This window comes from Bacillus sp. BC05(2025) (assembly GCF_056725905.1).
This window is the reverse complement of record NZ_JBWYRA010000002.1, coordinates 114,195-229,537: the sequence shown is the minus strand read 5'-3', so window position 1 is coordinate 229,537 and position 115,343 is coordinate 114,195. Positions and strand designations below refer to the sequence as shown.

Below are 115,343 nucleotides of genomic sequence, written 5' to 3'. Positions count from 1 at the left end.
TAGACCGTCGTGATAGCTTCGGTACAGTAACGAAATTATTTAATAATACAATTTCAAACAAAGAATTGTTAGAAATTGATTGCGACATTTTAGTTCCAGCTGCAATTGAGAACCAAATTACAGAAGAAAATGCTAATAATATTAAAGCGAAAATCGTTGTTGAAGCTGCAAATGGCCCGACAACATTAGAAGCAACTAAAATTTTAACTGATCGCGGTATTTTACTTGTTCCAGACGTATTAGCGAGTGCTGGTGGTGTAACGGTATCTTACTTTGAGTGGGTACAAAACAACCAAGGTTACTACTGGACTGAAGAAGAAGTAGAACAACGTTTAGAAAAAGTAATGGTAAAATCATTTGATTCTATTTACGAAACAGCACAAGTTCGTAAAGTGAACATGCGCTTAGCAGCGTACATGGTCGGTGTTCGCAAAATGGCTGAAGCAAGTCGTTTCAGAGGTTGGGTATAATATTATAACGTGAGAAAACGTGATTCCTTTCAAGGGAATCACGTTTTTTTTGTTGAAGTATTAAAGTGAGGTGTTGTATATGGAAAATGAAATGATGGAACGACGAGTAGAACAATTAGAAGAAAAGGTTAAGAGGTTAGAGGGAGAACTCGAGAGAACGACGAAAGTCGAAAAAACAAGTATCGTTCGAGTGTTCGGGGGAAGGACTGCTGTTTTTAATATTTGGTGCGGTTGTATTAGGGCCGATTATCGCCTTTGTAATCTCGATTCTTACTTGGTTTGCTGAAAAATAAAAAATAAAAAATAAAAAATAAAAAATAAAAATAAAAAAGAAAAGAACGCTTGTTCTGCACGAACAAACGTGCTATACTTTCCTTAGATAAACAAAACGGAAATGATTTTAAGGAGAGATAAATGATGAAAATGACAGTAGACCAAAGATTTATGATGCCAGCGGATGTTGTAGAACGAGTGGAAGTATTAAGAAACAAACAAAGTAAGCGCGGCACATTATTACAATCAGTAAATAAATTTTTCGGTTTAGATACGAAAGAAGATTGTATTTGGTTTTACGGTTTTTATGGAGTTGCTGTAAGTATTTTGTTATTTATGGTATTCACATCAAATATTTTCGATTTTCTCTTTGCGTAAGAAATATGCGATAAGGACATTGCTACCGAATACATATATAAAGAAGTAAAGTAATCTTCTGAAGTGGGAGTTGGTAGTAATGGCAATGTTTCCTATAGAGCGTAACTATATTGGGTATGGAAGTTCGCGACCGGGAATTCCTCTTTCTAAAGTAAGGTTTATTGTAAGTCATGATACGGGGAACCCTGGTAGCAATGCGATCGGGAATCGGGATTATTTTAATGAAATACAACCGAAAGCTTCGGCACATACATTTATAGATGATAAAACAATATTAGAAATTATCCCCATAAATGAAGTTGCCTACCATGTTCGATATGGTGTGCCAACAGATAATGACTTATATGGTTATGATGCCAATAAGGCTGCCATTGGAGTTGAACTTTGTTATGGCGGCGATGTTAACTTTTGGGAAGCATATACCCGTTTTACGTGGTATCATGCGTATTTATGTCAAAACTTCGGCTTGAATCCGAAAAAAGCTATCGTATCACATAAAACACTTGACCCAGCTAGAAAGATTGATCCTGAAAACGTATTAGGGAAACAAGGTATTAAATTTCAGCAGTTTTTAGCAGATGTCTATCGGATGTACGTTTCGTTTAGATGACAAATATATGAAAAATGAATACAATAAAGATAGGTGCCTACTGCTGTAAGTAGGTTTTTTCTTGTTTTTATAAATAGTGTATTGGTAAAAGACTAGGAGTGAACCAGGTATGCAGAAAGAAATAGCTATCATAATTGGAGGCGGTCCGTGCGGATTAGCAGCGGCAATTTCGTTGCAAAAGGTAGGGATAAATCCGTTAGTAATTGAAAAAGGAAACATTGTAAATGCGATTTATAATTATCCAACTCATCAAACATTTTTCTCTTCTAGTGAAAAATTAGAAATTGGTGATGTAGCTTTTATTACAGAAAATCGTAAGCCTGTTCGAAATCAAGCGCTTGCGTATTATCGTGAAGTAGTAAAGCGTAAATCTGTACGTGTAAATGCTTTTGAACGAGTGGAGAACGTTCAAAAAGATGGAAAAGTTTTTCATGTTGAAACAACAAAACGTGATGGAAGTAAAGAAATATATATAGCGAAATATGTTGTTGTAGCAACTGGATATTATGATAATCCAAATTATATGAATGTTCCAGGTGAGGAATTAGAAAAAGTAGCTCACTATTTTAAAGAGGGACATCCTTATTTTGATCGAGATGTAGTAGTTATAGGTGGAAAAAACTCGAGTGTAGATGCTGCGTTAGAACTTGTTAAAGCTGGTGCGCGTGTAACGGTACTATATCGCGGAAGTGAGTATTCACCGAGTATAAAGCCGTGGATTTTGCCGGAGTTTGAGGCATTAGTACGAAACGGCACAATTCACATGCATTTCGGGGCTCGTGTGAAAGAAATTACTGAACATACGTTAACGTATACAGTTGAGGGCGAGGCATTTACAATCCAAAATGATTTTGTGTTTGCGATGACGGGTTACCATCCTGATCATAGTTTCTTAACGAAGATGGGTGTTCGGATTGATGCAGAAACAGGACGTCCGATTTATGCAGAGGATACAATGGAAACGAACGCTGAAAATATTTTCATTGCAGGTGTAATTGCTGCTGGAAATAATGCAAATGAAATATTTATTGAGAACGGTCGATTTCATGGAGATGCGATTGCACAAACCATTGCAACAAGAGAAATGTAAAAAGAAGCTGTCGAAGTAAACTTCGACAGCTTCTTTTTTAATCGTGCATAAACATATTTTGGATTGTTTCATGAGAATTTGTATTTTCTAATGCAACTAATAATTTAATGCGTGCTTTTTGAGCATTTAAACCGTATGTGAATACAATCCCCATATCTTTTAATTGTTTGCCGCCACCCTCATATGAATATACATCTTGAACAATGCCGTTGAAACAACGAGAAACTAATACGACAGGAATACCTTTGTTTATTAATCGTTCTAGACTAGGAAGTGTTCGTGGAGGTAAATTACCTTGTCCAAGTGCTTCGATAACAATCCCGTCTACTGGAAGATTTTCAATTGCTGCTAACAATGTATCGTCCATACCAGCGTACGCTTTTAGAACGACTACATTTTTAGAAATCTTATTTACTGAATATGTTTCGTGATGTACTAAAGCATGGTGGAATACAACACCACGTTTTGTTACCATACCAATTGGTCCGTATTGTGGACTTTGGAATGTTGCTACATTACTTGTATGTGTTTTCGTTACATTTGTAGCGCAATGAATTTCGTCGTTTAATACGACTAACACACCTTTTTCAGCAGCTTCATTACTGCTAGCGACTTTTACAGCCGATAAGAAGTTATATAGACCGTCAGCACCTAATTCATTGCTAGAGCGCATTGCACCTGTCACAACGATCGGGATAGTGGCCTGTACTGTTAAATCTAAGAAATAGGCAGTTTCTTCTAATGTATCCGTACCATGCGTAATGACTACGCCATGAATGTTGTCTTGTTTTACTCTTTCATCAATGATGACTTGTAACTGTAACATTTCGCTCGGTGTCATATGAGGAGATGGTAGATGGAACACATCTTCAACGATTAAATCAACATCGCCTTCTAAATCAGGAATGAATTTTAAAAGAGGATTTTTTTCACCTGGTTGTACGACCCCAGTTTCTTTGTCTTCCTCCATTGCAATTGTTCCACCTGTGTGTAAAACTAGGATTCTTTTCAATGCTTATACCCCTTTCAAGTAAAAAAATACATTTAGAACATAACATGTTTTGAGTAAATTCGACAATGGAAATGTATAAAACTATGCCCCGAAAATGACAATAAAATTAACTGCTATATGAGCGATGTATAAAATCACGAACCGAAATGTGCAAATATAGTATAGGAGGGAGCATTACGTTGAAAAAGATAGAAAGAATTCTTATTCGTATATTGATAATACAATTCATTTGTCTTTCTGTTGTGCAACTGTTATTTATACATAAGTCGTCAGTGAAATATTTATCTAAAATTGTTTATTATGAAGGTGTTATGGTAAAAAACAAAGTAGAAATCTTACAGGTGAATAGGTAGTTTTCATTTTCTTCTATGAAGGATTATGCTACAATAATTGAGGATTTAATGACGTGAAGCAAATGAGAAGAAGCAGGAGAATACCTGCTTTTCGTTTTGTTTTATAAGTGAAAAAATGAGGTGTTACAATGGATAAACAAATTTCAATTGCTATAGATGGTCCAGCAGCTGCTGGAAAAAGTACAGTTGCGAAAGTTGTAGCGAAGAAGCTTTCTTACGTTTATATTGATACAGGTGCAATGTACCGTACGATTACATATGCAGCCCTTGAGCAAAAAGTGGACATTGAAAATGAAGAGCAGTTAATGGAAGTTGTAAAAAATGTGAAAATTGAGTTTCAACAAGGAGAAGATACACAACTTGTATTTTTAAATGGACAAGATGTATCGGAAGTGATTCGTACACCAGAGGTTACGAATCGAGTATCGATTGTGGCAAAACATCGCCTTGTTCGTGAAGAAATGGTACGTCGTCAACAAGAGTTAGCAGAAAAAGGCGGCGTTGTAATGGATGGTCGTGATATTGGTACACATGTGTTACCAGATGCTGAAGTGAAAATCTTTATGCTTGCTTCTGTTGAAGAAAGAGCCGAAAGAAGACATTTAGAAAATATGAATAAAGGTTTCGATTCTAATTTAGAGCAGTTAAAAGAAGAAATCGCTCAGCGTGATAAATTAGATTCAGAACGCGAAGTTTCTCCTCTCAAAAAGGCTGATGATGCATTGGAATTAGATACAACTTCTTTATCAATTGAGGAAGTTGTCCAAAAGATTATGAGTATTGTTTCAGGGGTGTTTGCAAAATAAAGAAAGGGGATAGCCTCTTTCTTTTTTGTTTCTATAGAAATGTAAAGGATACGTGAATTGTGAGTCTCTTTCCTTGACAAATGATCGGATTTGTAAGAAGTTAGTAAAAGAGAGATGAAACTTTCAGAATATATTCGCTATTATATTTCAAAACATACTTTCTTCAAGATGATTTTGCTGTATACTATTTATATAGGTTTAATATATTTTCTAGTGAAATGTATGAAACCTGAGTATGTGATGATAAATTCTTAAACATGCAAATGAAAACAATTGTTTTCATTTCGTATATACATAAAAAATGCTTTGTCAATTCTGTAGGGAGGTATTTCCATGGTAGAGAAAATGAATGAAGAAGTTATGGATTCAAAAGAATTACAAGTTGGTGACGTTGTTACAGGTTCTGTAACGAAAGTTGAAGAGAAACAAGTGCTTGTAAATGTTGGATACAAAACAGATGGCGTAATTCCAATTAGTGAATTAGCTAACGTTCATATTGAAAAAGCAAGCGATGTTGTAGAATTAGATCAAACACTAGAATTAAAGGTTATTAAATTAGAAGAAGATGATCTTGTCTTATCTAAACGTGCTGTTGATGCAGAAAAAGCATGGGTAGAATTACAAGAGAAATTCACTTCTGGTCATGTGTTTGATGTTACTGTAAAAGATATTGTGAATGGTGGATTAGTTGTGGACCTTGGTGTTCGTGGTTTTATCCCAGCTTCACTTGTAGAAGTACATTATGTAGAAGATTTTACTGACTATAAAGGTAAAACGTTAGCTGTGAAAATTGTTGAATTAGACCGCGAAAAAAATCGTGTAATCCTTTCACATAAAGCAGTAGTAGAGTTAGAACTAGACTCTAAGAAAAAAGAAGCGATTTCTTCATTAAAAGAAGGAGACGTTGTTGAAGGGACAGTACAACGATTAACTGATTTTGGCGCGTTTGTTAATGTTGGTGGTGTGGACGGTTTAGTTCATATTTCGCAAATTTCACACGAACGTGTAGAGCAACCTTCTGAAGTATTGGAGCAAGGTCAAAAGGTAAAGGTTAAGGTGTTATCTGTTGATGCTGATACACAACGTATTTCTTTATCAATTAAAGCAGCTCAACCAGGACCTTGGGAAAATGTTGCTGGCGAACTAAAAGCTGGAGATATTCGTGAAGGGGTCGTAAAACGTCTTGTTACATTCGGTGCATTCGTAGAAGTTTTACCTGGCGTTGAAGGTCTTGTGCACGTATCTCAAATTGCAAATCGTCACGTGAAAAATCCAAATGAAGTATTAGAAATGGGACAAGAAGTGAAAGTGAAAGTGCTTGAAGTCCATGTAGCAGAGAAACGTATTTCTTTAAGTATAAAAGAAGCGCTTGAGGAAAATAATGTAACTGAAGATTACAGTCAGTATGAACCAAATGCTGATTCTGCTACTTTCCAATTAAGTGATATTATTGGTGAGCAACTGAAAAAATTAAAGAAATAAAGAGGGGTACAAGTGGTAAGGGCAAAACGTAAATTAGATCATATTGAATACGCTCTTTCTACTGGTCAGTCTCGTACGCATGGCTTTCATGATATTGATTTTGTGCATCAAAGCTTGCCAAATTCAAATTATGAAACAATAACATGTGAAACAAAAATCGGCGAACTTTCACTAAGTTCGCCGATTTTTATCAATGCGATGACTGGTGGTGGAGGAGAGAAAACGTTACATATTAATGAGCAATTAGCATATGTAGCGAAACATCATAACCTTGCTATGGCTGTAGGCTCGCAAATGGCAGCGTTAAAAGATGAAAGTGAGGCTGCTTCTTATAAAATTATCAGAAAGGTAAATCCAAATGGTATTTTCTTTGCTAATTTAGGTAGTGAGGCAACTATCGAACAGGCAGAGCGTGCTGTTGATATGATTGAAGCGAATGCATTGCAAATTCATTTAAATGTCATACAAGAGTTAACGATGCCAGAAGGAGACCGTGACTTTACTGGTGTACTTCAGCGCATCGAGAAAATTGTTTTAAATAGTAAAGTTCCTGTCATTGTGAAAGAAGTTGGATTTGGGATGAGTAAGGAAACAATGCAACAGTTAGCGAGCGTAGGTGTAACGGCAATTGATATTGGCGGACAAGGTGGTACGAATTTTGCTGCTGTTGAAAATGAAAGAAGACAGCGAATGCTTGCTTATTTTAATAACTGGGGCATACAAACAGTTACCTCGATTATTGAAGCAACCTCTACAAAAAATAACCTCTCTTTTATTGCATCTGGGGGTATACAAACAGCGCTTGACGTGGCGAAAGCAATCGCATTAGGGGCGAATACAACTGCGTTTGCTGGTTACTTTTTACGTATTTTAATACAAGATGGTATCGAGAAGTTAGTGGATGAAATTGATCTTCTACATACAGATTTGAAATTTATTATGACAGCTCTTGGCGCGAAGACGATAGAAGAGTTACAGGCTGTACCTCTTGTTGTAAAGGGCGAAACATATCATTGGTTAACGCAGCGTGGTGTTGATACGACGCATTATAGTAGAAGATAAAAAATCAACCGTTTGGTTGGTTTTTTTTGTTTTCTATTCGTTTTAGTAATATAAAGCGAGGAATGAAATTGATATCCTAAAAAAATGAAAATATTCCTATATATAAACAGTATCTTCTGAAAGTTGCGACTGAAAAATGTAAATAATGTGCTATTGAATTATTGAAGGAAGTTAAATTGCGTCAAAAGAAAAGGGCGTGGATAAAAATAAAGCGTAAAAAGGTTTGTATAGGAAATGTTATTTCGATATAAATATAAAAAATAAAAAAATATGTAAAAGACGGTTTCGTACAATATCGAAACCGTCTTTTTGTATTCATTAGTGCTGATTCTGCTTACGAGCTTGCTCTGGTGTATCCAGTCCAGTAGCCCCTGGATATTGTAGTGATTGGTCACGGTCAGATTCAACACGGCGTGATTCTCTTAGTTTTCGTTCTTGACGATCTTTACCCATAATGAATAGCACCTCCTTATTAAAAGTGTTGCTGTTATATGAAAAAACTATGCGCGAAGAAAGTGGATTAACTTTCATAAAAAGTTCCCATAATGGAAAACATAGGAGGTGAAATGATGGAAGGGAGTATTTTTTATTTTATAGCTTGGATAGGGTGGATTGTCGTAACTTTTTTTATGAAAAAGGACTCTATTCGGTGGAAGATAAGCGCCTGTATATTGATTTTTATTATTTGCTCTCCGTTACATGTAACGATTGCTTCATTCACGGTATCAGTAAATGCACTTTTGCTTTGTATTATCGCTTTTGTAGGAATCACGCTTTATTCTATTTGGAAAAAATTATATAGCTTACTTTCGGCACTTATTATTGCAATGTTATATACAAGTTTTCATTTGTTAGAAGTATATGATCCAATTTGGATTGTGGTGGACAGGGTGTTTTTGCTAAGCAGCGCTCTTGTGTATGCTTCGGTTTTATTACACGAGGACCGCATATTACGATTATGTTCTCTTTATATAGGGATGTTGCAGGGTGAATTGTTAGTGACACTTATTTTTCGGAAACTACATTTCCCTTATAATTACGGAAGTTTAGCGTTTTTTGATATCGTCGCCGTTGCTACATTTTTCATGGCAATTTTGTTTTGGATTGCAAAAGCATCAGTATATACGGAACAGTTCAAGAGAAAAACACGTAAAAGAAAGGCGAGGGTAATACATGATTGAATATACACCGGCCATTTTATGCGGCGTAATAGCAGGGACAGTAACGAGAGTGCTAATGCTCCGGACGGATACACGGCAATATCCAACAAGACTCCATGGGAAAATTATTCATATTGCGATGGGATTAATTGCAGCCGCTTTAGGAGCAATTGCAATTCCGTCCATTTTGAAAAAAGATTTTTCTGCCATTACGTTTCTTACGTTGGCAGCAACACAGTTTCGTGATGTGCGCAATATGGAAAGAAATACATTGCAACAATTAGATGGTTATGAGCTCGTACCGCGTGGGAATACATACATTGAAGGAATTGCATTAGTTTTTGAAAGTCGCAACTATTTGGCGATGTTAACGTCGTTTGTGACGACGTTTGCGTATATAGGGTTCCGTTCATGGATTGCTGGAGTAATTATGGCAATCATCGCATTTTTTATTGCGAAAAAATTAATGTCTGGCAGAAGGTTGCATGATCTTGTTGATATAGAACATGTTCCACTTCGTTTTGAAGGAGCAGGGCTATATATTGATAATATTTACATTATGAATATTGGATTGCCAGCAAGGCAAGAGGAAATTATGAAATATGGAATGGGTTTTATTTTAAAGCCGAAAACAATTGATGCGATGGTGACAATCTCCAACTTAGGACAACGACAGGCTATTTTACATGATGTTTCTGTTGCTTTAGGGATTTATAGAGATTCCGGTACGCCGGCGCTTGTACCGTTAGCGAAGCGGGATTTAGAGGATGGTAGGGTTGGAATCTTTGTTTTGCCACAAGATCAAGATGCAGAGAAAGCGATAGGTGTCATAGGGAACGTGCCGACGTTAGAAAGCGCTGTTCATATGTCATCGGAAGCCCCAAAAGGAAGGGGAGATAAGAGATGATGTTAGAAAGCGTAATTTTAGCGGTTATTACAACAGCGCCGGAGAAGTTTGCTGGTGGTGCCCCTTTGTTTACTTGTGAGTCGACAGAGGAATTAGAATTTGTTGCAAATAATTTAGAAGCAATTTTAGACGGTATTGCGCATCGCTTACAAGAGAATGTATATATTATTGTGAAACATTAGCAACGTGTGTTATAATGTGAGGTGTTTTGATACGTTGAGAAATATTCTGGAATGCAAATCCCTTCTTGCACAAAGAAGGGTTTTTTACATAATAAACAGAAGCAAGTTGAAAGGATGAAAGTATATGCCGAAACCAGTAATAGCAATAGTAGGCCGCCCGAACGTAGGGAAATCTACTATTTTCAATAGAATTGTTGGAGAGAGAGTTTCAATAGTAGAAGATATTCCAGGTGTAACGCGCGATCGTATTTATAGCGCTGGAGAATGGTTAAATCATGAATTTAACATTATTGATACAGGTGGAATTGATATTGGAGACGAGCCATTTTTGACACAAATTCGTCAACAAGCTGAAGTAGCGATTGATGAAGCAGATGTTATCATTTTTATGACAAATGGTCGTGACGGTGTAACAGCAGCTGATGAAGAAGTTGCCAAAATATTATATCGTTCAAATAAACCAGTTGTACTTGCAGTAAATAAAGTGGACAATCCGGAAATGCGCAGTGACATTTATGATTTCTATGCATTAGGATTTGGTGAGCCATTCCCAATTTCAGGTACACATGGATTAGGATTAGGTGACTTGTTAGACGAAGCTGCACAGCATTTTCCAAAGATTGAAGAAGACGGATATGATGAAGATACAATTCGTTTCTCTTTAATTGGGCGTCCGAACGTAGGGAAATCATCACTTGTAAATGCTCTTCTTGGTCAAGAGCGTGTAATTGTTAGTAATGTAGCAGGAACAACTCGTGATGCTGTCGATACACCATATAGTAAAGACGGAAAAGATTATGTAATTATCGATACAGCTGGTATGCGTAAAAAAGGGAAAGTGTATGAAAGTACAGAAAAGTATAGTGTACTTCGTGCCTTAAGAGCGATTGAACGTTCTGACGTTGTTTTAGTCGTTTTAGATGGTGAAGAAGGAATTATTGAACAAGATAAAAAAATCGCTGGATACGCTCATGATTCAGGACGAGCTGTCGTTATCGTTGTAAACAAATGGGACGCAGTGAAAAAAGATGAGAAAACAATGAAAGCATTTGAAGAAAACATCCGTGCTCATTTCCAATTTTTAGAGTACGCACCGATTGTGTTCTTATCTGCGAAAACGAGAAAACGTACACAAACGTTAATTCCAGTTATCGATGAGGTAAATGAGAGCCATAGTATCCGTATTCAAACGAATGTATTAAATGATGTAATTATGGATGCGGTAGCGATGAATCCAACGCCAACACATAACGGTAGTCGTCTGAAGATTTTCTATGCAACACAAGTTGCAGTAAAACCACCAACATTTGTTGTGTTTGTAAACGATCCGGAATTATTGCACTTCTCATATGAGCGTTTCTTAAAGAATCGTTTACGTGAATCATTTGGCTTTGTAGGAACGCCGATTCACATTATCGCTAGAGCAAGAGACTAATGGAGAGGATGTGATTTTATGACAAAAATCACAGTAGTTGGAGCAGGTAGCTGGGGAACAGCGTTAGCGATGGTATTAGCTGACAATGGGCATGATGTACGTATTTGGGGAAATCGTTCTGAACTTATGGATGAGATTAATACAAAACATGAGAATAGTCGATACCTTCCGGGAATTACATTGCCAAGCACAATCGTAGCCTACTCTTCTTTAGAAGAAGCATTAGTAGATGTAAATGTAGTACTTCTTGTAGTACCAACGAAAGCGTATAGAGAAGTACTGCAAGATATGAAGAAATATGTAGCGGGTCCGACTACTTGGATTCATGCAAGTAAAGGAATTGAACCTGGTACGTCAAAACGTATTTCGGAAGTGATTGAGGAAGAAATTCCAGAGGACTTAATTAAAGACGTTGTTGTACTGTCTGGACCGAGTCATGCTGAAGAAGTTGGTTTACGTCAAGAGACGACCGTTACGTCAGCGGCGAAGCGTATGGAAGCGGCTGAGGAAGTACAAGACTTGTTTATGAATAGTTACTTCCGTGTATACACAAATCCAGATATCGTTGGAGTTGAACTTGGTGGTGCGTTAAAAAATATTATCGCATTAGCTGCGGGGATAACTGATGGACTTGGATTAGGTGATAATGCGAAAGCGGCATTAATGACACGTGGTTTAACGGAGATTGCTCGTTTAGGAAGAAAAATGGGCGGAAATCCGTTAACGTTTGCTGGTCTAACTGGTATGGGAGACTTAATTGTAACTTGTACAAGTGTTCATAGCCGAAATTGGCGCGCTGGAAATATGCTTGGAAAAGGACACTCTTTAGAAGAAGTGTTAGAAAGTATGGGTATGGTTGTAGAAGGTGTAAGAACAACGAAAGCTGCTCATGAATTAGCAGAGAAAATGGAAGTTGAAATGCCGATTACAGCAGCTTTATATGACGTGCTATTTAATGGGAATAATGTAAAAGATGCAGTAGGCTCATTAATGGGACGTGTTCGAAAACACGAAGTGGAAGCTATACCTGACTTACTGTAAAGAAAAGCGACAGAAGTACATTTGTACTTCTGTCGCTTTTTATTTTTTGGGTCTTTTCACCATTTTTTTATTTTTGCATAGGATGAAGAGTAACTTGAGGAGAGGGTGAAAAGAATGGATAATAACATTTTTAATAACATTGAAAAAGAAGCGAAAGTGAATAAAGAAGATATTTTTAAATTAGCATCATCTGTACAAAATGCGAATTTACGTGATGAAACTGTGCTTCGTCAATTAATTCATCAAGTGGCTCTTATGGCAGGACGTGAAGTGCCGAAAGAACAAGAGGATCAAATTGTAAAAGCGATTATTAACAATAATATGCCGGCAGATTTTGGCTCGTTAAGCAAAATGTTTAAAAAATAAAATATGAGAAACAAAGAGTTTGTAGATTGCATATGATAGCCATGAAAGTATGGGAATAGAGCTGTTTTGGGCATATTTGGTCAACCGAAGCGAGAGATACACTCGCTTCGGTTTTTATGTTTTTGTAGATTAGTGGGAAATGCTGAAAAACCTATTGATTAAAGTTACATATTCGCAATTTGTAGTAAAATGTTCTTTTTGTATTTGTTTAAAGATTTTAATTTGTTAAAATAGTATAAAAATAGATTAATAAAAAGGGGTGTGTATATGTCGGAAGGGCTTATAAAAATGTGGTTTGCTTTAGGGGCAATTGGCTTTATGTTTTTTGCAGTAAGTTTTATTTTGCTAAGCAGATATAAAATAAAGAATAAAATTTTGAAAGGGATTACAGCATTGGTAGCCTACACCCTTATGATTGTGTCAGGAATTGTTATTTTTCTTGTTGTATTTAGTGGACCTGTACAGCAGTAAAGGGAATGGTCTCGAAAATGCTACATACGGAGCAAGTTATATTAGTATGAAAAGGTGATTACTAGTGAAAAAAATCCATATTATTTTAATATTTTGTTGTATCAGCCTTTTAACAGGATGTCTGTATCCAAAAGAAAATATGAAACAAAATGCTGTTCCTTATGAAGATCAGCTACAGGTCGTTCAAAAAGCTGTTGCGACATTTAAGGAGCAAAATAGTGGGATATTGCCAATTAAGACGCGGGATATGAATACGCCTATTTATCAAAAGTATCCAATCGATTTTCAAAAAATTTCTCCGCGTTACATACAAGAAGCGCCAGGGAACGCGTATGAAAGTGGAGGAGTATATCAATACGTATTAATAGATGTTGAAACAAACCCGACAGTAAAGTTAATTGATGTTAGGATGGCTGAACAAATTCAGGAATTATCTTTAAAGCTTCGGATGTATCGAGATGAACATCAATATCCACCTTTTAAAAAGGTAATTTCAGATGGTGTGTATGAATTAGATTTCAAAAAACTAGGATATAAAGATGTACCGCAAGTGACAAGTCCTTATTCTGGTAAAGGACTACCGTTTGTAATCAACGAAAAAGGAGAACTTTTTGTTGATTATAGAATCGACTTATATGAAGCGTTGAAAAAGAATGAAGGACAATGTAAGGAGGGAGAAGATATTCGAAATATCCTTTCGAAAGATTCTCCATTTGTACCTGCGTATTCTTTGCCGTATACGGTAAAGGATGGAGAACCAATTTTTTTAAAATCATAAGTCATGAACCTTTCTTTTAGTGAATAAGTTCTAGAAGAAAGGTTTTTTATGTTACACAACTTGCGATGCAAACAAAAGGTGTTTTTTAATAGTCATATGAAATTGGACAAAATTATATGATATATTGTCCGAACTTCTAGAATACCATTATATTATATCAGATATTATAGGCAACGTTAGAGAAGGTATTAGTTGACTATAAACGTGGAATTATTCCCAAAAATATTGAGGGAGGGAATCACTTGGAAAAGGTAGATATTTTTAAAGATATTGCGGAACGCACAGGCGGTGATATTTATTTTGGAGTTGTAGGAGCTGTTCGAACAGGGAAATCAACATTCATTAAAAAATTTATGGAACTTGTAGTTATCCCTAATATTGAGAATGAGTCTGACCGTCAAAGGGCACAGGATGAACTGCCTCAAAGTGCAGCTGGCCGTACAATTATGACGACGGAACCGAAATTTGTTCCAAACCAAGCGGTTTCTATTGAAGTAGATGAAGGTCTTGAAGTGAATATTCGATTAGTAGATTGCGTCGGATATACAGTTCCAGGAGCAAAAGGCTATGAAGATGAGAATGGCCCACGCATGATTAATACTCCTTGGTATGAAGAGCCTATTCCATTCCATGAAGCTGCAGAAATTGGAACACGTAAAGTAATTCAAGAACATTCAACAATTGGTGTTGTAATTACAACAGATGGAACGATTGGTGAAATTCCAAGAAGAGATTATATAGAGGCAGAAGAACGCGTCGTAAATGAGCTAAAAGAAGTCGGAAAACCTTTCATTATGATCATTAACACTGTACAGCCGTATCATCCAGATACAGAGCAATTGCGCCAAAGTTTATCTGAAGAATATGATATCCCAGTCATTGCGATGAGTGTTGAAAGTTTAAGAGAAACAGATGTATACAATGTACTTCGAGAGGCGTTATTTGAATTCCCTGTTTTAGAAGTAAATGTGAACCTTCCGAGCTGGGTAATGGTGCTAAATGAAGGGCATTGGTTACGTCAAAGTTATCAAGAAGCCGTTCAAGAGACTGTGAAGGATATAAAACGTCTTCGTGATGTGGATCGTGTCGTTTGGCAGTTTAGTCAGTATGAATTTATTGATCGAGCGAGCCTAGCTGGTATTGATATGGGGCAAGGCGTAGCAGAGATTGATTTATACGCACCAGATGAATTATATGATCAAATTTTAAAAGAAGTTGTAGGGGTAGAAATCCGAGGGAAAGATCATTTATTAAAGCTTATGCTCGATTTATCTCATGCGAAAATAGAATACGATCAAGTGGCGGATGCTCTGCGTATGGTAAAGCAAACAGGATATGGTGTAGCGGCACCTGCGTTAGCTGACATGAGCTTAGATGAACCAGAAATTATTCGTCACGGTTCAAGATTTGGTGTGAAATTAAAAGCTGTAGCTCCATCTATTCATATGATTAAAGTAGATGTGGAGTCTACGTTTGAGCCAATCATTGGTACTGAAAAGCAAAGTGAAGAATTAGTTCGTTATTTAATGCAAGATTTTGAAGATGATCCATTATCAATTTGGAATTCTGATATATTTGGACGTTCGCTAAGTTCTATTGTTCGAGAAGGCATTCAAGCGAAACTATCTTTAATGCCGGAAAATGCGAGATATAAATTAAAAGAAACGCTAGAAAGAATTATTAATGAAGGATCTGGCGGATTAATTGCGATTATATTATAAGAAAAAAATCCCTCTCATCGTAGAGGGATTTTTTTTATTTTTGCATATAAAATAGAAAAATAAACAGTCATTATCTAATATATTGTTGTAAATTGTCAAGTTTCATCAGATTTTCACATTTTAAGAGTAACAATTTCCTTAAAAATATTGAATTATAAAGGAGAATCGTATAATATAGGCGTTGATAATGATTTATCTACATCTTTGTAGTATAGAATTTGCAAAAATTGCCTACAAATGAAAGTAAGACTCATTTTATGATCATTATACAGTCTTATCTTTGGGAGGAGGTGAATGGCATGAACAAGACAGATTTAATCAATGCTGTTGCAGAAGCAAGTTCCCTTTCTAAAAAGGACGCAACAAAAGCAGTAGACGCTGTTTTTGATTCTATCTTAGAAGCTTTAAAACAAGGTGATAAAGTACAACTGATCGGATTCGGTAACTTCGAAGTTCGTGAGCGTGCGGCTCGTAAAGGTCGTAACCCACAAACAGGTGAGGAGATTGAAATCGCTGCAAGTAAAGTACCTGCATTCAAACCTGGTAAAGCGTTAAAAGATGCGGTTAAATAATCCTTACATATTAACAGGGAAGAAGAGTTTCCTTTTTGGAAACTCTTCTTTTTGCTTTTAAAAACATAAATATGCTAGAATGTGTTCGTATCACTTTTAGGTTTTCGGGAGGGCTAGCGGATGGCAAAAGTTAATTTAGAACAAATTGAGCATGCAGTACGCCTTATTTTAGAGGCAATCGGGGATGACCCAAATCGTGAGGGAGTACTTGATACACCAAAGCGTGTTGCAAAAATGTACGCTGAAGTGTTCTCAGGTATGCATGAAGATCCGAAAGAACATTTGCATAAAGTGTTCGGAGAAGATCACGAGGAGCTTGTACTAGTAAAAGATATACCGTTTTATTCGATGTGTGAGCATCATTTAGTTCCGTTCTATGGAGTTGCTCACGTTGCATATATTCCGCAAGGCGGAAAAGTGACAGGGTTAAGTAAATTAGCTCGTACTGTAGATACAATTGCACGTCGTCCACAACTACAAGAACGTATTACATCAACAGTAGCAAATTCTATTATGGAAGTACTAGAGCCGCACGGTGTAATGGTAGTAGTAGAAGCAGAACATATGTGCATGACGATGCGCGGTGTGAAAAAGCCGGGTGCAAAAACAGTAACAACAGCAGTACGTGGTGTACTAGAAAATGATGCTGCGGCACGTAGTGAAATTTTATCTTTTATTAAAACGAAGTAAAGAAAAGTGGGAAACTGCTTTTCTTTTTTTTTTTTGTAAATAAATGATATAGTTTTAGGAAGGCAGAGCGAGAATAGAAAGATTACTTAAAAGAATGGAAGATGTTATTTCATTCGATGGAAGTTTGGAAAGAGTAGCCAAGTTTTGGTTATAGAAAATAGAATGTATGTGTTATAATAAGTTTTATGAATTAGAAAACAAGGGTGATTTTTGTGTGTGACATCTACGGAGGGTATGCGGGTATAAGAGAGAAATTGATGGAGAAATTACGCCATCCTTATTTTATAAACTATATTGAAGAACCATATATTGATGAAGAGAAAATAGCATTGTTATATGGTGCTTTAAAAAGTGCAAAATTACATATAGAACAAATTGAGCATTATGTAGTAACGATTATGCTTGTTCAAATTGCGCTTGATACACATGAAAGAGTATCAAATAAGGCAGGGGAAGAAGCAAATGAATCGCATAAACGTCGCCAGTTAACAGTGCTTGCTGGTGATTACTATAGCGGGTTATATTATTACTTATTGTCTATGAATCGTGATATTGTTTTAATTCGTGCGCTTGCTGAAGGAATTAAAGAAATTAATGAACATAAAATAATGTTATATCAAAAAGCGCATAAAACGATGGATGATATAATGGAAAGTGTAGTAACGATTGATTCTGCACTCTTACAAAAAACATGTGATCATTTTCATTTAGCGCATTGGAAGCCGTTTATAACGTATGTATTAGGAAAAAATCGTCTTCAAAAAGAATGTGAACTATACGCTGATAAACAACATTCACCTGTTTTTCAAGCTGTTCAAGAGATTTTGAACGATAAAGCGGATGCAGAAAAAGTTATGAATAGATGGATGATGGAACTGAGAAAGAAAGAAAATCAATTTTTAGAAAATCACACAGATATAAGCGAAATAAACTCTGTGTTAAGAGATAAATCGAAGACATAAGCAATTTTACATTGGAAGAAGGTACGAGCATGCAACAATCAAAAGAAGAAAGAGTACATGATGTATTTGAGAAAATCTCTGATAAATACGATGTAATGAATTCTGTAATTAGTTTTCAAAGACATAAAGCGTGGCGTAAAGAAACGATGCGCATTATGGATGTAAAACCAGGTAGTAAAGCGCTTGATGTATGCTGCGGGACAGCGGACTGGACAATTGCGCTAGCTGGAGCGGTAGGTGAACAGGGCAAGGTTGTTGGTTTAGACTTCAGTGAAAATATGTTATCTGTCGGAAAGCAAAAGGTAGAGGCGTTACAATTAAAACAAGTAGAACTTCTACACGGGAATGCAATGGAACTTCCGTTTGAAGATAATACATTTGATTATGTAACGATTGGATTTGGTTTACGTAACGTACCGGATTATATGCACGTATTAAAAGAAATGACGCGTGTAGTAAAACCAGGTGGAAAAGTAATTTGTTTAGAAACATCTCAGCCAACAATGATTGGTTTTCGACAAGGATATATTTTATACTTTAAATATATCATGCCGTTATTTGGAAAGTTATTTGCGAAAAGTTATAAAGAATATTCATGGCTACAAGAATCTGCTAGTACATTCCCTGGTATGAAAGAATTGGCTAATATGTTCGAAAAAGCTGGACTTGAACGTGTACAAGTGAAGCCGTTTACTTTTGGGGTAGCAGCGATGCATTTAGGTATGAAACCAGAATCAAAATAGAAAAAGAAAAAAGAAGTTTTAGGTTAAGGTGAACAATATGAAGTTACAACTTATGTACTCTTTTTTACGATCGGATATTAATGTGATAGAAAAAGAATTAAAAAAGACAGTTGCTTCTGAACAGCCATTAGTAGAAGAGGCGGCATTACAACTTATTGAAGCTGGTGGGAAGCGAATTCGTCCTGTATTTGTGTTGCTTGCGGGTAAATTTGGAAATTATAAGTTAGACGCCATTAAGCATGTAGCTGTTGCGTTAGAACTTATTCATATGGCTTCTCTTGTTCACGATGATGTTATTGATGCTGCATTTTTACGACGTGGTAGCGCAACTGTGAATGCGAAATGGGGAGATCGTATTGCAATGTATACAGGGGACTATTTATTCGCTAAGTCTCTTGAATGTATAACAAATATTGAAATTCCTGAGGCGCATCAGGCGCTATCGCATACCATTTTAGAAGTGTGTAAAGGTGAAATTGAACAAATTAAAGATAAGTATGACTATGACCAAAATTTAAGAACGTATTTAAGAAGAATAAAGCGAAAAACAGCATTATTAATTGCTGCGAGTTGCCAATTAGGAGCAATTGCTGCTGGCGCGAATCGTGATACGGTAAATCGTCTGTTTTGGTATGGATATTTCGTAGGGATGTCGTATCAAATCATTGATGATATTTTAGACTTCGTTTCCACAGAAGAGAAACTTGGGAAACCTGCTGGTGGAGATTTACTACAAGGGAATATTACGCTTCCTGCTTTATATGCTATGGAAGATCCGGTTCTTTGCAAGAAAATTAAATCTGTACATGAAAATACAACAGCGGATGAAATGAAAGAAATTATTGAGGCTGTAAAGAATAGTGCTGCTATTGATAAAGCATTTGCGTTTAGTGAACGTTATTTACATAAAGCATTAGAAATTATAAAACCACTTCCACGTGGACAAGCGAAGTATGCATTACAAAATGTAGCAAAGTATATTGGAAAACGAAAATTTTAGTGTTTTTTCTAAAAAATAAAATAATCTCTCTATTTCAAAACTATTGCACAATTGTGATAAGGGTGTTAATATGTGTGTGGGGATATACAATTACATACATAATTCAGAAGTGGAGAGATTTTTTATGGAAAAAACATTTCTAATGGTTAAACCAGACGGTGTACAACGTGCTTTCATTGGGGAAATTGTAGCTCGTTTTGAGAAGAAGGGCTTTCAATTAGTTGGTGCAAAATTAATGCAAGTCACTCCGGAAATTGCTGGACAACACTATGCTGAGCACACAGAGAAACCTTTCTTTGGTGAATTAGTAGACTTTATTACATCTGGCCCTGTATTCGCAATGGTATGGCAAGGTGAAGGTGTAGTAGATACAGCTCGTAACATGATGGGTAAAACAAGACCACATGAAGCAGCTCCTGGAACAATTCGTGGAGATTTCGGTGTAACTGTTGCGAAAAACATTATCCACGGTTCTGATTCGTTAGAAAGTGCAGAGCGTGAGATTGCTATTTTCTTTAAAGAAGAAGAATTAGTAGACTACTCAAAATTAATGAATGAATGGATTTACTAATTATTTTGAAATAATTTGTAAACGCTTTAATCACTGTGATAATAGTAGAAAGTGCAAGGAGAATAGGGGTATTCTTCTTGCACTTTTTTTATTGCAATTAGTTACGAAGTTTAGGCTGTTATGATATATTGATATGTAAAGTAAACGGCCTATCGGGGAATAAGCGAATGGCTGATGTAGTATATAATTTCTTTCATATTTTTAGAGTAATGAAGGATAATTTTATTGCTTAATATAGCGAGATAAATACATATACGAAAAGAGGAATAACGTATGCGATATATTACAGCTGGTGAATCTCATGGTCCACAACTTACAACGATTATAGAAGGTGTACCAGCAGGTCTACCAATAGTTGCGGCTGATATAAATGAAGAGTTAGCTAGAAGGCAAAAGGGATATGGGCGTGGTAGACGGATGCAAATTGAAACAGATCAAGTGCAAATTGTAAGTGGTGTTAGACATGGAGAGACATTAGGTTCTCCAATTGCACTTGTTGTTGAAAACCGTGATTTTGCACATTGGACAAAAATTATGGGTGCAGAGCCATTAACAGAACAAGAAGAAAAAGAAATGAAAAGGAAAGTAACAAAACCGAGACCTGGACATGCTGATTTAAATGGTGCGATTAAATATGGTCATAGAGATATGAGAAATGTATTAGAACGTTCTTCAGCTCGCGAAACGACAGTGCGTGTTGCTGCTGGTGCGGTTGCTAAAAAAATATTAGCGGAGCTTGGTATTACGGTAGCGGGCCATGTAATTGAAATTGGCGGTGTACAGGCTAAGGAGACTACGTATCGTTCAATTGAAGAATTAAAAAGTGTTACAGAAGCATCACCCGTACGTTGTTTAGATGAAGAAGCTGGTAATCAAATGATAAAAGCAATTGATGATGCGAAATCAAATGGTGATTCAATCGGTGGCATCGTTGAAGTAATTGTGGAAGGAATGCCAATTGGAGTAGGCAGCTATGTGCATTATGATCGAAAACTAGATGCAAAATTAGCAGCCGCAATTATGAGCATTAATGCCTTCAAAGGTGTCGAGATTGGAATTGGTTTTGAAGCAGCGCATAGACCAGGAAGTGAAGTTCATGATGAAATTCTTTGGAATGAAGAGCATGGATATACACGAAGAACAAATAACGCAGGTGGTTTAGAAGGTGGAATGACGACTGGCATGCCAATTGTTGTGCGCGGTGTGATGAAACCGATACCTACACTATATAAACCCCTTCAAAGTGTTGATATTGATACGAAAGAGCCTTTTACAGCAAGCATTGAACGTTCAGACAGTTGTGCTGTTCCAGCCGCTAGTGTCGTTGCAGAAGCGGTTGTAGCTTGGGAATTAGCGACAGCTTTAATAGAACAATTCGGATTAGATCGTATGGACCTTATTCGTGAAAATATTGAGAAACATAATGAATATGCGAGGGGATTTTAATGGGAAACATACATATTCAAACGAAATCAAAAGAATATGATGTACATGTAGGAAAAGAATCGTTGTCACATTTGACAACAATTGTTCAAAATATGCAGCCATCTGTATCAAACATCATGATCATTTCAGATGAAGCTGTTGCATCTTTACATTTACAGACAGTTGTAGATGCATTGCAAGTAGAGCAAAAAGTATTTTCATTTGTCGTACCGAGTGGTGAAAAAGAGAAGTCTTTTGAAAATTTCTACGCGGCTCATACGTCAGCTCTTGAAAATAAATTAGATAGAAATTCTTTAATTATCGCACTTGGAGGCGGGATGATTGGAGATTTAGCTGGTTTTGTTGCTGCATCGTTTATGCGTGGAATTCGCTTTGTTCAAGTTCCAACGACTTTATTAGCCCACGATAGCGCAGTAGGTGGGAAAGTAGCAATTAATCACCCGTTAGGTAAAAATATGATAGGGGCATTCCATCAACCAGAAGCAGTTGTATATCATACGCCGTTTTTACAGTCTCTTCCTGAAAAAGAGTGGCGTTCAGGTTATGCAGAAGTGATAAAACATGCTCTTATTGGTGATGTAAAACTGTATAATTGGCTAAAAGAAGAAGTGCAAACATTATCAGATCTTCGTGATGAGAAATTAATCCATATATTAACGAAGGCCATTCCTGTAAAGGCAAACATTGTATCGCAAGATGAAACAGAAAAAGGTGTACGTGCTCATTTGAACTTTGGACATACGTTAGGCCATGCTCTTGAAAAAGAACTAGGATATGGAAATATTACTCACGGTGACGGGGTAGCAGTTGGAATGTTATTTGCCTTGTTTTTAAGTGAGCAAGTATACAATATTGATCTTTCTTATGAAGAGATGAAGCAGTGGTTCTTAAAGTACGGATATCCAAAAATGCCAAGTGATTTGAATGTAGAGCGTCTCGTTCAATTGATGAAACAAGATAAGAAAGCGAATGCTGGAGCAATTCATATGGTGCTTATGCAGGAATATGGGGTAGTGAATGTCGTATCTATTCCAGATGAGACTGTTCATATTGCGTTAGAGGCATTTCAAAAGGATATGGTTTAAGAGCTAAGAAGTGCTTGTTTCAAGGTATCCTCGTAATAGTGACGGTTAAGATAAACGATTGCAGTGAGAGATTGTAACCTTATTGTAATCGAATTGAATAAAACGACTGGGGGAAGAAAAATGAGAGTGAAAGAGCAATTGTTAACTTTGAGAGCATATGTACCTGGGAAAAACATTGAGGAAGTAAAAAGGGAATATGGGTTATCAAAAATTGTGAAATTAGCATCGAACGAAAATCCATTCGGTTGCTCAGCACGTGTAACAGAAGCATTAACTTCTTTAGCGAGTCAATACGCTCTTTATCCAGATGGGCATGCTTTTGAACTTCGAACAAAAGTAGCAACATATTTAGGTGTTAAAGCGGAACAACTTTTATTTGGTAGTGGATTAGATGAAGTCATTCAAATGATTAGCCGTGCATTACTACACGAAGGAACAAATGTTGTAATGGCGAATCCAACATTCTCGCAATACCATCACCATGCTGTGATTGAAGGAGCAGAAGTTCGTGAAGTACCACTTAAAGAGGGCATTCACGATTTAGATGCGATGTTACAGCAAGTAGATGATAAAACGAAGATCGTATGGATTTGTAACCCAAATAATCCAACAGGTACATATGTAGAGAAACAAAAATTACTTTCATTTTTAGACTCAGTTCCTAAGTCAGCGCTCGTTATTATGGACGAAGCATATTATGAATATGCGGGGGCAGAAGACTATCCGCAAACATTACCACTTCTTGAAAAGTATGAAAATCTTATGGTTTTACGCACGTTTTCAAAAGCATATGGTTTAGCCGCTTTCCGTATCGGATATGCGGTTGGTAATGAGCAGTTAATTGGGCAACTAGAAGTAGCAAGGTTACCATTTAATACATCGACTGTAGCGCAATCTGTAGCACTTGCTGCGTTAGAAGATCAAGCATTTTTACAAGAATGTGTGAAAAAGAATGAAGAAGGATTAAATCAATATTACGCATTTTGTAAGGAATATAACGTATTCTATTATCCATCTCAAACAAATTTCATTTTCTTAAAGCTCGGTATTCCTGGTAATGAGGTTTTCGAACGATTAATGAAGAAAGGCTATATCGTTCGTTCTGGTGCTGCATTTGGTATACATGATGGTATTCGTATTACTGTCGGTTTGAAAGAAGAAAATGATGAAATTATAGAACTATTGAAAGAGCTTGTAAACGAGCAAGTAAAGAAAGAAGAAACATACTCTTAAGAGTTTGTAAAGGCTCCTAATATAGGAGTCTTTTTTATTTAAACAAAGAAGAACTGTAAAGAGTTCGTGCGGGCTAATAATTAATAAGGGAAGTTATTTGCACGGTAATGAAAGAAAACGGTACAATAGAAAGTAGTAATGCGGTATCGGTGTCATATTCGAATCGTTATGAGTGAAAGTACAAGAAGAAGTATGCCCTTTCTAAAGGTTGCGTTGTTACACCTAGTTGCTTATGATAAAGTGAAACTTTAATGAGTGAGGGGATGCTCATCCCCTCACTCATTATTAGCCCGTACCAATCGGGATACATGAACAGAAAAGAATATTTTTTAGAACTAAAGGAGACGTTTATGCAAAAGTTTGAACAAGCTGTTTCATATATTGAAAATGGTGAAGCGGAAAAAGGATTACAACTATTAAAAGAACAATTAAAAATTGCGAATGATGAAGAGAAGTATGATATCGCTCGCTATTATCATACACTGGGATTTACGGATGAGGCGTTATCTATTACAGAAGACTTACGTTTATTGTATCCAGAAGAAAGTGAATTCACTGTGTTTTTAGCAGAATTATATATTGATCTAGACAAAGAAGATGAAGCGATTGAAGTACTTCATGATATTCCAGAAAATGATGATTTATATGTCCAATCGTTATTACTTGTTGCGGATTTATTCCAAATGCAAGGTTTTGATGATGTAGCAGAACAAAAACTATTAAAGGCGAAAGAAATGATGCCTGACGAGCCCGTTATTACGTTTGGATTAGCAGAATTATATAGTAGTAAAGGGGAAGAACAAAAGGCAATCGCTCATTATGAGTCGCTATTAGCGGAACATAAAGTAATGGGTGGTGTTGTCATTGCACTTCGCCTTGGAGAAACGTTAAGTGCGATTGGAAATTGGGAAGAAGCGATTTCTTATTATGAAGCAGGTTTAGAGGAACAAAAAGATATTCACTCATTATTTGGATATGCCTTCACGTTATACCAAGGTGAAGAATACCAACGAGCAATTGGTGCTTGGCAAGAACTGAAAGAATTAGATCCTGAGTATGCATCGCTTTACATGTATTTAGCGAAAAGCTATGAAAAAGAAGGGATGCTTCAAGAAAGTTATGAAACACTTCATGAAGGAATTAAAGTAGATGAGCTTTCTGTACCATTTTATGTAGAATTAGCGAACATTGCGGCGAAATTAGGAAAAATAGTGGAAGCAGAGGAAGTACTTCAAAAAGCGCTTGAGTTAGATCCAGGACATTTAGGTGCAACATTAAAATATGCGTACATCTTAAAGGAACAAGAAAAGTATGAAGAGTTAATCGCTGTTGTAGAGCGTGCAATTGATAGTGGAGAACCAGATACACAACTACTTTGGGATCTTGCATTTGCAAAAAAACAATTAGAAATGTATTCGGATGCATTAAAACACTATGAAAGTGCATATACTTCTTTTAAGAATCATCCAGACTTCTTGGAAGAGTACGGTTATTTCTTATTGGAAGAAGGTATGCGAAAAGAGGCGAAAGAAGTATTTACTCAGTTAATACAACTAGACCCGACACAAATTCATATTGAAGAATTGTTATATAATTTAGAGGATTTTTCATAAGTTGGAAGGAAACTGAATGCCGCTTCTTGAATCTAAAAAGAAAAGAGAAAGACAGAGGAGGGACTTAATTGCTATGAATACCCCTGTTTCTGTAAACGAGAAGAAGGATTTTGTAAAATGGTTTTTGAATAATTACCAACTGAAACAGCGTGAATGTGTATGGATTTTGAATTATTTAATGAGTCACGATCAATTGATGCATAAAGTCCACTTCGTAGAGCATGCAAAATATTGTCCGCGTGGCTTAGTGATGTCCGCGAATTGTGTAAAAGATACACCGTTTCACTTTTTTAAACAAAATGTTATGACAACAGATGCTGAAAAATCGTTTCATGATATTCGTTTAAATCGAGATGAGGATATTTATATTCAACTCAATTTTAAATCATCGTTTCAAAATGCCAACTATGTAGCTGTATTAGAAGAAAACCCGTATTTACCAAAGCATATTGAAGTAAATGAAAAAGATCGTTTACTTGCAGAAAGATTTTTAGAAGAAAGTGTATTTTCTTTTAGAAGAGAACGTCTTTTGAAGCAAATTGATGAAGCGCTGGATAAGCAAGATAAGGAAGCGTTTCATAAGTTAACAGCGGAGTTAAAGATGTTATAGAATTCATTTGGATTCATAAAATTTTACAAATTTCAGACTTTTTAAGAAAAACTGCCTTAATATAGGTAGTTTTTCTTTTTTTACCTCTTTTAGTATGGTTTAATATATATAAAGTGAAAGTTCTGTCATTTCCAGAAGAAGGAGGGAAGTAATTTGAAATGGATTGTAAAAGATGTAGAACATTTTGAGCAAGCAAGAGAGTATGTAGATACAGGTGTTATACCACTTTTATCAATTTCAGCAGCAAAAGAAATGAAAATGGTAGTAGAACAAGGTGAATTTATCGAATTGCTGAGTATGGAGCTGGAAAGAGAATATAAAGGAAGGGTGCTTTTGCTACCTGCATTTACGTATTTAGTAGAAAGTCAAAAAAACGAAAAAGGTCGTTTGCAAGAATGGACAAATCATTTACAAGAGCAAGGTTTTAAACATATTGCTTATGTTACAAGTGATTTTTCATGGAAAGAAGATATGCAAGAATTGCAGGGTGATTTATTTTGGTTTCCTTCATTAGCGTTAGAACAATTTAGTGATCAAGCAAAAAGAGAAGTTATTCATGCGCATATAAAAAATATAATGGTGATGTTAGAAGAAAAATGGGGAAAGTAGTAATAAACAGAAAGTTCTTATTATTATGAGTAGTATGATATTGACCTGTGCATGAGCGTATTATATCATGATAGTGTCCTAGTTTTTATTTTTTATATAATTTATCACGAGGGGACAATTTCTGATAGAGGGGGGAAATTTTCGTGAGCGAGAAAGAACATCGTGTGTCAAGAAGACAGTTTTTAAATTACACCCTTACAGGGGTAGGAGGCTTTATGGCAGCGGGTATTTTAATGCCGATGACGCGATTTGCGCTTGATCCGGTGTTAAGAAAAGAAGCGGGAACGGATATGGTTGCTGTTGCGCAAGTAAAGGATATTACAACAGAGCCGAAACGTTTCGACTTTAAGGTGAAGCAGGTTGATGGTTGGTACAAGTCTGAAGAGCCAAAATCAGCGTGGGTTCATAAAGATGAAAGCGGAGACATTGTTGCGTTCTCTCCAGTATGTAAACATTTAGGATGTACAGTTAACTGGAATTCGGACAAAGCACATCCGAATCAATTCTTTTGTCCATGTCACGGGGGTCGTTACACAAAAGACGGGATAAACATTAAAGGCACGCCGCCCCTTGCTCCACTTGATGTATACGAATCTAAAGTGAAAGATGGAACGCTGTATCTAGGAAAAGCGAAGCCAAGAGGGGGTGCAAAGTAGATGTTAAATAAAATTTATGATTGGGTAGATGAAAGGTTAGATATTACACCAATATGGCGTGATATCGCTGATCATGAAGTACCTGAACATGTAAACCCGGCACATCACTTTTCTGCATTCGTTTATTGCTTTGGAGGACTTACCTTTTTCGTTACTGTAATTCAAATTTTATCTGGAATGTTTTTGACGATGTATTATGTGCCTGATATTAAAAATGCTTGGGAATCGGTTTATTATTTACAAAATGAAGTTGCATACGGGCAAATTGTTCGTGGTATGCACCACTGGGGTGCTAGTCTTGTAATTGTAATGATGTTTTTACATACACTTAGAGTTTTCTTCCAGGGTGCGTATAAAAAGCCTCGTGAGCTAAACTGGATTGTTGGTGTTCTTATTTTCTTTGTTATGTTAGGTCTTGGTTTTACCGGATATTTATTACCGTGGGATATGAAAGCGTTATTTGCTACGAAAGTAGGGATTCAAATTGCAGAGCAAACGCCGCTCATTGGTCCTTATATTAAAACATTACTCGCTGGTCATTCCGAAATTGTTGGCGCTCAAACATTAACTCGCTTCTTTGCTATTCACGTCTTCTTCTTACCAGCAGCACTTCTAGGTTTAATGGCCTTCCACTTCATCATGATTCGCAAACAAGGTATTTCCGGTCCACTATAAGAGATTGCTAAATTAAAGGGGAAAGAACTAAAGGAGGGAGATTATGCATCGCGGCAAAGGGATGAAGTTTGTAGGAGATTCTCGGGTACCAGTAGCTCGAAAACCAAATATTCCAAAAGACTATTCTGAATACCCAGGGAAAACAGAAGCATTTTGGCCAAACTTCTTGTTAAAAGAATGGATGGTTGGTGCAGTTTTTTTAATCGGTTATTTATGTTTAACAGTGGCGCATCCGTCACCGCTTGAAAGAATGGCGGATCCAACTGATGCTGGGTATATACCACTTCCAGATTGGTATTTCTTATTCTTGTATCAGTTATTAAAGTATTCTTATGCTTCTGGCTCATTTACTGTAATTGGAGCATTCATTATGCCAGGGATTGCGTTTGGCGCATTACTGTTAGCTCCATTTCTTGATCGAGGTCCAGAAAGACGCCCATTGAAGCGTCCTGTAGCAACGGGATTTATGCTTTTAGCAATTGCATCCATTATCTTTTTAACTTGGGAATCTGTAGCACACCACGACTGGGAAGCTGCAAAAAAACAAGGAGCAATTGTAAAAACAGCACCAGTTGATAAAAATGATGATGGTTATAAATTAATGCAAAAAAATACTTGTTTAACATGTCACGGTGACAATTTACAAGGCGGGGCAGCAGCACCGGCACTGCAAAACTTAACTTTAAAGCCAGAAGAAATTGCTAAGATTGCGAAAGAGGGAAAAGGTTCAATGCCTAAAGGGGTATTTAAAGGTACAGATGAGGAACTGAAGAAGCTTTCGGAATTCGTTGCAAAGTATAATAAAAAATAATAAAAAGCTGACTGCAAAAAAATTGTAGTCAGCTTTTTATTTTGATGAAAGAAAGTTTACTATATAATAGAGTAGAGTTTGAGGAAAGAATGACTTTGTTTGAAAGGTGTTGGACAAACAGCTTGATTTACTTGTATGCAATGTTAAGACAACGCTCCGTATTATTATTTTTATTAATTGTTAACATATTAGGTACAATATACGGATTTATATGGTATGGAAATCAATTAAAAGAAACTTCACCTATATTTTGGCCGTTTGTACCCGATAGTCCTATGGCAAGTCTCTTTTTTGTCTTTGTCTTAATCGCTTTTTTAATAAAGAGAAATTGGGGATTAATAGAGGCGCTAGCGATTGTTACTTTAATAAAATATGGTATATGGGCTGTTGTTGTAAATGGGGTTATGATCTATGTAAAAGGTCCTATTGGTCTTATCGGGTATATGTTAATGCTTTCGCATTTTGCGATGGCAGTACAAGCAGTGTTATATGCACCGTTTTATCGAATGGAAAAATGGCATTTTGCGGTAGCCGCTATATGGACATTACATAATGATGCAATTGATTATTTATTTTGGCAAATGCCGAGATATGGAATTATGCATTTGTTTGTAGGAGAAATTGGTTATTTTACGTTCTGGCTAAGTATTGCTGTGCTTTGTATTACATATTATTATTGCTTACGTGAGAACAGAAAACAGTTTTCTTTATAATCGTTAGAACATGTAGGGGGAAAAAATGAAGAAAAATAAGAGTGGTACAAAAATATTGGATCGATTGATTACGATAGTTGTTTCATATAGCATAGCATTTTCTATATTTGCACTCGCAACAACGGCGGTGGTATACGGAAAATGGCTATATTATTTTGAAATTGATTTTTTAAACATCCCAGACTTAGCGGATATGACGAAGGCTGATATTAAAAGAAATTATGATGTGCTGATCACATATTTATCTCCGTTTTATGACGGAGCATTACAGTTTCCAACATTAGATATGTCTACAAATGGCCGTATTCATTTTGTAGATGTAAAAAATATTTTAGTAAAGATTCAATATGTGATGTATGTGACAATTATGATCGCAATAGCAGGCGGCATTTATTTATTAAAAAAGAAAAATGAAAAGTTTTTACTACACGGATCGATTTTAACAATTCTCTTTCCAATCGCGCTTATGTTACCGATCGCTATTAATTTTGAAAAGAGTTTTGTGTTGTTCCATAAGCTTTTATTCAGCAATGATTATTGGATGTTTGATATTGAAACAGATCCGATTATATTAATGTTACCAGAAGAATTCTTTATGCATGCTGCGTGTGTTATTTTATTATTTATTTTATGTGGCAGCATAATTTGTTTCAGTTTGTATAGATATTTCGTAAAAAAGAAAAAGATTTCAAAGGAAAAATTCTCTGTTTGAAGAGAATTTTTTTGTTTGTAAAACGATAATATATTTTTCGGTCCAGTTCTGTTCTATTCTTGTCCCAATTAACATATTTTGTACTAGTAGTTATAGGGGGGACCGTGATGAAGAGAACATTAATTGGATTGATAGCATTTCTAATTATAATGTTTCCGTTACGTATATATGCTGAAGAGTGGAGTGAACTAACAGGGTTGTTAGATGACTCCTTACAATTAGTGAAGCGTAATGAAGATGAAAAAGCAGTACAAGTATTACAGCATTTCTCGGAGCAGTTTGTCATAAAAGGGAATGAAAAGAAGCAAGAAGTAACGCCAGATCAAGTTAGGGTTATTTCGTTAGCTTACGACAAGGCGCAACAATCTCTCGCGGAAGAAGCTTTAAGTAAACAAGTTAAAATGGATAATGTGTTAGCCCTGCAGCTCGCTGTTGATGCACAAGTATCAAAGTATCAACCACTTTGGATGGAAAGAGAAGGAAAAGTGATGGATGCCTTTTCTCAAATGGAAAAAGCGATGTCAAAAGAAGATACGGGACAGTTTCAACAAACGTTAAACACATTCTTACATGAATTTAACATTATTTATCCAAGCTTAATGATTGCCCTGCCAGAAAACGAAGTGCAACGTGTAAACGCTCATTTATCTTATTTGGATGAATTTCGTAACGTTATGTTAAAAACGAAAGGTGGACAAATGCAATTAGGAATCATTAAAGGGGATTTGCAAAAAATATTTCACACAGTAAAAAAAGATGAAATTGCACCTTCTCTCATTTGGTTTATGACAATTACTGGAGGTCTTATTTTATTCACATTAACTTATGTTGGGTGGAGAAAGTATAAAGGAGAGAGGGAAAAAAGAAAAAGTAATGTACATTCTAAGAATAGATAATGTAATAAATAAAGATTCGGATTGTAAGGTTTATTCATTGACAATGGTGGCAGAAGAAAATAGAATGAGAAGTACTATAATTAAAACTTCAATGGAGGTTCATGATGTTTTATTTAATTTACTTCGCGATCATTTTGATCATACCGTTGTATGCACAGTCAAAGGTACGTAGTGCCTATAGCAAGTATTCACAAGTTTATTCAACATCAGGTATGACAGGAGCAGAAGTGGCTCGGAAAATCTTAGATGAAAATGGATTATACAACGTAGCTGTAGAAGAAACACCAGGTCATTTATCAGACCATTATGATCCAACTGCCAAAACAGTTCGATTATCAACAGATAACTATTACGGTCATTCAGTTGCTGGTACAGCAGTTGCAGCACACGAAGTAGGACACGCAATTCAAGATGCAAAAGATTATAACTTTATGCGTATTCGTCATTCGTTAGTGCCAGTTGCGAACTTTGGATCGAATATTTCTTGGATATTTATTATGATCGGTATTTTTGCATCGATGGCCAACATGATATTTTTAGGTATCATTTTAATGGCAGCAGGTGTTGTGTTCCAACTTGTTACATTACCAGTTGAGTTTGATGCATCAAAGCGTGCGATGCAACAAATTGAAGCGTTAGGTATCGTATCAACAGATGAATATGGGCAAGCTCGTAAAGTATTAAATGCAGCAGCATTAACATATGTAGCAGCTGCAGCCGTAGCGGTATTTGAATTATTACGTCTCGTATTGATTTATACTGGTATGCAGCGTAGCGATGACTAAAGACTATCAATTTTGATAGTCTTTTTTGTTTTATGAATTGAATTATATAATATATGGCAAGTAGCAATAATAGAAGTAATGCGGAAAGGTGGTGGGGCAAATGAAATATCCAAGTCATTTAGTAAAACAAGTGAAAGAACGTAGTGCTCCTTATCAGCTAGAAGGCTTTTTAAGTGGACAAGGTCCTGAAAATCCAAAATTTATGTTGTTAGGAGAAGCGCCTGGTGAAACAGAAATTCATAATAGAATTCCGTTTAGCGGGAGAGCGGGAAAACAATTAATGGGGTTTTTAGAACGTATTCACGTTACAAGGGAAGAAGTATATATTACGAGCGCTGTCCGAAGTAGACCTTATAAGTGGCGAGAGAAAAAAGAACGAACTGGTGAAATCATACAGAAAAAATATAATAGAACACCAAATCAAGGAGAAATACTTGCTCATGCGCCTTTGTTAGATTATGAATTAGAGAAAATAAATCCGAAGCTTATCGTCACCCTTGGAAATATCGGTCTTAAACGTTTAACAGGAAAAAATAAAAAAATAACAGATGTGCACGGACAATTATTAAAACAGCCCATTCAAAAATTAAAGGATATGCAAAGTGCAGAGTTTACATGGTCAGAGCAAGAATATCATATCTTTCCGACTTTTCATCCTGCTTCCATTTTTTATAATCGGAGTTTATTGGAGCTTATTTATGAGGATTTAGATAAACTTAAAAAATATGTAATAAAAAACTAGAAAAGCTAAAAAGCTTTTCTAGTTGCGTTTATGTATGTAACGGATTTTTATTTTCATCTAATGTAAAACCTTCACCAACTACATCATGCACGTCACTTACAGCAACAAAGGCGTGAGGATCTACAGAAGTAATAATGTTTTTTAATTTCACGATTTCATTTTTAGCGACAACGCAATACAATACGTTCCGTTCCACTTTTGTATATGATCCAACAGCTTTTAAAAAAGTTGCTCCGCGCTCCATCTCAGATAAAATTTTGGCAGCAATTTCATCATTTTTATCTGAAATAATCGTTGCTCCTTTTGCCGCATAGGCTCCTTCTTGCATAAAATCAATGACTTTCGCTCCGATAAAAACAGCAACTAACGTATACATGCCTTCGCGGTATGATAAATAGGTAAGAATAGAGACGATAATGACGATAGCATCAAACATAAACATCGTTTTCCCCATACTCCAGCCAACATATTTATGAGCAAGTCTCGCAATAATATCTACACCGCCAGTAGTCCCGCCATATTTAAATATTATGCCAAGACCGATACCAATAAATGCTCCTGCGAATAAAGCCGCGAGTGTCATATCGTTTTGTAAGTTTACATGTAAGTTGAGAACTTCGTAACGCTGAAAAATCCATAGAAATAAAGATACGCTAAAGGTGCCAATTAGTGTATAAATAAATGTCGTTCTTCCAAGTAACTTCCAACCAATAAAAAATATAGGGATATTTAAAATTAAGTTTGAATAAGAAGGATCAAACTTAAATAGAAAATACAATAATAGTGTAATACCGGTAAACCCACCTTCTGCAAGGTGATTTTCAATATTGATATTTACAATACCGAAAGAAAAAATAGCGGAACCGATTAAAATGAAAATGATATTTCTAATCTTCAAATTTGATGTCATATAGAAATCCCCCTAATTATGTAAATGGCATTGCTCCGCTGAAACGGTAAAACATAATGATAAGTAATTTCTAGTTGCTAGTGAAAATAGTAAAGGCTATAAAAAATGATTGGTTTAGGCTGATCTTTTGCGAAAAGCATGCAAAAGAAGTTTCACTTTACCCCGTTCCAACGGCTGGTAGGGGATAAAGCAAGGAAGCAGGGCAAACCAGCCGTAGGAACCCGATTGGTTCAACTAATCTTTTGCGAAAAGCATGCAAAAGAAGTTTCACTTTATTATAGTGTATCCAAAAAAGGGTAGCAAATAGGTGTTTGGCGGGGAATAATATTTGTCAAATCGCGATGAATTGGCTAACATGAAAGAGGAAGGATTAGAGGTGAGTTGTATGGAAGCGAAAACGATGAAGGATATGCAGAAAGAAGTAGATGCATATATTGGTCAGTTTAAAGAAGGTTATTTTAGTCCACTTGCAATGATGGCTCGTTTAACGGAAGAAATGGGGGAGCTTGCAAGAGAGGTGAATCATTATTATGGTGAGAAGCCGAAGAAAACAACTGAAACAGAACGTAGTATTGAAGAAGAGCTTGGAGATGTATTATTTGTTATGATTTGTATGGCAAATAGTTTAAATATTGATTTAGAAACAGCACATAACATTGTAATGAATAAATTTAATACTCGTGATAAAGATCGCTGGACACGTATTGATGAGGGAGAGAAAGAATAATGAAAGAAATTAAAGTAATTATCGCTGGACCAAGAGGTCGTATGGGACATGAAGCAGTCCTTCTTATGGAAAGAACAGAACATTTTAATTTAGTAGCAGCAGTGGATTATAAGCATGGTGGAGAGAAAATCTCTGATTTACCGGGCATGCCACCGCTAGATGCACCTATTTACGCAGATTTACATACTTGTTTAGAGGAAGTAGAAGCTGATGTGTTGTTAGATTTAACAACGCCAGAAGTTGGGAAACAACACGTTACATTAGCAGTTGAGCATGGACTTCGTTCTGTTATTGGTACAACTGGATTTACAGAAGAAGAACTAAAGCAATTAACAGAGAATGCGAAAGAAAAAGCAGTAGGAACAATTATCGCTCCAAACTTTGCCATTGGTGCAGTTCTTATGATGAAATTCTCACAAATGGCAGCGAAGTACTTCCAAGATGTTGAAGTAATTGAATTGCATCATGATCAAAAATTAGATGCACCATCTGGTACAGCGGTAAAAACAGTAGAATTAATTCGTCAAAATCGTGAATCAAAGCAGCAAGGTCATCCGAATGAAGTAGAGCAACTAGAAGGTGCTCGTGGTGCAAATGTAGACGGCATTCACATTCATAGTGTACGTTTACCAGGACTTATTGCACACCAAGAAGTAATGTTTGGTGGGGACGGACAAATGTTAACGGTTCGCCATGATTCATTCAATCGTGCATCATTTATGTCTGGTGTAAAACTATCAATTGAGACAGTAATGAATCTAGATCATCTTGTGTACGGTTTAGAAAATATTATCGACTAAAGGGGAGACAACGGATGAAAATTGCCTTAATCGCACATGACAAAAAGAAAAATGACATGGTTTCGTTTGCATACGCATATAAACCAATTTTTGAACAACATGAATTATTTGCAACAGGAACGACAGGGCTTCGTATCATGGAAGCGACCGGTTTAGTTGTAACGAGATATCAATCTGGTCCTCTTGGAGGCGATCAAGAAATTGGTGCAATGATTGCAAAAAATGATTTAGACATGGTAATTTTCTTCCGCGATCCATTAACAGCACAGCCGCATGAACCGGATGTGAATGCGTTGCTTCGTTTATGTGATGTATATGCGATTCCGCTTGCAACGAATATGGCAAGTGCTGAAATGTTAATGCACGCATTAGAGCGAGGAGATTTAGATTACCGCAAGTTAAGAAAATGAGGGGAACAATTATGAGTGGATTACATATATTAGCGTTTGGTGCTCATGCCGATGATGTTGAAATCGGCATGGCTGGTACCATTGCTAAATATACGAAGCTAGGGTATGAAGTAGGTATTTGTGATTTAACAGAAGCTGATCTTTCTTCTAATGGAACGATAGAGTTAAGAAAAGAAGAAGCTAAGGCGGCGGCTCGTATAATAGGAGTAAAAACGAGACTAAATTTAGCGATGCCAGACCGTGGTTTGTATATGAAAGAAGAGTATATACGTGAAATTGTAAAGGTGATTCGTACATATAAACCAAAACTAGTTTTTGCACCGTATTATGAAGATCGTCATCCAGATCATGCAAATTGTGCAAAACTTGTGGAAGAAGCTATTTTTTCAGCTGGAATTCGTAAATATATGCCAGAGATCCCGCCACATCGTGTGGATTCTTTTTATCATTATATGATTAATGGTTTTCATAAACCGAATTTCTGTATAGATATTAGTGAATACGTATCGCAAAAGGTGGAAGCACTAGAAGCGTATGAAAGTCAATTTTCAACAGGGAGTGATGGTGTGAAAACGCCGTTAACAGAAGGTTACGTTGAAACTGTAGTCGCTCGTGAGAAGATGTTTGGAAAAGAAGTTGGAGTCTTATATGCCGAAGGATTTATGAGTAAGAAACCGGTTTTATTACATGCTGATTTAATAGGGGGATGTAAATGAAATTAAAAATAGGTATTACATGTTATCCTTCTGTAGGTGGTTCTGGTGTTGTTGGAACAGAATTAGGAAAGCAATTAGCGGAACGCGGGCATGAAATTCATTTTATTACATCGGGTTTACCATTCCGGTTAAATAAAGTGTATCCAAACATTTATTTTCATGAAGTGACGGTAAATCAATACTCTGTATTTCAATATCCACCGTACGATTTAGCATTAGCGAGTAAAATGGCAGAGGTTGCACAAAGAGAAAACTTAGACATTTTACATGTGCATTACGCAATACCACATGCCATTTGTGCTTATTTAGCAAAACAAATGATTGGAGAGCGTATTAAAATTGTTACAACCTTGCATGGTACAGATATTACTGTGTTAGGTTCCGACCCTTCGTTAAATAATTTAATACGTTTTGGCATTGAGCAATCCGATGTTGTGACGGCTGTCTCGCATTCATTAATTAACGAAACGTATGAGCTTGTAAAACCAAATAAAGACATTCAAACGGTATATAACTTTATAGACGAACGTGTATATTTCAAGCGTGATATGACTCAATTAAAGAAAGAATACGGTATAAGTGAAAGTGAAAAGATACTCATTCATATTTCAAATTTCCGTAAAGTGAAACGTGTGCAAGATGTTGTGCAGGCATTTGCTAAAATTGTTACAGAAGTAGATGCGAAGTTGCTTCTTGTTGGAGATGGACCAGAATTTTGCACGATTTTACAGTTGGTGAAAAATTTACATATTGAAGATCGCGTCTTATTCTTAGGGAAGCAAGATAATGTTGCGGAGCTACTTGCGATGAGTGATTTAATGTTACTTCTATCAGAGAAAGAGAGTTTTGGTCTTGTTTTATTAGAAGCGATGGCGTGTGGTGTACCTTGTATTGGAACAAGGGTTGGAGGTATTCCAGAAGTCATTCAACATGGTGAAACAGGATATTTATGTGAAGTTGGCGATACGACGGGAGTGGCAAATCAAGCCATTCAGTTATTAAAGGATGAAGAACTTCACCGTAATATGGGAGAGCGAGCAAGAGCAAGTGTTTACGAGCAGTTCCGCTCTGAAAAAATCGTCTCACAATATGAAACGATTTACTATGATGTACTAAGGGATGACAAAAATGAAAAGATTTAAAAAAGCTAGTTCTATTATTGAGACTTTAAAGCAAAAAGGGCATGAGGCCTATTTTGTCGGCGGAAGCGTACGAGATCTTATTATTGATAGGCCGATTGGAGATATTGACATTGCGACATCTGCTTTACCAGAAGAAGTGATGGCTATATTTCCAAGACATGTTCCTGTTGGTCTTGAGCATGGAACTGTAATTGTAGTAGAAAATGGTGAACCTTATGAGGTAACCACGTTTCGAACAGAGAGCGAATATGAAGATTTTCGAAGACCTAGTAGTGTTCAATTTGTTCGTTCATTAGAAGAGGATTTAAAACGTCGTGATTTCACAATGAATGCAATTGCTATGACAGAAGAAGGCGAAATGGTTGATTTATTTGCTGGGCAGGAAGCGATTCAAAAGAGAGAAATTGTGACAGTTGGAAATGCTGCGGATCGTTTTCAAGAAGATGCCCTGCGAATGATGCGTGGTATTCGGTTCGTAAGTACGTTAGGTTTTTCTTTAGAAATGAAAACGAAACAAGCAATTGAAACATATGGACATTTACTTGAACATATAGCAATTGAGCGAATTACAGTGGAGTTTGAGAAACTGTTAACTGGCACATACTGCGTGAAGGGTTTGCAACAATTAGTAGAAACGAAGCTCTTTTCTCATCTGCCATATTTACAAATGTCAGAAGAGAGATTGTTACAAGCTACGCAGTATAAATGGGATTCTTTTGAAACAGACATTGAGGCATGGGCATTTTTCTTATATTGCATCGGGGAAGAACATCCATCTGTCTTTTTACGTCAATGGAAGTTTTCGAATAAAAAAATAAAAGATATCGTCGCAGTTTTATTAACAATCCGTACGAGAAAGGAGAAGGATTGGGATACAGTTCTTCTTTATAAAACGGGAATTCATATCGCTGAAATGGCAGAAAGAGTATATGAAGCGATGATTGAAAGCTATGATCATACATCTGTGAAACGAGTACAAACGTTGTTTGAAGCATTGCCAATCAAGAATCGCCAAGAAATGAATGTGACTGGGAATGATTTATTAAACTGGGCAAATAAAAAGCCAGGTCCGTGGGTTGCTGAAATGATTCAAAAAATTGAAGAAGCAATTGTACAAGGAAATGTAGTGAATGAGAAAGAGTGTATAAGGGAGTGGCTGCAAGAATGCAATCTACTATAAGAAAGCAGTTATTGCAAGTTTTTTCAGAAGCGGATGGCGAATTTGTATCTGGCCAAACGATTAGTGATAAGCTTGGTTGTTCAAGAACCGCTGTGTGGAAACATATGGAGGACCTTCGGAATGAGGGGTATGAACTTGAAGCTGTGCGTCGATTAGGTTATCGAATTGCAGGTAAGCCAGACAAAGTAACTGCTAATGAAATTCAGTTAGGGTTACAAACGAAACATATCGGTAGAACGGTATATTTCGAGGAATCTGTTGAATCTACGCAGCATATTGCAGCAAAACTTGCTTATGAAGGTGCAGAAGAAGGAACGATTGTTGTGGCAGAAGAACAAACATCGGGCAGAGGTCGTTTAAGCAGGAAATGGTATTCACCGAAAGGAACAGGAATTTGGATGAGTATTATTTTACGTCCATCAATCCCGGTTCATCATGCACCACAACTTACTTTGTTAGCAGCTGTTAGCGTTGCACAAGCAATTGAAAAGTGCACGGGTGTAAACGTAGGAATAAAATGGCCAAATGATATTTTAATTCAAGGTAAAAAGGCTGTAGGAATATTAACAGAAATGCAAGCTGATCCTGATAAAATTAATGCTGTCATTATGGGGATTGGCATTAATGCGAATCAAAAGCAAGAGCATTTTGATGAGGAAATTCAGCATATTGCTACTTCTTTAGCGATTGAATCTGGTAAGCCAATTGTTCGCGCAGAGCTTATGCAACAAATCTTTTTACAACTAGAAAAATTATATGAAGCGTATTTACAAAATGGTTTCCCTGTCATTAAAATCCTTTGGGAAAGTTATGCTGTGAGCATCGGGAAAGAAATTACCGCTCGAACGATGAGAGAGACAATTACAGGGATAGCAAAAGGAATTACAGAGAATGGAGTATTGCTCCTCGAGGACCATGAAGGGAAATTACATCATATTCATTCTGCGGATATCGAAATTAAGTAAAAGAAGTTCCTATTAGGAACTTCTTTTTATTTGACGATTACTTTGCCTACCATTCCTTTAAGGAGATGGTACCGACATATTAATTCATATGTACCAGCACTTGTAGGTTTCACGGTAATATTTTTTTCTTTTCCGGGCTCGACTACGACATCAATTCCGAGTGTTTTTACTGTAAAGGTGTGCTCGCTTTTACCTTTGTTTTTCAAAAGTAATGTTGTGGATTGTTCGATTGGAATCGTGATGACATTAGGGTTAAAGTAATCATCATTCAGTTCAACCTCAATTACTTTCGTTGAATCGATAGGTTGTGTCACGACGTTAACTGAAGCAAATACATGGAAGGAGCTAAACGTTATCATCCCTATAATTATCACAAGAAAACCGGTAAGTCGAAATAACCATTTGTTCATAGACATTCGCAATTCTCCTTTTATAAGTATGTTTCCTCCATTAACCTGCATCATTATTTGAAGAGTTATACTATGCATGTAAATTAAGCTATTTATCTTTCTATAATGGAGTGATGTGTAGAAATTTCACATACCGTAATAGAATTAAAAATTATTTTTTCAAAAAAATGTAGTAATTCCTTTTTGGAGTTTGCTATAATTAGTTCGAATATGGGCAGTATCAGAGCGAACTGCACCATCATTCAAAGCAATACGAAAAATAATAACTTGGATTCTGCCTTGATCCAATAACGGACTGGGACAGAGGGATGAATAATGCCGACTAACACACAACCCTTCTGCCCTTTTATGGCCAGAGGGGTTTTTTATATGATTTCGGCCATCTCCTCTCTCCTGCATAAAGGAGGAGTAGTTTTTGAAAACAAAAACAGATTTTTTGAAGATGAAAGAGCAAGGTGAGCCGATTACAATGCTAACGGCGTATGATTATCCATCTGCTAAGTTAGCAGAAGAAGCTGAAGTTGATATGATTCTAGTTGGAGATTCTCTGGGGATGGTTGTGCTCGGTTATGATTCAACAGTACCTGTAACAGTAGAGGATATGATTCATCATACGAAAGCTGTACGCCGGGGGGCAAAAGAGACGTTTATTGTAACTGATATGCCATTTATGTCGTATCATGTGTCGCCTCAAGATACGATGGTGAATGCACGTCGCATCGTTCAAGAGAGCGGTGCTCATGCATTGAAGGTAGAAGGTGCAGGAGAAGTGATATCAACGATTCATTACTTAACAAATGCGGGGATTCCTGTTGTAGCGCACTTAGGCTTAACTCCTCAATCTGTAGGAGTACTAGGTGGATATAAAGTGCAAGGAAAAGATGCTGAAAGTGCAAAAAAATTAATAGAAGATGCAAAGAGATGTGAGGAAGCTGGTGCGATAGCGCTTGTGTTAGAATGTGTGCCAATGCAGTTAGCAGAATTAATTTCCAAGCAACTAACAATTCCGACGATTGGAATTGGAGCAGGGCAAAAAGTAGATGGGCAAGTACTCGTTTATCATGATCTTATTTCATACGGCGTAAATCGTGTTCCAAAATTTGTGAAGCAATATACGTCTGTTCAAGAGGAGATTGTGAGAGGAATTTCACAATATGTTACTGAAGTAAAGACAGGACAATTTCCAGAAGAAAAACATTCATTCACAATGAAAGAGGAAGAATGCTTAGCGTTATACGGAGGAAACCAATAATGAAAATTGTAACTACAGTGCAAGAGATGCAGCAAATTACAAACGAACTGCGTGCAAGTGGAAAAAGTATTGGTTTTGTCCCAACGATGGGTTATTTGCATGAAGGCCATGCGACTTTATTACGTCAGGCAAGAGAAGAAAATGAAATTGTAGTGTTAAGCGTGTTTGTTAATCCGCTACAGTTTGGACCGAATGAAGATTTAGATCGATACCCTCGTGATATTGATAGGGATGAAAATGTAGCAAAAGAAAACGGTGTAGATTATTTATTTTATCCGAGCGTGGAAGAAATGTATCCAGCAGAACAAACGACAACAGTTGAAGTTGTAAAGCGTACCGATGTATTATGTGGCAAACAAAGACCGGGTCATTTTGCTGGTGTTGCGACTGTACTAATGAAACTATTTAATATTACATTACCAACGCGTGCTTATTTCGGTATGAAAGATGCACAGCAAGTTGCTGTCATTGAAGGGTTTGTAGCTGATTTTAACATTCCGGTTACAATCGTACCAGTAGATATTGTAAGGGAAGAAGATGGATTAGCGAAAAGTTCTCGTAACGTGTATTTGTCACAAGAAGAGCGTGAAGAAGCTCCTCATTTATACCGTAGTCTATGTATAGCGAAAGAAAGAATTGAGGCAGGAGAACGTAATGCAGAAATCATTACAACACTTGTGAAAGAGTATATTGAGACGCATACGCAAGGCACTGTAGATTATGCTGATTTATATGCATATCCTTCACTACAAGTAATGGATAAAATTGAAGGGCAAATCATTTTAGCAATCGCAGTTAAATTTGAAAATGTACGATTAATTGACAATATAACAGTAACGGTTAAATAAGGGGGAGCATCTATGTTTCGCACAATGATGAGAGCGAAGTTACATCGCGCAACAGTAACAGAGGCAAATTTAAATTATGTAGGTAGTATTACAATTGATGAAGATTTAATGGATGCAGTAAATATTGTAGAAAATGAAAAAGTACAAATTGTAAATAACAATAATGGTGCTCGTTTAGAGACATATGTTATTAAGGGAGAACGCGGTAGCGGTGTTGTGTGTTTAAATGGTGCAGCTGCAAGGCTTGTGCAACCAGGGGATAAAGTTATTATTATTTGCTACGGTCTAGTGGCAGAAGAAAATATCCATAAACAAGAGCCTAAAATTGCAGTATTAGACGATAATAATCAAATTATTGAAATGTTAGGTGCTGAAAAAGCAGGTACGATTTTATAAGTAAGAAGGCTATCTCTATTACGGAGATAGCTTTTTTGTGCATCTTTTCATTAAGATGAGATAAAACGTGGTATAGTAACATTATATAATTTTCTGTTTGATAGGTAAGAAATTGAGGTGTTACATATATGAGTAAGCGTTATGTCGTTGTGGATTTGGAGACGACAGGGAACTCCTGGAAGGATGGGAAAGATAAAATCACCCAAATTGCAGCTGTTGTAGTGGAAGATGGAGAAATATTAGAGATTTTTTCATCTTTTATTAATCCGAAGAGAGAGATTCCGCCATTTATTACAGAGTTAACAGGGATTGATGAGAGTATGGTTAAGCAAGCCCCGTTATTTCAAGATGTAGCCCCGATGGTTGTTGAGCTATTACAAGGTGCAGCTTTTGTTGCACATAACGTTCACTTTGATTGGAATTTTTTAACGGAAGAATTAAGGCAGGCTGGATATACAGAAATACATTGTCCAAAAGTTGATACAGTTGAGTTAGCGCAAATTCTTTTGCCGACGGCTGATAGTTATAAATTACGTGATTTAGCTAAACAACACGAACTAGAGCACGACCAACCGCATCGTGCGGATAGTGATGCTCTTGCAACAGCGGAATTGTTTTTACAATTTTTAAATGAGATTGAGAAGTTACCACTTGTCACCTTGCAATCGCTTTATGAATTGAGTGATGTTTTTCAAAGTGATATAGCGGATGTACTTTCTGAAAATATTTTAAAGAAAATGATGCATGGTAAAGAAGGGGCAGAAGGATATGAAGTGTATCGAAATATTGCGCTTCGAAAACGGAATTATTCTTTAAACCTCAGTGAAACATGCTCATTAAAATTTGATGCTTTCTTGCATAAGACTATTGATAAACTTGAGTTAAATATGCCGAAGTTTGAAAAAAGAGAAAGCCAACAGATTATGATGAAGGAAATATATACAGCACTAAGAGATTCGAGGTTTTCACTAATTGAAGCGGGAACAGGAACAGGGAAGACTCTTGCATATTTACTTCCGAGTATTTATTTTGCAAAGAAAAAAGAAGAACCTGTCATCATAAGTACCCAAACTGTACAATTACAACAACAAATACTAGAAAAAGAAATTCCGTTATTACAGAAAATAATGCCATTTTCATTTGAAGTAGCTCTTCTGAAAGGAAGAAAACATTATCTTTGTCTACATAAATTTGAATATGCTTTGCAAGAGGAAGAGAAAAATTATGATATGGCGCTCACAAAGGCAAAAATTTTAGTGTGGTTATTGCAAACGGAAACGGGCGATCGTGATGAATTAAATATTCCTGAGGGCGGAAAGTTACTTTGGAACCGTATTTGTAGTGATGTACATAGTCCAGGCGGAATGCAAAGTAACTGGTTTAGTCGTTGTTTTTATCAACGAGCAAAGAATAAAGCATTATTTGCAGATATCGTTATTACAAATCATGCGTTATTATTTCAAGATTTTTCAAGTGAAGAACCACTGTTTGCTTCGTGTGAACATATTATTTTTGATGAGGCGCATCATATTGAGGAAGCGGCAAGTAGAACATTAGGTGAACAGTTCTCCTGTATGTATTTTCAGCTAGTTTTATCTCGTCTTGGTACGTTAGAAACAGATGATGTACTTTCAAAAGTATATAAAATGATGAAAAAATCTGAACAAGCCTCTCGCTCAACTTTCCGTATGGTAAGTCATAGCTTGAAGGAATTGAAATTTGATGCGGATGAGTTATTCCAAATGTTACGTGCTTTCATCTTTAAACAAACAAAGCAGGAACAAGGGATAAGCAACATGCCACTCATTTATCGATATAACACGGAAGTAGAGAAAGGTAAGCTATGGGATAGTATTACCGAGTTAACAAATCGTTTTGTATATGATGTAAGAAAATTATTAACTACACTTGAGAAGCAAGTTGAAATATTGCAAAGTAAATTAGAGTGGGAGATGCATGTTGTTACAGGTGAATTTATGCATTTAATTGAGTTGTTGAGAAAGATGGCACAATCTTTACAGTTACTCATTTTAGAAAAAAATTCATATGTGACATGGATGGAAACTGAAACAAAGGGAACAATTCATTCAACAGTTTTATATGGGCAGCCTGTACATATTGGTGAAAGATTTGCTGATGAATTTTTAACAGAGAAAAAGAGTGTTATTTTCACATCTGCAACGTTAACAGTAAACGATTCATTTGACTATATAAAAGAAGAGCTAGGTCTATATGATTTTGCTCCAAATACATTACAGGTCCCGTCACCATTTCGTTTTGAAGAGCAGATGAAATTAATGGTTTCAACGGATGTGCCTTTTATTAAACAAGCAAGTAATGAAGAATATATAGCATCTGTGTCGGCACATATTGCAAAAATAGCGAAAGCTACAGAAGGTAGAATGCTTGTTTTGTTCACTTCATATGAAATGTTGAAAGAAGCATATACGAATTTGAAAGATGATGAGGAATTAGAAGGATATTTATTATTAACGCAAAGTGTGAATAATAAGAGCAGAAGTCGTCTTATTCGTAAATTTCAAGAGTTTGATAAATCAATTTTGTTAGGAACAAGTAGTTTTTGGGAAGGGATAGACATACCTGGAGATGCCCTTAGTTGTCTTGTTATTGTCCGCCTTCCTTTTACGCCTCCTCATCAACCGATGATGGAAGCAAAAGGAGAATGGTTAAAAAATCAAGGAGAGGACGTATTCGCTAAGTTGGCACTCCCGCAAGCAATACTGCGATTCAAACAAGGATTTGGTCGTCTTATTAGAACAAGTACAGATACCGGGACGGTGTTTGTATTAGATCGTCGTTTGACAAGCGCTTCCTACGGAAAACGTTTTTTACAATCAATCCCAATTGTCCCGCTCTATGAAGGCCCTCTAGAAGAATTATTAGAACAAGTAAAGGGACGGCCAACTGAATAAAATTGGAAGAAAAAATACGCCTGAAGTACGTTTACACTTCAGGCGTAAAAAATGTGGGTAGGAGGAATTTTATTTTTCTTACTTCTTGTATACAAAATGTATTGGTTTTCGACTTGAAACCTTTTTTTGCTGTACATGTCCTGCTATAATAGATGGGTGATGAAGCAGGGGTTGTAAAGAATGTACTCTTATTGTAACCGCATTGCGTTCTTCTATAATTAGAAATTTTTGTGTAACGGAGGAGTTTTTCATGGATAAGAAAATCGAAGTCCTATCAACAACGCGTATTAAATATTCGTCTGACTTGTATAAAATTGTTGATAGTTTGAATCGTACGTTAAAAGAGCAGGACCTCATGTTCGGATTAGCATTAGACGAAAAAGATAAAGAAACAGCTGTATTTACGATTTACAGAACGTAGTGATACAATGAAAAAGTGGATCTTTGCAATCGTTATCGTAATCGTTGCTAGCGGAATATATGGGGCGTATGTTTATAATAAAGCAATGGAAAAGAAAATCCCTAAAGAGGCAAAATCTGTAGAAATTGCCAAAGAAAAGGCAAAGCTTACAAAAGTAAAATCTGTGGATTATTATAACGGAGAATCTTCATATACAGTCGTACAAGGTACAGATGAAAAAGGAGAACAACTTATCGTTTGGGTGCCTGAGAAAAAAGGGGAAACTATAGTAAGGAAAAAGAGTGAAGGTATTTCTGAAAAAGAGGCTTTACAAAGAACGGTTGAACAAGTCGGAGATGATAGTAAAGAGCCCAAAAGTAAGCCTAAAGAAATTTTAAAAGTAAAATTAGGCTTTGAAAACAATATACCATTATGGGAAGTTACATATATTGATGATGAAAATCGTTATAGTTATTACTATCTTGCATTTAAAGATGGTCAGTTTTTACGACGATACAGCATTGAAAAATAGATGTAGGGGGAACTACAAATGAAATTAGCAAAGCGAGTAGCTGCTTTAACACCATCTGCAACTTTAGAAATTACAGCAAAGGCACAAGCATTAAAAGCAGAAGGTCATGATGTAATTGGATTAGGGGCAGGAGAACCTGACTTTAATACGCCAGAACATATTATGGATGCTGCACATAAAGCGATGTTAGAAGGACATACGAAGTATACACCAACAGGTGGATTACAAGCGTTAAAACAAGAAATTGTGAAGAAGTTTACTCGCGATCAAGGAATTGCGTATGATCCGTCTGAAATTATTGTATGTAACGGTGCAAAACATGCATTATATACATTATTCCAAGTGTTACTTGATGAAGGAGATGAAGTTATCATCCCAACGCCTTACTGGGTAAGTTATCCGGAACAAGTAAAGCTTGCTGGTGGTAAGCCCGTTTATGTAGAAGGTCTTGAAGACAATGAATACAAAATTACAGCGAAGCAGCTGCGTGAGGCAATTACAGAGAAAACGAAAGCAGTTATTATTAATTCACCGAGCAATCCAACAGGAATGATTTACAGCAAAGAAGAATTACAACAGCTTGGAGAAGTATGTTTAGAACATGATATTTTAATCGTTTCAGATGAAATTTATGAAAAATTAATTTATGGTGGAGCAGAATATACTTCGGTTGCCCAGCTTTCTAATGCATTAAAAGAACAAACACTTATTATTAATGGTGTATCTAAATCTCATTCTATGACAGGATGGCGTATTGGATATGCAGCAGGAAATAAGCAGCTTATTAAAGCGATGACGAACTTAGCGAGTCATAGTACGTCAAACCCTACTTCAATCGCTCAATACGGCGCAATCGCGGCATATGCAGGCTCACAAGAACCTGTAGAAACAATGCGTCAAGCATTTGAAGAGAGATTAAACATTATTTATGATAAATTAATTCAAATCCCTGGCTTTACTTGCATTAAACCACAAGGTGCATTTTACTTATTCCCTAATGTAAAAGAAGCCGTAGCTTTATCAGGATACGAAAACGTTGATGATTGGGCAAAAGCTCTATTAGAAGAGGAAAAAGTGGCTCTTGTACCAGGTACAGGATTTGGTGCTCCAAATAACGTTCGCTTATCATATGCGACATCTCTTGAACAAGTAGAGAAAGCATTAGAACGCATTCATACGTTTATGAAAAGTAAAGTGCAAGCTTAATTGTATATTTTATTAACGCAATACAAAAAACCTTCCTACATAATAGGGGGGTTTTTTTGACGAATTGTGGCAAAAAGAAATAGCGAAAGGTGTGTTATACTAGAGAGCGAGGTGTTTGGTGATGAAAAAGAAAATGATGTTACAATGGTTTGAGCAGGGAAGCATTGCAATTCCAAAATTACTTATGATGCATTATAAAAAATTAGGGTTAAATGAAACTGAATTTATGGTTGTACTTCATGTACACACATTTTTAGAGTCGGGCAATTCGTTTCCAACTCCGTCAGAGATTTCAGAACGGATGACGATTAGTGAAATGAAATGTATGGAAGTCATTCAGGCATTGATTCAAAAAGGTTTTTTATCATTAGAAGGTGGACAAAAGTCAGAAGCGATGATGTGTGAAAGTTATTCTTTACAACCGCTCTGGGAAAAAATATTGCATTTCTTAATGAATGAATCAATAGAGGAAGAACAAAAAGAAATAAAACAATTGCAAGTAAATTTATATACAGTGTTTGAAAGGGAATTTGGAAGACCACTTTCTCCATTTGAATGTGAGACGTTGGGAATGTGGGAAGATCAAGATCAACATCATCCGAATTTAATTCAAGCGGCCCTTAGGGAAGCTGTAATGAGTGGTAAGCTAAATTTCAGATATATTGATCGTATTTTATTTGAGTGGAAAAAGAATGGTATTAAAACAGTAGATCAAGCCCAAAATCAAGGACGAAAGTTTAGAGCAAATCAACAACGAACGCAGCAAACGACAAAACAAGAGACGAAATTTACTGGGAAAGTGCCTTTTTATAATTGGTTGGAGCAGTAATATAGGAGGAAGTATATGTTAAATAAAACGCAAATTCGCTATTGTTTAGACACGATGGCGGATATGTATCCAGAAGCACATTGTGAATTAATTCATGATAATCCTTTTGAATTAGTAATCGCGGTAGCACTATCTGCACAATGTACAGATGCACTTGTAAATAAAGTGACGAAAAATTTATTTCAAAAATATAAAACACCAGAAGATTATTTAAGTGTATCTTTAGAAGAGTTACAACAAGATATACGTTCTATTGGGTTGTATAGAAATAAAGCAAAAAACATTCAAAAATTGTGTCAGATGTTGCTGGATGATTATAATGGAAAAGTTCCAGAAGACCGTGACGAGTTGACGAAATTACCAGGAGTAGGGAGAAAAACAGCAAATGTAGTTGTTTCGGTAGCGTATGGCATCCCGGCAATTGCTGTTGATACGCATGTAGAAAGAGTGAGTAAACGGTTAGCGATTTGTAGATGGAAAGATTCGGTGTTAGAAGTAGAAAAGACATTAATGAAGAAAGTTCCAATGGATGAATGGGGCGTTACACATCACCGTATGATTTTCTTTGGACGTTATCACTGTAAAGCACAACGACCACAATGTGAAGAATGCCCTTTACTAGAAATTTGTCGTGAAGGAAAGAAGCGAATGAAGGGGAAATAAAGGATGGAACGAGTGATAGAAATACCGAAAGAATTTCGATGCTTGCCATTTTTTAAAGAAAGTATACATTCGATTGCATATTATACAGAACAGTCTTTTGAAGAAATCATACAACATACTTATTTTATATATGATATAGAAAGACAATATGAGCCGTGGAATGAAATTGAAAAAAGTATTCCAGTACTATTGAATGTATGGAAAAGTAAGCATGAAGACATTGCTACACTATTTCGAAATAGAAATAAGCAAGAAGCGGAAGGCCCAATGATTCTTTTTGCAGCGCATTTGTTATCAATTGTATATTGGTTAAATGAGCAACCTATTCATAGTTTGAACAAAATGGAAGATTACACGAGTATGTTGGAAGTACAACCAGTGAATTTTATAGAGCGCTATTCGTTCATTATAAAGAAACCGAATAATTATCATTCTTATATTCAGTTAGCGCAGTTGTATATTGAAATAGAAAAGCTATATGTAAAGAAAATGATAACAAAAAAGAAGTCCTTTTCTCGTTAAGAGAAAAGGACTTCTTTTTTGTATTAAGACTCTGTTGTAACAACATTTCCGTCTGCGTGTGGTGTATCTTCACCTGTATTTTGTTGTTGCTCTTGTTGTTTCTTAGCTTCTTCTTCAGCTTTTTTTCTAGCTTCTTCTTCAGCTTTTCTCTTAGCTTCTTCTTCAGCTTTTTTCTTAGCTTCTTCTTCAGCTCTTTTTCTAGCTTCCTCATCAGCTTTCTTTTGAGCTTCTTCTTGTTGTTTACGTTGTTGTTCTTGCTGCTGTTGCTCTTGTTGTTTACGCTGCTCTTCCTCAGCCTTTTTCTTAGCATCTTCTTGTTTTAATTTATCTTCATTAGCCTTTTTCTGAGCTTCCTCATCAGCTTTTTTCTTAGCTTCTTCTTCGGCTTTTTTCTTAGCTTCTTCTTCAGTTTTCTTCGCATCTGGAGTTCCGCCAGGCGCAGTGAAGGATGCTCCAACTGCTGGGCTTGTTCCAGTACCTTTTTTCGCTACCACAGAGAAGCTGTAAGTAACGCCTGGTTTAATACCACCAAGAGTAGCTGTCGTACCATTTATTGATAAACTACCACTTGAACCGTCAGTTGCTTTATAGCTTGCTGCATACGCATCAACTTCTGCTGGTCCAGACCAGTTTAGTGTAACTGTGCTAGCCCCATCGAAAGTAACGTTAAGACCACTAGGTGCATCTACTTTAATTTGTTTCACTGCATCTTTCTTAGCACCTTTTACGTATAATTCACCATTTAATTCTTGTACAGAAGAAGGACGTTCGAAACGTGATTTATCTGTAGCGAATTTGCTCATCATTACTTGGAACATTTGTTGCGCAATTTTAGTAGAGCGATCGCCAATGTAATTTTCTGGACCATCTTTTTCGTAACCAGTCCAAACAGCCATTGTATATTGCGGTGTATATCCAGCGAACCAGCTATCTCTGTTTGCATCAGCTGGAATACCATATTTTTTAATAACGTCTGCATCAAAGTTTTGAGTTCCTGTTTTACCTGCTACATCTATACCTGGAACGTATGCTGTTGGACCTGTACCACCAGAACCAGGTTTTACTACGTCACGAAGAACGTCAGTCACCATGTAAGCTGTGTAGTCTTGCATCGCACGTTGTTCTTTCGGTTTAAAACTTTTCTTTTTCCCATCTGGGAAGATAACTTCTTTTACGAAGTGCGGTTTATTGTAGTTCCCACCGTTACCAAAGGCTGCATATGCCCCCGCTAATTGTAATGGAGAACTATCGTTACTACCAATTGCTGTTGATTCATATGTTTTGCCATCTTTAAATGTCATACCTAAACCTTCAGCAAACGCTTGTGACTTAGGAAGACCAACCGCTTGAGCTGTCTTTAAAGCCGGAATGTTTAATGATTTTTTCAAAGCTTCACGTAGTGAAACGTCACCTTTGTAACTATTTGTTGCATTTCGTATTTTTTTACCATCGGAATACGTATATTCTGAGTCATTTAATTGATGATATGTAGACCATTGTAAATTCTCAATTGCTGGACCGTAGTCGAAAATTGGTTTCATTGTTGAACCAACTTGGCGTTTTAAATCAGTGGCCATATTATGACCTTTGAAAGTAGACTTACTTTCTTTACGCCCAGCTCCAATTGCTCGAACTTCTCCAGATTGTGTATCCATAAATACGAATGATCCTTGGAATTGATCGTTCGGATACTTAATAAGGTTGCCATCCATAATTTTATCAGCATAATCTTGAGCATCTTGATCAAGTGTTGTATGGATTGTTAAACCATCTGAACCGATATTTACATCGGGATATTCTTTTTCAACTTCTTTTACAACAGCATCTAAAAATGCTTGATACTTCATCTCTGTTACTTCTGAAGATGGTTGAAGACCCTCAGTTACAGGGATTTTCGTTGCGTTATCCATTTCAGCTTTTGTTATATAACCATGTCGATTCATTAATGACAATACGACATTACGACGATTTGTTGCTCGTTCAACATTTTCCTTTTTGGTTGGATCATAAATGTTTGGACCTTGGGGTAAACCAGCGAGCATAGCAGCTTCATGTAACTGTAAGTCTTTTAAATCTTTGTCATAATATTTTTTTGCTGCTGTTGCAATACCGTACGAACGGTTACCTAAGTTAATCTTATTTAAGTACATTTCTAAAATTTCATGTTTAGAGTATTGTTGCTCTAATTTGTAAGATAGGTACCATTCTTGCACTTTTCTCTTTGCAGTTTTGTCCATCGTTAGAAAATAGTTTTTAACTACTTGTTGTGTAATCGTACTACCACCTTGAGATCCAAATCCTCCAGTGACATTTTCCATTACTGCTTTTGTAGTTCGTTTAAAATCAATTCCATTATGATCATAGAAACGTGAATCCTCAGTTGCAAGGAATGCATTTTCAACTACTTTTGGAATTTGATCATACGTAACGTGGGTTCGTTTTTCAGCACCGTATTCATAGAAAAAGTTCCCGTCCTTATCAAGAAACTTTGTTGATAAAGGGTTGACAAGTTTTGATTTGTCTAATTTTGGAGCATCCTTCACCATAACAAAGAAAGCGGACACGCCAGCTACAAGACCAACGATACCAAGAAGTAGACAACCTATAAGGAATTTTTTAAAAAAGGAGCCTTTTTTCTTTGGTTTTTTCTCTGTATTTGTTTCTTGCTTTTGATTTTTTACATGATTTCGTTCTGTACGAGAACGATAATTATCTGACATTATACTTTCTCCTACCTTTCATTCTCTCCCCAAAAGTCGAAAAAAGAGCCTTAGTGATGACTCTATCACGAAAAATAAACCGTGTCTAGTACACGGATATAATCAATCCGAGGGTGATAACCGCATGATAATAAAGATCCATGCTCTTCTATTTCTTCTTTCGTAATCGATTTTCTTCCACCTGTATTTTGACGATTCCAAAATGCAATAATATGTTTTGCATCTAATAAATAAAGTTCATCAAAAAGTGTAAATTTAATAATAACAAATGCAATTCCATTATGAGCGATTACTTGCTTCATATGTTCAATTTGATGAAGGTGGAAGTTTTGAAGTGGAAAGCTGGTTTTATTTTTTGTTTCTTTCGCTTCAAAATCGATGTATTTCCCTTTATATACACCGTTGTAATCTGTTGTAGAAGGTTGTTTAAAATACGCTTCTTTTACCACTGCAGCACTTCGAGCGGGGTAATCCACTTTTACAATTTGAAGAGGTGTAGGTTTTTTATGTACGCATGCAATATTATGGGTTAAGTAATATTCATTCGTTTCATTCAATTCCTCTTCAAGGGACATACCTCTATTACTGTAAGTATGTTTTTTAATTGGTGTTTTATGAGGTTGTGAAGCTTGATTGTACCGTTTTCCATTTGGGTAACGAATGGTCATAGTGTGTCCACTCCCAACTTGCTAAGAATTACTTACAAAGGTGATTATAACAAAAAATGAAAAAAGATGTGACCTTTTTCAAGAAAGGTATGATGACTTCTTTATGTTTACATGGAATGATTATGAAAAAATTAAACAATATCGTAAAAATATGGTCTGTACAGAAGAAGAGAAAGCAATCGTTTACAACATTAATAGGGAAATAGAAATAGCTAATATGGACAACATTTCTCGAACGCAGTGTTATCAAGAATATTATGTAAGAAATAGTGAAATTAGATGGGCTTTTTTAGCAAGTATGGTCTCGAGAAATGCGGGATGGAATATGACTGATCTAGAAGGGAGATATTATGCTACTGTTTTACCTCAAACAGTAAAAAAACATTTGTTTCTAACTTATGAAGAAGCAAATTGGATTATTTTTTTAGATGCATTTCCTCAGCTATTGTTATACGAAGAAAGTAAGAGGAGACAGGCGCCACTATTCTACTTGTTACAATATTTCAACGTATCAATTTTTATGGAGAAAGAATGGTTATATTTTTGGGAGAAAAAAGATATAAATAGGCTCATGATAGCGCTTATTATAAATGAACAAAATAAAATTCAAAAACCAATTATTGAGAATGCATATTTTAAAAAGCATGTATTTCATACGGTACTTTTTAAATTGCAAGAAATGCTTCATATTAGTGCCGTTATTTTTCCAACCGTCGAAGGGAATATGTATGGTTTTTCAGTTTATCAATTTGAAACGTTACAAAACCGTATAGAACTAGGAAAGAAATTAGCGGCGTTACTGTTCCATCCGAATTACAAACGTTTATTCCATAGGTTCGCATCACAAACGATACACACAGGATCAAGAGCAGATTATGAACATTATGTAAGAGAAGCGAGAAAATCTTGTACACCAGCCCTTAGAGAGGTTTATCCTGTTGTTGCACATAAGGAAATCAGTATGAGAGATTGGTTTTGTAGAGATACGGAAATAAAAGAGCTGTTTTTGCTAAAAGAGTATAAGGGAGAAGTTGATATAACGGAATGGTATAAAAGAAAGAGGGAGCAAATCTATGCTGCTTCTATCGTAAATCGTTTTGTTAAAAGGATAGATGAGTTCATGATATAATAAAAAAGAAGTCCCGTCTTCATTTGTGAAGACGGGACTTCTTAATGTGAAGTAATCCTGCAACGAGTAAAGATTCAATCTCAAAATGTAATGAATATAAGAGATTAAGGATACTTCAGAAATAAACTTTTTGTAAAAGTGCTACATTTTCACTTTACCCCGCTATTTGCTGGGCAGTAAGACCCTGACTCAAAATTCAGTGAAAGCAAAGAATTTAGGTGAGGGCTGATTAAAGTTTCACTTTATGTAGCAGGGAAGTTTGGACCATCTAACTTTGGATTACCAGTTTCGGGTTTATTTTGTTTGTCTTGTTTTTTCTTTTTTTCGTTTTTGTTCTTTGCCATTTTCATGCACCTCCTTTTTGTATTGTTACCATTTCTATAAATGACATGCAAAATGATTTCTTTGACGAATAACAACTAGTTTTGTCATGTGGGCAGGAGTGCGAAATCATTCGGCGAAATTACATGACAAAGGAAAAGCAAAGAAGGAGGCGTTTTGTATATGGCGATGGTTCAGAAGGAAGATGTAATGAAAAGAATGGATCAAATGTTAAGTTCTCTCGATTTGCTGGAAATGAATATAGGGATTAGAATGAATCATGCATTGAAGGATAAGAGTGAAAAAATATGCAACAAGATAGAAATAACAGAAATGCATATTGAGCATATGGAAAATAAATTAGTGCATCACGAAGAAAAAGGGAACTGGGTAAAAGCATTTCAAAACGTTGTAGTGAGTGCATAATAAGGTGGGAATAAAATGGTGTATGAAGCGTTAGTACAGTCTTCGGAAAAACTTATGCAGTATAATAATGAAGCAAATGTGAAAAAAAGAGAAATGGTTGAATACGATTTTTATAAGGATATGAAACCGTTTGTAAATATGGTAGATGAAGAATTAGCAGTGTGGAAAGAATTGGCTTATAAATGGATTAAGGAAGAAAAACCGAAGTATATACATGTACAGCAAATTGATCAAGTATACGATAATTTACAAACAAATGTGTTGCAATGCTTTGTAAATAAAGGTAAAGGTAAGCGATTCTTTGAAACGCATCAAGCCATTTCGTATACTTTGCAAAATATAATTGAGCAATGTAAGTAACAAGAGGGGAAACCCTCTTGTTTTTTATGCTTCTGTCACTGTTGTAGGTTTTGTTGCCCCGTTTATTTCTAGTTCTTTTATTAACGTTCGGTAATCGGAAATGCATATTTTTCCTTCGAGATACCAATGTCTCGCAAAGTCTAATAATTCATTTACATTTTCTGTGTAATACCCCTTTTTTTGAGAAAACGCTTGTTTTAAATCCCCTAATACCATGTTGATTCCTCCCCCATGAGAATCTTCTTCTTCATTATCATAGCATGGAAGGGTTTTCTTTTTTAATTTTTTAAAAATTTAAACTTCCGACAAAAATAGACAGATACTCCGTCACACATATTATTTTACAGGTACATATTATATATGTAGAAACTTATGTGAAGGAGGAGAGAATGCATGTTTCAACAACCAAACGTATATCAGCAAGCTAATCCATATACACAGCAAAATATGTACCAATATAATCAGGATACATATTTAAGGTATAATATGTATCCTTTCGAGCCTTATTATGGAAATCAAAATTATTATCAACCATTTGAAGTGTCGTTTATGAATCAACAACAATCGCAGCAGCCTTATATGAATCAACAACAACCTTATACGAATTCGCAATATTATATGCCGCCATCCCCTTATGGAAATCAACAAGCGATGTTTTACCCGCCAAAACAACCGTATCCGACACAGAATAAGCAAAAACAACAACAGCAACCGAGTCAGTTTTCTAGTTTTGTTTCCCAATTTAAAACGTCAGATGGGAACTATGATGTAAATAAAATGATGAATACAGCCGGACAAATGATGAACGCGATGAATCAAGTAACAGGTATTGTAAAGCAAGTTGGAGGATTTTTTGGTAAGTAATTTTGGAGGATTGTCTATAAAAAGTATGGTGTATGAAGTAAGGACTAGACAAATTTCCTTGTAATAAATGGGTATATATAACAAACGGCTTTCCCTCTTTTCTCATACTGTAAAGTGTAATCAGATTTTTTTTATGAGAGAGGAGAGAAAAAACTATGCATCATTGTCATCCTTGCTTTGGAGGGCATAAGCCTACAGGACCTATTTGTACAACTGCTCCTGTCATTCATCCGACGAAACAATGCGTAACACATTCTTTTTCAACAACGGTGGTGCCACACATTTTCCCGACGCATACAACACATGTACATCATCAGCAAATTAAAAACCAAAACTTCTTCCCACAAACAAACTCAAATGTAAATGTTGTAGATCCAATCGATCCAGGATTTGGCGGCGGATGTGGACCATGTGGTCATGGCCATCACCATCACGGACATTTTGGGCATCAAGTATCTCCATTTGGTCCAGGACCAAATGTATCACCATTCTTACCGAATAATGTATCACCGGTAGGGCCAAATGTATCACCATTTTTACCAAACGTAGGTCCGAATATTGGACCAAACGTTGGTGGAATATTTAAAAAGTAAATGATATGTTAGAACTAGCGAAATGCTAGTTCTTTTTTTGTAATTGGAGTGTTGGTATGAAAGTGATTGCTGTAACGGGATATAAACCATTTGAACTTGGTATATTTAAAAATGATCATCCAGGGGTGGAATGTATAAAAAAGGCATTGCACCGAAAATTAACTGCTTTTGTAGAAGAAGGTTTGGAATGGGTGATAATAAGTGGGCAATTAGGAGTCGAATTATGGGCTGCTGAAGTTGTTTTTGAAATGCAAGTAGAATACCCAGATTTAAAATTAGGTATATTTACTCCTTTTTTAGAACAAGAAGAAAATTGGAAGGAAGATAACCGTGAATATTACGAATTTATTCTCTCTCAAGCAGACCATATTGATAGTATTACGAAACGGAAGTACGAAAGCCCAGAGCAATTTAAATTAAAAAATCAATTTTTTATTGAAAAAAGTGATGCACTTTTAGCTGTATATGATGAAGAAAAACCAGGGAGTCCTAAATATATTGTAGAAGCAGCAAAGAAAAAAGGAGAAATAGAAAATTATCACAGTTATTTCATTCTTTTTTCTGATTTACAAGATATAATAGAAGAGGAACAGTGGAATAATGCTGAGTAATATGTAATATAGTACCCGTATATATGATTGACAAAAAGCATTGTTTCTGAAAAAATTTAGTTAATGAAAGTTTTGGCAAAAATTTGAGGTGAAGAAAATGATTTCGGATAAAATTAAATTAACGGCAAAAGATATTTTAGAAAAAGAATTTAAAACAGGTATGAGAGGTTATCAACAAGAAGAAGTAGACAAGTTTCTTGATATGATCATTAAAGACTATGAAGCTTTCCACAAAGAGTTTGAGCAATTAAAGCAACAAAATGCTCGTTTAAAGCGTGAACTAGAGGAACAAAAACTAGCGGCAACGCAAATTCCACAACAACCTGTACAACAACCAGTTGCACAACCTGTATATAACAGCACGAATACGGATATTTTAAAACGTCTATCTAATTTAGAAAAAGCTGTATTTGGAAGTAAGTTATACGAATAATTTCTAGTGGAAAAAAAGTTAAAGCATTTTACATAGAAAAAAACATTGCAAAATCTTTTTGTTTCCACTATACTAATGGATGTCATAACGTTTGGGTAATCGCTGCAACGCCAACGTTGTAGAGGAAAGTCCATGCTCGCACGGCCTGAGATGGCTGTAGTGTTCGTGCCTAGCCAATTCATAAGCTAGGGTATTCTGGCTGTAAGGCTGGTTTAACGGCAGGGAAAAAACCTAAGTCCTTTCGGATATGGTTTGACTACCTTTAAAGTGCCACAGTGACGAAGTCCTTGAAGAAATGATAGGAGTGGAACGAGGTAAACCCCACGAGCGAGAAACCCAAATAATGGTAGGGGAATCTTTTCCAAGGAAATGAACGATGGGAAAGGACAGGTTGTATAACCTGTAGATAGATGATTGCCACCGGAGTACGAGGCGTGGGCCGTTTGCAGTACAAAGGAACAGAACATGGCTTACAGAACGTTATGAACCAACTATGAAATAACTCAGCTCTCCTTTGTTAGAGGAGGGCTTTTTATTTGTATGAAGTTATAATGTATGAGTTAAAATGGTTAATGAGAAAATTTTTTGTAAAATGTAATGATTAATAGGATAAACAGCTATTAAATCATTGTTTGAATATACATAAGAGGTGAATGCAAATGGGAAAAGTTACTTTAATCGCAACAGCGGCAATGGGTATTGAAGCGTTAGTTGCCCGAGAAGTTCGTGATCTTGGTTATGAATGCCAAGTAGAAAACAGCAAAGTAACATTTGAAGCAGATGAAAAGGCGATTTGTCGCACGAACTTATGGTTACGTACTGCGGACCGTGTGAAAATTAAAGTTGGCGAATTCAAAGCGACAACATTTGATGAGCTGTTTGAGAAAACGAAAGCATTAAACTGGGGAGACTATATTCCAGAGAATGGTGAGTTCCCTGTTATCGGTAAATCTTTGAAATCTGAGTTATTCAGTGTGTCGGATTGCCAACGTATCGTTAAAAAGGCTGTCGTTGAAAAATTAAAAACAACATATAAACGTACAACTTGGTTTGAAGAAGATGGTCCGTTATTCCGTATTGAGATTGCAATGCTTAAGGATATTGCAACATTGACAATTGATGCGAGTGGTGTTGGACTTCATAAACGCGGATACCGTGTGGATCAAGGGGAAGCTCCTTTAAAAGAAACATTAGCTGCGTCTTTAATTAAATTAACAAACTGGAAGCCAGATCGTCCTTTCGTGGATCCTTTTTGTGGATCAGGTACCATTCCGATTGAAGCAGCATTAATTGGACAAAATATCGCACCAGGATTTAACCGTGGCTTCGCATCAGATGAGTGGGGCTGGGTAGGTAAACAAAACTGGCGTGAAGCTCGTCAAGAAGCTGAAGATTTAGCGAATTATGATCAACCATTGCAAATCATTGGATCAGATATTGATCATCGTATGATTCGAGTTGCTCAAGATAATGCAGAAGAAGTAGGCTTAGGTGATTTAATTACATTTAAACAAATGCAAGTAAAAGATTTCACAACAAAAGAGGATTATGGCTATGTTGTAACGAATCCTCCATACGGAGAACGTTTAAGTGAAAAAGCACTTGTTGAACAATTGTACAAAGAAATGGGACAAGTATTCCGTCCATTAGATACATGGTCAGCGTATGTATTAACAAGTTACGAAGCATTTGAGAAGTGCTACGGAAAAGATGCATCAAAGAAACGTAAACTGTTTAACGGATTTATCCGTACAGATTACTACCAGTACTTCGGAAAACGTCCACCGCGTAATTCATAGTATAAAACTCCTCCAGCGCGCATATACTGGCTATTATGTAATGCGTAAAGGAGGAACTAATATGGATAGTTTCCAATTATCAATGATTCAAAAGGCTATTCACCGTACGTATGATGAGCTCGGAAAAGAAGTGGATAGTCAGGGTGTGATTGTAGATGAAATACAAAAAGCACAAGAAGAATATTTGTCAGCTCTTTCACATGAAACAGCGATTGATAAACGGTATTTAAAGTCATTAATATAGAAGAAAATTTTCCTTTTTCGAAAGGAAAATTTTTTTTCGTGTATTTATCCCGCTTTAATGGGCAGTAAGACCCCCACCTCAAAATGCAGCGAAAGCAAAGAAATTAGGTGGGAGTCGGGCTGCCCATTAAAGTCCGATTGGTTCAACTAATAATCAGTGGGGGATGAAGAAAACCCCCACTGATTAAAGTTTCACTTTATATGTATGGCAACAGGGGAAAGTAGCTGCACACATATGAGTAGCGGTTACTATATCTTTTTATAGAAAAACTTTTTGGTTGGAGGCTAAGGATGTTTACTGAGAAGAGATTACCATTTGAAGTAGGAAAACAAGACAATTTTTATGATAAGTTGAATGAGTGGATTGGAGATGTGTTTTACGACATCCTTCCGGAAAAAGGCTTTGAAGAGCGTGATGAACAAATTTTTATGGCGTTTCAATTAGAGCGCGCTTTCCAAGAAAAGAAAGTTATGTTCGCAGAAGCAGGTGTAGGAACAGGGAAAACTATTGTATATCTTCTATATGCAATTTGCTATGCGCGTTATACTGGAAAACCAGCTATAATTGCTTGTGCAGATGAAACGTTAATTGAGCAGCTTGTGAAAGAAGAAGGAGACATTGCGAAATTATCTGAAGCGTTAGGCTTATCTGTAGATGTAAGACTTGCGAAATCAATGGATAATTATTTATGTTTACGTAAGCTTGAAGATGTCATGAGTGGACGAGCTCCAGAAGTAATTGAAGACGTATATTATGAATTACCACAATTCGTATTTGATCATGGTACGATGCAAAACTTTACTCACTACGGTGACCGAAAAGAATTTCCACTATTAAATGACGAAGAATGGTCAAAAGTAAATTGGGATTACTTCCAAGATTGCTTCACTTGTGATTCTCGTCATCGTTGTGGTCAAACTCTTTCACGTGAACATTATCGTAAGGCGGCAGATTTAATTATTTGTTCTCAAGATTTCTATATGGATCATATTTGGACGTACGATGCTCGAAAGCGTGAAGGACAAATTCCGTTATTACCAGAAAGTAGCTGCGTTGTATTCGATGAAGGACATCTTGTAGAATATGCAGCTCAAAAAGCTTTAACATATCGTTTAAAGCAAACGATGATGGAGCAACTTTTAACGAGATTATTACAAAACGATATTCGTGAAGAGTTTGCACATTTGGTAGAAGAAACAATTTGGCAAACAGAGCGATTCTTTGATGTGTTACAAGAAAATAAAAAGGAAATTGCCGGTTCTGATCGTTTAGAAATTACTGTGACAGAAAAAGTAACAGCTGAAGCAAAACGACTTTATGCGAAAATTGGTGAAGTCGGTGATGCGTTAGTATTTGAAAGTGAAATGCATACAGTAAACACGTATGATTTAAATATCGTTGATGAACATTTAGATGTATTAGAACATTCACTTCGTCTATTCATGCATGAGAAAAATGTAATTACATGGGGTGAAGAAGGTGATGGAGCCTTCACGTTAGTAATTATGCCACGTGCAGTTGAAGAAGTATTACAAGAGAAAGTATTCTCGAAGAAAATCCCGTATATCTTCTCATCTGCTACATTATCTAATAACGATTCATTCGCATTTACAGCAAATAGCCTAGGAGTAAAAGATTACTTATCATTCTCAGTTGCCTCACCGTTTGATTATGAAGAGCAAATGGCAGTAAACTTACTATCGCATACGAAAGAAAATGAGTGGGAAAGAAAGTGTCAATATACACTTGAAAATATACAGAAAACAAACGGACGTACACTTGTATTATTCCGTACAACGCAAGAACTTGCAGCGTTTAAAGAATATGTAAGTAAAGAACAAATGTCAGTTCCGTTCTTATATGAAGGGGACCAAGAAATTAGTCAGCTCGTTTCTCGTTTCCAAAATGAAGAAGAAACTGTACTTTGTGCTGTTCATTTATGGGAAGGTTTAGATATTCCTGGTTCATCATTATCACATGTGATCATTTGGTCATTACCATTCCCTCCAAACGATCCTGTGTTTGAAGCGAAGCGTAAACATGTGAATGATCCGTTCTGGGATGTAGATGTGCCATATATGATTTTACGTCTTCGTCAAGGGATTGGTCGTTTAATTCGTACGAGCGAAGATAAAGGTGCTATATCAATCTTCTTATCTGATACAGAAGATGAGAAAGTGATAGAAGCGGTGAAAAAGGTACTACCGGTAGAAGGTAAAGAATTATAAGGAGAAAGCTTGGCGCTTGCCAAGCTTTTTTTCTATTATAAAAGGAATTTAGATTTCCGTGTCGAATTAAGTTTGAGGTAGAAAAGGGAGGTTTTTATACGATGACAGTAGCTACATATGAAGTAGAAAAACAATTTTTAACATATGTGAAGAAGATACAAAATTACGGAGAAGCATTAAGTTTAATGTTTTGGGACTTAAGAACAGGTGCGCCTAAAAAAGGTGTTGATCAACGTTCAGAAGTAATTGGTATGCTTTCATCCGAAGTGTTTGCTATGTCCACTTCAGATGAGATGGGAAATTATTTAACAGAGCTTGAAACTTTAATAAGTGAAGACAAACTTTCTGAAACGACGAAGAAAATGGTTGAAGAGTGTCGTAAAGAATATGATAGAAATAAAAAAATTCCACAAGCGGAATATGAAGCATATGTGAAATTAGAAGCGAAAGCGGAAAGTGTGTGGGAAGAAGCTCGCGAGAAATCTGATTTCGAAATGTTCCGTCCGTATTTAGAACAGATAGTTGAATTTAAAAAGAAATTTATTACATATTGGGGTTACGAAACATATAAATATAATACGTTATTAGATATGTATGAGCCGGGTATTACAGTAGAAGTGTTAGATCACGTATTTGGTCAACTTCGTGAGCGTATCGTTCCGCTCGTAAAAGAAATATCGGAGTCACAAAAGAGATTAAAGACAAGTGCTTTATCAGAACATTTTTCAAAAGAAAAACAAAAGAACTTTACATTAGAGCTATTAAAGCAGTTGGATTATGACTTTGAAGCAGGTCGTCTTGATGAAACGGTGCATCCATTTGAGATTACTTTAAATAGAGGGGATGTTCGTATTACGACACGCTATGATGAAAAAGATTTCCGTATGGCTGTGTTTGGAACAATTCATGAATGTGGTCATGCTGTATATGAGCAAAATATTGCTGAGAAATTTGAAGGTACACCGCTATGTAGTGGAACATCTATGGGGATCCATGAGTCACAATCATTATTCTTTGAGAACTTTATCGGTCGTAATAAATCATTCTGGAAGAAAAATTATGATTTATTAAAAGAGTATAGTGATGGTCAATTCAATGATATATCAGTAGATGAGTTTTATGATGCGATTAACGAATCGAAACCATCATTCATTCGTATAGAAGCAGATGAGCTTACATATCCGCTTCATGTTATGGTTCGTTATGAACTTGAGAAAGAATTATTTGATGGTACATTACAAGTGAAGGACTTGCCAGCGGCTTGGAACGATAAGATGGAAGCATATTTAGGCATTCGTCCAGAAAATGATGCACAAGGTGTATTACAAGATGTTCACTGGGCTGGTGGTTCATTTGGATACTTCCCATCTTATGCGCTTGGTTATATGTATGCAGCACAATTTAAGCAAAGAATGTTAAAAGACATTCCGAACTTTGATGCATTGTTAGAAGAAGGAAACGTAACGCCAATTCGTGAATGGTTAACAGAAAATATTCACCAATACGGTAAAACGAAAAAGCCACTTGAAATTTTAGAAGATGTGACAGGCGAAGGATTAAACGCAAACTATTTAGCCGATTATTTAGAAGCGAAGTATAGAGAGATTTATGAGTTATAAAAAAGGGCTGCTTACTTGCAGCTCTTTTTTTAAAGGGAGATAGAAAAATGAACTATACATATACAGTAATGACGCAAGAAGAAGCAGAAGAAATTGCATATAACTGGCATTATGAAGGGGAATATTCCTTTTACGATATAGAGGCGGATGAAGAAGATTTAACTGAGTTTTTACATAATGAGAGTAGAGGGAATCATACATTTTCTGTGAAGGAAAATGGCACTCTCGTTGGTTATTTTACTGTTTGTAAAATAAATGATGGAACGGTTGATATAGGTCTTGGAATGAGACCTAATATAACTGGGAACGGATTTGGTTTACAGTTTATAAACGCTATACTAGCTTTTAGTAAAGAAAAATACGGATGCAAGTATATAACACTATCAGTAGCTACATTTAATGAGAGAGCGATTAAAGTGTATAAAAGGGCAGGGTTTGAAGCAGTTGGAACGTTTATACAGAAAACAAATGGTAGTTGTTTTGAGTTTTTGAAAATGAATTATATATGTAAAAATGATTAAAAAACAGAAGAATCTCCTTCTATTTTTTTATGCAGAAATAAATCATACTTTTTGTAATTGAAAGTTTTGTAATTTTGGAAGAGTATGTGTATGATTGAAATTTAGTAGCAAATAGCAAGTTTAGTAAGGAGAGACCGCATGAGTATAGTTAAAACGAAAAATGAAATAGAGTTAATACATGAATCTGGAAAATTACTTGCTTCATGTCATAGAGAAATTGCGAAAATAATGAAACCGGGTATTACGACAAAAGAAATTAATACGTTTGTTGAAGCATACTTAGAACAGTATGGTGCAACATCTGAGCAGAAAGGGTACAACGGATATCCATATGCGATATGTGCATCTGTAAATGATGAAATGTGTCATGCGTTTCCGGCAGATGTACCTTTAATTGAGGGTGATATAGTAACAATTGACATGGTAGTAAACTTAAATGGTGGTCTTTCAGATTCTGCTTGGACGTATAGAATTGGAAATGTTTCTGAAGAAGCAGAAAGGTTAATGGTAGTAGCTGAGAATGCATTATATAAAGGTATTAATCAGGCGGTAATCGGTAATCATGTAGGAGATATTGGTTATGCAATTGAAAGTTATGTAGCAAATGAAGGTTTTTCTGTCGCAAGAGACTTTACAGGACATGGAATCGGTAAAGAGATTCATGAAGAACCAGCAATTTTTCATTTTGGGAAACGAGGACAAGGGCCTGAGTTGCAAGAAGGAATGGTAATTACAATTGAGCCCATTGTCAATGCAGGTATGCGATATTCGAAAGTAGATTTAAATGGATGGACTGCGAGAACGATGGATGGGAAATTATCAGCTCAATATGAGCATACAATTGCGATTACAGAAGATGGACCAATCATTTTAACGAAGTTATAATTGGGAATGAAAGAGTTTACAAAAATCGAACGAAAATGATAATTTCATAAAATTTGTACGTGTTTTGTTAATAAATGCTTTTCAAAGTATAAAAAGTGCGTTATAATCCATCTATAAAATAAATAGTTAGCTACACTCATATAATCGCGGGGATATGGCCTGCAAGTTTCTACCGAAGTACCGTAAATACTTTGACTATGAGTGAGGACGAATATATTTGCTTGTTTAGCATTCTTTTTTTGCGAAACTCCAAAAGCGCGTCTCTCACTTGTAACGAGTGGTGGCAGCTTTTGGAGTTTTTTTATTGCATAAGAGGGGGAACAAACATGAAAGTATTACAAGAAAAGATTTTGAACGAAGGAAAGGTTTTATCTGGTGACGTATTAAAGGTAGATGCTTTTTTAAATCATCAAATTGATCCAGTACTTATGCAAGAAATCGGAAAAGAATTTGCTAAACGTTTTAAAGAAGAGAACATTACAAAAATCGTGACGATTGAATCTTCAGGCATTGCACCAGCAGTTATGGCTGCATTAGAGCTTGGTGTAAAAGTAATTTTTGCAAGAAAACGTAAATCGTTAACGTTACAAGATAATATGTACGTTGCAAACGTATATTCATTTACGAAACAAGAGACGAATGAAATTTCATTATCTCGAAATCATATCGATGAAAGTGATCGCGTTTTAATCATCGATGACTTCTTAGCAAACGGTCAGGCTGCTTTAGGTTTAATGAGCTTAGTAGAGCAAGCAGGAGCAAGTATTGCAGGAATTGGTATTGTTATTGAAAAAGCATTTCAAGATGGAGGAAAGAAGCTTCGTGAACAAGGCGTTCGTGTTGAATCACTAGCAGAAATTGCATCACTTGATAACGGCACAGTTACATTTGTACAGCATGAAACTGCGGAGGTGAAATAAACGATGAAGCAACATCCATTTAAAATCGCATCGCTCGGTATGCAGCATATGCTTGCTATGTATGCTGGTGCAATTATCGTTCCGCTGATTGTGGGCGGTGGACTTGGTTTAAATCAAAAAGAGTTAACGTACTTAGTCTCAATTGATTTATTAATGTGCGGCGTTGCGACAATTTTACAAGCATTATCAAATCGCTTTTTCGGTATTGGACTTCCAGTTGTGCTTGGTTGTACATTTACAGCGGTTGGGCCGATGATTGCAATCGGGAAACAATACGGCGTATCTTCTATTTATGGAGCAATTATTGCTGCCGGGTTATTCGTTGTTATTTTTGCGAAATTATTTGGAAAGCTTGTAAAACTGTTTCCCCCTGTTGTAACAGGATCTGTCGTTACTGTAATTGGAGTTACACTTGTTCCAGCAGCAATTAATGATATGGCTGGAGGAGTAGGAAGCAAGGATTTCGGTAGTCTTGAAAATTTAGCATTAGCATTTGGTGTGTTACTATTTATCATCATTATGTATCGTTTCTTCGACGGATTTATTCGTTCAATCTCTATTTTACTAGGACTTTTATTCGGTACAATCGTTGCAGCATTTATGGGGAAAGTAAGCTTGCAAGCAGTTGGAGAAGCAGATTGGTTCCATGGTATTCAGCCATTTTACTTCGGTACACCAACATTTGAATTGACGCCAATTATTACGATGATTTTAGTTGCTTGCGTAGGGATTGTAGAAGCAACAGGTGTATACTTTGCATTATCTGATATTTGCAATAAAAAGATTGGTGAAAAAGAATTAACAAAAGGCTATCGAGCAGAAGGATTAGCGATGGTGTTAGGTGGTATTTTCAACGCGTTCCCATATACAACATACTCTCAAAACGTAGGGCTTGTTCAATTAACTGGAGTAAGAAATCGCGTTATTATTTATACTTGTGGTGGTATGTTAATCGTTCTTGGATTCATTCCAAAAATCGCAGCTATTACAACAATCATTCCGAAATCAGTACTGGGCGGTGCGATGTTAGCAATGTTCGGTATGGTAATGGCATATGGTATTAAAATGTTAAGTAGCGTTGATTTTGGTAAACAAGAAAATTTATTAATCGTTGCATGTTCTGTCGGAATCGGACTTGGAGTTACAGTCGTTCCTACTTTATTCTCACAACTTCCTGAAAATATTCGTATTTTAACAGATAACGGAATTGTACTTGGAAGTGCGTCAGCAGTACTTTTAAATATCGTATTTAATATGGTCCCGCAGCGTAAAGTGAAAGTAAAAGAAGAGCCGGTGTCTATGCAAAGTGCGGTAAGAGAAGCGTAAAAAAGCAAGGTCTCATTATGAGACCTTGCTTTTCTTTTTAAGTGGCATCATTTTTCCGTACGTACCAAGACGCCAAATGTACTCAAGTGGCCCGTATTGATAACGTGAAAGCCACCAGCGGCTAATAAAGATTTGTAACGTGTAGAAACCGACGCAGAATAGTGGGCCTACCCATAATGGAGCAAGATAATCATTTTTGAACAATAGTCCGAATACAAGTAACGTAACAATTGTATGCGAGATGTAGTTTGTTAACGCCATTCTACCAACGTATTGGAACGGGCGTAATATCTTTTGCCATTTTTCTGTTTGCAATAAACGCATGAGCGTGAAAATGTAGAATATGAATAATGTCTTTCCGCTGAACATTGTAAAGACCTGCATATAAATCGGTTCATAAGATGGTTTTGAAAAGAAATAACGGACCATGAAGAACCACATTGGCAATGTTAAAATGAACATAATAATTTGCCATTTTTTAAGTTTTGGATCTAACTCTTTCGTGCGTCGGAAAATATCCTTTTTCCCTGCGTATAACCCAAGTAAAAATAGCCCAACTGTTTCTGGGAGCATGAATGCATTTATTTCAATTCCGTCAGCATAAAATGCATGGAAACGATTTTGTATTTGTGACACCCAGTCTTCAAGTGGCATGATAGGTAGGGAAAATCCTAACTCTGCCTTCGGAACGAATGCAATCATAATACCAGCGAGTAGCATGAAAAACTGAAAAATACTTAATAAAACGATTGCCCATATTAAAATGGTACGAGGTTCTCTCTTATAAAATAAGAATAAGAAGAATCCAGCAATTGCATAAGTGTGTAAAATGTCCCCGTCCCATAAAAGAACGTAATGTAAGAAGCCAAATAATAATAAAATAAGTAAGCGACGAACAAATAAAATTTTTGGTCGATCTGTTTTCGCTTCAGCACGAGTCATAAAAATGTAAAAGCCTAGGCCAAATAAAAACGAAAAGATTGTATAAAATTTCGTTTGAATAAACATATCGTAAAATAAACGGATATAGCTATCTAGCCCTTCATAAACTCCTGAAATATCACGTGAGTCAATCCCAGCGATAACAGGCCAGTTCACAAGAAAAATACCTAGTACAGCTATTCCTCTAATAATATCGATGGAGTGTATCCTCTCGCCTTGTGAAATATTTTGTGTCATTATTTTCCTCCTTGTTAAGTAATTCCCTTTTATTATACAAAATGTAAGATAGGGGGTATAGGGTGGATTTCCATTTTTTTTAACTATTAAGTTATGTAAGATGCGATATAATAAGAGTGCACAACAAGTTTTAATCTTCTTCAAAACAGGCAGTGAAGCTCCTTCTTATAAGGGGCTTTCTTTATGAAAAGTGTTGATAATGATTCTCTTTAATGATAAAATGTATTCAAAAGTGATAATCATTATCAAAAAAGGTTGGTGCACCAGTATGGTATATGCATTAGTAGCAGGTACAGTCGCTGTATATGCAGTTATTGCAAAGTATGTTTTAAATGGAGTAGGAACAGCAAAATGAGTGATATGACATAAAATCCCTTTCATTTGTAAAAAGAATGAAAGGGATTTTTTATTTTTAATGAGAATATGCTGAAAATTTAGTATGATAGTAAAGTGAAACTGTAATCAATGAGGGATGTATCTCCCGATGATTATGAGCTCGCAAATAGCGGGAAAAAGTATATACATCTTGGATAAAGGGGAACAAGGGGATGACAAACATAGTACAGACAAACGGTATGAAAAAACTTGTTTGTTTTTATGAAGAGTGGCAAAAACAAGGCGATGCAGAGAATAGTTTAAAGTTATTTGAGGTGATTCAAAAATATAAGCAAGAGCAGCTTATGATTGCGTTCTGCGGTCACTTCTCTGCAGGGAAATCAACGATGATGAATCATCTATATAAAGCGCAGTTGTTACCAACAAGTCCAATTCCGACAAGCGCTAACGTTGTCAAAATTGAAAAAGGAATGGATCGTGTTGTTGTAACGGTTAAATCTGGAGAACAGTACGAATATGACGGTGCATATTCAGCTGAAGAATTAAAACAAATTTGTAAAGACGGTGACGAGGTAATTGGTGTTCATATTTATCGGAATGATGCACCAATTCCTGAAGGTGTTATGTTAGTTGACACACCAGGGATTGACTCAACAGATGATGCCCATCAATTAGCGACAGAATCAACGCTGCATTTAGCAGACGTAATTTTTTATATGATGGATTATAATCACGTCCAATCGGAAGTGAATTTGCAATTTGTTAAAGAATTGAAACAACGTAATAAAACGGTTTATCTCGTTGTCAATCAAATAGATAAACATAAAGAAAATGAATTATCGTTTGAGAATTATAAAGATAGTGTAAAACAATCGTTCTCTAACTGGGATATTGAAGTAGATGGAGTGTATTACACATCATTACGAATGATGAACCATCCACATAATGAAATTGGAAGTTTGGAAACGTTAATTACTTCTATTATGAAAGAAAAAGAGCGGTATGTAAGAGAGGGAATGGAGAGAGAAACAGAATATTTAATGGGGGAACATTTCTCGTTTATTCTTTCTGAAAATGAAAAAGCTCTTTTGAAATATGAGGAAGAGTTAGCATCACCGCTTTCTATTTCGGAGATAGTTGAAAAGAAAGAGGAGCTAACGGAAACGAAACGTCGCGAGGCTAGTAAAGAGTCTCATGTGAGAAACGAATTTATAAAAGGCTTACAAGCTATATTAGATAACGCGTATTTAATGCCATTTGAAATGAGAGAATTGGCAAATGCGTATTTAGAAACGAAATTAACAAAGTTTAAGGTCGGTTTACTATTTGCGAAAGGAAAGACGGAGCAAGAAAAACAGAGACGATTAGATGCTTTTTATTCTGCTTTGCAAAAGACTGTTGAAACGCAACTTGATTTTCATGTAAAAGAATTTATTGTTGCCTTCTTAAAAGAAGAAGGATTGTTTACAGAGGAAATTGGGAAAGACATATATGCTTTAGAAATTGCTTTCGGACCAGAAATGTTGGCTGAAGTCATTAAACAAGGTGCCGGTTTCACAGGTGATTACTTACTTCTTTATACAGCGGATGTAGCGAATGAACTAAAGAAACGATATTTTACAAAAGCACAGCAAATTTTTGATAAAAGTGCAGTCGTTTTAAAGCAAAAAGTGAAGGAAGCAGTTACTCGCATTGAAGAAGAGATTGAAAAATATGCGATGTTGCAAACAGCAAAAGAAACGAAATTACAATACAGTAACAATTTGGAGACATATGAAAGTTATTTGCAAAACATTTGGCATGAGCATGTTGCCACACCAGAAGGATTGCAAGTAGAGGAGATATTACAAAGTAAAAAACAAATTGTTAGTGAGAAATTCACACTACAAGAGCAGGCAGTTGTAAATGATAACATAGCGGCTCATGAAGAAGAAATAAAAGGAACAGCAGCTTTAAATATTCAGCGTATATTAGAGAAAGTGAAGAAAGCTGAAACGATATTAGAGCCATTGCCAGCGCTGAAACATGTACAGCAAGAGGTAATAGAAAAAAGGCGTCGTGTGGAAACGAAACAATTTACAGTAGCGTTATTCGGAGCTTTTAGTGCCGGAAAATCATCATTTGCCAATGCGTTGCTTGGGGAGAAGGTACTTCCTGTATCACCAAATCCGACGACGGCAACGATTAATCAAATTTTGCCGGTTACAGAGGAAAAACCACACGGAACAGTAATGGTTCAATTTAAATCAAAGCAGGCTCTATTAGAAGATATGAAAGCTGTTTATAAGCTGTTTCATTATGAAATTACTACGTTGGACGAAGCGTTAGCACAAATTGAAAAAGTTATGAAATATCCTTCACCAACTGGGAAGCAAAAAACAACATTTAGCTTTTTACGAGCGGTACAAAAAGGGTATGATACGGTTTCTGCTCATTTAGGAGAACAAGTACAAGTTACATTAGAAGAGTTTTCTGATTATGTAGCGAATGAAGAAAAATCGTGTTTTGTTGAGTACATGGAGCTGTATTATGATTGTGCATTAACAAGGCAAGGAGTAGCGCTTGTAGACACACCTGGAGCAGATTCTATTAACGCCCGTCATACAGACGTTGCGTTCCAGTATATAAAGAACGCAGATGCTATTTTATTTGTAACATATTATAATCATGTGTTCTCTCGTGCTGACCGTGAATTTTTAATTCAGCTTGGGCGTGTAAAGGATACTTTTGCTCTTGATAAAATGTTCTTCTTAATTAATGCGGCCGATTTAGCAGAGTCTGAAGAAGAGCTTGAAATGGTAAAAGGGTATATCGCAGACCAGCTGTTGCAATACGGTATTAGAAACCCGCGTTTATTTGCAATTTCAAGTTTATGTGCGCTTGAGGAGAAACAAGGAAAAAATATTGAAAAAGAGAAATACGGTATTTTACAAAACTCTGGAATTGCTAAGTTTGAGGAATCATTTACATCCTTTATGATGAGAGATTTAATGCTCGTATCTGTTCATGCTTTATATGGTGCATTGCAAGGGGCAGATCAGCTTTTATTAAATATGATAAATGGTGCAAAGCAGGGGAATGAAGAGAAAGAGAAGCAAACGAAAAAATATGAAGCAGAGCGTGATCAACTACTTCATATTATTTCATCATATAGTGTGCTTGCTGAAGAGCAGGCGATGCAAAATGAAGTGAAGGAATTGCTTTATTACGTACAACAGCGTCTGTTCCTACGTTATAACGATGTGTTTACTGAATTTATTAATCCAGCATCGCTTCGAACGGATGGAAATGTAAAAGTGCAGTTGCAACAGTGCGTTATGGAACTAGTAGCATTTATTCAACATGATTTATTACAGGAAATGCGTGCGACATCATTACGCCTTGAAAAATGGATAGATGAAGCGATGAAGCGCGCAAAGAATGAAATTGTGGTGAACTGTAAAGTAGAAAATGAGTCAATTTCTATGAATGGAACAGTGGAATATGAATATAAAGATATTACACATAAAGAACCGTTCCCTTCAGTTGAAATAAAAGATTTCAAAAAAGCATTGGCACATTTCAAAAATGAAAAAAGCTTTTTTGAAAAAAATGATAAAGCCTTCATGCAAGACGAGGCTAAAGTTGTATTGGAGCCATTCGTATCAAACTATGTAGCTGATGAAAAAGAATTATTTGTTCATCATTATAAGCAAGAATGGGATTTGAAATGGAACTTATTCCAAAAAGTGATGAAGCAAGATGTGATGAACTATTATGAAAGTATATTATTTGCATTGGCTGAAACGATTGATGTATCACTATATGAACAAAGTAAAGAACAATTGCAAAAGCAGTTAGTGGAGATTGAAAAAGAAATATATGTGATGTAGCTGTTATGAGAAAAAGATTCGTTCAATTTTCTTTTGCAGTACTGTATCTAAAGATTTGACAAATCCAGCAAATTCATCGGTAGAAATCATATGAGTAAGAACGAGTCGTCTGCCGTCTGGTGTTTCACCGCATAAGACGAATGAAGAAAATTCATATGTTTTGTTTTCTACTACTAATTTTGGATAGGAATACGTGTCGCTTTTCTTCTTCTTTCCATCAATAGAGATGACGTTGCATTTTTTCTCATTGTTGTCCATGATGAATCCCTCCTTTCTATTACTTATGGTAGACAAGGAGGGTTTAGAACAATAGAGAAAGGGGAATTTTTTATGAGTGTAGTAATAGAACCAATTCCGAAAGAAGCGATACCGAAACCTTTATTATTGCTTGCTGATCCAAGTGAGAGGCAAATTGATACATATGTACAAAGAGGCTTAACATATGTAGCTAAGCAAGAGGAGAGTGTTATCGGTGTATATGTTCTTTTGGAAACAAGGCCGAAAACGATGGAAATTATGAATATTGCGGTTGTAGAGCATTTGCAAGGAAAAGGGATTGGAAAGAAGCTATTAAGTCATGCCATAGAAACCGCTAAAGGATATGGTATGTCAAAACTTGAAGTTGGTACAGGCAATTCTAGTGTTTCACAACTTGCTTTATATCAAAAATGTGGATTTCGTATTTTTTCTATTGATTTTGATTACTTTTCGAAGCATTATGAAGAAGAGATTATTGAAAATGGGATTGTATGCCGTGATATGATTCGGCTTGCAATGGAATTGAATGAGAACGTATAACTTATTTAGGGGGAAGAGAAGATGGAAGTACATAAAGCAATTACAGCACATTCTCGTAAACAAAATGAAAGTGTAAAAGCATGTTTACAATTAGATGCGCAGCGTGAAGCAGCTATTGAAGCAGCCGTATCTCTTGCGTCAAATGGGAAAGAATTTTCGGTTGATGTCATTAATGTTGTAACAAAGCAAATTAATGATCTTGCAAAAAATGGTGTTACCTTGCAGCGTAAATATGTTACAGAAGAAATGGTTATGGAGTATGTAAGTCGTTTGAAAGAGAAAGAAGGTCGTTAAAGATGATAGTTACAGTCGAATGGTTACGTGAGCATATAGAAGATGAGAACGTCCGTATAATCGATTGTCGTTTTGATTTAGCGAATCCTAATTGGGGTAGAGAAAAGTATGAGGAAGAACATATTCCTCATGCATTATATTTTGATTTGAATTTAGATTTATCAAGTCCTGTAACAGAACATGGCGGTCGCCATCCGTTGCCAAATATTGAGAAGTTTGCAGACAAGCTTTCGCAAGCCGGTATTGATGAACATACGACAGTAATTGCATATGACAGTGAAGCGAGTGCAAATGCTTCTCGTCTTTGGTGGTTATTAAACTATGTAGGACATGAGAAAGTATATATATTAGATGGCGGATTTCCAGCTTGGAAAGAGAATGGACTACCGATAACAACGGAAATTCCTGTTGTTAAACGAAAAGCATTCAATGCAAATGTACAAAATCATATGCTTGTAACGATGGAAACGGTCAGAGAGTATATTCATACAGGTGCAGATGTTACGTTAATTGATTCTAGAGAGCCAAAACGTTATGCTGGTGTAGAGGAACTGGTTGATCCAAAAGCAGGACATATTCCGACAGCAGTAAACTATTTTTGGAAGGATGGAATTTTACAATCAGGACAATTTAAGAATGAATCCCAGCAGCAAGAACGATTCCGAAGTCTTTCAAAAGATAAAGAAACAATTGTATATTGTGGTTCTGGTGTTACAGCATGTCCAAACATCCTTGCATTGAAATTAGCTGGATTCCAAAATGTTAAATTGTATGCAGGTAGCTGGAGTGATTGGATTTCTTACCCAGAAAATCAAATTGCAAAAGAAGAAGATTAATCACTTGCATGCAAAAATAATTTGTATTAAAATAAGGTCACAAGCAAGAGATTGCTCGAAAAACTTTATATTTTACACATTGAAAACAATGTGATAATATAACGACAAGTAAATAATACATCCTGCGGTGTACGTAACTTATTTATGTCTAAAACCGATGTTAGTTATACGGAAGCTCAATATTTAGCGACCATCATCAAGCCTTCCTTGTGGAGGAAGATGTACGGTAACTGTGAGGGCATCCACCTGCGAGTAGCGGGTTTTTGGACATTTACGAGGAGCGGCACGTGCGGGGGTCTTATTTCAACTAACATTATATAAAATTCCTACGGTGTACGTAGCTTATGCATGTCTTAAACCAATAAGTTTAATATGGAAGTTCAATATTTAAATGTAGCTAACATGCCATCTTTTTAAGAAGGAAGTTACAAACATTTGTGAGAGCATCCACCTGTGAGAGCAGGTTTATGGACATCTAGAGAGAACGGCATATGTGGGGCTAAATAAAAACCTTACGTTTTATACGTAAGGTTTTTTTGTTGCATATATATCCATTAAAGTCCGATTGGTGAGGGCTAATAATCAGTGGGGGATGAAGAAAACCCCCCACTGATTAAAGTTTCGCTTTATCTCGATTCACCTGTGAAGTTTCCGTAATAAATATAGCATTTTCTGTCTTCATCAATTTCTCTTGAATTTAAAGTAAACTCCATCTGCATACCGTCGCGCTGAATATATATAATATCTGAATGAAGAGATGGTAAAATTTCTTCATAGTTCCATACATCTTTACTTTCAATCAAGTTTGAACTTGTATCCTTTAGCTCTCTAATTTCAAAACCGATGTGGAAGTAAGTAGGATCTGAAGGATCGTTAGAGAAAGTTTCTTGTTGAATATATATAACTGCTGTTCCGTCTGGATCTACTGAGGTTGCAGTGACAACATATGTATTTTTATCTTTTATAAAATATTCACAAGTCATGCGTGCAATGATTTCAGAATTAGAAATATTTGCATAGTTCCATAAAGCTGGATACCCTTTCGTTTCATCATTAAGTCGGTATTCTAAGCGCATTTTATCCCTCTTCTTCCTTTTTCTTCTACTTTATCATGACATCCTATATAATAGGAATAGAATTTAAAAAGGGGAGTGCGAAGGTGACAAAAACGAAATGGCTAGTTGGTGGTGTCGTAACGTCTTTAATGACTGGCACCTTATTTGGCTGCGCACAAGATCTTCCCCCAAAACCGAATGATAAAAGTTGTTCAGATTGGGATTGGGATGATGAACTTGGGGTATGGCAGTGTGATGATAGTAGTTCAGGTTATCGTGGGCATTATTTCTATGGTGGGCGATACTATCAAAATAAATCCACTTTTAAAAATTCATCGGCGTTTAAATCGTATCAATCGTCTGCCGAATTTAAAGGGGGAATTGGAAGCGGTTCAAAGGGAGGGTTTGGGGGCTAAAATATGTCGCAGTACATAAGGGATCGAAAAGAGTTTTATTCGATATATCCGGATTTCTGGTCGGATCTATATGAATGTGAGTATAGTTTATTTCATGTTTTCTCTATAACAAATGAGACTAGGAAACAATTGCAATTAGCAACTGAACGAATGGGGAAAATATTTTTTAAGACTGCTAGACTTTTGCGTAATTTAAGTGACGAACAGCTTCTCGAATTTGGATTTCCCCCCGCAAGCTTATCGTTCATTAGAATGAAAGGATTATATCCTGAATCTGTTATTTCACGATTTGATTTCGTTTTAACAGGCGATAACCAAATTAAAATGCTTGAGTTTAATAGTGATACACCTACCTTTATTATGGAATGCTTTCAAATGAATGGGGAAGTTTGTAAAAAGCTAGGTTATGATGACCCAAACTTAGGTCAAGAGCGATTGCTATCCTCTGGTGTTACAAAAGCTGTAATGGAAGCGACAAAGGGAATAGACAACCCAAATGTTGTTTTTACAGCACATCATGAGCATATTGAGGATTGGAATACGACTATGTATTTAAGTCAGCTATGCCGCGTTGAAAATAAAGTAGTACCAATGTCAGAACTTAGAATTACAAAAGATGCTTTAGTGGATAGGGATGGAGTGCAAATTGATGTTTTATATCGCCAAACATATCCAATAGAAGATTTAATTGAGGATCAAGATCCTGAAACTGGAGATTTGGTTGGTGTGGAGCTATTGCAACTTGTGAAATCTGGAAAGCTTTTTATTATAAATCCTTTGTCATCATTTTTACTTCAGCCAAAATCAATTCAGTGTCTTATTTGGGGGCTAGCGGAAGAGGATGCTTTTTATACAAATGAGGAACGACAGTGGATTAAAGAATATATGTTACCTACATATTTAGAGCCAGATTTATTTTTAGGAAAAGGTTCTTTCGTTCAAAAACCTTCATTTGGTAGAGAAGGAGATACAATTACCATTCGTGATAAGGACGAAAATATTATGATGCAAAATGCACACCAAACGTATAAAGCGTCACTGCCGATATTTCAAAAGTATACAGAACTTCCAGTCGTATCTTTGGAAACAGAGAAAGGAATGGAGAAACTGTCGTATGTGTTTGGTTCGTTTTTAATTGCAGGAAAAGCGAGTAGTATCGGTATTCGTGCAGGGGAAAAAATTACGGGTAATGAATCGTACTATTTACCAGTAGGTATAAAAAAGGAGGAAAGTACATGATTAATTTTTTAGTATATTTAGCAGTAACACTTGGACTTTTATGCATTGGGCTTTTCCTAATGGAAGTGACAACAAAAGTAAAAGAATTTAAGTTAATGGCTCAAGGAAATAAGGCGGTAAGCTATGTGCTTGGAGGTCGATTACTTGGGTTAGCTATTGTTTTATATTCAACAGCGGCTAATTCCATTTCACTTCTTGATATGGTTTCGTGGGGAGCAGTTGGGATTTTAGCTCAAATTATCGTCTTTTATTTAGCGGAGTGGCTTACACCGCGCTTTAATATAAACAAAAGTCTTGAAGAAGATAATCAAGCAGTTGGTCTTTTTCTTATGTTTTTATCGCTTTCCATTGGGATTGTAATTGCTGGTTGTATCACTTATTAAGAACTTTACGTTTAAACGTAAAGTTTTTTATTATGTCTACGTTAGTTTGTTATACCTTTCGAAAAAATTGTAGGCTACTGTTGACATCTATTTTAAATAAGAGTAACATTTTCTATGTAATAAAAATAAGTCTCTGTTAGGTGAGGCTCCTGTATAGAGAAATGCTACTGCCCAAAAATGTCGAGAGACGCCAATGGGTCAACAGGAATGATCGAATTAAGGTTTTTCTTAACGTAGCTGGTAATGTACCTATGCTATACAGTGCTAAAACTCGGCGAGGGAGAGGTCCGTAGATTTCTAATTGTATTAGGAATCGTTTATTTGTGTATGTCATGACCTTTACTCTTTTCGGAGTAAAGGTCTTTTTGTTACAAAGCTATGAGTAATCTCATAGTATAAACTATAAAATGAAAACAAGGAGGTGAGGAGCATGTCAAATTCTGACTCGGTTCCGTTACCCATATACTTCAAATCAAAAATATATGATGTAGGCAGGAAACGACTTGTTCCTCCCTCTATATTTATCATCATGTAGCGTTTATATGTATGTTTAAGCGCTAGACACTTTCACAGTAAAGTGGATAAATCGAGAAACAAAGCGTTTCTTCCTATGTTGTAAAGGAGGAGACGATAATATGTTATATGCAAACAAAACTGTGGGTAACACGTCATATAAATTAAGTAAAAAATCAATGAAAGAACAAACATTGCTTCAAAAAAATAAAGATTTATTAATTGAAATCGCAACGAGAGATGTAAAATCTGTATTTGCATATTTTAAAACAACAAGAGACGGATTATCTATGAAAGAGGCACAAAAACGTATTCAAGTATACGGACGAAATGAATTAACTTCAAAAAGAGCTCGTATTGCGGAAATTATGATGAAGCTAAGTGGAATGATCCCAGGTTTTTCAAAACAACATGTACGTGATGGATTACAATGTGAGAAAATTACTGTGTCTCGAGTAGAATGTTCAAGTACAACAGGTTTAAACGGTGAATTGAAAATGATGAATTTGCCAGTACAAGAGCTTGTTCCTGGAGATATGATTTTTCTTTCAGAAGGTGATACAGTACCAGCAGATGTACGTATCATTTATGCAAATGATTTATTAGTAAATGAATCTGTGCTAACAGGAAGCGATGCAAGTGTTGAGAAATTTGAAAGCTGCTATCATCTTGAGCGCAAACGATTTATTCCTTTAAAACGAATGAAAGACTATAATCCACTTGAACTTGAAAACGTATGTTTCAAAGGGACGTATATTGTTGGTGGAAATGCAAAAGCTGTAGTTGTTTCGACTGGGAAAAATACGTATTCAGGAATTCTTCATACTTGTTGTAGTAGAACGTCTTAATGTGTAAATGATGCTAAATATACAAAAACAATGTATAATAGACAAAGTTGAAAAACGTAGAATGGTAATCTATTTATATAACCTTACGTGATGACGTGGGGTTATTATTTTTTTGGTAGGAGAGGAATTATGAAAAAAGTATTATTAGTTGATGGTATGGCACTATTATTTCGTGCTTTTTATGCAACAAGTGTCTACGGACAATTTATGAAACGACAAGATGGTACCCCTACAAACGGGATTCATGGTTATATGAAACATTTATTAACAGCTATGCAAGCAATTGAACCGACACATATCGTAACATGCTGGGATATGGGAAGTACGACTTTTAGAACAGAATCGTTCTCAAATTATAAAGCGAATCGTGCAGCGCCGCCTGAAGAATTAATTCCGCAATTTGATTTAGTACAAGAAATGACTGCGAAATTGTCCATTCCAGTTATCGGTATGAAAGGGTATGAAGCGGATGATTGTATCGGTACGCTTGCAAAACAATATTGTAATGAAGCGGAAGTTTACATTTTAACAGGTGATACGGACTTACTGCAACTTGTTGATAAGAGCGTTACAGTTATGCTTCTGCGCAAAGGAATTGGAAATTACGAGTATTACACACCAGAGAAAATTATGGAAGAAAAAGGTGTGGAACCGTGGCAAATCGTGCATGCAAAAGCTTTCATGGGAGATACGAGCGATAATTACCCAGGTGTAAAAGGTATCGGTGAAAAAACAGCGTATAAACTGATTCAAGAGCATGGTACAGTAGCAACTGTACTAGAAAATGTGGCATCTTTAACGAAAGCGCAACGTACGAAGATTGAAAGTGATTTAGAGAATTTAAATATTTCATTACAATTAGCGCAAATTCATTGTGAAGTTCCTATTTCATGTTCGCTAGAAGAAGGATTACACACAATGGATGAAGAAAAACTACGATTCGTTTGTGAAGAAATGAATTGGGGAAGACCTGAAATATTAATCAATATGTTGTAAATAGTTTGAAAAGAAGGATGTTGCATGAGTCGAAATTTGACTAGGTGACACCTTTTTTTAATTTTGAAAAAAAGAATTTTAGTAGATGAAAGTATATGGAATGTAGCTTGAAATATATAAATATTTCGACAAGGTAAATTGATATAAGATGACGTAAATGGCGATTTATGTAATGAAATGAAGCAACTACAAAACTGTTTTACATAAATCTTTTTTTCGTGTTCACAAAGTTGTCAGAAAATAAACGGGATTTTCATGTAAAGTTCAAATGAAATTCACAACAATCAATTATTATAAGAACAACCAGATAATTCTTTATCTTTTATCCCACTTTAATGGGCAGTAAGACCCCCCACTTCAAAATTCAGCGAAAGCAAAGAAGTTAGGTGGGGGATCAACTGCCCATAAAAGTCCGATTGGTTCAACTAATAATCAGTGGGGGATGAAGAAAACCCCCACTGATTAAAGTTTCACTTTATATAAACCATCCCCCAAGGAGGACAATAAAAAATGAGAAAAAAAGTGAGAAAATCTTTTAAACAATTATTAATTGAAAATAAACAATCACTATTAAATAATAAAGAAAATATGAAAGAAATTGAAGAAAGAATTGAGAAAAGACATGTCGCATATAGTGGCTCTAGCAACTAAATGAAATAAAAAAAGATAGCCGATAAAGGCTATCTTTTTTTGTTTTATATTGAAATAACTATATTTCCCTCTTTAATTTTTGTAAATATACAAGATATTTTCATAGTGTTTTTCTACCAATTTTTTCATTTTTCGAGGTTGAAATTGGTATATACCAATTAAAAAGATTAACTATTCATAATATTACAAAAAATGTTACAATACATTCAAAATTACGCTATAAATCATTTTAATATGAAAAATTGGAATGAAAAGAAAGGAGAGGAATATGAATAATGGTGTCGCTTTGAAATGATTATTATCATTTCATTAGGAGTTGATATAAAACGATGGATAGGTATGAAGAACTGGATTCAATTCGAGGAATTTCCTCATTGGTAGTAATGATTGGTCATCATTTAATGATTTTTTCAGTATTTCAAAATTACAGTTATGAAGATAATAAACCATTTGTTATGTATCTATTAAAAGAAACACCTGCTCGTCTAATTTTTAGTAGTGGTAATGAATCTGTTATTATCTTTTTTGTTTTGAGTGGATTTGTTTTGTATAGATCCATTCAAAATAACTACGATAGTTATGGGTCCTTCCTTTTAAAGCGTATATGCAGAATTTATATTCCATATATCGTAGCAATACTTATAGCTATTTTATGCCAAACTACAATGAGTGAATATGGAATTTCTCATTTAAGTGAATGGTTTAATCGCTCATGGACGATTGAAAGTTCTTTAAGCCTAATTGTGCAGCATATATTTTTGGTTGGGAAATATAATACAGATGCATATAACAGCGTAATTTGGTCACTTGTTCATGAAATGCGAATATCAATAATTTTCCCGTTAGTTTTGATGGTTTGTTTACGAAAAACGTTGAGGGATTCGTTATTGACATTGTTTCGTTTTAGTATATGTTCTGTCGTGATTCTATTATTATTTCACTCAAGTTTAACATTAACAAGCTATGCATTAACCCTGCATTACACAGTACTGTTTTTACTAGGGGCACTAGTTGCGAAGTATAAAAATAATGTAATAGTTTTTTATAGTAATCGTACTAAAAATGAGAAAATTGCATGGTTTTTATTAGCGATTTTACTTTATATGTATGAAGGGCTTATCGGAGAAATTAAAGTGCTCAATAATTTTATATTGCGAGACTACGTAGTAGCGATAAGTGCATGTTTATTTGTCATATTAAGTTTATCAGTATCAACTTTGTCATCCTTGCTGCGTAATAAATACTTGTTATATTTGGGGAAGATTTCTTACAGTCTTTATTTATACCATATCATATCGTTATTTTCCCTTATATACATGCTCTATGAAATATTACCGTTGCCTATCATTTTAATTTTTTCACTCGTTTTTTCATTTATACTTGCAATGCTTTCGTATATATTTGTAGAAAAATTTGCATTCAGAGTCGGAAAGTATGTAACAAAGCAAGCGAATAGAAAGAAGAAAGGGTTATCTGTAAAGAATGATGTGCAGAATATGAATCAGACAAAGGCGGTGAAATAATTGAAGCAAGAAATTAGTATGAAGGATTTTCAGCAGTTATTGAAAAGAAGGATAGTAACAATTATTTTGACGATGTGCTGTTTAACTGTTTCTCTAATTCTTATCTCTATGTACGTATTAAAGCCTTCATATCAATATTCAACACAAATTCTCGTTGGGAATTTAGATGAGTTTAATAAGGAAAATTCAGCAAATAAAACACAGGAAAATAAGCAACTCGTAACTTCGTATGTTGATATTTTAAAAAGTCCACTTATTATTTCAACCGTCAAAAAAACTTTGAAATTAGAGCAATCAAGTTACGAATTAGCTCAAAAGATTTCAGTAGTGAATATGGACAATTCACAAATTGTTACTGTTACAGTAAAAGATTCGGATCCTAAAATTGTAAAAGAAATTGTAAAGTCACTGGCAGAACAATCTCAAAAAAGCTTTCAGCAGTATACGAATGTACAGGGAGTAAAAATATTAACTGACCCTGAGTTACAGGAAAAAGCTGAAAAACTGTTTCCGAAATTTCAACTTATTATCCCTATTTCTTTACTTGTTAGTTTTTTTGTTGGGGTAGGTTTAGCTGTATTTCGAGATTATTTTGATGAGCGTATATACGTCGAACAAGATTTGGAGAAAATAACAACAATCCCTGTTATTGGTTACATAAATATGAAACCGAAAAGAAAAAAGAAATCTACAGAAGTTGATCCGCAATCATCTATATATCGAGGTGAGCATGTCGATGTTTAAGACAAAGAAACGGCTTCCATTTGACCCGCATGATGCTTTAATGAAAGAGCAGTTTTATACGCTGTATCACGAGTTAAAAAAATCGGGGAAACAAGTGTTCACAATTAGTTCAACGAAGGATAGAGGCGTTGTTGCCTCGTTTATAGTCAATATAGGGCTAGTATTTGCAGAAATGAAAAAAAAGGTATTACTTATCGATGTGAATTTTTCCGATCCTAAGCTACATCTATTATTACAAAGCAACCATACGAAAACAGTGAATGATATAATAAGCGATCCCTCCTGTAGTTATGAAACTTTCTCTAGTAACTTATCTAAATACTTATATTGTATTCCTGCAAAAAAAACAGTACACACCGGTACACCTTTAGTTGCTACAGATGAATTTGATTATGTAATTGCAAAATGGAAGGAAGATTTTGATTACATTTTCTTGTATTCCTCTGAAGTATTTGAGCTTCCTGCTACGCACATGATTGCAGGGAAATGCGATGGAGTGGTCTTAGCGGTTAAAAAGAGAAAAGATTCCCTACGTACTGTGCAAAAAGTGATAGCAAATATAAAGAAGAAAGAATGTGAATTAATAGGTATAGTTTTATATTCTTGAATGTGGGGGTAACGATTTATGATTCGTGAAACAAATCAAGCCAAGTTGTATACGATTCCGGCCCAAGAAAAGACCAGTATTTTGAATCGAAGTATAAAGCGCTTGTTTGATATTATATTTTCACTCATATTGTTACTAGTTACGCTGCCAATTATGTTGTTTTTTTGTATTATAATTGCTTTCGAAACAGCAGGAGCTCCAATTTATTTTCAAGAACGTTTAGGGATGAATGGGAAGAAATTTAATGTATTTAAATTAAGGTCGATGGTAAAAGATGCTGAAATAAATGGACCACAGTGGGCAGATGAAAATGATCCAAGAATTACTAAAGTTGGATCATTTATAAGAAAAACGAGAATTGATGAATTGCCGCAACTTTTCAATATTTTAAAAGGCGATATGTCTTTTGTTGGACCTAGGCCAGAGAGAGAGTATTTTTATAAACAATTTGATGCCTATATTCCGGAATTCAAGGAACGTTTAATTGTGAAGCCAGGGTTAACAGGATGGGCACAAATAAATGGCGGGTATGATCTTGATCCGAAAGCAAAGTTGAAATGGGACATGGAGTATATTGAAATGAAAACGATTAAGATGGACATTCATATTTTATGTAAAACTGTTTTAATCGTATTGAATGGTAATGGTGCAAGATAAATATATGTAAGTAGGTTGCTTGCAAAGGAGAACAGGTATGGGTAGATCTATTTTAAATAATATTATCCATCTATTTTATAGCACAATTTTAGCTAATCTTCTTCAGGCTGTGAGTTTAATTGCTTTAGCAAATTTTTTTAATGCACAAAATTATGGGATGTTTAGTGTTGCTATAGCAGTGACGTTTTTTATGTTATTTTTTACAGATTTAGGACTAACGAATACGTTTCTTCGAGAAGGGGCAAAAGATGGAATAGACTTAGAGAAGATTTTATCGTCGTATATAAAAGTAAGGATGATTCTACTTATTTTTATTTCCATAATCGGCTATATTGCTATTCATTATATGTATGAGGATAGAAATTTAATTTACATGATGATAAATGTAATGTTTTTCATGTTAATAGGATTAACTTGGCAAAATATAGGGATTGCCTACTTTCAGCTGACGGAGCGTATGAAGTATATAGCGCTTATTAAAGTTGTATCAGCAGCAGTTGTCATTATCATTACATGTTTTTGTATTTTCGGAGAGTTACCAGTTTATATAACTGCGCGTTTATATGGATTTGGTTATATGATTGGTGGTATATGCAGCATATATGTAATGAAAAGAAAGACGAATGTGAATATGAAAGTTGTAATTCATAAAGCGTTGTTTTGGCAAGTGACACCTTTTATTATTAGTGGTTTTTTAATAATGAGTACGCCACAATTAGCACCTATCTTACTTAACTATACATTGCCATTAAGTATGGTAGGTGTTTTCGCGGTGGCGTATCGGATGCCAGCAGCTTTATATCAAGTACCAGGGGTGATTGCAGGGGCGTTTTATCCAGTGCTCTTTAAGCATTATAATCAGAATAAATTAGAAGAGCATACGAAATTAAACTTACTTCAAATAAAATTAATGGCGATCGTGGGAATATGTATGACGATAGGTTTATATTATTTAGCTCCATACTTTATTTCTATATTTTTTCATGAGGAATGGAGAAATGCAGTAGAGCCACTCCAAATATTATCATTTCTCATTGTGCTGCAAAGTTTAAATATTGCTATAGCTGACGGCTTAACAACGAGTGGATGTCAAAATAAAAGAACGGTTGTGCAATGTATAGCATTAGTGATAGGTGGGATTATGCTTTATAGCTTTAGTAGTATTGATGGGGTGATAGGAGCGGCCTATGCTATGGTTTTATTTGAAATTGTAGCTTTAGTTGGGTATATAGCAGTAAGTGTAGTGAAGGGGAAAATTGTATTTCAAATTGTCGTACCTTATACGATTTATTTTGGCGTAACTTTTATTGGAGTGCAATATATATTGCATGCATATCATTTCATTGCGCTCGTTCTGAATACCTTAATCGTAGTAGTTGGTATATTCCTATATGATTATGAGCTAAAAAAACTTCTTCTTTCGTTTATAAGAAAAACACGCAAAAAGGATTATATTACGAAACAGGGGATATAGCCTATGGAAAATAATATGAAAATATCGATGAAATGGATCATGCTCTTAATATTATTTGTCATGTTAAGTAAATACAACATATATATTGAATTTTCGCTGAAGATATATATGATTTTTTTAGTTATATATTTTTGTGTAACAGTTAAAAACTTTCATATTCAAAAGCTATATTTTCATGAAGTTGTATTTTTACTATTTTATTTCATCTATTGTTTCAGTGGTATTCTTTCTATATATTTACATGCTAGTATTCGTATGATTTTTGGTGTGCTACTTGTTTTAGGTTGTTATTTTATAATGAGAAATTTAGTAGGAAATGTTGAAATAGCAACACTTGAATCATCTATTGTCTATGTAGGAATTATATTTAATATTGTAAGTCTAATACTGTATATAGTCGGTTTACAGCACTTTGGATTGTACGGTGGAGAAGAAAGAGAAATTTTTGCCGGACTATTAGTTGATAGAGGATATCCAAGGTTAATTGGTTTGCTAGATGATCCTAACATATTTATTTTTTATAATACAATATTTTTTATGTATTATATGACAAACCTACATAATATGACGAACATTTTAGGATTGATTTTATGTGTTACGACAAGTTTATTAACTTTCTCAAGGGGAGGAATATTAGCACTTGTACTCGTCGTTTTTGTATATATATGTACATCTAGTTTTGCAAAAAAAATAAAAATAATAATGAGTTTACTATTGTTTGGTGTAGTGATCTTCAGTTTATCGAATAGTGTAATGGGTGGCCAATTGGATGACATATTGAATAAACGAATTTCTGATTTTTCGCATGATAATGGAAGTGGAAGATTTACATTATGGGAAGCTGCTTTTAAATATTATGTATCCAATCCATATATCGGAATTGGTGCGTTTAATTTTTCGAATTATTATGAGTTTCAATTTAATGAAAAATTATATGTGCACAATACATTTTTAGAAATTTTGTCTGAATCGGGTACAATTGGTTTTCTTTTATATAGTGCTTTTTTATGCATATTAATGTTCAAATTAACGCAGTATACTCTGTTTCGTGAAAAAACGTATCTTTTATTGACTATGATTGCATTTTTATTTCAGATGATGTCATTGTCACTCATTATTAACGAAGCGTTCTTTTTATTTTTAGCAATGGTTGTGAAGTACATTTCAATATATGAAGGAAGGGGAAAGATAGATGGTAAAATGTCTATCAGCACATAATAAGGCGCCTCATGTTTCTGTAATAACACCTTCTTATAATAGTATACGATTTATAGGTGAGACGATTCTCTCTGTACAGAATCAATCATATGAAGATTGGGAAATGATTATCGTTGATGACGCTTCAACTGACCAATCTGCTGCAAAAATTAAAGAGATAATAGATGGGGACTCGCGTATTAGACTAATATCATTAAAAGAAAATGTTGGTGCTGCGAAAGCTCGGAATTTAGCGATTGAAGAGGCGAAAGGAAGATATATTGCTTTTTTAGATAGCGATGATATATGGTTGCCACATAAATTGAAGATGCAATTGTTATTTATGGAAGAAATGAATGCGGCCTTTTCATATACATCGTATAGTTTAATTGATGAAAACGGTAACGGACTAAATCGAGAAGTGAATGTACCAAAATCTGTTGACTATCATCGTTTGGCAGGAAATACAATTATCGGTTGTTTAACAGTAATGATTGATCGGGAAAAAATTTCGCATATTGAAATGCCTAATGTACAGCCGGAAGATACAGCACTATGGCTAAACTTATTACATGAAGGGCATGAAGCGAAAGGAATACAGCAAGTGTTAGCGAAGTATAGAATTGTAGAGAATTCTGTTTCGAGAAATAAAATGAGAGCGGCTTTTCGGTATTGGAAATTATTAAAGGAACAAAAACGATTGAATGCGGTACAAATTTTTTACTATTTTAGTAAATATGCTTTTCATGCCTATAGAAAAAATAAAATCAATGTAGTTGGGAAGACGCAATTATGAATATATTGTTGATGACAGACAAATTGATAACTGGAGGAGCCGAAAGTTATTTCTGTAAATTGGAAAGCAATTTGCGTGATGAGAACTTTACAGTTTACACAGCTGCAGGTGATGGGGAACTATATGAATCTCTTACTAGAAAAGAAAATTTCATATTGCTTAGTCGATGGAATCATTTGAGAAATATTTATTACTTGCGAAGAGAAATATGTGAACGAAAGATAGAACTTATTCATGCCAATAGTTTACGAATGGTCTTATATTCCTTTTTGCTTCAAAAGTGTATGAAAAAAAAGATAAAAGTCGTGTATACGAAACATAATGTAACGATATTAGAAAAGAAAATGCCAATTCTTTTTCGTTATTTCATGAATAAATATGTGAACAATATTATTACAGTAAGTGAGTTTGAAAAGAAAAATTTAATTTCAATGCATGTAGCTGCAGAAAAAATAAAGACGATTTATAACGGTGTGGATATTGAAAAGTTTTTATTCCAGCAGAAAAAGAAAGAATCTATTTATAAAATAGGGATATTAGCTAGACTATCCAAGGAGAAAAACCATCAACTATTTGTGAAAATTGCAAATGTGTTGAAAAAGAGAGATGATTTTAAGTTTTATATTGCTGGTGATGGACCAGAGAAAGAGTCTATTATGGAAGAAATAGAAAAATACGGATTGCAGCAAAGTGTAAAGATGTTAGGAAATATTTCTGAACCACATGGATTTATAGGGAATATGGATGCCTTGCTTTTATTATCTTTTCGTGAAGTATTTCCAATGGTGGTAATTGAAGCGATGGCCACAGGGACACCAATTATTTCAATAGATGTCGGCGGAATAAATGAAGCGGTAATAGATGGAGAATCAGGTGTTTTAATATCTGAATATTGCGAATCAGAATTTGCAAGTGCGCTTGAGGAATTAAAAGAGAATGAAGACAAGGTAAATGGTATTAGACTGAAAGCACGAGAGAAAGCAGAGAGATATTTCTCGTTAACTAAAATGATAGAAGAAACGAAAGATATATATGAATTAAACAAATGACTGTAGAAGTCGTTTGTTTTTTTTATTATAGAAACTTTTAAGATAAAACTCACATATTATATGAAAAAGGTAATATGAGGAGTGAATTTGTTTTGTCAGAGTATATTTCATCACAAGGAGATTGTGCACCTGAAAATAGTGTCCATATTGATTGTTTTGGTGCAGTTCCAAACTCGGGAAATGATAGTTCAACAGCGATTCAACAAGCGATTGAATACTGTGTATCGAATCGGATTTCTACGGTTAGAATTACAGGGATAAATACGTACAAAATTGTAAAACCGATTGTTGTTAAATCAAATGTAAGGTTAGAGCTAGATCCTACTGTTACGTTGCAAATTGATGGAGATTTTAATGCGTTTGAACTGCAACAAAATGCGTCTATAACAGGTGGTACAGTTCAAGTTATAAATTCACTGTTTCAATCTGCAGTTATTTATGTTTCCGGTTCGCAACAAATAGAAGTTCCTAATCACTCTCTTATATCAAATGTAAATATAATAAATGCAACGTCGTCATATAAAGGAAAGGCTATACACTTATATTGTCAAAAAGCATGGGACTATATTAGTTTCTTTCAAGTTAACTTTATTCAAATTAAAAATTTTCAAACTGCAATACATTTAAAGACTGAATTTATAGATGATATAAATACACCTTGCTGGATTAATGCAAATGTATTTCAATCTATATTTATTGATGGATGTCAGTATGGGATAGAAGTAGATGGAAATAGTGATTTGCCAAATGAAAGTTCAGGTAATACATTTCATGATATTCAAGTACAATGTAGACAGCAAACGAAAAAAGTAATTCGTTGTACGGGCGCTTATAACACATTTGATTGTATGATCTGGGATACGTACCGGATGAGTAGCGAACAGATTGTCATTGAATTTTCTTCTAATTCGCATCGTAACTACCTTTTTTCGAATTTACTTTCCACAACTATTGTAGATAAAGGACAATACAATGTTTGTAAGTCTACCTATGAAGAATCTCTTCGGATTCAGTTGCCGATTACGTTAAATAAACCACATTTAATAGGGAACCAAGATGATATATTAGTAAATGCTCAGCAGAAGTATACTGTTAAGCAAGTAAGTGGGAAATTACCTTACGGGGGGAATCTTGCAAATTGTTTTAATTTAATAGATGAACAAGGTGTAAACTATATCGATGTTCCAGATAGTAATCCAGTCGTGATTGAATTAGATTTTACGAAAAATCCAATCCAAATGTTGAATTGTTTTGGCATGTATTTTGGATGGGGAGAGAGCCCGAAGAAAATTAAAATCGAGTATGCATTAAGTGCAACTGGAAATTGGGTTGTTGCATCGGATGTTCCATTAAATGTAGGCGACACAATTATATCGAATATGAAGGCGAGTCAACTATATAAAGCGAGAATTACACTGAGTGGTTATGTTCAAGACCATAAACGTTTTCGAATTAATCGTATATTTGCGAGATCTTCTATGGAAAATGGGAATGCTTGGTTAGCAACAACAGGCGGAAGAATGTTTGGAGATATTGAAATAGAAGCAAGTAAAGGTATCATTATGAAGACTGCTAGTGGAGCGAAATGGAAAGTAACAATTAATGAGGCGGGCCAACTTATTACGACTAAATTAACTTGAGATGATGCTCGGTTATAAATGCTTGGACGAGTTATTAAGTAGTACGATAAAGAGAATGAAAAAGAGATTGTAATTTGGTTTCAACCAAACTACAATCTCTTTTTGTTTCATTTAATCCCACCAAATCCAAGTCCAAAGGTAATTTCGTACATTTCGAGGAGTAATCCGTATGAAGCGTTCACCGTCAAAGAAGCAATTAAAATTTGGAAGTGTCTCATCTGGATTTTCTGGAACAAAGGTGACCGTATTTTCATTACTCGTAACGGTTACTGTAATTGGTGGGTCAGTAGGCGAGACTTGAAGTTGTAACGAAATATTAGCTGTATTTTTAAATTCATTATTAACAGGTGGATTTATTACTTGTACTGTGAATAACACGATAATTGTTTCGTTCGGTTCCAAATTAGTAGCGACTAGGAAACCGATATTCGGATTCGCTAGTGGAGAACGTTCGTCATTAATAAAAACCGTACCGTTCATAAATTGTAAACCTGCTGGAATGGTATCTTGTAACGAAATATTTGAAAGTGAAATATCAGAAGTATTCGTAATGCGCACCGTATAATCAAAATATTGGTTTAAATAAGCTGAGCTGAAGGAAGCGTTTTTTACTACTGTCGCACTTATAAATTGTACTGGTATACGAACGATATTTGAATTAACTATAAAAGTAATAATTGGGTCCTGTGGTGTCAATTGGAAGGCAGCTGTGACGGAAGCGGAATTGATAATTGTACTGTTTGAAGGGATAGATGTGACGAGAACTTTAAAGGTTATCGTTGCTACTGAGCCAGCAGATAAAGTACCGATATTAATACCAGTATCTGGACGGATATTTGGAACCGGGGTTCCGTTAATGGTTACACTGTTTTCTATAAATGTTGTACCAGTTGGAATGGTATCTAAAATAGAAGTACTTATCGTAGGAATCGGGGAATGGTTCAATACCTCTAATGTGAATGTAATCATATCACTTATAACGGCAATAGATGTGTCGGCTGTTTTGTTAATACGAACCATAGGGTCAACTACTGTTGTTGTAACGACATTTGTTTGCTTTGTAATTGTAATAGGTGGTTCATTTGGATCAATGGTAACAGTATAGGAAACAGAAGCATCGTTATTAATTGCTGGTTGAAGAGTTGAAGGAGATATTGTTACTTGGAAAGTAATGATAGTAGATTCATTAGGAGCAAGATTTCCTAACGTAATACCATTTTCAGGATTTTCATTAGGTTGATTGATTCCGTTTATCGTAACACTACCAATAACGAATGTCGTATCTACTGGTGCCGTGTCTACTAGAAGAAGATCTGCAATAGTGATATTACCATTATTCGTAATGGTAATGGTATACGTTAAAGTTTGACCAGGTAATGCGCTCGTGAAATCAACAGCTTTTATCGCAATGACATTATCATTTTGGACAGTCGTTGTAACAGTATTTGTTATAGTTGTATTTGTAACAGGTACGTTATTTGGATTGACTATATAGTTAAAGGTAGTGATTGCTTGGTTGGTAAGTTCATTGAGTGTCGGAATAGAAGTTACAGTTACTTGGAATGAAGCGATAGCATTTCCGCCAACAGTTATAGGACCAATTGGTATACCACTTACTGGATTAACTCCCGGAAGAGTTTCTCCGTTTACAATGACGCTATTTTCTATAAATGTAGTACCTTGAGGAATCATATCTTGAATGACTACATTATTTGCTGCAACATTACCAGTTTGATTGAGTGTGATCGTATACGTTAACGTGTCACCGACTGTTGCAAATGCAAGGTCAACAGTTTTATTACTATTCAAAGTCGCATGATTAATTGTTGTTACGGCAGCTGATGAAATAATAGTTTCGGTAATAGGTGGTCGATCTGGTAACGTGTATTGGTATTCAATTGTACTCGTATTAGAGATTGGATTTGTTTGCGGAATGGAAGTAACCCGTACTTGGAATAGAATAGTTGCTGTTGTATTAGGCGGAATGTTATCAATTTGTATTCCGTTAAGTGGATTGTCATTTGGACGGGTGTTTCCATTTACAATAACACTATTCTCTATAAAGCTCGTATTCGCTGGAATGATATCTGTAACAATAATATTTTCTACTTGTATATTCCCATTGTTTGTAATGGAAATTGTGTAAGGAATAATCGTTTGTAGGTCAGCATATTGGATAGGCGTTGTTTTTGCTGCAATTACATTAGCAGAAATAACTTCAGTGAAGGTAATATTACTAGTTGATATTTGTTCCTCGCCATTCATTGTATAACGAGAAGTAGCTTGGTTTTGGATACGACTGTTAGCTGGAAGAGATACCACAGTAACGGAAAACGTGACTGGGATAGAAGTGTTAGGAGCAATCGTTCCTACAAGTATGCCAGTACTTGGATTTGCGTTAAGCTGAGGGATATTATTTACTAAAACGCTACCATCTATAAAGGCTGTTCCATCAGGAATATTGTCTGTAAATAAAACAGCAATAGCATCTGTATTCCCTGTATTCGTTAAAGTTGTTGTATAAGTTAAAATGTCCCCAATTGCTACAGAGGTCAAATCAACAGTTTTCAGTGAAACGATATCAGCATCATTAATTTGAACGAAAGTAGTATTGGAAGTAGTAGATTTTTGAATAGGTGCAAAGTCAGGGTTGAAAATAAAGTCGTAGACGATATTCGCAGTATTAGGTGTTGGGTTTACAGCAGGTAAATTTGTAACAGAAACTTGGAACGTTATTGTAGTCAATTGACCTGACGCAATATTAGGAATAGAAAAGCCGATATTTGGATCTGCTGCAGGAATTACAGTGTTGTTAACTATTACACTTCCTGGAATAAATACTGTTCCATCCTCTATAGTATCTGTAAAAAAGATGGAGTTAGTTGTAGTGGATCCGTTATTTTGAATGAGTACTGTATATTCAATGGTTTCATCAATATTAGCTAATACTGTATTAGTGGATTTTGTAGCGATAAGAATGGCATCCATAAATTGTATATTTGTAGTATTGGAAGATGTCGTTTCTGAAATTGGTGGTAAGCTTGGGTCTGGCTGATACTCATAGTGGATGACGGCGATATTATTAATGTTATTTTGAGAAGGTGTAGAGACTACATTTACTTGAAATGTAACGATAATTGTATTGTTTGGAAGGATAATATCAAGGGTGATTCCGGTAATTGGATTTTCGTTAGGCCTTGGTATGCCATCTACAAGAATGCTATTTGGAACGAATGTGGTGCCAGCAGCAATTGCGTCAATGAGGAGAGTATTTGTAATAGGTACTGTACCAGCGTTTGTAACTGCGATTGTATATGTGATGATTTGACCGATACGTGTAATAGATCTGTTAGCGGATTTAATTGCACTAACATTTGCCGTCCGCACTTCAGTATTTACTGCATTTGATAACGACCTGCGCTGAATAATCGGAGAACTAGGATCAATTTGGTATTCATACGAAGTGTCTGAAATGTTAATGACTGCGTTGCCCTCTGGTATACTTATAAGTTGTACTTGGAATGAAATAGTGACTGTTTCATCTGGTTGTATCGTGCCAAGAGTTACTCCATTTTCAGGGTTCGCACCAGGCTGAATTATATTATTTATTGATAAGCTATCTTCAATGAATATAGTACCTTCTGGAATGTTGTCAATGAACACCGTATTGTTAGCTGGAACAGTTCCTATATTTTGTAGTGTATTTGTGTACGTAATATTTTGCCCGGTGGATACGAAAGTAACATCCGCCTGTTTAACAGAAATAATATTTGCATTTTGAAGTGATGTTGTAACGATATTAGAATTTGCAGTGCGATTCACTGGTGGAGCTGTAGGGATACTTACATATTGGTAATTTACAGATGATTCATTTATAATTTCGGTTTCAGTTGGTGGGTTATTTGTTTGTACTTGAAATAGTATTGTTTTGGAACTGTTTGGTGGAATCGTTCCAATTGGTATTCCGTTTTCTGGATTTACATCAGGCTGAAGTACACCGTTAATTGTGACACTGTCTGGAACGAATGTAGTTCCAGCTGGAATCGCATCTGTAAAAATAATATTTATTGCGTCAGCATTGCCGATATTTTTCACTTCAGAAATATAAAGTATAGTTCCGCCAATATCTACAGTTATTGGATTGGACGTTTTTGTAACTGTTAATTGTGCTAGCACGAAATTTGTAATGACAATATTACTTGTAGATGTTTCAGTAATAGGCGGTTGTCCTGGGTCCGGTTGAATTGTATATGTTGTATTAGACTGATTTGTAATCGATTGTTGCGAGAATGAATCGTTAATAAGAATTTGGAATGAAATAAGGTGAGTAGCGTTTGCTGCTAGGTTAGGCAAAGTAACACCTGCATTTGGATTTGCACCAAGTATAGCTGTTCCGTTAAGTGTAAAACTATTTTCTACGAATGTAGTCCCTTCTGGAATCGTATCTGAAAATAATAGATTAGTAGCTGGAATATTTCCGGTATTTTCTAGTGTTATCGTATAGGTCAAAATATCGCCTGTTGTCGCTTGTTGTGCATTGACTGCTTTTAAAGAAAGGACATTTGCATCCGAAATTTGTGTGAAAGCTGGATTAGACGTAATGGTTCGAGCGATGATAGGAGCAGTTGGATCGGCGATAAAAGTATAGTCAATACGAGCTATATTAGAAATTGGATTCACGCTTGGAATGGATTGAACGATAACTTGGAATGTGACGGTGATGATTTCTGAAGGTGCAATGGCGTTTAAGGAAATGCCCACGTTCGGATCGGCACCTGGGGCTGAAACGCCATTAATAGTCACGCTATTCGGAATAAATGCAGTTCCTTCTGGGACTAAATCTGTTAAAGTAACTGTATTTGCAGTTGTATTCCCATTATTTTGAACGACTACAGTGTAAGTGATTGTACCGTCAGTAGACTGTACGAGGGAATCTGTATTTTTAATTACAGATAGTGATGCATCAACGACAGCTGTATTTACCGTATTAGATGAAGAAGTTGCTGTAACTGGAGGTTGACTTGGGTCGACAATATACGTGTAACTTGTAAGTGCTTGATTTATAATCGCTCCTTGCGGTGGAATAGAACTTGCAAGAAATTGGAACGTAATAGTAGCGGAATCACCTGGTGCGATAATGCCAACTGGAATACCGAGAGTTGGACTTGCATCTGGAAGTGAAATTCCATTAAGCGTAACACTATTTGGAACAAATAATGCCCCTTCAGGAACGCCGTTAATGAGTAATACAGAATTTGCAGGGAAGTTTCCAGTATTCGTTAATGTTGCTGTATACGTAATGATATCTCCGATAGATACGATTGATCGATTTGCTTCTAAAATAGTTGTAACAGTAGCGTTATTAATTTGTGTGGAAGCAATATTAGAATTTATTGTACCTGTAACAGGAGGAGAGGCCGGATTAACTATAAATTCGTATTGAATAGATGCAACGTTTGTAATTGGATTCGAAGGTGGAGTAGATGTAACTATGACTTGGAACGTAACGGTTGAGGAACTACCAGCATTCACGGTTCCGATATTCACTCCGCTATTTGGATTTGCACCTGGAATGGTACTTCCATTTACGGTGAAACTATTTTCAATAAAAGTTGTTCCTGTTGGAATCGAATCTGAGAAACTTACATTCGTAGCGTTTGTATTGCCGTTATTTTGAATTAAAACTGTATAAGTTATCGTGTCACCGATATTCGCAAAGGCTGTATTAGCAGTTTTTATGGCCGAGAGTATTGCTGAGTTAATAGAAGTAACGAAGACGTTCGTTTCCACATTGCCAGGCTGAGCTTGTAATGCACTTCCTACGTTGTATTGGAAGTTCACAAATCCTAAGTTTTGTAGTTCTGGTGTAAATGTTGTTGGATTGCTTACAATTTGAACTTGGAATATGATTGTTACAGTTTGATTTGGAATGATTGTATTTATGCCAATACCGTCAATGATAGAAGCGGATGCTAATGGAGTGCCATCAACAATAACTGATCCTGCAACAAATTGTGTCCACGATGGTATCGGGTCTGAGAAAATAACGTTATTAGCAGGAATATTTCCTGTATTCGTAATCGTAGTTGTATACGTAATTGTATCACCAATCGTTGCAAAAGCTTTATCTCCGATTTTAGTAGTAGTTAAAATAGCACTTTCAATTGATGTTGTAACACTATTTGAAGTAATGTTTTTTGAAACAGGAGGATTAGCTGGATTGACGATATGTTGGAAACTAACGCTAGCTTGATTGGTAATTGGATTTATAGGCGGGATTTCATCGGCATTAATATGAAATGCTACGATGACAGATTCGTTTGGCGCGATATCGCCAATTGGAACGCCTGTAATTAGGTCTGCATTTGGAATGGTAGTTCCGTTAAGTGTAAAACTATTCGGTTCAAAGGAAGTTCCGTCTGGAATCAAATCGGTAAAAATAACATTTGTCGCACTAACATTTCCGCTATTTGTAATCGTAACGGAGTAGATAATATCTTGCCCAATATCTACTGTTGCTACATTTGAATTTTTTTGTGCAGTAAGGATAGCGCTATTAATTTGTGTCGTCGTTGTATTAGAGTGATTAGAAGTTGAAATGAACGGCTGATTTGGATCAACAATATAACGGTAAGTGGTAAGAGCTGAATTCGAAATAGGATTGTTGCTTGGTAGGGTTGAAACAGTGGCTTGGAAGGTGACAATTGATGTGCTTCCACCATTAATGGAACCGATATTTACACCAGTAGATAAATCAGCGTTTGGAATAGTTTGCCCATTAACTGTGAAACTGTTTGGAACGAAACTTAAATTGCTATCAAGTACATCGATAACGGTAACATCAGCTGCAGCCACATTTCCGGTATTAGGAAGGTTAAGTGTAAATGTTATTGTATTACCAACGTCCGCAAAAGTAAGATTTGCTGTTTTTGTACTAATAATCGTTGCGTTATTTATTTGAAGAAGCGTCGTGTTAGAATTAGCTGTGCTTGAAACGGGAGGATTAACAGGATCAACAGTAAACTCATATGTTGTTGATGCTGTATTTGGTGCCGGATTAATAGGTGGGATGCTGTTCACCGTGACTTGAAATACGATACTATATATTTCATTTGGTGGAAGTGTTGCAAGCGATACACCTGTATTTGGATTCGCGTCAGGTTGTAAAACACCATCAACAGTTAATGTGTTAGGAACAAATGTGAGTCCACTCGGTAATACATCCGTGAATACAATATTAGTCGCATCCGTATTTCCTATATTCGAAATAGAAGTAGTATAAAAAGCAGTTTGCCCGATATCTGCAAAGGAGACACTTTCGTTTTTCGTCATAGATAATATAGCTTCTTTAATTTGTGTTGAAACAGGATTACTAATTGAAGTTTCTGGATCAGGCGGTGAGACTAATTGATATGATGTCGATGAGAAATTTACAATTGGGTTTTCGGTTGGTAATGATGTTACAGTAACTTGGAACGCAACTGTTACCGTATTCCCAGCTGTTATAGTCCCGATATTTACACCATTCGATGGATCCGCACCAGTTTGGGGAGTTCCATTAATAGAAAATGTGTTTGTAAGAAATGTAGTTCCGCTCGGCATTGTATCTGAGAAAATAACATTTTGTGCGGATGAGTTTCCATTGTTTGTTAAAGTGACAGTATAAGTGAGTGTGTCTCCGATATGGCTAAATAATTTATCAACTTGCTTTGATGAAAGAATAGTAGCTGTATTAATGGTGGTAAACACTGTATTTGAAGAAGTTGTTCGTGAAACAATGGGTGCATTTGGATCAGCAATAAATGTGTAAGACGCACTAGCGGAATTGGCAATAGGATTTTGGATTGGTGTAGAAGTTGCGGTAACTTGAAATGCTATAGATATTGAGCTGTTAGGGGCAATTGACCCGATTGTTATCCCTGTATTAGGATCGAGTCCGATTTGTGTGCTGCCATTGATTGCGACACTATTCGGAACGAACGTTGTACCATCTGGTATAAGATCAGTGAAAGTAATATTCATTGCATTTGTATTGCCGTTATTCGTTAAAGTGGTTGTATAGGTAATGGTATCACCTAGTGTTACAAGTGTTTGATCGACTGATTTTATCATCGTTATCATAGCATCTAGTACGGGGTTTGTAACAATATTCGTTGAAGTAGAAGTAGTAACAGGAGTTCCGTTTGGATCAACAGTATAAGAATATAAAATTGTGTCATTATCCATAATCGAACTTGAAGAGGGTACAGAAATAACATTTACTTGGAAAGTAACAGTTACTGTTTCACCAGGAGCGATATTTGGTATAGTTATTCCGAGTGCTGGTCGTGCACCAAGTTGCTGAACACCATTGATTGTGACTGAATTTGGTATAAAGGTAGTATTAGATGGAATAGCGCTTGTGAAAGTAATATTCGTTGCGGATGTGTTTCCTGTGTTTGTAATCGCAGTTGTATACGTAATCGTATCTCCGACAGAAATAATAGATTTATCGGCACTTTTTGTGGTAGTTAATATTGCGCTGTTTATTGTTGTAGTGACGGTATTAGATGAAGCTGTTTGAGTGATAAGTGGTTGACTCGGATCGACAATATGCTGAAATTGTACAGAACTAGAATTAGAGATTGGATTTATACTTGGAATGTTTGTTACAAGTGCGTTTATCGTAATCGTAGCTGTACTACCGGGATTTATATTTCCAATCTGAATTCCGGTAGCTGGGTTTCCGATTTGCTGCGAACCAGAATCATTTACAAGAGTGCCAGATATAAATGTCGTTCCATCAGGTAAAATATCCGTGAAAATTATATTTTGTGAAGTGACATTTCCAGGGTTACTTAATGTAATTGTATAAGAAATTGTATCGCCAATCGTAGCGAAAGTTTTATCTACAGATTTGATTGCCGCAATTTCCCCAGCATTTATTTGTGTCGAAACAGAATTAGATGTCGTGCTTCGTGAAACAAGTGGTAAATTAGGTGTTGTGATAAATTGGTAATTAACAGAAGCGCCGTTTACAACTGGGGAGTTTGGTCCTCCAGGTCCGATTGTAAAAACAGGATTTGGGATGCTAACTACTTGCACACGGAATGTAACATTTATAAAATCTCCTGCAATAATATCCCCAATTGGTATCCCGTTCGCTGGATTTACCCCAGGTAATAAAACCCCGCCTACTCGAACGCTATCTTCTATAAATACTGTATTATTTGGAATTGGATCAGTAAAAATGATATTCGTAGCAGTTGTGTTTCCTATATTCTCTAATAAAACTGTATACGTTAAAAATGAATTTCCAGGTGCGATGTCAGAAAAAAGTCGATCCACACTTTTCGTTGCTTGAATGATTGCTTCGTTAATTTGCACTAAAGTTGGATTACTTGTAGCTGTTTCTGTCACTGGTGGCTGGTTAGGATCAACAATGATAGAATATGTCGTACTAGATTGGTTCAACGTTGGATTTGTAGTTGGTATTGAGCCAACGATCGCTTGAAAGCTAATTGTTGTCGTTCCTCCAACTGGAATTGAGTTTAAAGAAATCCCGTTATCTGGCCTAAATCCAAGTTGTGGGATTGTATTAATTTGTACGCTATCAGGAACGAATGAAAGTTCGGGTGGTAATATATCGATAAAAACAGGTGTGTTTGCAGTAGTATTTCCGCTATTAGTAAGAGTAGTTGTATACGTAATTGTATCTCCAACAGCAGCAAATGCATTGCTTGCAGTTTTTGTTGCGATAACGGACGCAGTATTTACTTGTGTAAAAGTTGTATTGGATTGAACGGTTCGTGAAACAGGTGGTTCATTTATATCTACAATAAAGCTATATTGAAGCGATGATTTGTTCGGAATTGGATTCGGATTTGGGATTGTTGTAATGTTTACTTGAAAGCTGAGTATAACCGATGCATTTGAATTTATGTTACCGATATTGATGCCGTTTTGTGGATTGGCATTAGGAATGGTCGTTCCATTTACTGTAAAACTATTTGGGACAAACGCCGTACCATTTGGAATTAAATCTGTAAAAATAACATTGTTTGCGGTAGTGTTACCGGAATTAATAATGGTAGAAGTGAAAGTAAGTGTATCTCCAATGGTAGCGAATGTTGAATTGACAGTTTTATTTATAGATAGAGTAGCATCAATAATTGGAGTAACCGTCGTATTCGTAACTGTGCTACCAACAGCAGGTGATTGGTTTGGATTCACAGTATATTCATAATTTACGAGAGCATTATTTGTTAACGTGCCACTAGGTGGTATCGCTAAAATTTGTGCTTGAAAAGTAATGAATACAGTATCTCCCGGCGGAATATCTGCTAAGTGAATACCAAGTGATGGATCTAATCCTGGTTGTGGAATATTATTAATAGTTACAGAATTTTGGATGAATGAAGCTCCTGCGCCTAGTCCATCTGTTAAAACAGTTGCACTAGCAGGGATATTTCCTGTGTTCGTAACTGCAATCGTATAAGTAACGATATCTCCAATTGCAGCATTAGGTGTGTTTACTGATTTCGTTGCGATAATCGTAGCATTGTTAATTTGAGTTGTTACAACGTTGCTTAGTGAATTAGAGGATGCTGGAGGTAAGTTAGGGTTTACAACATATTGGTAAGCTGTATTACTTTGATTAGGGATTGGATTCGGATTCGGGATAGAATTTACTTGCACTTGGAACGAGATGGTCGTATTTGCAGTAGGATTCATTGGATCAATTGCAATTCCACTTGCTGGATTGACATTAGGAATGGTATTTCCGTTTACAGTTACACTATTAGGAATAAACGACGTTCCGTTTGGAATAACATCTGTAAATATTACATTTGATGCAAGTGTGTTACCAGTATTCGTTAAAGTAGTCGTGTACGTAATCGTATCATTTACATTAGCAAACTGTTTATCTACAGATTTTACAGAGGTAATCGTAGCTTTATTAATAGTTGTTTGTACAGTATTAGAGGCCACCATTTGCATTACAGCTGGTTTGGCTGAATCGTACGTGTATTGGAATGTGGTGCCTGATTGATTTGTAATCGGATTGGTACTAGGAATAGTTGGTGCAGAAACTTGGAATGCAACAGTACGTGATGAATTTGCTCCTATCGTACCAATAAGAATACCGTTAGCAGGATTTGCATTGGCTATAGGAACACCGTTAATCGTTACAGTATTAGGAAGGAGGATGGTACCATCCGGAATGATATCTGTAAACGTTACATTAGAGGCAGGGATATTGCCGTTATTCGTTAAAGTTGTTGCATACGTTATGACATCGCCAACATCAGCGAAATTTGTGCTTGTTAGTTTCGTAGCAACAATATTAGCAGTATTAATTTGTGTCGTTACTATATTGCTAGTAGCGTTTCTGACAACAGCAGGTAAATTTGGATCTGCGATAAAGCTATATTGAAGTGCAGCGCTGTTTTGAACTGGATTTGGTGAAGGTAAACTATTTGCACTAATTTGGAAAACAATTGTTGTAATGCCACCAGCTGGAATAGTACCAACTTGAAGGCCGGCACTTGGATCTGCACCTAGCTGTAAAGCACCGCCTATAAAAATACTATTTGGTACAAGAGTCGTACCAGGAGGGAGTATGTCGGTAACAACTACATTATTCGCTGGAGTATTCCCAGGGTTAGCCAACGCAATTGTATATGTGATTGGTTGCCCAACATCAGCAATAGTTAAATCTACCTGTTTGACAATAACGACATTTGCTAAGTTGATTTGTGTACTTACAGTGTTACTTAAAGAGGTTTCTATTGTTGGTGGATCTCCTGGATTTAAAATAAAACTATACTGTGTACTAGATGAATTTATTGTTGGATTTTGTGTTGGGACAGAGGTGACAGTTACTTGATAAGAGACGGTAAGTGAGCCGTTAGCAGGAATAGAAGGTAACGGAACACCGACATTTGGATCGGCGTTATTTTGGAGGACACCATTAATAAGGAAAGTGTTTGGGATAAAGGTAGTACCGTCTGGATTCGTATCAACGAAAGTAGGACTATCAGCAGTAACACTTCCTGCATTCGCCAAAGTAACAGTATAAGTTAATATATCCCCTACGGTAGCGAACGCTCGATCCACTGTTTTTGTTGAAATGACATTTGCATCGTTTACTTGAGTAAATGTAGTGGTTGAAGTAGTGTTCTTGCTTACAGGGGAAGCATTTGGATCCACGATAAAGTTATAGGAAATAGAAGCGCTATTTGAAATAGGGTTTGGATTTGGGATGCTAGTTATGAATACTTGGAATGAAGCTGTAATTGTAGTAGTAGCATTGATACTACCAATATTAATGCTAGCTGGTGTAGCACCCGGCTGAGTAACACCGTTAACTATGACACTGTTTGGTACAAAGGAAGTGCCGTTCGTAATTGAATCGGATAGTACTACATTGTTCGCCGCAACATTTCCATTGTTTGTAAGAGCGAAGGTATAAGTTAAAACCTCTCCAACTTCTGCAAATGTTTTATCTACAGACTTAGTAGCCAGAAGGTTTGCTAGTCTAATTGTTGATGTAACAGAATTAGAATTTGCTGTTTTTGAAGTTGGTGGCACACTTGGATTTACAGTATATAGGTAAGAAGCGAATGCATTATTAATGATAGGATTTTGGGCGGTAATATTGATGACTGTTACTTGGAAAGAAAGAGTAAAAGTAGCTCCGCTAGGAATTGTTCCGATAGGTAAAGCAACGAGAGAATCTACATTTTGCAAAACTCCGTTTAGTGTTACAGTACCAGGAGTCAATATCGTTCCATTTGGAAGTGGATCTGTTAGTTGTACGTTAGTTGCAGCTGTATTTCCACTGTTTGTAATAAGAATTGTATAACTGATTGTTTCACCAATTGTAGCAAATTGTTTATTTGTTGATTTTGTTACTGTTAAATTTGCATTGTTAATTTGAGTGGAAACGAGATTAGAAGAAATGTTTTTTGTAACGGGAGATTGGCTAGGATTGACAGTGTACTGATAAGAAGCGCTTGATCCATTAGATACGGTATTTGACGCTGGAATTGTATTTACTACTACTTGAAATGAAACATTTTTTGTTGTGCCAGTTGGAATAGATCCTATATTCACACCAGTAGCAGGATTTGCTCCCACTTGTGTCGTTCCATCTATCGTTAAACTGTTGAGAACAAAAGTTGTTCCAGTAGGAATGACATCTGTAAAAATAACGTTATTCGCATTCGTATTACCTGTACCTGTAAAGGAAACAGTGTACGTTAGTGTATCACCAATATCTGCAAAATTTTTATCTACCGCTTTCGTCATTGTGACAGTAGCATTATTCACTTGAGTGGATACGGTATTAGTTATATCAGTCCCGCTTACTGCGGGTTGATTTGGCACAGGAATGTATTGATAAGTTGTTGTACCACTATTTAATATTGGATTTGTTTGCGGGATAGAAGGAACGAGTACTTGAAATGAAACAGTAGTCGTAGAATTAGCGGCAATAGATCCAATTGCTATACCAGTAGCGGGATTTGCGCCAGCTTGCGTAACTCCGTTAACAGTTACACTGCCTGGAATGAAAGTAGTCCCGCTAGGAATCGGATCCTTATATATAACGTTCGTTGCCGCAATATTTCCTATATTAGCTAAGGCAATATTGTAAGTTAACGTTTCTCCAATATCGGTAAAGAGTTTGTTAACTGATTTTGTACCATTAATATCTGCAAGATTAATTTGTGTTCCAGCAGAGTTACTTGTTGCAAGACCGTTAAAAGTCGTTCCGCCGGCAATGGGTGTATATTGGAATGTAATATTTGCGGTGTTAGAAATCGGATTTTGATTTGGGAGAGAAACGACAGTTGCTTGGAAAGTTACTGTACGAGAAGCACTGTTATTAATTGTTCCAAGAGATATACCAGCAGCCGGGTTTGCATTTGTTTGTGGTACGTTATCTACCGTTACAGTGCCAGGTATAAAGGAAGTGCCGTTAGGAAGACTGTCTATAAAAATAACGTTATTGGCGGGGAGGAGCCCGGTATTAGGGATAGTAACGGTATAAGTGAGAACATCTCCAATTGCTGCGATGCTTTTATTCACACTTTTCGTTGCTTGTATGTTAGGCGAGTTTATATTAATTTGTAATCCGACTGTATTTAACATATATGCATCTCCGTTAGTTGTTAAACGGATTGCGGCGGACACTTGAGAATTTGTTAAATAAGGAGAAATATCAATAGAAGTAATGTCCCAACCTTGCCTCCCTGCAGATATATTTGTACCTGTAGAAGCACTTTGATTTCGTGTTCCAAATGTCCCGGTTGTATCTAAATTTCCAGCTGCATTATTCACTTGAGAACCGAAGAAATTATTTACAGCATTATTTGGCCCAGATAATGCATTTAATGAACTGAAATTTGGTCCAAATAATGCTTGATCCCCGGTTAAATCAGCGTCTCCTTCGGTAGAACTTAAAAACAATCTCCCGCTTACAGGTCCTCCTGAAGGTGTTAAAAATCCTGAAACAGATACATCGGCACTACCAGTTTCTGCAGAAACACGGTTACCAGCTACGTAAATGGTTAAATTTCTTGCAGGTAAGGAACCATTTTGATATGCGACGATAAGTGTCCATCCAGCCGAGTTAATTGATCCATTAGAAGCATCTAAAGGATCAACAAGTCCAGGTACAGATCCTGTAGTATAGGAACCAGACCCTCCAGCTTGAATAAGAGTCGTTACGTCTGCTGAACGAGTGTAAAATCCAAATGTAATAGAGTTTGAAACGAATGTTTGATTAGAAGCTGTAACAGCTGAAGGAGTAATTGAGTATGTTGACACAGGTGTTGTAAAAGAAACTGGGTTTCCTAATACGCTCGTAATGTTTTGATCACGAGATAAATAGTTTCCACCCCAAACGAGTTCTGCGTAAAGAATGGTACTACCAGCAGGGATATTTAAAAGAGCGGTAGAACTATTTTGTGTATAGTTTAACGTTGTACCAGCAGGAAAAGAAGTTACTTGTAAAGCGGTATTCGTAGTTGCGAATGCACCAATTGCCCCGATTGTACCAGCCCGGTTTTGATTACTAATTTTACTTAAGCCTAAAGTATTTCCTGTAATAGCGAGTGCGCCGTTAGTGGTGGTAGAAAATCGATTCGTAATGGGCATGTTGTCACCTCATTTCCAATATAGTCTTGGTCAAAATAGGATATGTGTGTGACAAATAAAGTGAAACATGTACAAGTTGATTTGATAATAATGATTTAAATGTCTAGATAAGGGGATGGAGTATGATTAAATTGGAAATTAGAGTAGAGCGTCTTAGGAAAGAACAAATAGGCGATATTGTAACATTATCTTCTTATATTGGGTGGGATTATAATAAAGAAGAAATTGAAACTATTTTTGACTCAGGTATTGTATATGGTGTGTGGAATGAGAGAAAGGAACTCATTGCTAGCGCAGCAATTATATTATATGGGGAGAAATTAGCGTCTATCGGAATGGTCATTGTACATCCAGATTATAAGGGAAGTGGGATTGGAAAGGCGATAACGAATGTATGTATTAAGAGCGTATCAGCTCAAACTCCCATTATGCTTATTGCTACGGACGAGGGAAAGCCTTTATATGAAAAATTGGGATTTAGAGCAGTAAGCTATGTTTCTAAATACATATGTAACTCGTACAATGTGAATAATTATTGTATGAGAAATGAAGATTATATGATGAATTATGAGGAGTGTGATTTAGAAGAAATAATAAAATTAGATGAATATGCGTTTGGAACAAATAGAAAAGGGTTTGTAACGAAAAGAATTATGCAAAGTGAACAGTGTATCGTTGTAAAGGATAAGGAACAAAATGTATTAGGTTACGGTTTAAGTATACAAACACCAGAAAATAAAATAATAGGTCCGGTCGTTGCTGAAGATGATGCGATGGCAATGAGGATTGTACATTATTTAGCAAGAGAGCATCATGGAAAATTAAGAATAGATGTATCAGAAGGAAAGAAAGATTTTATGAGAAAATTAGAGAGTGTTGGGTTTCAAAAGGTTCATACACCACCAATTATGATGAGAAATAGTGATCGGTTTTTGAAAAGAAATGGACAACTATACAGTATTGCAGCACAAATTTTCGGATAAAAAAGAATCCTTCTGAATGAAGGATTCTTTTTTATTAATCACGATATTGGTCGTGAGTCGGTTGAAAGAGGTCTTCCTCAATATCTCTCACCATAGAAAAATGATCCACGTTATAATGTCCATGTAGAATTTTATTATGATGAGCAATAATTTGTTCTGCAGATAATACGTTAGAATCAGTTGTGGAATGTCCGTTTTTCATTAATGTAACGTCAAACCCTTGTACAGTAGCAGTTCTAACAGCGGTGTCGATACAATGCTCTGTCTTACATCCACCGATAACGATATGGCCAATCTTCTCTTCTTTTAAAAGTTCAAGTAAAGAAGTGCCATAGAATGCGTTTGTTGCTGCTTTATTAATAAGGATTGCAGACTGAGGTACTTGAATTTCATTATGTACTTCAAATCCTTTTCCGCTACCAGAAGCAACATCGGTATCTCTTACGAAAACAATAAGGGCATTTGAATCTATCGCTTTCTGTACGGCTGTATTTAGTGTAGATAATAACTCGGTTTTACGAAAAACTTCATTTTCTTGTTCATTTCCATCCATTAATTCTTGCTGCGCATCGATAATTAATAGTGCTTGTTTCATCGTGTCTCCCCTTTAATATGAAATAAGTTCCCCTATACATATTCATTCATATTGCAAGTAAATCCTTTATTGTCTATGCAGTAGACGATAGATTTACAAAGTTGTCAAAGAAATTTCATTCTCATAGCGTGTAAAAACATGTATGATAGGAGATGGAGAATTTTTGAGTAGGTGGGAATAACATGCAAACAGTAGAAGATTATCTTTCATTCTTACATACGAAAGGATTTAAACTATCAGAGGAAGCACAAGGATTTATTATGTTCGGACAAGGATATACGGGTGCATCTGATGGAATTGTGAACGCGGCAATAGAAGCGACAATTAAACATCAATTCCAGTTTGATGGGAGTTATTTTGTTGCGTTATTAGAACGATTGAAAGAAGAAGAGATTACAGATAAAAAAAGCGCTAAGGCTTTTATGCGGAAGTTACAAGCGTAACTTCACGCGGCCTGCGCTTCTTTTTTTGTTTTGGAAGGTAATTCAACAAAAACCATGCCTAGAAAAATACATAGGCATCCGATAATAGCGGAAACAGAAAGTTGTTCGTTTGCCACGAGAACGCCTGTTAAGGCAGCAAAAACGGGCTCCATTGCGAAAATGATGGCTACTCTCGTTGGAGATGTATGTTTTTGTGCTGATGTTTGAATGAAAAAAGCAATGGATGTCGCGAATAGAGAAGTTAAAAATAGGGCGAATAAAAAGGAAGAATTCGTCCATAGTGCTGCTGAGAATAATTTTCCCCAATCTTCAAACAAAAAAGCGCAAATAGAAGAAAACATACCGACAGCTAATATTTGCGACGTGCTTAATAATAAAGGTGATATTTTCTTAGAGAAGAAGCCGTTAACAAGAATATGAGCAGCGAACGCAACTGCACAACCGAGAACGAGTATATCTCCCATGTTTAATTGAAAAGAATCACCAGCTGTTAATAAGTATAAACCTGCTGTTGCTACAGCAATGCCCATTACGATAAAAATGGTAGCTTTTTGTTTTAAAAAGATAAAAGACAAAATGGGTACCATAACGATACTAAGTCCTGTTAAGAAACCTGCTTTTGAAGAAGTTGTATAAAGTAAGCCAAATGTTTGTAATACATAGCCAACACATAAAAAGAACCCAACGATTAATCCAGCGAGACTACTTTGTTTTATATTTTGTTTTGAAGTTTTTTTTGAGAAAATCATTTGAACGAATAATAAAATAATTCCAGCGAATAAAAAGCGAATACCATTAAAAGTAAATGGACCAACAAAAGACATAGCATTTTGAACAACGACAAACGTAGCTCCCCAAATAAAAGAGACAAATAATAAAGCAAGAGGAGCAATCCAATCTTTTTTCACACTCATACCCCCGTTAATTTTGTAAGATAGCCTTTCTAGCTAACTCATCAGCAACTTTATTTTGACTACTTGGAATCCACTTAATAAAAAAGAGATCGAAACTTTTTATGTACTGCAGTGCTTCTTCTAATAGTGGTGCAAACATTTTATTTTTTGCGTATTCTTTTTCAACAGCCCGCTCGACAAGTTGCGAATCTGTACGGAAAGAGACAATGTTATAATTATGCTCCGTGCAATATTTTAATGCCGCAAGTAAAGCGTGGTATTCTGCTTCATGATTGGACATTGTCCCAAGGGGTAATGATAATTGTACAGCTGGTTGAACCCCTTTAATAAATACGCCTGCACCAGAAGGACCAGGATTTCCTTTTGATGCACCATCAATATATACTTCAATCAAAATGAGAAACCTCCAAATGATAAGATGATCCCCTACTTATATGTTTCATTGAAGTAGGGGATAGAGTAATTAGCCAATTGTAATGCTATAACGACATGTAAATGTTTCATTCGCTTGTAAAGATTGAATTCCTTTTTTTTCTTTGAAATCTTTTGCTGGAGTTACTTCATCAGCAATTCCGTACCAAGGTTCGATACATAAGAAGGGAGCATTCTCGCCTGGTGTCCATACGCCGACAAATGGGAATCCGTCAAATTCTACTTTTACAAATTTATTATGTTTATGAGAACGAATAGAGATTTCATCCGTATTCATATTTTCAAAAATAAGTGCATCATTTTTGAATAAATCGTATGTAAGTGGTAATTCAGTTGCATTTTCAGCGATTATTTGCTTTTTGCTTGAAAGGTAAGGTCCTTCTAATACGCTTGTTTCTAAGCGTTCAGAACCGTTAAATGATAAATGATAATCTGTAAATGATTCGCCCTCTAATAGGGGGAAGTTGAAACCAGGATGTGCTCCGATTGAGAAGAACATCTCTTTTGAAGCAGGGTTATGTACTTCATATGTTACATGAACGATTTGTCCGTCTAGCTCATAAGAAACGAGTAATTCGAATTCGTATGGGTATTTTTTTAATGTTTCTTCATTACTAGTTACAATGTAAGTGATTTTCGTTTCACTTTGTTCTTTTACAGAGAATGTAAGGTCACGAGCAAAGCCGTGTTGTGTTAAAGAATATGGTTTACCATCTACGTAGTATGTATTATCTACTAATCGGCCGACAATTGGGAATAAAATTGGTGCGCGGCGCCCCCAATAAGTGGAATCGCCTTGCCATAAGTATTCAGTGTTATCTTCTTTTAAGCGAACGCTTTGTAATTCTGCACCTTTGTCAGAAATGGAAACGATCACTTTTTCATTTTGAATTGTTGCTGTCATGAAGTGAAACCTCCTAAAACTTTCGTATATTTTATTATACGTTGTCTAAAAGAAAAAAGGTAGTTAATGATAGGAATCTATTGACGAAAGAGTGTATATTGCGTAGAATATAATCTTGTTGCTTAAAAAACGAATAACGTGGTTCGAAACCATCCCACGTAAAAAAACTAAGGAGATTTTGTCATGAATATTAGAACTTTAGTCGGTAATGGTATTTTAGCGGCATTATATATTGCTGTTTCTATGCTTATTCAGCCATTTGGCTTTACGAATGTACAGTTTCGTATTTCAGAGATGTTTAATCATCTTGTTGTATTTAATAAGAAAGCAATTTACGGAATTGTATTAGGTGTATTTTTAACGAATCTCTTTTTCTCACCTATGATCGCGTATGATTTAGTATTTGGAGTAGGGCAATCTATTCTTGCGTTAGTTGCAACGATTATTTCTATGCGGTTTATTAAAGGTGTTTGGGCTCGTATGATTTTTAATACAGTTATTTTTACAATTACAATGTTTATGATTGCAATTGAACTTCATCTTGCATTTGATTTACCATTTATGTTGACTTGGTTAACATGTGCAATCGGTGAATTTGTTGTCATGGCAATTGGTATGCCTGTAATGTACTGGATTAATAAACGAGTACAATTTGAAAGATTTATGTAATAGATGAAAGAGCTATTCCTATAGGGATAGCTCTTTTTGTATGTAAGCAAATTGAATATAATGCTGTGACTATTGATACAATATAATAAAATAAAGTGAGGCTTTCATTAGCTGGCTACATATAAGAAGTCTTATATAAGGGGAATCTAGTATGAAATATAAAATTCATTGGTTGTATAAAACGAAGCGCGGTTTGCAGACGGAATTAACGACAGATTATATGAACATAGAAGAAGTACTGCAATTTGCAGAGGATTTCGAGAAAACAGGAAGAGTGAAAGAACTATCATTTTATGATGAAATGGATGCGGAATGGTCGCTAAAGGAAATGAAAAAGCTGAGTAAACAAGTGGAGGAAGAGCCCCAAGAAATACACGTTTATTTTGATGGGGGATATGATGTTCAGACGAAAGAAGCTGGAGTAGGTATATGTGTATACTATAAAAAAGGGAATAAACAATACCGAATTCGCCGTAATGCATATATAGAAGGTATATATGATAATAATGAAGCGGAATATGCATCATTACTATACGGTATGAATATACTCGAGGAATTAGGGATTAAGTATGAAGCGGTCACGCTTCGCGGCGATTCGCAAGTTGTACTGCAACAATTGGCTGGAGAATGGCCTTGCTATGATGAGCATTTAAATCATTACTTAGATCAAATTGAACAAAAGGCGAAGCAAATGAAATTAAAACTAGTATGTGAGCCGATATCTAGAAAACAAAATAAAGAAGCGCACCAATTAGCTACGCAAGCATTAGAAGGAACAGTTATAGATAGTCATAAAGAAATAACTGAATAGAGGTGCAAAGGTGGATAAAAAGCAACTCATTACAGAGGTCAATGACTTATTAGAAACGTATTGTGAAGGGTGTTTTTTGCGAGAACATAACCGAAAGACGAATAGTAAGTATTATGCTCATTCCTTTTGTATTAGGCAATGTACAGTTGGAGAAACATTGAAAAAGTATGGAGAGCAGTTGTCATGAAAAAACATCCAGAGAAAATTCTCTGGATGTTTTTTAGTGCTTCGCTTCATTTAATTGATGCTCGCACTCACTTAATTTCTTTTCTTCATTCATCAGAAATGGCTCATCTAAATCTGTTGCAACAGATTTCATAATTTCAAGCTGAGAGCGAGCGGCTTCTACAGCAGTAGTCGCATGCTCTAATGTATCTGGATCCATTGAAATTGTCGCTGATCCTACCATTTTTTGTGCTGTTTCTACACGGAATTTTACTTCTTCAAAATCATTTACTTCTGATCCCATTGCTAATTCCTCCTTTGTATATTGCGCATTTCACATAGTTTTTGCTCTGGAAAACGGAAATATACAAAGGAATAACAAAGGAGGTTACCAAGTAAGGTAACCTCCTGTCATATGTTGGATTAAAGTTTTACTACGTTAGCAGCTTGAGGTCCGCGGTTTCCTTCAGTGATATCGAAAGATACTTCTTGACCTTCCTCTAAAGCTTTGTAGCCTTCGCCTTGAATAGCAGAGAAATGTACGAATACATCGTCAGCGCCTTCCATTTCGATAAATCCAAAACCTTTTTCGTTGTTAAACCATTTTACTTTTCCTTGCATGTTACAATTCCTCCTAAAAACATTTACGTTTTTCATTTAGTGAAATTCATTTGAAAAGATAATATAAACTAAAAATGCTATAATCTTGAATATTCTGCTAAATGATTAATTTAAATATACACGAATTGGGAGAATTTAGTCAAGTAAGCGATTTTATTTTTTTGTATTTTTAAATAATTTTTCAGTCAAATTTTTAAATAGGTATAGGACAGGCCGAGTATGTAATAGTCTTAATTGAATGCTATACATAATGAGGTGAAAGAATGAATGAGTCTTATTTATTAGATAATGACGGAATGAGAATGAGAACGGATATACCGAATTGGGTTGCACAAGAATTTGAAAATTTTTCAAACATCGTATTAGAACCAACTTTCCCATGTTATTTTGGTTTAACTGCTTTGAAAAAGAATGAGCTTCGTTATTCCTTTCTCTCTCATAATGATTGGAGCCATTTGCCACATACAATGTTATCTTTTTTAGAGTTAATGAAAGAGCGGCCAATTGTAAGAAGAGGATTTTTTCTTTTTGTGGAACCAGAATGTGAGGAACAATCACTGGAATATTATCGTGATTATTTTTGGAAAGTATTACAATATTTACATGAACAAGATGACCAAACATGGCCGAAGCAAATTCCTGAAGACCCAGACCATTACTTATGGGAATTTTCATTTGGTGGTGAACCGATATTCGCATTTGGAAATGCACCAGCTTATAAACAACGAAAAACTAGGCATTTAGGAAATTCTCTCGTTATTGGGTTTCAACCACGCACCATCTTTGATGGATTAGAAGGTGATCGTCCAAAAGGAGCATATTCAAGACAAACGGTCCGAGATCGAGTTGAAAAGTGGGATCAGCTGCCGAAGCACCCTAACATTAGTCATTATGGTGATCCAGATCATCGTGAATGGAAACAATACTTCATAGGAGACGATGTAGAGCCGATAAAAGGAAAATGTCCTTTTCTTCATAAGTTAGAAAAGTAAGAGCCATCATCTAGGTGGCTCTTTTGTATATTTTGGATAAAAAAGGGTATTTTAGTAGTGAATATTTTGATGAAAGCTAGTCTATTTTTAATCATTACATCATTACTTAATAGTAAAGGAAGTAGAAAGGATAGAGCGATGTTTGGAGCGATTATACAACAAATTGTATTAGGTATTTCATTAGCTGCACCAGTAGGTCCGATTAATATTGAAATGTTAAAACGAGGAATTGAACGAGGTTTTTGGCATGCGTGGGTTGTTGGAATTGGTGGAATGACTGCAGATATTTTGTTTATGCTTCTCATTTATTTCGGTTTATCTTCTTTGTTTATGTATACATATGTACAAGCTTTTATGTATTGCACAGGTTTTTTCTTGTTATTTTATTTAGGATTTCAAAGTGTAAAACAAGGAATTTCCCACTCGAATATGGAATATAAAAAAGAAGAGGTAGGTGGCCTGAAACAATCGTTTATGGCAGGTTTTTTAATTGCGATATCCAATCCATTAAACCTTGTTTTTTGGTTTGGGATATATGGAAGTACACTTAGCTCACTGCTCACGAAGGTAACGAAACAAGAAGCGTTTTTGTACAGTCTTTGTATTATCGTTGGTATTATTTTATGGAATGTAAATATCGCTTTTTCTGTCCATTTTGGCAGAACTTTATTAAAGCAAAAAGCACTTGGCTATATAACAGCCGGAGCAGGTATTATTTTAGTAGGATATTCTATCCATTTTGCATACAAAGCTTTACAGTTGTTCACATAAGATTGAAGGGGAGATTTTTATGTATCGAACCACTATTGACGGAAAAGAAATTATTATTACGTTAGCACCAAAAATCCGAAAAGAAATTACTGATAGGAATCCACTATATGAAGCGGTATTTCATAATGCGGCAAGATTACTACAAACAAAGCAACCAACTTTTGCGGTAAATCATGAAGTATTTGGACTCATTATTGGAGAGGTACAAAGAGGAGAAGTAACAGTGTTTGCGGTGGAACATATTATTCCAAAGCAAAATATATTTGGATCGAACAATTTTTTCTCGACAATAGAACAGCAGGCAAATTTGTAAAGCGAATAGAATAAGAATAGAAAATAAAAGAAGTAGTCGTAACGATATGTTGCGGCTGTTTTTTTGGAAAAGGGGGAAGGAACATGAAGAGAGTGGGGAAAGAGTTCTTTTTACAACATGATATCGTTATTATGTATAGTATATTATTTGTTTTCATTATTATTTTAAAAATGCAATTTTTTACATGGATCGGTATGTTAGCCTGTTTGTTTGGGATTGTTTTTTATACGCTTAACGAATATATGACACACCGTTTTTTATTTCACTTAAAACCACCTAAAAACGTATTTTTATTAAAAATGTTAAGAAGATTACATTATGATCATCACGTATATCCAGATGATTTAAAGCTTTTATTTTTGCCTGTATGGTTTAGTATACCGAGCTTTACTATATATTTACTAATATCGTACGCTATAACAAAAAGTGTTACTGTTACACTTTCATTCGGAATCGGAATGATTATCATGCTTCTCGTTTATGAATGGAAACATTATATTGCACATAAGCCAATTCGTCCTGTTACTAAGTTTGGAAGATGGCTAAAAAAACAGCACATACTACACCATTATAAAAATGAAAGGTTTTGGTTTGGTGTTTCCAATCCAGTATTCGATTTCCTATTTGGAACGCTTAAAGATGGAAAAGATGTTGAATTAAGCGAAACAGCTCGTAATTTAGAAAAAGAGAAAAAAACAGAAGTGGTGCGATAAGCACTGCTTTTTTATTTTGTTATAACGAGTATGAAAGCTTCGCTGATACGGGATTGAAGTTCATAAATTGTATGTTGAAAAAGTATATTAAAAATTTAGGGGAAATTGCCGAAAAATGTCTATCGAAAAATCTTTGCAGGAATGTATGGATTGTCTAAAATGAAAATAAGTTTCAGAATATTTATAAAATTTAGTCTTTAGGTATACAAGGGGGAATTGTATTTCTAGTAAGAGAGGGGATTAGAGAATGAAACGAGATGATACGTCAGCACGTAAGTTACAAAATGAGGTGAATTATACCGAGGTTGTTCAGTCAGAAGAATTTCAATTGTTATTAAATACGAAAAAGAAGTTCATCGTTCCAATGAGTATTTTCTTTTTAAGCTTTTTTATTGCGTTACCTATTTTAACATCGTACTCAAAGGTACTCAATACACCAGCATTTGGTGATGTTACGTGGGCGTGGATATTTGCTTTTGCACAATTTATCATGACGTGGTCATTATGTATGATTTACAGCAAAAAAGCGGAGTCCTTTGAT

The 115,343-nt window shown here is 35.7% G+C and carries 117 protein-coding genes, 3 other RNA genes, 1 pseudogene and 3 riboswitches (2 of these 124 cut by a window edge); of the genes and pseudogenes, 103 read left to right on the top strand and 18 right to left on the bottom strand.

The window, feature by feature from the left end:
* From gudB to ACZ76X_RS06990, 5 genes and pseudogenes are all read left to right on the top strand, one after another.
* Positions 1-470 carry the 3' end of an NAD-specific glutamate dehydrogenase gene (gudB, locus tag ACZ76X_RS07010; protein ID WP_479850019.1) on the top strand. 817 nt of this gene lie to the left of the window's left edge, so 470 of the gene's 1,287 nt are visible here — the last part of the coding sequence; the start codon falls outside the window, past its left edge; the stop codon is at positions 468-470.
* A gap of 79 nt (positions 471-549) precedes the next feature.
* Positions 550-763 (top strand): annotated as a pseudogene (locus ACZ76X_RS07005) (hypothetical protein).
* 121 nt (positions 764-884) lie between these two features.
* Positions 885-1,121 (top strand): DUF3961 domain-containing protein, encoded by a 237-nt coding sequence (locus tag ACZ76X_RS07000; RefSeq protein WP_098670533.1) that lies wholly within the window; start codon positions 885-887, stop codon positions 1,119-1,121.
* 79 nt (positions 1,122-1,200) lie between these two features.
* Positions 1,201-1,731 (top strand): peptidoglycan recognition protein family protein, encoded by a 531-nt coding sequence (locus tag ACZ76X_RS06995; RefSeq protein ID WP_098670532.1) that lies wholly within the window; start codon positions 1,201-1,203, stop codon positions 1,729-1,731.
* A 109-nt stretch (positions 1,732-1,840) separates the two neighbouring features.
* Complete coding sequence (locus ACZ76X_RS06990) at positions 1,841-2,821, top strand: YpdA family putative bacillithiol disulfide reductase (RefSeq protein WP_479850018.1); 981 nt, start codon at positions 1,841-1,843, stop codon at positions 2,819-2,821.
* A 37-nt stretch (positions 2,822-2,858) separates the two neighbouring features.
* Here the strand turns inward: ACZ76X_RS06990 and ansA are convergent, their stop codons facing one another.
* Positions 2,859-3,833, bottom strand: coding sequence for an asparaginase (ansA, locus tag ACZ76X_RS06985; protein WP_479850017.1), 975 nt, complete (start codon positions 3,831-3,833; stop codon positions 2,859-2,861).
* Positions 3,834-4,012: 179 nt separating this feature from the next.
* Between ansA and ACZ76X_RS06980 the strand changes: the two genes are divergently transcribed.
* The 4 genes from ACZ76X_RS06980 (at position 4,013) to ACZ76X_RS06965 (ending at position 7,536) form a co-directional block, all read left to right on the top strand.
* A complete protein-coding gene (locus tag ACZ76X_RS06980; RefSeq protein ID WP_479850016.1) occupies positions 4,013-4,186 on the top strand; it encodes a DUF5359 family protein in 174 nt (57 codons plus the stop codon).
* A gap of 128 nt (positions 4,187-4,314) precedes the next feature.
* Positions 4,315-4,992, top strand: a complete 678-nt coding sequence (cmk, locus tag ACZ76X_RS06975) for a (d)CMP kinase (protein WP_479850015.1) — start codon at positions 4,315-4,317, stop codon at positions 4,990-4,992.
* Between the two features lie 333 nt (positions 4,993-5,325).
* Positions 5,326-6,474 carry a 30S ribosomal protein S1 gene (gene rpsA, locus ACZ76X_RS06970; RefSeq protein WP_098670527.1) on the top strand — a complete coding sequence of 383 codons (1,149 nt, stop codon included), beginning with the start codon at positions 5,326-5,328 and terminating at the stop codon, positions 6,472-6,474.
* A gap of 12 nt (positions 6,475-6,486) precedes the next feature.
* Positions 6,487-7,536, top strand: coding sequence for a type 2 isopentenyl-diphosphate Delta-isomerase (locus tag ACZ76X_RS06965; RefSeq protein ID WP_479850014.1), 1,050 nt, complete (start codon positions 6,487-6,489; stop codon positions 7,534-7,536).
* Between the two features lie 318 nt (positions 7,537-7,854).
* Here the strand turns inward: ACZ76X_RS06965 and ACZ76X_RS06960 are convergent, their stop codons facing one another.
* Complete coding sequence (locus tag ACZ76X_RS06960) at positions 7,855-7,989, bottom strand: YpzI family protein (RefSeq protein ID WP_000513900.1); 135 nt, start codon at positions 7,987-7,989, stop codon at positions 7,855-7,857.
* 116 nt (positions 7,990-8,105) lie between these two features.
* Here ACZ76X_RS06960 and ACZ76X_RS06955 point away from each other — a divergent pair, with 116 nt between their 5' ends.
* From ACZ76X_RS06955 to ACZ76X_RS06815, 29 genes are all read left to right on the top strand, one after another.
* Positions 8,106-8,717, top strand: coding sequence for a YphA family membrane protein (locus ACZ76X_RS06955; protein ID WP_479850013.1), 612 nt, complete (start codon positions 8,106-8,108; stop codon positions 8,715-8,717).
* Complete coding sequence (locus ACZ76X_RS06950) at positions 8,710-9,603, top strand: YIEGIA family protein (RefSeq protein ID WP_479850012.1); 894 nt, start codon at positions 8,710-8,712, stop codon at positions 9,601-9,603. Before ACZ76X_RS06955 ends, ACZ76X_RS06950 begins: the two co-directional genes overlap by 8 nt.
* Positions 9,600-9,785, top strand: a complete 186-nt coding sequence (locus tag ACZ76X_RS06945) for a capping complex subunit for YIEGIA (protein ID WP_061677809.1) — start codon at positions 9,600-9,602, stop codon at positions 9,783-9,785. The genes ACZ76X_RS06950 and ACZ76X_RS06945 overlap by 4 nt, the downstream gene beginning before the upstream one ends.
* 124 nt (positions 9,786-9,909) lie before the next feature.
* Positions 9,910-11,220, top strand: coding sequence for a ribosome biogenesis GTPase Der (der, locus tag ACZ76X_RS06940; RefSeq protein ID WP_001125893.1), 1,311 nt, complete (start codon positions 9,910-9,912; stop codon positions 11,218-11,220).
* 18 nt (positions 11,221-11,238) lie between these two features.
* Positions 11,239-12,261, top strand: a complete 1,023-nt coding sequence (locus ACZ76X_RS06935) for an NAD(P)H-dependent glycerol-3-phosphate dehydrogenase (protein ID WP_098670523.1) — start codon at positions 11,239-11,241, stop codon at positions 12,259-12,261.
* A 114-nt stretch (positions 12,262-12,375) separates the two neighbouring features.
* A complete protein-coding gene (locus tag ACZ76X_RS06930) occupies positions 12,376-12,627 on the top strand; it encodes a stage VI sporulation protein F (protein WP_000369753.1) in 252 nt (83 codons plus the stop codon).
* Between the two features lie 267 nt (positions 12,628-12,894).
* Entirely contained in the window at positions 12,895-13,098 is a 204-nt protein-coding gene (locus tag ACZ76X_RS06925) for a DUF2768 domain-containing protein (RefSeq protein ID WP_479850011.1), read from the top strand.
* Between the two features lie 64 nt (positions 13,099-13,162).
* Complete coding sequence (locus ACZ76X_RS06920) at positions 13,163-13,876, top strand: hypothetical protein (protein WP_479850010.1); 714 nt, start codon at positions 13,163-13,165, stop codon at positions 13,874-13,876.
* Positions 13,877-14,118: 242 nt separating this feature from the next.
* Entirely contained in the window at positions 14,119-15,597 is a 1,479-nt protein-coding gene (gene spoIVA, locus ACZ76X_RS06915; RefSeq protein WP_000416519.1) for a stage IV sporulation protein A, read from the top strand.
* Positions 15,598-15,896: 299 nt separating this feature from the next.
* The gene (locus tag ACZ76X_RS06910) at positions 15,897-16,169 is read left to right on the top strand and encodes an HU family DNA-binding protein (RefSeq protein ID WP_001043860.1); all 273 of its coding nucleotides are present in this window, start codon (positions 15,897-15,899) and stop codon (positions 16,167-16,169) included.
* A gap of 120 nt (positions 16,170-16,289) precedes the next feature.
* Positions 16,290-16,859: a GTP cyclohydrolase I FolE gene (gene folE / locus ACZ76X_RS06905; RefSeq protein WP_001151482.1), complete on the top strand. Its 570-nt coding sequence runs from the start codon at positions 16,290-16,292 to the stop codon at positions 16,857-16,859.
* Between the two features lie 212 nt (positions 16,860-17,071).
* Positions 17,072-17,821 carry a heptaprenyl diphosphate synthase component 1 gene (locus tag ACZ76X_RS06900; protein ID WP_479850009.1) on the top strand — a complete coding sequence of 250 codons (750 nt, stop codon included), beginning with the start codon at positions 17,072-17,074 and terminating at the stop codon, positions 17,819-17,821.
* A gap of 29 nt (positions 17,822-17,850) precedes the next feature.
* On the top strand, positions 17,851-18,564 hold the full coding sequence (menG, locus tag ACZ76X_RS06895; protein ID WP_001187667.1) for a 2-heptaprenyl-1,4-naphthoquinone methyltransferase: 714 nt from the start codon (positions 17,851-17,853) through the stop codon (positions 18,562-18,564).
* A gap of 37 nt (positions 18,565-18,601) precedes the next feature.
* Complete coding sequence (gene hepT, locus ACZ76X_RS06890) at positions 18,602-19,564, top strand: heptaprenyl diphosphate synthase component II (protein ID WP_098670520.1); 963 nt, start codon at positions 18,602-18,604, stop codon at positions 19,562-19,564.
* A 124-nt stretch (positions 19,565-19,688) separates the two neighbouring features.
* Entirely contained in the window at positions 19,689-20,135 is a 447-nt protein-coding gene (ndk, locus tag ACZ76X_RS06885; protein ID WP_000415885.1) for a nucleoside-diphosphate kinase, read from the top strand.
* A 273-nt stretch (positions 20,136-20,408) separates the two neighbouring features.
* Complete coding sequence (gene aroC / locus ACZ76X_RS06880; protein ID WP_479850008.1) at positions 20,409-21,581, top strand: chorismate synthase; 1,173 nt, start codon at positions 20,409-20,411, stop codon at positions 21,579-21,581.
* Complete coding sequence (gene aroB, locus ACZ76X_RS06875; RefSeq protein WP_479850007.1) at positions 21,581-22,666, top strand: 3-dehydroquinate synthase; 1,086 nt, start codon at positions 21,581-21,583, stop codon at positions 22,664-22,666. Before aroC ends, aroB begins: the two co-directional genes overlap by 1 nt.
* Positions 22,667-22,786: 120 nt before the next feature.
* Positions 22,787-23,899, top strand: a complete 1,113-nt coding sequence (gene hisC, locus ACZ76X_RS06870; protein ID WP_479850006.1) for a histidinol-phosphate transaminase — start codon at positions 22,787-22,789, stop codon at positions 23,897-23,899.
* Positions 23,900-24,249: 350 nt separating this feature from the next.
* Positions 24,250-25,512 (top strand): tetratricopeptide repeat protein, encoded by a 1,263-nt coding sequence (locus ACZ76X_RS06865; RefSeq protein ID WP_098670516.1) that lies wholly within the window; start codon positions 24,250-24,252, stop codon positions 25,510-25,512.
* A gap of 73 nt (positions 25,513-25,585) precedes the next feature.
* Positions 25,586-26,122, top strand: a complete 537-nt coding sequence (locus tag ACZ76X_RS06860; RefSeq protein ID WP_001095922.1) for a ReoY family proteolytic degradation factor — start codon at positions 25,586-25,588, stop codon at positions 26,120-26,122.
* 153 nt (positions 26,123-26,275) lie between these two features.
* On the top strand, positions 26,276-26,731 hold the full coding sequence (locus tag ACZ76X_RS06855; protein WP_479850005.1) for a YpiF family protein: 456 nt from the start codon (positions 26,276-26,278) through the stop codon (positions 26,729-26,731).
* A gap of 143 nt (positions 26,732-26,874) precedes the next feature.
* On the top strand, positions 26,875-27,387 hold the full coding sequence (gene qcrA, locus ACZ76X_RS06850) for a menaquinol-cytochrome c reductase iron-sulfur subunit (protein WP_001290418.1): 513 nt from the start codon (positions 26,875-26,877) through the stop codon (positions 27,385-27,387).
* Positions 27,388-28,062: a menaquinol-cytochrome c reductase cytochrome b subunit gene (qcrB, locus tag ACZ76X_RS06845; RefSeq protein WP_000932700.1), complete on the top strand. Its 675-nt coding sequence runs from the start codon at positions 27,388-27,390 to the stop codon at positions 28,060-28,062.
* A 43-nt stretch (positions 28,063-28,105) separates the two neighbouring features.
* The gene (qcrC, locus tag ACZ76X_RS06840; protein ID WP_000554603.1) at positions 28,106-28,873 is read left to right on the top strand and encodes a menaquinol-cytochrome c reductase cytochrome b/c subunit; all 768 of its coding nucleotides are present in this window, start codon (positions 28,106-28,108) and stop codon (positions 28,871-28,873) included.
* A gap of 122 nt (positions 28,874-28,995) precedes the next feature.
* Positions 28,996-29,586, top strand: coding sequence for a lipoprotein heptaprenylglyceryl N-acetyltransferase LhaT (gene lhaT, locus ACZ76X_RS06835; RefSeq protein WP_479850004.1), 591 nt, complete (start codon positions 28,996-28,998; stop codon positions 29,584-29,586).
* Between the two features lie 25 nt (positions 29,587-29,611).
* Complete coding sequence (gene lit, locus ACZ76X_RS06830) at positions 29,612-30,298, top strand: lipoprotein intramolecular transacylase Lit (protein ID WP_479850003.1); 687 nt, start codon at positions 29,612-29,614, stop codon at positions 30,296-30,298.
* Positions 30,299-30,405: 107 nt separating this feature from the next.
* On the top strand, positions 30,406-31,194 hold the full coding sequence (gene ypjB / locus ACZ76X_RS06825; RefSeq protein WP_479850002.1) for a sporulation protein YpjB: 789 nt from the start codon (positions 30,406-30,408) through the stop codon (positions 31,192-31,194).
* Between the two features lie 104 nt (positions 31,195-31,298).
* Positions 31,299-31,979 carry a zinc metallopeptidase gene (locus tag ACZ76X_RS06820; protein ID WP_000499536.1) on the top strand — a complete coding sequence of 227 codons (681 nt, stop codon included), beginning with the start codon at positions 31,299-31,301 and terminating at the stop codon, positions 31,977-31,979.
* 100 nt (positions 31,980-32,079) lie between these two features.
* Positions 32,080-32,721, top strand: a complete 642-nt coding sequence (locus ACZ76X_RS06815) for a uracil-DNA glycosylase (RefSeq protein ID WP_479850001.1) — start codon at positions 32,080-32,082, stop codon at positions 32,719-32,721.
* A 28-nt stretch (positions 32,722-32,749) separates the two neighbouring features.
* Here the strand turns inward: ACZ76X_RS06815 and ACZ76X_RS06810 are convergent, their stop codons facing one another.
* A complete protein-coding gene (locus ACZ76X_RS06810) occupies positions 32,750-33,631 on the bottom strand; it encodes a YitT family protein (protein ID WP_000203308.1) in 882 nt (293 codons plus the stop codon).
* A gap of 385 nt (positions 33,632-34,016) precedes the next feature.
* On the opposite strand from ACZ76X_RS06810, the gene ACZ76X_RS06805 reads away from it, so the two are divergent.
* Genes ACZ76X_RS06805 through ACZ76X_RS06775 form a run of 7 tightly spaced genes read left to right on the top strand, consistent with a single transcriptional unit; the run spans position 34,017 to position 39,571 of the window.
* On the top strand, positions 34,017-34,358 hold the full coding sequence (locus ACZ76X_RS06805) for a nucleotide pyrophosphohydrolase (protein ID WP_001992677.1): 342 nt from the start codon (positions 34,017-34,019) through the stop codon (positions 34,356-34,358).
* Positions 34,358-35,158: a dihydrodipicolinate reductase gene (gene dapB, locus ACZ76X_RS06800; protein WP_479850000.1), complete on the top strand. Its 801-nt coding sequence runs from the start codon at positions 34,358-34,360 to the stop codon at positions 35,156-35,158. The genes ACZ76X_RS06805 and dapB overlap by 1 nt, the downstream gene beginning before the upstream one ends.
* 14 nt (positions 35,159-35,172) lie before the next feature.
* Positions 35,173-35,568 (top strand): methylglyoxal synthase, encoded by a 396-nt coding sequence (gene mgsA, locus ACZ76X_RS06795; RefSeq protein WP_000684765.1) that lies wholly within the window; start codon positions 35,173-35,175, stop codon positions 35,566-35,568.
* A gap of 11 nt (positions 35,569-35,579) precedes the next feature.
* Positions 35,580-36,284: a bacillithiol biosynthesis deacetylase BshB1 gene (gene bshB1 / locus ACZ76X_RS06790; RefSeq protein WP_479849999.1), complete on the top strand. Its 705-nt coding sequence runs from the start codon at positions 35,580-35,582 to the stop codon at positions 36,282-36,284.
* Positions 36,281-37,426 (top strand): N-acetyl-alpha-D-glucosaminyl L-malate synthase BshA, encoded by a 1,146-nt coding sequence (gene bshA / locus ACZ76X_RS06785; RefSeq protein WP_479849998.1) that lies wholly within the window; start codon positions 36,281-36,283, stop codon positions 37,424-37,426. Before bshB1 ends, bshA begins: the two co-directional genes overlap by 4 nt.
* Complete coding sequence (locus ACZ76X_RS06780) at positions 37,413-38,606, top strand: CCA tRNA nucleotidyltransferase (RefSeq protein ID WP_479849997.1); 1,194 nt, start codon at positions 37,413-37,415, stop codon at positions 38,604-38,606. Before bshA ends, ACZ76X_RS06780 begins: the two co-directional genes overlap by 14 nt.
* Positions 38,591-39,571 carry a biotin--[acetyl-CoA-carboxylase] ligase gene (locus ACZ76X_RS06775; protein WP_098670507.1) on the top strand — a complete coding sequence of 327 codons (981 nt, stop codon included), beginning with the start codon at positions 38,591-38,593 and terminating at the stop codon, positions 39,569-39,571. Before ACZ76X_RS06780 ends, ACZ76X_RS06775 begins: the two co-directional genes overlap by 16 nt.
* Positions 39,572-39,597: 26 nt before the next feature.
* Here ACZ76X_RS06775 and ACZ76X_RS06770 read toward each other — a convergent pair whose 3' ends face one another.
* A complete protein-coding gene (locus ACZ76X_RS06770; protein WP_479849996.1) occupies positions 39,598-39,987 on the bottom strand; it encodes a cupredoxin domain-containing protein in 390 nt (129 codons plus the stop codon).
* Between the two features lie 409 nt (positions 39,988-40,396).
* On the opposite strand from ACZ76X_RS06770, the gene panB reads away from it, so the two are divergent.
* The 10 genes from panB (at position 40,397) to ACZ76X_RS06720 (ending at position 49,562) form a co-directional block, all read left to right on the top strand.
* On the top strand, positions 40,397-41,233 hold the full coding sequence (gene panB / locus ACZ76X_RS06765) for a 3-methyl-2-oxobutanoate hydroxymethyltransferase (protein ID WP_098670505.1): 837 nt from the start codon (positions 40,397-40,399) through the stop codon (positions 41,231-41,233).
* Positions 41,233-42,081 carry a pantoate--beta-alanine ligase gene (panC, locus tag ACZ76X_RS06760; RefSeq protein WP_479849995.1) on the top strand — a complete coding sequence of 283 codons (849 nt, stop codon included), beginning with the start codon at positions 41,233-41,235 and terminating at the stop codon, positions 42,079-42,081. Before panB ends, panC begins: the two co-directional genes overlap by 1 nt.
* Positions 42,082-42,093: 12 nt before the next feature.
* On the top strand, positions 42,094-42,477 hold the full coding sequence (gene panD / locus ACZ76X_RS06755; RefSeq protein WP_000490177.1) for an aspartate 1-decarboxylase: 384 nt from the start codon (positions 42,094-42,096) through the stop codon (positions 42,475-42,477).
* Between the two features lie 128 nt (positions 42,478-42,605).
* Positions 42,606-45,410 (top strand): ATP-dependent DNA helicase DinG, encoded by a 2,805-nt coding sequence (gene dinG / locus ACZ76X_RS06750; protein WP_479849994.1) that lies wholly within the window; start codon positions 42,606-42,608, stop codon positions 45,408-45,410.
* Between the two features lie 250 nt (positions 45,411-45,660).
* The gene (locus ACZ76X_RS06745; RefSeq protein WP_000358352.1) at positions 45,661-45,831 is read left to right on the top strand and encodes a YpmA family protein; all 171 of its coding nucleotides are present in this window, start codon (positions 45,661-45,663) and stop codon (positions 45,829-45,831) included.
* Positions 45,832-45,838: 7 nt separating this feature from the next.
* Entirely contained in the window at positions 45,839-46,342 is a 504-nt protein-coding gene (locus ACZ76X_RS06740; RefSeq protein ID WP_479849993.1) for a cell wall elongation regulator TseB-like domain-containing protein, read from the top strand.
* 18 nt (positions 46,343-46,360) lie between these two features.
* Entirely contained in the window at positions 46,361-47,548 is a 1,188-nt protein-coding gene (gene aspB / locus ACZ76X_RS06735; RefSeq protein ID WP_097817822.1) for an aspartate transaminase AspB, read from the top strand.
* Positions 47,549-47,669: 121 nt separating this feature from the next.
* Positions 47,670-48,377 carry a DNA replication protein DnaD gene (dnaD, locus tag ACZ76X_RS06730; protein WP_098670501.1) on the top strand — a complete coding sequence of 236 codons (708 nt, stop codon included), beginning with the start codon at positions 47,670-47,672 and terminating at the stop codon, positions 48,375-48,377.
* A 15-nt stretch (positions 48,378-48,392) separates the two neighbouring features.
* Positions 48,393-49,040 (top strand): endonuclease III, encoded by a 648-nt coding sequence (gene nth, locus ACZ76X_RS06725; protein ID WP_098670500.1) that lies wholly within the window; start codon positions 48,393-48,395, stop codon positions 49,038-49,040.
* Positions 49,041-49,043: 3 nt separating this feature from the next.
* On the top strand, positions 49,044-49,562 hold the full coding sequence (locus ACZ76X_RS06720; RefSeq protein WP_479849992.1) for a YpoC family protein: 519 nt from the start codon (positions 49,044-49,046) through the stop codon (positions 49,560-49,562).
* 23 nt (positions 49,563-49,585) lie between these two features.
* On the opposite strand, the gene ACZ76X_RS06715 is transcribed toward ACZ76X_RS06720, so the two are convergent.
* On the bottom strand, positions 49,586-52,282 hold the full coding sequence (locus ACZ76X_RS06715; RefSeq protein ID WP_479849991.1) for a PBP1A family penicillin-binding protein: 2,697 nt from the start codon (positions 52,280-52,282) through the stop codon (positions 49,586-49,588).
* 65 nt (positions 52,283-52,347) lie between these two features.
* Entirely contained in the window at positions 52,348-52,950 is a 603-nt protein-coding gene (gene recU, locus ACZ76X_RS06710) for a Holliday junction resolvase RecU (RefSeq protein ID WP_000155592.1), read from the bottom strand.
* Between the two features lie 103 nt (positions 52,951-53,053).
* On the opposite strand from recU, the gene ACZ76X_RS06705 reads away from it, so the two are divergent.
* Complete coding sequence (locus ACZ76X_RS06705; protein WP_479849990.1) at positions 53,054-54,079, top strand: DUF2515 domain-containing protein; 1,026 nt, start codon at positions 53,054-53,056, stop codon at positions 54,077-54,079.
* A 242-nt stretch (positions 54,080-54,321) separates the two neighbouring features.
* On the opposite strand, the gene ACZ76X_RS06700 is transcribed toward ACZ76X_RS06705, so the two are convergent.
* Positions 54,322-54,498: a phage portal protein gene (locus ACZ76X_RS06700; protein ID WP_098670496.1), complete on the bottom strand. Its 177-nt coding sequence runs from the start codon at positions 54,496-54,498 to the stop codon at positions 54,322-54,324.
* Between the two features lie 85 nt (positions 54,499-54,583).
* Here ACZ76X_RS06700 and ACZ76X_RS06695 point away from each other — a divergent pair, with 85 nt between their 5' ends.
* Both ACZ76X_RS06695 and ACZ76X_RS06690 read left to right on the top strand, forming a co-directional pair.
* Positions 54,584-54,826 (top strand): hypothetical protein, encoded by a 243-nt coding sequence (locus ACZ76X_RS06695; protein WP_142337651.1) that lies wholly within the window; start codon positions 54,584-54,586, stop codon positions 54,824-54,826.
* 15 nt (positions 54,827-54,841) lie between these two features.
* The gene (locus ACZ76X_RS06690; RefSeq protein ID WP_098670494.1) at positions 54,842-55,186 is read left to right on the top strand and encodes a YppE family protein; all 345 of its coding nucleotides are present in this window, start codon (positions 54,842-54,844) and stop codon (positions 55,184-55,186) included.
* A 24-nt stretch (positions 55,187-55,210) separates the two neighbouring features.
* Here the strand turns inward: ACZ76X_RS06690 and ACZ76X_RS06685 are convergent, their stop codons facing one another.
* On the bottom strand, positions 55,211-55,402 hold the full coding sequence (locus ACZ76X_RS06685; protein WP_306185523.1) for a YppF family protein: 192 nt from the start codon (positions 55,400-55,402) through the stop codon (positions 55,211-55,213).
* Positions 55,403-55,579: 177 nt separating this feature from the next.
* Between ACZ76X_RS06685 and ACZ76X_RS06680 the strand changes: the two genes are divergently transcribed.
* From ACZ76X_RS06680 to pbuX, 13 genes are all read left to right on the top strand, one after another.
* Positions 55,580-56,050 carry a YppG family protein gene (locus ACZ76X_RS06680; RefSeq protein WP_479849989.1) on the top strand — a complete coding sequence of 157 codons (471 nt, stop codon included), beginning with the start codon at positions 55,580-55,582 and terminating at the stop codon, positions 56,048-56,050.
* A 155-nt stretch (positions 56,051-56,205) separates the two neighbouring features.
* On the top strand, positions 56,206-56,643 hold the full coding sequence (locus ACZ76X_RS06675; protein WP_306185527.1) for a CotD family spore coat protein: 438 nt from the start codon (positions 56,206-56,208) through the stop codon (positions 56,641-56,643).
* 56 nt (positions 56,644-56,699) lie between these two features.
* Entirely contained in the window at positions 56,700-57,254 is a 555-nt protein-coding gene (locus ACZ76X_RS06670) for an SLOG family protein (RefSeq protein ID WP_098670490.1), read from the top strand.
* 97 nt (positions 57,255-57,351) lie between these two features.
* A complete protein-coding gene (gene gpsB, locus ACZ76X_RS06665; protein ID WP_098670489.1) occupies positions 57,352-57,687 on the top strand; it encodes a cell division regulator GpsB in 336 nt (111 codons plus the stop codon).
* An 87-nt stretch (positions 57,688-57,774) separates the two neighbouring features.
* An RNA gene (gene rnpB, locus ACZ76X_RS06660) (RNase P RNA component class B) lies at positions 57,775-58,165 on the top strand.
* Positions 58,166-58,346: 181 nt separating this feature from the next.
* The gene (locus ACZ76X_RS06655) at positions 58,347-59,486 is read left to right on the top strand and encodes a THUMP domain-containing class I SAM-dependent RNA methyltransferase (RefSeq protein WP_000521234.1); all 1,140 of its coding nucleotides are present in this window, start codon (positions 58,347-58,349) and stop codon (positions 59,484-59,486) included.
* 61 nt (positions 59,487-59,547) lie between these two features.
* On the top strand, positions 59,548-59,730 hold the full coding sequence (locus ACZ76X_RS06650) for a DUF3921 domain-containing protein (protein ID WP_000376898.1): 183 nt from the start codon (positions 59,548-59,550) through the stop codon (positions 59,728-59,730).
* 290 nt (positions 59,731-60,020) lie between these two features.
* The gene (locus ACZ76X_RS06645) at positions 60,021-61,958 is read left to right on the top strand and encodes an ATP-dependent DNA helicase (RefSeq protein WP_479849988.1); all 1,938 of its coding nucleotides are present in this window, start codon (positions 60,021-60,023) and stop codon (positions 61,956-61,958) included.
* 101 nt (positions 61,959-62,059) lie between these two features.
* Positions 62,060-63,577 (top strand): carboxypeptidase, encoded by a 1,518-nt coding sequence (ypwA, locus tag ACZ76X_RS06640; protein WP_479849987.1) that lies wholly within the window; start codon positions 62,060-62,062, stop codon positions 63,575-63,577.
* Positions 63,578-63,624: 47 nt separating this feature from the next.
* Entirely contained in the window at positions 63,625-64,098 is a 474-nt protein-coding gene (locus ACZ76X_RS06635) for a GNAT family N-acetyltransferase (RefSeq protein ID WP_479849986.1), read from the top strand.
* A gap of 138 nt (positions 64,099-64,236) precedes the next feature.
* Positions 64,237-64,983, top strand: coding sequence for a type I methionyl aminopeptidase (locus ACZ76X_RS06630; RefSeq protein WP_479849985.1), 747 nt, complete (start codon positions 64,237-64,239; stop codon positions 64,981-64,983).
* 116 nt (positions 64,984-65,099) lie between these two features.
* Positions 65,100-65,201, top strand: a riboswitch (purine riboswitch).
* Between the two features lie 108 nt (positions 65,202-65,309).
* Positions 65,310-65,903, top strand: coding sequence for a xanthine phosphoribosyltransferase (locus ACZ76X_RS06625; RefSeq protein ID WP_000866487.1), 594 nt, complete (start codon positions 65,310-65,312; stop codon positions 65,901-65,903).
* A 3-nt stretch (positions 65,904-65,906) separates the two neighbouring features.
* Positions 65,907-67,229, top strand: coding sequence for a xanthine permease PbuX (pbuX, locus tag ACZ76X_RS06620; RefSeq protein ID WP_000809222.1), 1,323 nt, complete (start codon positions 65,907-65,909; stop codon positions 67,227-67,229).
* 15 nt (positions 67,230-67,244) lie between these two features.
* Here pbuX and ACZ76X_RS06615 read toward each other — a convergent pair whose 3' ends face one another.
* Entirely contained in the window at positions 67,245-68,408 is a 1,164-nt protein-coding gene (locus ACZ76X_RS06615; protein ID WP_479849984.1) for a DUF418 domain-containing protein, read from the bottom strand.
* Positions 68,409-68,607: 199 nt separating this feature from the next.
* On the opposite strand from ACZ76X_RS06615, the gene ACZ76X_RS06610 reads away from it, so the two are divergent.
* Positions 68,608-68,763 carry a hypothetical protein gene (locus ACZ76X_RS06610; RefSeq protein ID WP_000600129.1) on the top strand — a complete coding sequence of 52 codons (156 nt, stop codon included), beginning with the start codon at positions 68,608-68,610 and terminating at the stop codon, positions 68,761-68,763.
* 193 nt (positions 68,764-68,956) lie between these two features.
* Complete coding sequence (locus ACZ76X_RS06605) at positions 68,957-72,616, top strand: dynamin family protein (RefSeq protein ID WP_479849983.1); 3,660 nt, start codon at positions 68,957-68,959, stop codon at positions 72,614-72,616.
* Between the two features lie 3 nt (positions 72,617-72,619).
* On the opposite strand, the gene ACZ76X_RS06600 is transcribed toward ACZ76X_RS06605, so the two are convergent.
* On the bottom strand, positions 72,620-72,874 hold the full coding sequence (locus ACZ76X_RS06600) for a DUF3931 domain-containing protein (RefSeq protein WP_000369740.1): 255 nt from the start codon (positions 72,872-72,874) through the stop codon (positions 72,620-72,622).
* Positions 72,875-72,946: 72 nt separating this feature from the next.
* On the opposite strand from ACZ76X_RS06600, the gene ACZ76X_RS06595 reads away from it, so the two are divergent.
* From ACZ76X_RS06595 to ssrS (ACZ76X_RS06575), 5 genes are all read left to right on the top strand, one after another.
* The gene (locus tag ACZ76X_RS06595) at positions 72,947-73,414 is read left to right on the top strand and encodes a GNAT family N-acetyltransferase (RefSeq protein ID WP_098670550.1); all 468 of its coding nucleotides are present in this window, start codon (positions 72,947-72,949) and stop codon (positions 73,412-73,414) included.
* 21 nt (positions 73,415-73,435) lie between these two features.
* Positions 73,436-73,708 (top strand): YpbS family protein, encoded by a 273-nt coding sequence (locus ACZ76X_RS06590; RefSeq protein ID WP_000451818.1) that lies wholly within the window; start codon positions 73,436-73,438, stop codon positions 73,706-73,708.
* Positions 73,709-73,710: 2 nt separating this feature from the next.
* Positions 73,711-74,544 (top strand): sulfurtransferase, encoded by an 834-nt coding sequence (locus ACZ76X_RS06585; protein WP_479849982.1) that lies wholly within the window; start codon positions 73,711-73,713, stop codon positions 74,542-74,544.
* Positions 74,545-74,660: 116 nt separating this feature from the next.
* Positions 74,661-74,843: non-coding RNA, 6S RNA (gene ssrS, locus ACZ76X_RS06580), on the top strand.
* Between the two features lie 21 nt (positions 74,844-74,864).
* Positions 74,865-75,048, top strand: a non-coding RNA gene (gene ssrS / locus ACZ76X_RS06575) — 6S RNA.
* 122 nt (positions 75,049-75,170) lie between these two features.
* On the opposite strand, the gene ACZ76X_RS06570 is transcribed toward ssrS (ACZ76X_RS06575), so the two are convergent.
* Positions 75,171-75,620 (bottom strand): hypothetical protein, encoded by a 450-nt coding sequence (locus tag ACZ76X_RS06570; RefSeq protein WP_479849981.1) that lies wholly within the window; start codon positions 75,618-75,620, stop codon positions 75,171-75,173.
* Positions 75,621-75,703: 83 nt separating this feature from the next.
* Between ACZ76X_RS06570 and ACZ76X_RS06565 the strand changes: the two genes are divergently transcribed.
* The 15 genes from ACZ76X_RS06565 to ACZ76X_RS06495 all read left to right on the top strand — a co-directional run bounded on the left by ACZ76X_RS06565 (position 75,704) and on the right by ACZ76X_RS06495 (position 90,332).
* Positions 75,704-76,015: a hypothetical protein gene (locus ACZ76X_RS06565; RefSeq protein ID WP_000169021.1), complete on the top strand. Its 312-nt coding sequence runs from the start codon at positions 75,704-75,706 to the stop codon at positions 76,013-76,015.
* 3 nt (positions 76,016-76,018) lie between these two features.
* Positions 76,019-77,254: a glutathionylspermidine synthase family protein gene (locus tag ACZ76X_RS06560; RefSeq protein ID WP_479849980.1), complete on the top strand. Its 1,236-nt coding sequence runs from the start codon at positions 76,019-76,021 to the stop codon at positions 77,252-77,254.
* Entirely contained in the window at positions 77,251-77,637 is a 387-nt protein-coding gene (locus ACZ76X_RS06555; RefSeq protein WP_479849979.1) for a DUF350 domain-containing protein, read from the top strand. Before ACZ76X_RS06560 ends, ACZ76X_RS06555 begins: the two co-directional genes overlap by 4 nt.
* Before the next feature lie 125 nt (positions 77,638-77,762).
* Positions 77,763-77,928: riboswitch (M-box (ykoK) riboswitch) on the top strand.
* Between the two features lie 344 nt (positions 77,929-78,272).
* Positions 78,273-78,998, top strand: a complete 726-nt coding sequence (locus ACZ76X_RS06550; protein ID WP_479849978.1) for a P-type ATPase actuator domain-containing protein — start codon at positions 78,273-78,275, stop codon at positions 78,996-78,998.
* Positions 78,999-79,127: 129 nt separating this feature from the next.
* On the top strand, positions 79,128-79,994 hold the full coding sequence (locus tag ACZ76X_RS06545; RefSeq protein WP_270705612.1) for a 5'-3' exonuclease: 867 nt from the start codon (positions 79,128-79,130) through the stop codon (positions 79,992-79,994).
* A 510-nt stretch (positions 79,995-80,504) separates the two neighbouring features.
* Positions 80,505-80,645: an FbpB family small basic protein gene (locus ACZ76X_RS06540; protein ID WP_048527108.1), complete on the top strand. Its 141-nt coding sequence runs from the start codon at positions 80,505-80,507 to the stop codon at positions 80,643-80,645.
* 329 nt (positions 80,646-80,974) lie between these two features.
* Entirely contained in the window at positions 80,975-82,168 is a 1,194-nt protein-coding gene (locus ACZ76X_RS06535; protein WP_479849977.1) for an acyltransferase family protein, read from the top strand.
* A complete protein-coding gene (locus ACZ76X_RS06530) occupies positions 82,169-82,912 on the top strand; it encodes a YveK family protein (RefSeq protein WP_333726420.1) in 744 nt (247 codons plus the stop codon).
* Positions 82,899-83,519, top strand: a complete 621-nt coding sequence (locus ACZ76X_RS06525) for a CpsD/CapB family tyrosine-protein kinase (RefSeq protein WP_479849976.1) — start codon at positions 82,899-82,901, stop codon at positions 83,517-83,519. The genes ACZ76X_RS06530 and ACZ76X_RS06525 overlap by 14 nt, the downstream gene beginning before the upstream one ends.
* 18 nt (positions 83,520-83,537) lie before the next feature.
* Positions 83,538-84,176 (top strand): sugar transferase, encoded by a 639-nt coding sequence (locus ACZ76X_RS06520; RefSeq protein ID WP_479849975.1) that lies wholly within the window; start codon positions 83,538-83,540, stop codon positions 84,174-84,176.
* Between the two features lie 37 nt (positions 84,177-84,213).
* Positions 84,214-85,650, top strand: coding sequence for an oligosaccharide flippase family protein (locus tag ACZ76X_RS06515; protein WP_479849974.1), 1,437 nt, complete (start codon positions 84,214-84,216; stop codon positions 85,648-85,650).
* Between the two features lie 3 nt (positions 85,651-85,653).
* Entirely contained in the window at positions 85,654-86,868 is a 1,215-nt protein-coding gene (locus ACZ76X_RS06510; RefSeq protein WP_479849973.1) for an O-antigen ligase family protein, read from the top strand.
* Positions 86,843-87,643, top strand: coding sequence for a glycosyltransferase family 2 protein (locus tag ACZ76X_RS06505; RefSeq protein ID WP_479849972.1), 801 nt, complete (start codon positions 86,843-86,845; stop codon positions 87,641-87,643). The genes ACZ76X_RS06510 and ACZ76X_RS06505 overlap by 26 nt, the downstream gene beginning before the upstream one ends.
* Positions 87,640-88,692, top strand: coding sequence for a glycosyltransferase family 4 protein (locus ACZ76X_RS06500; protein ID WP_479849971.1), 1,053 nt, complete (start codon positions 87,640-87,642; stop codon positions 88,690-88,692). The genes ACZ76X_RS06505 and ACZ76X_RS06500 overlap by 4 nt, the downstream gene beginning before the upstream one ends.
* A gap of 92 nt (positions 88,693-88,784) precedes the next feature.
* On the top strand, positions 88,785-90,332 hold the full coding sequence (locus ACZ76X_RS06495) for a hypothetical protein (protein WP_479849970.1): 1,548 nt from the start codon (positions 88,785-88,787) through the stop codon (positions 90,330-90,332).
* Between the two features lie 111 nt (positions 90,333-90,443).
* On the opposite strand, the gene ACZ76X_RS06490 is transcribed toward ACZ76X_RS06495, so the two are convergent.
* Positions 90,444-105,476 carry a DUF7507 domain-containing protein gene (locus ACZ76X_RS06490; protein WP_479849969.1) on the bottom strand — a complete coding sequence of 5,011 codons (15,033 nt, stop codon included), beginning with the start codon at positions 105,474-105,476 and terminating at the stop codon, positions 90,444-90,446.
* A 122-nt stretch (positions 105,477-105,598) separates the two neighbouring features.
* Here ACZ76X_RS06490 and ACZ76X_RS06485 point away from each other — a divergent pair, with 122 nt between their 5' ends.
* Entirely contained in the window at positions 105,599-106,459 is an 861-nt protein-coding gene (locus ACZ76X_RS06485; protein WP_479849968.1) for a GNAT family N-acetyltransferase, read from the top strand.
* Between the two features lie 34 nt (positions 106,460-106,493).
* On the opposite strand, the gene ACZ76X_RS06480 is transcribed toward ACZ76X_RS06485, so the two are convergent.
* Entirely contained in the window at positions 106,494-107,054 is a 561-nt protein-coding gene (locus ACZ76X_RS06480; protein ID WP_479849967.1) for a cysteine hydrolase family protein, read from the bottom strand.
* A 182-nt stretch (positions 107,055-107,236) separates the two neighbouring features.
* Between ACZ76X_RS06480 and ACZ76X_RS06475 the strand changes: the two genes are divergently transcribed.
* Entirely contained in the window at positions 107,237-107,497 is a 261-nt protein-coding gene (locus ACZ76X_RS06475; protein WP_063224108.1) for a DUF6123 family protein, read from the top strand.
* A 2-nt stretch (positions 107,498-107,499) separates the two neighbouring features.
* Here ACZ76X_RS06475 and ACZ76X_RS06470 read toward each other — a convergent pair whose 3' ends face one another.
* The 3 genes from ACZ76X_RS06470 to ACZ76X_RS06460 form a co-directional block, all read right to left on the bottom strand.
* Positions 107,500-108,405, bottom strand: a complete 906-nt coding sequence (locus ACZ76X_RS06470; protein WP_479849966.1) for a DMT family transporter — start codon at positions 108,403-108,405, stop codon at positions 107,500-107,502.
* A gap of 13 nt (positions 108,406-108,418) precedes the next feature.
* Positions 108,419-108,805, bottom strand: a complete 387-nt coding sequence (locus ACZ76X_RS06465) for a reverse transcriptase-like protein (protein WP_000573873.1) — start codon at positions 108,803-108,805, stop codon at positions 108,419-108,421.
* Between the two features lie 69 nt (positions 108,806-108,874).
* On the bottom strand, positions 108,875-109,747 hold the full coding sequence (locus ACZ76X_RS06460) for an aldose 1-epimerase family protein (protein WP_479849965.1): 873 nt from the start codon (positions 109,745-109,747) through the stop codon (positions 108,875-108,877).
* A gap of 132 nt (positions 109,748-109,879) precedes the next feature.
* A riboswitch (PreQ1 riboswitch) is annotated at positions 109,880-109,924 on the top strand.
* A 6-nt stretch (positions 109,925-109,930) separates the two neighbouring features.
* Between ACZ76X_RS06460 and ACZ76X_RS06455 the strand changes: the two genes are divergently transcribed.
* The 3 genes from ACZ76X_RS06455 (at position 109,931) to ACZ76X_RS06445 (ending at position 111,414) form a co-directional block, all read left to right on the top strand.
* Positions 109,931-110,416: a QueT transporter family protein gene (locus tag ACZ76X_RS06455; RefSeq protein WP_001026467.1), complete on the top strand. Its 486-nt coding sequence runs from the start codon at positions 109,931-109,933 to the stop codon at positions 110,414-110,416.
* 151 nt (positions 110,417-110,567) lie between these two features.
* Positions 110,568-111,227 (top strand): ribonuclease H family protein, encoded by a 660-nt coding sequence (locus tag ACZ76X_RS06450; protein ID WP_479849964.1) that lies wholly within the window; start codon positions 110,568-110,570, stop codon positions 111,225-111,227.
* A 10-nt stretch (positions 111,228-111,237) separates the two neighbouring features.
* Positions 111,238-111,414: a zinc-finger domain-containing protein gene (locus ACZ76X_RS06445; protein ID WP_000358801.1), complete on the top strand. Its 177-nt coding sequence runs from the start codon at positions 111,238-111,240 to the stop codon at positions 111,412-111,414.
* Positions 111,415-111,447: 33 nt separating this feature from the next.
* On the opposite strand, the gene ACZ76X_RS06440 is transcribed toward ACZ76X_RS06445, so the two are convergent.
* Positions 111,448-111,696: a DUF2564 family protein gene (locus ACZ76X_RS06440; RefSeq protein WP_171484745.1), complete on the bottom strand. Its 249-nt coding sequence runs from the start codon at positions 111,694-111,696 to the stop codon at positions 111,448-111,450.
* 119 nt (positions 111,697-111,815) lie between these two features.
* Positions 111,816-112,013: a cold shock-like protein CspB gene (cspB, locus tag ACZ76X_RS06435; protein WP_001161732.1), complete on the bottom strand. Its 198-nt coding sequence runs from the start codon at positions 112,011-112,013 to the stop codon at positions 111,816-111,818.
* 263 nt (positions 112,014-112,276) lie between these two features.
* On the opposite strand from cspB, the gene ACZ76X_RS06430 reads away from it, so the two are divergent.
* The 5 genes from ACZ76X_RS06430 to ACZ76X_RS06410 all read left to right on the top strand — a co-directional run.
* Positions 112,277-113,005, top strand: a complete 729-nt coding sequence (locus ACZ76X_RS06430; RefSeq protein WP_479849963.1) for a YqcI/YcgG family protein — start codon at positions 112,277-112,279, stop codon at positions 113,003-113,005.
* 138 nt (positions 113,006-113,143) lie between these two features.
* On the top strand, positions 113,144-113,776 hold the full coding sequence (locus ACZ76X_RS06425; RefSeq protein ID WP_212958301.1) for a LysE family transporter: 633 nt from the start codon (positions 113,144-113,146) through the stop codon (positions 113,774-113,776).
* 19 nt (positions 113,777-113,795) lie between these two features.
* On the top strand, positions 113,796-114,089 hold the full coding sequence (locus ACZ76X_RS06420; RefSeq protein ID WP_479849962.1) for a cytoplasmic protein: 294 nt from the start codon (positions 113,796-113,798) through the stop codon (positions 114,087-114,089).
* An 83-nt stretch (positions 114,090-114,172) separates the two neighbouring features.
* On the top strand, positions 114,173-114,802 hold the full coding sequence (locus tag ACZ76X_RS06415; RefSeq protein ID WP_479849961.1) for a sterol desaturase family protein: 630 nt from the start codon (positions 114,173-114,175) through the stop codon (positions 114,800-114,802).
* A gap of 247 nt (positions 114,803-115,049) precedes the next feature.
* Positions 115,050-115,343, top strand: the 5' portion of a protein-coding gene (locus ACZ76X_RS06410; protein ID WP_098667208.1) for a DUF485 domain-containing protein. The gene runs 48 nt beyond the window's last position; 294 of the gene's 342 nt are visible here — the first part of the coding sequence; the start codon lies at positions 115,050-115,052; its stop codon lies off the right edge, out of view.

Excerpts from the sequence above, each read along its gene's own strand:
- ACZ76X_RS06680 (WP_479849989.1), top strand. The coding sequence starts at position 55,580 with ATGTTTCAACAACCAAACGTATATCAGCAAGCTAATCCATATACACAG.
- ACZ76X_RS06645 (WP_479849988.1), top strand. The coding sequence starts at position 60,021 with ATGTTTACTGAGAAGAGATTACCATTTGAAGTAGGAAAACAAGACAAT.
- menG (WP_001187667.1), top strand. The coding sequence starts at position 17,851 with ATGCAACAATCAAAAGAAGAAAGAGTACATGATGTATTTGAGAAAATC.
- ACZ76X_RS06555 (WP_479849979.1), top strand. The coding sequence starts at position 77,251 with ATGATTAATTTTTTAGTATATTTAGCAGTAACACTTGGACTTTTATGC.
- ACZ76X_RS06675 (WP_306185527.1), top strand. The coding sequence starts at position 56,206 with ATGCATCATTGTCATCCTTGCTTTGGAGGGCATAAGCCTACAGGACCT.
- ACZ76X_RS06480 (WP_479849967.1), bottom strand. The coding sequence starts at position 107,054 with ATGAAACAAGCACTATTAATTATCGATGCGCAGCAAGAATTAATGGAT.
- ACZ76X_RS06415 (WP_479849961.1), top strand. The coding sequence starts at position 114,173 with ATGAAGAGAGTGGGGAAAGAGTTCTTTTTACAACATGATATCGTTATT.
- ACZ76X_RS06515 (WP_479849974.1), top strand. The coding sequence starts at position 84,214 with ATGGGTAGATCTATTTTAAATAATATTATCCATCTATTTTATAGCACA.
- panC (WP_479849995.1), top strand. The coding sequence starts at position 41,233 with ATGAAAATTGTAACTACAGTGCAAGAGATGCAGCAAATTACAAACGAA.
- ACZ76X_RS06910 (WP_001043860.1), top strand. The coding sequence starts at position 15,897 with ATGAACAAGACAGATTTAATCAATGCTGTTGCAGAAGCAAGTTCCCTT.
- ACZ76X_RS06600 (WP_000369740.1), bottom strand. The coding sequence starts at position 72,874 with ATGGACAACAATGAGAAAAAATGCAACGTCATCTCTATTGATGGAAAG.
- lit (WP_479850003.1), top strand. The coding sequence starts at position 29,612 with ATGAAGAAAAATAAGAGTGGTACAAAAATATTGGATCGATTGATTACG.
- ACZ76X_RS06950 (WP_479850012.1), top strand. The coding sequence starts at position 8,710 with ATGATTGAATATACACCGGCCATTTTATGCGGCGTAATAGCAGGGACA.
- ACZ76X_RS06955 (WP_479850013.1), top strand. The coding sequence starts at position 8,106 with ATGGAAGGGAGTATTTTTTATTTTATAGCTTGGATAGGGTGGATTGTC.
- ACZ76X_RS07000 (WP_098670533.1), top strand. The coding sequence starts at position 885 with ATGATGAAAATGACAGTAGACCAAAGATTTATGATGCCAGCGGATGTT.
- ACZ76X_RS06590 (WP_000451818.1), top strand. The coding sequence starts at position 73,436 with ATGGAAGTACATAAAGCAATTACAGCACATTCTCGTAAACAAAATGAA.
- ACZ76X_RS06430 (WP_479849963.1), top strand. The coding sequence starts at position 112,277 with ATGAATGAGTCTTATTTATTAGATAATGACGGAATGAGAATGAGAACG.
- qcrB (WP_000932700.1), top strand. The coding sequence starts at position 27,388 with ATGTTAAATAAAATTTATGATTGGGTAGATGAAAGGTTAGATATTACA.
- ACZ76X_RS06485 (WP_479849968.1), top strand. The coding sequence starts at position 105,599 with ATGATTAAATTGGAAATTAGAGTAGAGCGTCTTAGGAAAGAACAAATA.
- ACZ76X_RS06585 (WP_479849982.1), top strand. The coding sequence starts at position 73,711 with ATGATAGTTACAGTCGAATGGTTACGTGAGCATATAGAAGATGAGAAC.
- ndk (WP_000415885.1), top strand. The coding sequence starts at position 19,689 with ATGGAAAAAACATTTCTAATGGTTAAACCAGACGGTGTACAACGTGCT.
- ACZ76X_RS06525 (WP_479849976.1), top strand. The coding sequence starts at position 82,899 with ATGTCGATGTTTAAGACAAAGAAACGGCTTCCATTTGACCCGCATGAT.
- ACZ76X_RS06925 (WP_479850011.1), top strand. The coding sequence starts at position 12,895 with ATGTCGGAAGGGCTTATAAAAATGTGGTTTGCTTTAGGGGCAATTGGC.
- ACZ76X_RS06475 (WP_063224108.1), top strand. The coding sequence starts at position 107,237 with ATGCAAACAGTAGAAGATTATCTTTCATTCTTACATACGAAAGGATTT.
- ACZ76X_RS06705 (WP_479849990.1), top strand. The coding sequence starts at position 53,054 with ATGTTTACATGGAATGATTATGAAAAAATTAAACAATATCGTAAAAAT.
- ACZ76X_RS06455 (WP_001026467.1), top strand. The coding sequence starts at position 109,931 with ATGAATATTAGAACTTTAGTCGGTAATGGTATTTTAGCGGCATTATAT.
- ACZ76X_RS06775 (WP_098670507.1), top strand. The coding sequence starts at position 38,591 with ATGCAATCTACTATAAGAAAGCAGTTATTGCAAGTTTTTTCAGAAGCG.
- ACZ76X_RS06505 (WP_479849972.1), top strand. The coding sequence starts at position 86,843 with ATGGTAAAATGTCTATCAGCACATAATAAGGCGCCTCATGTTTCTGTA.
- ACZ76X_RS06745 (WP_000358352.1), top strand. The coding sequence starts at position 45,661 with ATGGATAAGAAAATCGAAGTCCTATCAACAACGCGTATTAAATATTCG.
- ACZ76X_RS06625 (WP_000866487.1), top strand. The coding sequence starts at position 65,310 with ATGAAAGTATTACAAGAAAAGATTTTGAACGAAGGAAAGGTTTTATCT.
- ACZ76X_RS06630 (WP_479849985.1), top strand. The coding sequence starts at position 64,237 with ATGAGTATAGTTAAAACGAAAAATGAAATAGAGTTAATACATGAATCT.
- ACZ76X_RS06930 (WP_000369753.1), top strand. The coding sequence starts at position 12,376 with ATGGATAATAACATTTTTAATAACATTGAAAAAGAAGCGAAAGTGAAT.
- bshB1 (WP_479849999.1), top strand. The coding sequence starts at position 35,580 with ATGAGTGGATTACATATATTAGCGTTTGGTGCTCATGCCGATGATGTT.
- ACZ76X_RS06545 (WP_270705612.1), top strand. The coding sequence starts at position 79,128 with ATGAAAAAAGTATTATTAGTTGATGGTATGGCACTATTATTTCGTGCT.
- aroB (WP_479850007.1), top strand. The coding sequence starts at position 21,581 with ATGGGAAACATACATATTCAAACGAAATCAAAAGAATATGATGTACAT.
- aspB (WP_097817822.1), top strand. The coding sequence starts at position 46,361 with ATGAAATTAGCAAAGCGAGTAGCTGCTTTAACACCATCTGCAACTTTA.
- ACZ76X_RS06615 (WP_479849984.1), bottom strand. The coding sequence starts at position 68,408 with ATGACACAAAATATTTCACAAGGCGAGAGGATACACTCCATCGATATT.
- hepT (WP_098670520.1), top strand. The coding sequence starts at position 18,602 with ATGAAGTTACAACTTATGTACTCTTTTTTACGATCGGATATTAATGTG.
- ACZ76X_RS06510 (WP_479849973.1), top strand. The coding sequence starts at position 85,654 with ATGGAAAATAATATGAAAATATCGATGAAATGGATCATGCTCTTAATA.
- ACZ76X_RS06655 (WP_000521234.1), top strand. The coding sequence starts at position 58,347 with ATGGGAAAAGTTACTTTAATCGCAACAGCGGCAATGGGTATTGAAGCG.
- ACZ76X_RS06990 (WP_479850018.1), top strand. The coding sequence starts at position 1,841 with ATGCAGAAAGAAATAGCTATCATAATTGGAGGCGGTCCGTGCGGATTA.
- ACZ76X_RS06610 (WP_000600129.1), top strand. The coding sequence starts at position 68,608 with ATGATTCTCTTTAATGATAAAATGTATTCAAAAGTGATAATCATTATC.
- ACZ76X_RS06560 (WP_479849980.1), top strand. The coding sequence starts at position 76,019 with ATGTCGCAGTACATAAGGGATCGAAAAGAGTTTTATTCGATATATCCG.
- dinG (WP_479849994.1), top strand. The coding sequence starts at position 42,606 with ATGAGTAAGCGTTATGTCGTTGTGGATTTGGAGACGACAGGGAACTCC.
- nth (WP_098670500.1), top strand. The coding sequence starts at position 48,393 with ATGTTAAATAAAACGCAAATTCGCTATTGTTTAGACACGATGGCGGAT.
- ACZ76X_RS06945 (WP_061677809.1), top strand. The coding sequence starts at position 9,600 with ATGATGTTAGAAAGCGTAATTTTAGCGGTTATTACAACAGCGCCGGAG.
- ACZ76X_RS06695 (WP_142337651.1), top strand. The coding sequence starts at position 54,584 with ATGGCGATGGTTCAGAAGGAAGATGTAATGAAAAGAATGGATCAAATG.
- hisC (WP_479850006.1), top strand. The coding sequence starts at position 22,787 with ATGAGAGTGAAAGAGCAATTGTTAACTTTGAGAGCATATGTACCTGGG.
- ACZ76X_RS06860 (WP_001095922.1), top strand. The coding sequence starts at position 25,586 with ATGAATACCCCTGTTTCTGTAAACGAGAAGAAGGATTTTGTAAAATGG.
- ACZ76X_RS06420 (WP_479849962.1), top strand. The coding sequence starts at position 113,796 with ATGTATCGAACCACTATTGACGGAAAAGAAATTATTATTACGTTAGCA.
- ypwA (WP_479849987.1), top strand. The coding sequence starts at position 62,060 with ATGACAGTAGCTACATATGAAGTAGAAAAACAATTTTTAACATATGTG.
- ACZ76X_RS06805 (WP_001992677.1), top strand. The coding sequence starts at position 34,017 with ATGGAAGCGAAAACGATGAAGGATATGCAGAAAGAAGTAGATGCATAT.
- ACZ76X_RS06635 (WP_479849986.1), top strand. The coding sequence starts at position 63,625 with ATGAACTATACATATACAGTAATGACGCAAGAAGAAGCAGAAGAAATT.
- ypjB (WP_479850002.1), top strand. The coding sequence starts at position 30,406 with ATGAAGAGAACATTAATTGGATTGATAGCATTTCTAATTATAATGTTT.
- ACZ76X_RS06460 (WP_479849965.1), bottom strand. The coding sequence starts at position 109,747 with ATGACAGCAACAATTCAAAATGAAAAAGTGATCGTTTCCATTTCTGAC.
- ACZ76X_RS06715 (WP_479849991.1), bottom strand. The coding sequence starts at position 52,282 with ATGTCAGATAATTATCGTTCTCGTACAGAACGAAATCATGTAAAAAAT.
- ACZ76X_RS06550 (WP_479849978.1), top strand. The coding sequence starts at position 78,273 with ATGTTATATGCAAACAAAACTGTGGGTAACACGTCATATAAATTAAGT.
- ACZ76X_RS06960 (WP_000513900.1), bottom strand. The coding sequence starts at position 7,989 with ATGGGTAAAGATCGTCAAGAACGAAAACTAAGAGAATCACGCCGTGTT.
- ACZ76X_RS06570 (WP_479849981.1), bottom strand. The coding sequence starts at position 75,620 with ATGCGCTTAGAATACCGACTTAATGATGAAACGAAAGGGTATCCAGCT.
- ACZ76X_RS06810 (WP_000203308.1), bottom strand. The coding sequence starts at position 33,631 with ATGACATCAAATTTGAAGATTAGAAATATCATTTTCATTTTAATCGGT.
- panD (WP_000490177.1), top strand. The coding sequence starts at position 42,094 with ATGTTTCGCACAATGATGAGAGCGAAGTTACATCGCGCAACAGTAACA.
- ACZ76X_RS06450 (WP_479849964.1), top strand. The coding sequence starts at position 110,568 with ATGAAATATAAAATTCATTGGTTGTATAAAACGAAGCGCGGTTTGCAG.
- ACZ76X_RS06490 (WP_479849969.1), bottom strand. The coding sequence starts at position 105,476 with ATGCCCATTACGAATCGATTTTCTACCACCACTAACGGCGCACTCGCT.
- pbuX (WP_000809222.1), top strand. The coding sequence starts at position 65,907 with ATGAAGCAACATCCATTTAAAATCGCATCGCTCGGTATGCAGCATATG.
- ACZ76X_RS06995 (WP_098670532.1), top strand. The coding sequence starts at position 1,201 with ATGGCAATGTTTCCTATAGAGCGTAACTATATTGGGTATGGAAGTTCG.
- ACZ76X_RS06425 (WP_212958301.1), top strand. The coding sequence starts at position 113,144 with ATGTTTGGAGCGATTATACAACAAATTGTATTAGGTATTTCATTAGCT.
- aroC (WP_479850008.1), top strand. The coding sequence starts at position 20,409 with ATGCGATATATTACAGCTGGTGAATCTCATGGTCCACAACTTACAACG.
- ACZ76X_RS06935 (WP_098670523.1), top strand. The coding sequence starts at position 11,239 with ATGACAAAAATCACAGTAGTTGGAGCAGGTAGCTGGGGAACAGCGTTA.
- mgsA (WP_000684765.1), top strand. The coding sequence starts at position 35,173 with ATGAAAATTGCCTTAATCGCACATGACAAAAAGAAAAATGACATGGTT.
- ACZ76X_RS06865 (WP_098670516.1), top strand. The coding sequence starts at position 24,250 with ATGCAAAAGTTTGAACAAGCTGTTTCATATATTGAAAATGGTGAAGCG.
- bshA (WP_479849998.1), top strand. The coding sequence starts at position 36,281 with ATGAAATTAAAAATAGGTATTACATGTTATCCTTCTGTAGGTGGTTCT.
- dnaD (WP_098670501.1), top strand. The coding sequence starts at position 47,670 with ATGAAAAAGAAAATGATGTTACAATGGTTTGAGCAGGGAAGCATTGCA.
- folE (WP_001151482.1), top strand. The coding sequence starts at position 16,290 with ATGGCAAAAGTTAATTTAGAACAAATTGAGCATGCAGTACGCCTTATT.
- rpsA (WP_098670527.1), top strand. The coding sequence starts at position 5,326 with ATGGTAGAGAAAATGAATGAAGAAGTTATGGATTCAAAAGAATTACAA.
- qcrC (WP_000554603.1), top strand. The coding sequence starts at position 28,106 with ATGCATCGCGGCAAAGGGATGAAGTTTGTAGGAGATTCTCGGGTACCA.
- ACZ76X_RS06605 (WP_479849983.1), top strand. The coding sequence starts at position 68,957 with ATGACAAACATAGTACAGACAAACGGTATGAAAAAACTTGTTTGTTTT.
- gpsB (WP_098670489.1), top strand. The coding sequence starts at position 57,352 with ATGATTTCGGATAAAATTAAATTAACGGCAAAAGATATTTTAGAAAAA.
- ACZ76X_RS06770 (WP_479849996.1), bottom strand. The coding sequence starts at position 39,987 with ATGTCTATGAACAAATGGTTATTTCGACTTACCGGTTTTCTTGTGATA.
- ACZ76X_RS06815 (WP_479850001.1), top strand. The coding sequence starts at position 32,080 with ATGAAATATCCAAGTCATTTAGTAAAACAAGTGAAAGAACGTAGTGCT.
- ACZ76X_RS06820 (WP_000499536.1), top strand. The coding sequence starts at position 31,299 with ATGTTTTATTTAATTTACTTCGCGATCATTTTGATCATACCGTTGTAT.
- ACZ76X_RS06685 (WP_306185523.1), bottom strand. The coding sequence starts at position 55,402 with ATGGTATTAGGGGATTTAAAACAAGCGTTTTCTCAAAAAAAGGGGTAT.
- ACZ76X_RS06540 (WP_048527108.1), top strand. The coding sequence starts at position 80,505 with ATGAGAAAAAAAGTGAGAAAATCTTTTAAACAATTATTAATTGAAAAT.
- der (WP_001125893.1), top strand. The coding sequence starts at position 9,910 with ATGCCGAAACCAGTAATAGCAATAGTAGGCCGCCCGAACGTAGGGAAA.
- ACZ76X_RS06740 (WP_479849993.1), top strand. The coding sequence starts at position 45,839 with ATGAAAAAGTGGATCTTTGCAATCGTTATCGTAATCGTTGCTAGCGGA.
- ACZ76X_RS06670 (WP_098670490.1), top strand. The coding sequence starts at position 56,700 with ATGAAAGTGATTGCTGTAACGGGATATAAACCATTTGAACTTGGTATA.
- cmk (WP_479850015.1), top strand. The coding sequence starts at position 4,315 with ATGGATAAACAAATTTCAATTGCTATAGATGGTCCAGCAGCTGCTGGA.
- ACZ76X_RS06520 (WP_479849975.1), top strand. The coding sequence starts at position 83,538 with ATGATTCGTGAAACAAATCAAGCCAAGTTGTATACGATTCCGGCCCAA.
- recU (WP_000155592.1), bottom strand. The coding sequence starts at position 52,950 with ATGACCATTCGTTACCCAAATGGAAAACGGTACAATCAAGCTTCACAA.
- ACZ76X_RS06595 (WP_098670550.1), top strand. The coding sequence starts at position 72,947 with ATGAGTGTAGTAATAGAACCAATTCCGAAAGAAGCGATACCGAAACCT.
- dapB (WP_479850000.1), top strand. The coding sequence starts at position 34,358 with ATGAAAGAAATTAAAGTAATTATCGCTGGACCAAGAGGTCGTATGGGA.
- ACZ76X_RS06650 (WP_000376898.1), top strand. The coding sequence starts at position 59,548 with ATGGATAGTTTCCAATTATCAATGATTCAAAAGGCTATTCACCGTACG.
- ACZ76X_RS06440 (WP_171484745.1), bottom strand. The coding sequence starts at position 111,696 with ATGGGATCAGAAGTAAATGATTTTGAAGAAGTAAAATTCCGTGTAGAA.
- ACZ76X_RS06500 (WP_479849971.1), top strand. The coding sequence starts at position 87,640 with ATGAATATATTGTTGATGACAGACAAATTGATAACTGGAGGAGCCGAA.
- ACZ76X_RS06720 (WP_479849992.1), top strand. The coding sequence starts at position 49,044 with ATGGAACGAGTGATAGAAATACCGAAAGAATTTCGATGCTTGCCATTT.
- cspB (WP_001161732.1), bottom strand. The coding sequence starts at position 112,013 with ATGCAAGGAAAAGTAAAATGGTTTAACAACGAAAAAGGTTTTGGATTT.
- ACZ76X_RS06535 (WP_479849977.1), top strand. The coding sequence starts at position 80,975 with ATGGATAGGTATGAAGAACTGGATTCAATTCGAGGAATTTCCTCATTG.
- ACZ76X_RS06690 (WP_098670494.1), top strand. The coding sequence starts at position 54,842 with ATGGTGTATGAAGCGTTAGTACAGTCTTCGGAAAAACTTATGCAGTAT.
- ACZ76X_RS06780 (WP_479849997.1), top strand. The coding sequence starts at position 37,413 with ATGAAAAGATTTAAAAAAGCTAGTTCTATTATTGAGACTTTAAAGCAA.